This window comes from Lysobacter daejeonensis GH1-9, assembly GCF_000768355.1.
Lineage (GTDB): Bacteria > Pseudomonadota > Gammaproteobacteria > Xanthomonadales > Xanthomonadaceae > Aerolutibacter > Aerolutibacter daejeonensis.
Genome location: NZ_AVPU01000013.1, coordinates 1 through 90,641, shown reverse-complemented (window position 1 = coordinate 90,641; position 90,641 = coordinate 1). Strand labels below are relative to the sequence as shown.

79 protein-coding genes are annotated in these 90,641 nt (G+C 67.8%); 43 read left to right on the top strand and 36 right to left on the bottom strand.

Annotation, left to right across the window (positions count from 1 at the left end):
* Window positions 1-514: 514 nt before the first annotated feature.
* The 5 genes from coxB to N800_RS09015 are packed head-to-tail and all read left to right on the top strand — an operon-like array spanning window position 515 to window position 4,807.
* Window positions 515-1,471 (top strand): cytochrome c oxidase subunit II, encoded by a 957-nt coding sequence (gene coxB, locus N800_RS09030; protein ID WP_036137240.1) that lies wholly within the window; start codon window positions 515-517, stop codon window positions 1,469-1,471.
* A gap of 29 nt (window positions 1,472-1,500) precedes the next feature.
* Window positions 1,501-3,120 carry a cytochrome c oxidase subunit I gene (ctaD, locus tag N800_RS09025; RefSeq protein WP_036137238.1) on the top strand — a complete coding sequence of 540 codons (1,620 nt, stop codon included), beginning with the start codon at window positions 1,501-1,503 and terminating at the stop codon, window positions 3,118-3,120.
* A gap of 25 nt (window positions 3,121-3,145) precedes the next feature.
* Entirely contained in the window at window positions 3,146-3,280 is a 135-nt protein-coding gene (locus N800_RS16445) for a hypothetical protein (protein WP_269635140.1), read from the top strand.
* Complete coding sequence (locus N800_RS09020; protein ID WP_036137235.1) at window positions 3,277-3,891, top strand: cytochrome c oxidase assembly protein; 615 nt, start codon at window positions 3,277-3,279, stop codon at window positions 3,889-3,891. Before N800_RS16445 ends, N800_RS09020 begins: the two co-directional genes overlap by 4 nt.
* 37 nt (window positions 3,892-3,928) lie before the next feature.
* Complete coding sequence (locus N800_RS09015; protein ID WP_036137233.1) at window positions 3,929-4,807, top strand: cytochrome c oxidase subunit 3; 879 nt, start codon at window positions 3,929-3,931, stop codon at window positions 4,805-4,807.
* A gap of 125 nt (window positions 4,808-4,932) precedes the next feature.
* Here the strand turns inward: N800_RS09015 and N800_RS09010 are convergent, their stop codons facing one another.
* Entirely contained in the window at window positions 4,933-5,139 is a 207-nt protein-coding gene (locus N800_RS09010) for a twin transmembrane helix small protein (protein WP_036137224.1), read from the bottom strand.
* 93 nt (window positions 5,140-5,232) lie between these two features.
* Between N800_RS09010 and N800_RS09005 the strand changes: the two genes are divergently transcribed.
* From N800_RS09005 to N800_RS15355, 5 genes are all read left to right on the top strand, one after another.
* Window positions 5,233-5,952 carry an SURF1 family protein gene (locus N800_RS09005; RefSeq protein ID WP_036137223.1) on the top strand — a complete coding sequence of 240 codons (720 nt, stop codon included), beginning with the start codon at window positions 5,233-5,235 and terminating at the stop codon, window positions 5,950-5,952.
* Entirely contained in the window at window positions 5,949-6,512 is a 564-nt protein-coding gene (locus N800_RS09000; protein WP_036137221.1) for a hypothetical protein, read from the top strand. The genes N800_RS09005 and N800_RS09000 overlap by 4 nt, the downstream gene beginning before the upstream one ends.
* A gap of 8 nt (window positions 6,513-6,520) precedes the next feature.
* Window positions 6,521-7,669, top strand: coding sequence for a COX15/CtaA family protein (locus N800_RS08995; RefSeq protein ID WP_036137312.1), 1,149 nt, complete (start codon window positions 6,521-6,523; stop codon window positions 7,667-7,669).
* Window positions 7,669-8,595, top strand: a complete 927-nt coding sequence (cyoE, locus tag N800_RS08990) for a heme o synthase (RefSeq protein ID WP_036137220.1) — start codon at window positions 7,669-7,671, stop codon at window positions 8,593-8,595. Before N800_RS08995 ends, cyoE begins: the two co-directional genes overlap by 1 nt.
* 92 nt (window positions 8,596-8,687) lie before the next feature.
* On the top strand, window positions 8,688-9,584 hold the full coding sequence (locus tag N800_RS15355) for a TraB/GumN family protein (RefSeq protein ID WP_052108111.1): 897 nt from the start codon (window positions 8,688-8,690) through the stop codon (window positions 9,582-9,584).
* Window positions 9,585-9,622: 38 nt separating this feature from the next.
* On the opposite strand, the gene N800_RS08980 is transcribed toward N800_RS15355, so the two are convergent.
* The 4 genes from N800_RS08980 to rpsU all read right to left on the bottom strand — a co-directional run bounded on the left by N800_RS08980 (window position 9,623) and on the right by rpsU (window position 14,445).
* Window positions 9,623-11,611 carry a S9 family peptidase gene (locus N800_RS08980; protein WP_084087401.1) on the bottom strand — a complete coding sequence of 663 codons (1,989 nt, stop codon included), beginning with the start codon at window positions 11,609-11,611 and terminating at the stop codon, window positions 9,623-9,625.
* A gap of 105 nt (window positions 11,612-11,716) precedes the next feature.
* Window positions 11,717-13,444, bottom strand: a complete 1,728-nt coding sequence (gene dnaG, locus N800_RS08975; protein ID WP_036137212.1) for a DNA primase — start codon at window positions 13,442-13,444, stop codon at window positions 11,717-11,719.
* A gap of 144 nt (window positions 13,445-13,588) precedes the next feature.
* The gene (locus N800_RS08970; protein ID WP_036137210.1) at window positions 13,589-14,032 is read right to left on the bottom strand and encodes a GatB/YqeY domain-containing protein; all 444 of its coding nucleotides are present in this window, start codon (window positions 14,030-14,032) and stop codon (window positions 13,589-13,591) included.
* Window positions 14,033-14,229: 197 nt separating this feature from the next.
* A complete protein-coding gene (rpsU, locus tag N800_RS08965) occupies window positions 14,230-14,445 on the bottom strand; it encodes a 30S ribosomal protein S21 (RefSeq protein WP_036137208.1) in 216 nt (71 codons plus the stop codon).
* Window positions 14,446-14,744: 299 nt separating this feature from the next.
* Here rpsU and tsaD point away from each other — a divergent pair, with 299 nt between their 5' ends.
* The 5 genes from tsaD to N800_RS08945 all read left to right on the top strand — a co-directional run bounded on the left by tsaD (window position 14,745) and on the right by N800_RS08945 (window position 17,969).
* Window positions 14,745-15,767, top strand: coding sequence for a tRNA (adenosine(37)-N6)-threonylcarbamoyltransferase complex transferase subunit TsaD (gene tsaD, locus N800_RS08960; protein WP_036137205.1), 1,023 nt, complete (start codon window positions 14,745-14,747; stop codon window positions 15,765-15,767).
* A gap of 89 nt (window positions 15,768-15,856) precedes the next feature.
* On the top strand, window positions 15,857-16,240 hold the full coding sequence (gene folB, locus N800_RS08955) for a dihydroneopterin aldolase (protein ID WP_036137202.1): 384 nt from the start codon (window positions 15,857-15,859) through the stop codon (window positions 16,238-16,240).
* Window positions 16,240-16,722: a 2-amino-4-hydroxy-6-hydroxymethyldihydropteridine diphosphokinase gene (folK, locus tag N800_RS08950; RefSeq protein WP_036137199.1), complete on the top strand. Its 483-nt coding sequence runs from the start codon at window positions 16,240-16,242 to the stop codon at window positions 16,720-16,722. The genes folB and folK overlap by 1 nt, the downstream gene beginning before the upstream one ends.
* A 1-nt stretch (window position 16,723) precedes the next feature.
* On the top strand, window positions 16,724-16,888 hold the full coding sequence (locus N800_RS15895; protein WP_156962930.1) for a hypothetical protein: 165 nt from the start codon (window positions 16,724-16,726) through the stop codon (window positions 16,886-16,888).
* A gap of 238 nt (window positions 16,889-17,126) precedes the next feature.
* The gene (locus N800_RS08945) at window positions 17,127-17,969 is read left to right on the top strand and encodes a DUF6159 family protein (protein ID WP_036137196.1); all 843 of its coding nucleotides are present in this window, start codon (window positions 17,127-17,129) and stop codon (window positions 17,967-17,969) included.
* A 19-nt stretch (window positions 17,970-17,988) separates the two neighbouring features.
* Here N800_RS08945 and N800_RS08940 read toward each other — a convergent pair whose 3' ends face one another.
* A complete protein-coding gene (locus N800_RS08940) occupies window positions 17,989-18,732 on the bottom strand; it encodes a pteridine reductase (RefSeq protein WP_036137194.1) in 744 nt (247 codons plus the stop codon).
* 61 nt (window positions 18,733-18,793) lie between these two features.
* On the opposite strand from N800_RS08940, the gene N800_RS08935 reads away from it, so the two are divergent.
* The 3 genes from N800_RS08935 (at window position 18,794) to N800_RS08925 (ending at window position 23,074) form a co-directional block, all read left to right on the top strand.
* A complete protein-coding gene (locus tag N800_RS08935; protein WP_036137301.1) occupies window positions 18,794-19,978 on the top strand; it encodes a class I SAM-dependent methyltransferase in 1,185 nt (394 codons plus the stop codon).
* On the top strand, window positions 19,975-20,388 hold the full coding sequence (locus N800_RS08930) for a VanZ family protein (RefSeq protein WP_036137192.1): 414 nt from the start codon (window positions 19,975-19,977) through the stop codon (window positions 20,386-20,388). Before N800_RS08935 ends, N800_RS08930 begins: the two co-directional genes overlap by 4 nt.
* 118 nt (window positions 20,389-20,506) lie before the next feature.
* The gene (locus N800_RS08925) at window positions 20,507-23,074 is read left to right on the top strand and encodes a TonB-dependent receptor plug domain-containing protein (RefSeq protein ID WP_036137189.1); all 2,568 of its coding nucleotides are present in this window, start codon (window positions 20,507-20,509) and stop codon (window positions 23,072-23,074) included.
* Between the two features lie 76 nt (window positions 23,075-23,150).
* On the opposite strand, the gene N800_RS08920 is transcribed toward N800_RS08925, so the two are convergent.
* From N800_RS08920 to N800_RS08910, 3 genes are read right to left on the bottom strand one after another with little or no spacing between them, the layout of a single operon-like run.
* Window positions 23,151-24,398, bottom strand: coding sequence for a multifunctional CCA addition/repair protein (locus tag N800_RS08920; RefSeq protein ID WP_036137186.1), 1,248 nt, complete (start codon window positions 24,396-24,398; stop codon window positions 23,151-23,153).
* Window positions 24,395-25,309 (bottom strand): complex I NDUFA9 subunit family protein, encoded by a 915-nt coding sequence (locus tag N800_RS08915; RefSeq protein ID WP_036137182.1) that lies wholly within the window; start codon window positions 25,307-25,309, stop codon window positions 24,395-24,397. Before N800_RS08915 ends, N800_RS08920 begins: the two co-directional genes overlap by 4 nt.
* Window positions 25,306-27,435, bottom strand: a complete 2,130-nt coding sequence (locus N800_RS08910) for a lytic transglycosylase domain-containing protein (RefSeq protein ID WP_084087397.1) — start codon at window positions 27,433-27,435, stop codon at window positions 25,306-25,308. The genes N800_RS08915 and N800_RS08910 overlap by 4 nt, the downstream gene beginning before the upstream one ends.
* 103 nt (window positions 27,436-27,538) lie before the next feature.
* On the opposite strand from N800_RS08910, the gene N800_RS08905 reads away from it, so the two are divergent.
* Entirely contained in the window at window positions 27,539-28,333 is a 795-nt protein-coding gene (locus tag N800_RS08905; protein WP_036137181.1) for a sulfite exporter TauE/SafE family protein, read from the top strand.
* 208 nt (window positions 28,334-28,541) lie between these two features.
* Window positions 28,542-31,505 (top strand): TonB-dependent receptor, encoded by a 2,964-nt coding sequence (locus N800_RS08900; RefSeq protein ID WP_036137179.1) that lies wholly within the window; start codon window positions 28,542-28,544, stop codon window positions 31,503-31,505.
* A gap of 108 nt (window positions 31,506-31,613) precedes the next feature.
* On the opposite strand, the gene N800_RS08895 is transcribed toward N800_RS08900, so the two are convergent.
* The 4 genes from N800_RS08895 to N800_RS08880 all read right to left on the bottom strand — a co-directional run bounded on the left by N800_RS08895 (window position 31,614) and on the right by N800_RS08880 (window position 35,048).
* Window positions 31,614-32,387 carry an endonuclease/exonuclease/phosphatase family protein gene (locus N800_RS08895; RefSeq protein ID WP_036137175.1) on the bottom strand — a complete coding sequence of 258 codons (774 nt, stop codon included), beginning with the start codon at window positions 32,385-32,387 and terminating at the stop codon, window positions 31,614-31,616.
* A 20-nt stretch (window positions 32,388-32,407) separates the two neighbouring features.
* Window positions 32,408-33,220, bottom strand: a complete 813-nt coding sequence (locus N800_RS08890; RefSeq protein ID WP_052108110.1) for a thiol:disulfide interchange protein DsbA/DsbL — start codon at window positions 33,218-33,220, stop codon at window positions 32,408-32,410.
* A gap of 94 nt (window positions 33,221-33,314) precedes the next feature.
* Window positions 33,315-34,019, bottom strand: a complete 705-nt coding sequence (locus tag N800_RS08885; RefSeq protein WP_084087395.1) for a thiol:disulfide interchange protein DsbA/DsbL — start codon at window positions 34,017-34,019, stop codon at window positions 33,315-33,317.
* Window positions 34,020-34,166: 147 nt separating this feature from the next.
* Window positions 34,167-35,048, bottom strand: a complete 882-nt coding sequence (locus N800_RS08880) for a c-type cytochrome (protein WP_036137172.1) — start codon at window positions 35,046-35,048, stop codon at window positions 34,167-34,169.
* A 318-nt stretch (window positions 35,049-35,366) separates the two neighbouring features.
* Here N800_RS08880 and yihA point away from each other — a divergent pair, with 318 nt between their 5' ends.
* From yihA to N800_RS08860, 4 genes are all read left to right on the top strand, one after another.
* A complete protein-coding gene (gene yihA, locus N800_RS08875) occupies window positions 35,367-35,972 on the top strand; it encodes a ribosome biogenesis GTP-binding protein YihA/YsxC (protein ID WP_036137169.1) in 606 nt (201 codons plus the stop codon).
* A 106-nt stretch (window positions 35,973-36,078) separates the two neighbouring features.
* Window positions 36,079-37,023: a lysozyme inhibitor LprI family protein gene (locus tag N800_RS08870; protein ID WP_156962929.1), complete on the top strand. Its 945-nt coding sequence runs from the start codon at window positions 36,079-36,081 to the stop codon at window positions 37,021-37,023.
* Window positions 37,024-37,413: 390 nt separating this feature from the next.
* Entirely contained in the window at window positions 37,414-38,790 is a 1,377-nt protein-coding gene (locus N800_RS08865; protein WP_036137292.1) for a glutamate--cysteine ligase, read from the top strand.
* A 66-nt stretch (window positions 38,791-38,856) separates the two neighbouring features.
* Window positions 38,857-39,285: a hypothetical protein gene (locus N800_RS08860; protein WP_036137162.1), complete on the top strand. Its 429-nt coding sequence runs from the start codon at window positions 38,857-38,859 to the stop codon at window positions 39,283-39,285.
* 13 nt (window positions 39,286-39,298) lie between these two features.
* Here N800_RS08860 and N800_RS08855 read toward each other — a convergent pair whose 3' ends face one another.
* The gene (locus N800_RS08855; protein WP_156962927.1) at window positions 39,299-40,972 is read right to left on the bottom strand and encodes a hypothetical protein; all 1,674 of its coding nucleotides are present in this window, start codon (window positions 40,970-40,972) and stop codon (window positions 39,299-39,301) included.
* Between the two features lie 153 nt (window positions 40,973-41,125).
* Here N800_RS08855 and ppc point away from each other — a divergent pair, with 153 nt between their 5' ends.
* The 6 genes from ppc (at window position 41,126) to N800_RS08825 (ending at window position 50,988) form a co-directional block, all read left to right on the top strand.
* Complete coding sequence (ppc, locus tag N800_RS08850) at window positions 41,126-43,882, top strand: phosphoenolpyruvate carboxylase (protein ID WP_232227575.1); 2,757 nt, start codon at window positions 41,126-41,128, stop codon at window positions 43,880-43,882.
* Window positions 43,883-43,958: 76 nt separating this feature from the next.
* Window positions 43,959-44,234: a formaldehyde-responsive transcriptional repressor FrmR gene (frmR, locus tag N800_RS08845; RefSeq protein ID WP_036137160.1), complete on the top strand. Its 276-nt coding sequence runs from the start codon at window positions 43,959-43,961 to the stop codon at window positions 44,232-44,234.
* Window positions 44,235-44,366: 132 nt separating this feature from the next.
* Window positions 44,367-45,476, top strand: coding sequence for an S-(hydroxymethyl)glutathione dehydrogenase/class III alcohol dehydrogenase (locus N800_RS08840; protein ID WP_036137157.1), 1,110 nt, complete (start codon window positions 44,367-44,369; stop codon window positions 45,474-45,476).
* Between the two features lie 73 nt (window positions 45,477-45,549).
* The gene (locus N800_RS08835; RefSeq protein WP_052108108.1) at window positions 45,550-47,832 is read left to right on the top strand and encodes a CocE/NonD family hydrolase; all 2,283 of its coding nucleotides are present in this window, start codon (window positions 45,550-45,552) and stop codon (window positions 47,830-47,832) included.
* A 2-nt stretch (window positions 47,833-47,834) separates the two neighbouring features.
* Window positions 47,835-48,665 carry an S-formylglutathione hydrolase gene (gene fghA / locus N800_RS08830; RefSeq protein ID WP_036137154.1) on the top strand — a complete coding sequence of 277 codons (831 nt, stop codon included), beginning with the start codon at window positions 47,835-47,837 and terminating at the stop codon, window positions 48,663-48,665.
* A 283-nt stretch (window positions 48,666-48,948) separates the two neighbouring features.
* Window positions 48,949-50,988, top strand: a complete 2,040-nt coding sequence (locus N800_RS08825) for an NEW3 domain-containing protein (protein ID WP_052108107.1) — start codon at window positions 48,949-48,951, stop codon at window positions 50,986-50,988.
* Window positions 50,989-51,202: 214 nt separating this feature from the next.
* Here the strand turns inward: N800_RS08825 and N800_RS16095 are convergent, their stop codons facing one another.
* Window positions 51,203-51,532 carry a hypothetical protein gene (locus tag N800_RS16095; RefSeq protein ID WP_198032503.1) on the bottom strand — a complete coding sequence of 110 codons (330 nt, stop codon included), beginning with the start codon at window positions 51,530-51,532 and terminating at the stop codon, window positions 51,203-51,205.
* 3 nt (window positions 51,533-51,535) lie between these two features.
* Here N800_RS16095 and N800_RS08820 point away from each other — a divergent pair, with 3 nt between their 5' ends.
* The gene (locus N800_RS08820; RefSeq protein ID WP_198032502.1) at window positions 51,536-53,083 is read left to right on the top strand and encodes a metallopeptidase domain-containing protein; all 1,548 of its coding nucleotides are present in this window, start codon (window positions 51,536-51,538) and stop codon (window positions 53,081-53,083) included.
* An 84-nt stretch (window positions 53,084-53,167) separates the two neighbouring features.
* Here N800_RS08820 and N800_RS15350 read toward each other — a convergent pair whose 3' ends face one another.
* The gene (locus tag N800_RS15350) at window positions 53,168-55,033 is read right to left on the bottom strand and encodes a hypothetical protein (protein WP_052108103.1); all 1,866 of its coding nucleotides are present in this window, start codon (window positions 55,031-55,033) and stop codon (window positions 53,168-53,170) included.
* Between the two features lie 256 nt (window positions 55,034-55,289).
* On the opposite strand from N800_RS15350, the gene N800_RS15345 reads away from it, so the two are divergent.
* Window positions 55,290-55,973, top strand: a complete 684-nt coding sequence (locus N800_RS15345; protein WP_084087393.1) for a response regulator transcription factor — start codon at window positions 55,290-55,292, stop codon at window positions 55,971-55,973.
* 89 nt (window positions 55,974-56,062) lie between these two features.
* On the opposite strand, the gene N800_RS08805 is transcribed toward N800_RS15345, so the two are convergent.
* From N800_RS08805 to N800_RS08780, 6 genes are all read right to left on the bottom strand, one after another.
* On the bottom strand, window positions 56,063-56,407 hold the full coding sequence (locus tag N800_RS08805) for a hypothetical protein (RefSeq protein WP_036137151.1): 345 nt from the start codon (window positions 56,405-56,407) through the stop codon (window positions 56,063-56,065).
* A gap of 173 nt (window positions 56,408-56,580) precedes the next feature.
* On the bottom strand, window positions 56,581-60,042 hold the full coding sequence (locus N800_RS08800) for an amidohydrolase family protein (protein ID WP_084087391.1): 3,462 nt from the start codon (window positions 60,040-60,042) through the stop codon (window positions 56,581-56,583).
* 157 nt (window positions 60,043-60,199) lie between these two features.
* Window positions 60,200-61,147, bottom strand: coding sequence for a DegV family protein (locus tag N800_RS08795; protein WP_036137149.1), 948 nt, complete (start codon window positions 61,145-61,147; stop codon window positions 60,200-60,202).
* A gap of 118 nt (window positions 61,148-61,265) precedes the next feature.
* Window positions 61,266-61,670 (bottom strand): DUF1761 domain-containing protein, encoded by a 405-nt coding sequence (locus N800_RS08790; protein WP_036137146.1) that lies wholly within the window; start codon window positions 61,668-61,670, stop codon window positions 61,266-61,268.
* 138 nt (window positions 61,671-61,808) lie between these two features.
* On the bottom strand, window positions 61,809-63,122 hold the full coding sequence (locus N800_RS08785; RefSeq protein ID WP_036137143.1) for an amidohydrolase family protein: 1,314 nt from the start codon (window positions 63,120-63,122) through the stop codon (window positions 61,809-61,811).
* Window positions 63,119-64,555 (bottom strand): amidohydrolase, encoded by a 1,437-nt coding sequence (locus N800_RS08780; RefSeq protein ID WP_036137140.1) that lies wholly within the window; start codon window positions 64,553-64,555, stop codon window positions 63,119-63,121. Before N800_RS08780 ends, N800_RS08785 begins: the two co-directional genes overlap by 4 nt.
* Window positions 64,556-64,710: 155 nt before the next feature.
* Between N800_RS08780 and N800_RS08775 the strand changes: the two genes are divergently transcribed.
* Together N800_RS08775 and N800_RS08770 are read left to right on the top strand one after the other, a co-directional pair.
* Window positions 64,711-65,487, top strand: a complete 777-nt coding sequence (locus tag N800_RS08775; protein WP_036137138.1) for an AMP nucleosidase — start codon at window positions 64,711-64,713, stop codon at window positions 65,485-65,487.
* Window positions 65,488-65,557: 70 nt separating this feature from the next.
* A complete protein-coding gene (locus N800_RS08770; RefSeq protein ID WP_036137136.1) occupies window positions 65,558-66,142 on the top strand; it encodes a lysozyme inhibitor LprI family protein in 585 nt (194 codons plus the stop codon).
* A gap of 16 nt (window positions 66,143-66,158) precedes the next feature.
* Here the strand turns inward: N800_RS08770 and grxD are convergent, their stop codons facing one another.
* The gene (grxD, locus tag N800_RS08765; protein ID WP_036137267.1) at window positions 66,159-67,088 is read right to left on the bottom strand and encodes a Grx4 family monothiol glutaredoxin; all 930 of its coding nucleotides are present in this window, start codon (window positions 67,086-67,088) and stop codon (window positions 66,159-66,161) included.
* Window positions 67,089-67,174: 86 nt separating this feature from the next.
* On the opposite strand from grxD, the gene N800_RS08760 reads away from it, so the two are divergent.
* A complete protein-coding gene (locus N800_RS08760; RefSeq protein WP_036137133.1) occupies window positions 67,175-67,948 on the top strand; it encodes a polysaccharide deacetylase family protein in 774 nt (257 codons plus the stop codon).
* A gap of 43 nt (window positions 67,949-67,991) precedes the next feature.
* On the opposite strand, the gene N800_RS08755 is transcribed toward N800_RS08760, so the two are convergent.
* Together N800_RS08755 and N800_RS08750 are read right to left on the bottom strand one after the other, a co-directional pair.
* A complete protein-coding gene (locus N800_RS08755) occupies window positions 67,992-68,624 on the bottom strand; it encodes an SGNH/GDSL hydrolase family protein (protein WP_036137130.1) in 633 nt (210 codons plus the stop codon).
* A gap of 107 nt (window positions 68,625-68,731) precedes the next feature.
* Entirely contained in the window at window positions 68,732-69,985 is a 1,254-nt protein-coding gene (locus N800_RS08750; protein WP_036137127.1) for a pyridoxal phosphate-dependent aminotransferase, read from the bottom strand.
* 193 nt (window positions 69,986-70,178) lie between these two features.
* Here N800_RS08750 and rsgA point away from each other — a divergent pair, with 193 nt between their 5' ends.
* The 4 genes from rsgA (at window position 70,179) to aceE (ending at window position 77,850) form a co-directional block, all read left to right on the top strand.
* Window positions 70,179-71,294: a ribosome small subunit-dependent GTPase A gene (gene rsgA, locus N800_RS08745; protein ID WP_052108098.1), complete on the top strand. Its 1,116-nt coding sequence runs from the start codon at window positions 70,179-70,181 to the stop codon at window positions 71,292-71,294.
* 39 nt (window positions 71,295-71,333) lie between these two features.
* Window positions 71,334-72,602: a flavohemoglobin expression-modulating QEGLA motif protein gene (locus N800_RS08740; RefSeq protein ID WP_036137262.1), complete on the top strand. Its 1,269-nt coding sequence runs from the start codon at window positions 71,334-71,336 to the stop codon at window positions 72,600-72,602.
* A 79-nt stretch (window positions 72,603-72,681) separates the two neighbouring features.
* Window positions 72,682-74,967, top strand: a complete 2,286-nt coding sequence (locus N800_RS08735; protein ID WP_036137125.1) for an NADP-dependent malic enzyme — start codon at window positions 72,682-72,684, stop codon at window positions 74,965-74,967.
* Window positions 74,968-75,159: 192 nt separating this feature from the next.
* On the top strand, window positions 75,160-77,850 hold the full coding sequence (gene aceE / locus N800_RS08730; RefSeq protein WP_036137123.1) for a pyruvate dehydrogenase (acetyl-transferring), homodimeric type: 2,691 nt from the start codon (window positions 75,160-75,162) through the stop codon (window positions 77,848-77,850).
* A gap of 155 nt (window positions 77,851-78,005) precedes the next feature.
* Here aceE and N800_RS08725 read toward each other — a convergent pair whose 3' ends face one another.
* From N800_RS08725 to N800_RS08700, 5 genes are all read right to left on the bottom strand, one after another.
* Window positions 78,006-78,575, bottom strand: coding sequence for a hypothetical protein (locus N800_RS08725; RefSeq protein WP_036137120.1), 570 nt, complete (start codon window positions 78,573-78,575; stop codon window positions 78,006-78,008).
* A gap of 44 nt (window positions 78,576-78,619) precedes the next feature.
* Window positions 78,620-79,768, bottom strand: coding sequence for a hypothetical protein (locus tag N800_RS15890; RefSeq protein WP_156962926.1), 1,149 nt, complete (start codon window positions 79,766-79,768; stop codon window positions 78,620-78,622).
* Window positions 79,769-79,892: 124 nt separating this feature from the next.
* The gene (locus N800_RS08715; RefSeq protein WP_036137259.1) at window positions 79,893-80,432 is read right to left on the bottom strand and encodes a hypothetical protein; all 540 of its coding nucleotides are present in this window, start codon (window positions 80,430-80,432) and stop codon (window positions 79,893-79,895) included.
* Between the two features lie 485 nt (window positions 80,433-80,917).
* The gene (locus N800_RS08705) at window positions 80,918-81,385 is read right to left on the bottom strand and encodes a hypothetical protein (RefSeq protein WP_036137110.1); all 468 of its coding nucleotides are present in this window, start codon (window positions 81,383-81,385) and stop codon (window positions 80,918-80,920) included.
* A gap of 229 nt (window positions 81,386-81,614) precedes the next feature.
* Window positions 81,615-82,991 (bottom strand): alpha/beta hydrolase family protein, encoded by a 1,377-nt coding sequence (locus N800_RS08700; protein WP_052108096.1) that lies wholly within the window; start codon window positions 82,989-82,991, stop codon window positions 81,615-81,617.
* Window positions 82,992-83,255: 264 nt separating this feature from the next.
* Here N800_RS08700 and N800_RS15340 point away from each other — a divergent pair, with 264 nt between their 5' ends.
* Window positions 83,256-84,092 carry a helix-turn-helix transcriptional regulator gene (locus N800_RS15340; RefSeq protein WP_052108095.1) on the top strand — a complete coding sequence of 279 codons (837 nt, stop codon included), beginning with the start codon at window positions 83,256-83,258 and terminating at the stop codon, window positions 84,090-84,092.
* 36 nt (window positions 84,093-84,128) lie between these two features.
* Complete coding sequence (locus N800_RS08690) at window positions 84,129-85,172, top strand: serine hydrolase domain-containing protein (protein WP_036137107.1); 1,044 nt, start codon at window positions 84,129-84,131, stop codon at window positions 85,170-85,172.
* Window positions 85,173-85,302: 130 nt separating this feature from the next.
* Here the strand turns inward: N800_RS08690 and N800_RS16475 are convergent, their stop codons facing one another.
* Together N800_RS16475 and N800_RS08680 are read right to left on the bottom strand one after the other, a co-directional pair.
* Window positions 85,303-86,835 (bottom strand): serine hydrolase, encoded by a 1,533-nt coding sequence (locus N800_RS16475; RefSeq protein ID WP_052108092.1) that lies wholly within the window; start codon window positions 86,833-86,835, stop codon window positions 85,303-85,305.
* A gap of 91 nt (window positions 86,836-86,926) precedes the next feature.
* Window positions 86,927-87,256 (bottom strand): hypothetical protein, encoded by a 330-nt coding sequence (locus tag N800_RS08680; RefSeq protein WP_036137105.1) that lies wholly within the window; start codon window positions 87,254-87,256, stop codon window positions 86,927-86,929.
* Window positions 87,257-87,403: 147 nt separating this feature from the next.
* Between N800_RS08680 and N800_RS08675 the strand changes: the two genes are divergently transcribed.
* Together N800_RS08675 and N800_RS15885 are read left to right on the top strand one after the other, a co-directional pair.
* Entirely contained in the window at window positions 87,404-87,970 is a 567-nt protein-coding gene (locus N800_RS08675; RefSeq protein WP_036137103.1) for an RNA polymerase sigma factor, read from the top strand.
* Window positions 87,967-88,407, top strand: coding sequence for a hypothetical protein (locus N800_RS15885; protein WP_156962924.1), 441 nt, complete (start codon window positions 87,967-87,969; stop codon window positions 88,405-88,407). The genes N800_RS08675 and N800_RS15885 overlap by 4 nt, the downstream gene beginning before the upstream one ends.
* Window positions 88,408-88,565: 158 nt before the next feature.
* On the opposite strand, the gene N800_RS08670 is transcribed toward N800_RS15885, so the two are convergent.
* From N800_RS08670 to N800_RS16090, 4 genes are all read right to left on the bottom strand, one after another.
* The gene (locus tag N800_RS08670) at window positions 88,566-88,943 is read right to left on the bottom strand and encodes a YfeK family protein (RefSeq protein WP_036137099.1); all 378 of its coding nucleotides are present in this window, start codon (window positions 88,941-88,943) and stop codon (window positions 88,566-88,568) included.
* Window positions 88,944-88,983: 40 nt separating this feature from the next.
* Window positions 88,984-89,436, bottom strand: coding sequence for a nuclear transport factor 2 family protein (locus tag N800_RS15330; RefSeq protein WP_052108091.1), 453 nt, complete (start codon window positions 89,434-89,436; stop codon window positions 88,984-88,986).
* Window positions 89,437-89,519: 83 nt separating this feature from the next.
* Complete coding sequence (locus N800_RS15880; RefSeq protein ID WP_052108089.1) at window positions 89,520-90,179, bottom strand: hypothetical protein; 660 nt, start codon at window positions 90,177-90,179, stop codon at window positions 89,520-89,522.
* Between the two features lie 97 nt (window positions 90,180-90,276).
* A partial coding sequence (locus tag N800_RS16090) for a hypothetical protein (RefSeq protein ID WP_052108087.1) occupies window positions 90,277-90,641 on the bottom strand: 365 nt, incomplete at its 5' end.

Here is a 90,641-nt window from a genome sequence, read left to right as displayed (position 1 = left end):
GCTGCCTCGTCGCGGACCCAGCCGGCGGTCAGGGCCGCGCGTGGGCCGCCGGGAGGCGGCGGAAGTTCGGGGCTGATCAGCCGGGCGGCGCCGGCCTGGGCGGCGGACAGGCCGCCAGCAGAAGCGTGGGTGGTCATCGGGTCCGGGGGACTGCCGTGGGAAGCCCGCTATTCTAAGGCTTCCGCCTGCTTGCACTGGCAATTCCCCGGCGTATGGCTCCAGTCGCGCTGGGTGTGACGCGGATCACATCCAGGGGGCTTTTGCGCGGCACCGGAGGGGGGCTGGAGGCTGCCCGCAACCACAACAAAATTTTCCTCGCTTGCCGCAAGTCAATGCAGGGGGCTACCATTTCGCGGTTATCCGTAGCGCCGGTCCCGGCGTGATGGGCCCCGAGGGGCCTGCCAGCCACCTCCTTCCGGACGGTCCCCTGCTGCCAGACGGCACGGTCGACCGGAACAGGTAGCCCGCGGAGCTGCATCCAACAATACCTTCAGATTTATCGGGGCTCGAACTGATGAAAGCCGGTCGTATCAAGCAGTGGGCAGTCGGCGCAGCCGCCATGGCCCTGCCGGTCCTCGCGAATGCGCAGGCCGCCGATCCCAAGCCGTGGCAGCTGAACATGGGCCGCGGCGTGACCCACCTGTCGCAGAACGCCTACGAGGCGCACATGCTGGCACTGTGGATCTGCGTGGTGATCGGCGTGCTGGTCTTTGGCGCCATGGCCGTGGCCATGTTCAAGTTCCGCAAGTCCAAGGGCGCGGTCGCCGACCAGAGCCTGACCCACAGCACCAAGCTGGAAATCCTGTGGACCGTGGTCCCGGTGGTGCTGCTGCTGGCCATGGTGTTCCCGGCCACCAGCAAGCTGATCCAGATGTACGACACCCGCGAGTCGGCCATGACCGTGAAGGTCACCGGCTTCCAGTGGATGTGGAAGTACGACTACCTGGGCGAGGGCGTGTCCTTCACCAGCCGTCTGGACCGCAAGAGCGACGAACTGCGCCAGAGCGGCAAGGTCATCGCCGAAGGCGACCACGACAACTACCTGCTTGACGTCGACAACGTGCTGGTCCTGCCGACCGACACCAAGATCCGCTTCGTGCTGACCGCCGACGACGTCATCCACGCCTGGTGGGTGCCGGCGCTGGGCTGGAAGCAGGACGCCATCCCGGGCATCGTCAACGAGGCGTGGGCCGAGATCCGTGAGCCTGGCCTGTACCGTGGCCAGTGCGCCGAACTGTGCGGCAAGGACCACGGCTTCATGCCGATCGTGGTCAAGGCCGTGCCGAAGGCCGAGTACCAGCAGTGGCTGGCCGCCGAGAAGGCGAAGAACGCGCCGGCCGCCCCGGTTGCCGCGCCTGCCGCCGCCCCGGCCGAAGCCGCGCCCGCCGAGACCGCTCCGGCGGAAGGCGAGACCCCGAACACCGACGCCACGGCCGCAGCTGCTACCCAGCACGCCGCGGTTGCCGGCTGATCGTCACGCATTACAGATAGAGGTAGGCCATGGCTGCCACGCACCCCGCCGCTGACCACCACCACGATGACCATGCCCACAAGCAGGGCTTCATCGAGCGTTGGTTCTTCTCGACCAACCACAAGGACATCGGCACGCTGTACCTGGTGTTCAGTTTCATCATGTTCATCATCGGCGCCGGCATGTCGGTGGTGATCCGCACCGAACTGGCGCAACCGGGCCTGCAGCATGTCAGCCCCGAGTTCTTCAACCAGATGACCACCATGCACGCGCTGGTGATGATCTTCGGTGGCGTCATGCCGGCCTTCGTCGGCCTGGCCAACTGGATGATCCCGCTGCAGATCGGCGCGCCGGACATGGCGCTGCCGCGCATGAACAACTGGTCCTTCTGGATCCTGCCGTTCGCCTTCTCGATGCTGCTGCTCACCCTGTTCCTGCCGGGCGGCGCCCCGGCCGGTGGCTGGACCCTGTACCCGCCGCTGTCGCTGCAGGGCGGCAGCAACGTGGCGTTCTCGATCTTCGCCATCCACATGATGGGCATCAGCTCGATCATGGGCGCGATCAACGTCATCGCCACCGTGCTGAACATGCGTGCCCCGGGCGTGGACCTGCTGAAGATGCCGATCTTCTGCTGGGCCTGGCTGATCACCGCGTTCCTGCTGATCGCCGTGATGCCGGTGCTCGCCGGCGCCGTGACGATGCTGCTGACCGACAAGTTCTTCGCCACCTCGTTCTTCAACGCGGCCGGCGGCGGCGACCCGGTGATGTACCAGCACATCTTCTGGTTCTTCGGCCACCCCGAGGTCTACATCATGATCCTGCCGGCGTTCGGCGTGGTGTCGGAGATCATCCCGACCTTCAGCCGCAAGCCGCTGTTTGGCTACCAGGCCATGGTGTACGCCACCGCCGCGATCGCGTTCCTGTCGTTCATCGTGTGGGCGCACCACATGTTCACGGTGGGTATGCCGCTGGGCGGCGAGATCTACTTCATGTTCGCCACCATGCTGATCTCGGTGCCGACCGGCGTGAAGGTGTTCAACTGGGTCACCACCATGTGGCGCGGTTCGCTGACCTTCGAGACCCCGATGCTGTGGGCGATCGGCTTCGTCATCCTGTTCACCATCGGCGGCTTCTCCGGCCTGATGCTGGCCATCGTGCCGGCGGACTTCCAGTACCACGACACCTACTTCGTGGTGGCCCACTTCCACTACGTGCTGGTGACCGGCGCGCTGTTCTCGATCATCGCCGCGGTGTACTACTGGTGGCCGAAGTGGACCGGCCGCATGTACAGCGAGACGCTGGGCAAGATCCATTTCTGGTGGACGATCGTGTTCGTCAACCTGCTGTTCTTCCCGCAGCACTTCCTGGGCCTGGCCGGCATGCCGCGCCGCATCCCGGACTACAACGTGGTGTTCGCGGACTGGAACCTGATCAGCTCGATCGGCGCGTTCGGCATGTTCGTCACGCCGTTCTTCATGGCCTACGTGCTGTGGCACTCGAAGAAGCATGGCGCCAAGGCCGAAGCCCGTTCGTGGGAAGGCGCCAAGGGCCTGGAGTGGACCGTGCCGTCGCCGGCGCCGCACCACACCTTCTCGACCCCGCCGGTGATCAAGGACGGCGATCTCGCCCACGGCGACATCAGCCACTGATCCGGACCGCTGAGCAGAGACCGGCATGAGCCCGAACCCCGCCAACCGTGACGATCTGGACGCGCGCCGCAAGCGCGCGCGCCGGACCGCGTGGATCGTCGGCGGGCTGGCGGCGCTGGTCTACGTGGTGTTCCTGCTGATGGGAGTGCTGGGCCGATGAGCGCGCACGACCCGTCGCAGGTGCCGGGCGCCACCCCGAAGGCCGAGGCACGCCGCAGCGCGGGCCTGGGCAAGATGGTGGTGGTCGCCCTGCTGGCGTTTGGCTTCACCTTCAGCCTGGTGCCGTTGTACCGGCTCGCCTGCGAGAAGGTGCTGGGCATCCGTCTGGAGCGCGGCGCGGTCGAGGCCGGCAAGGCTGGCGCGGCCAAGGTCACGCGCACGGTCAAGGTGGAGTTCGACGGCGGCGTGAACTCCAAGCTGCCGTGGGAGTTCCAGCCGCACCAGCTGACGATGGAAGTGGTGCCGGGCGAGCAGTACGAGACCACGTACTACGCGCGCAACACCAGCGACCGCGACATCGTGGGAAGCGCGGTGCCGTCGGTGGCCCCGGCGCGCGCCTCGGGCTACTTCAACAAGACCGAATGCTTCTGCTTCACCGCGCAGACGCTCAAGGCCGGCGAGTCGCGGGACATGCCGGTGCGCTTCATCGTCGACCCGAACCTGCCGGCCGACGTGAAGACGATCACCCTGTCGTACACCTTCTTCAAGAATGATGCGCTCACCACGCAGCTGCCCGGCGCGGGTTCCTCCTCGCCGCACGCCGCGCCGTGATCCTCCTGTAACTGTTACTGAAACGGAACCTGCCGCCATGGCCCAAGCCCATTCGCCAGACGCCAACCACTACTTCGTACCGCACAGCAGCCGCTGGCCGTTCCTCGGTTCCATCGCGCTGTTCGTGACCATGGTTGGCCTGGCCAGCTGGTTCAACGAAGTCAGCTGGGGCAACAAGGTCTTCTTCGTCGGCATCGCACTGCTGTGCGGCGTGCTGTTCGGCTGGTTCGGCGACGTGATCCGCGAGTCGGTCGGCGGCAACTACAACAAGCAGGTGGACGTGTCGTTCCGCATGGGAATGATGTGGTTCATCTTCTCCGAGGTGATGTTCTTCGCCGCGTTCTTCGGCGCGCTGTTCTACGCCCGCCAGTTCGTGATGCCGTGGCTGGGTGGCGAAGGCGACGGCGTGATGACCAACAGCCTGTTGTGGGAAGGCTTCAGCGCCGCCTGGCCGAGCAACGGCCCGGGCAACATCGGTGGCACCTACCAGACCATCCCGGCCTGGGGCCTGCCGCTGCTCAACACCCTGATCCTGCTGACCTCGGGCGTGACCGTCACCATCGCGCACCACGCGCTGAAGGCGGGCCACCGCAAGCAGCTGCTGGTGTTCCTGGGCCTGACCGTACTGCTGGGCGCCACGTTCCTGTTCTTCCAGGCGGAGGAGTACATCCACGCCTACAAGGAGCTGAACCTGACCCTGGGTTCGGGCATCTACGGCTCCACCTTCTTCATGCTGACCGGCTTCCACGGCGCGCACGTGACCCTCGGCACGCTGATGTTGGCGATCATCTGGCTGCGTTGCCTGAAGGGTCACTTCACCAAGGACGACCATTTCGCGTTCGAAGCGGTGGCCTGGTACTGGCACTTCGTCGACGTGGTGTGGCTGGGCCTGTTCCTGTTCGTCTACGTCCTGTAAGCGAGCGGCAGGCTGGAAACACGACGGGCCGGCGATTGCCGGCCCGTTGGTCGTTTGGAATCCGGGTGATGCGCGCCTGATGGCGCGGACGGACACCCGGTGGTGATGCCGGCAGGCGCCGTCGCTCAGCGACCGACGCCGTGGAACTCGATCCAGCCCATCTTGGCGGCAATGACGATGCCGAGGATCAGCGCGACGGACAGCGCGACACGCTTGGTGAGGGCGTTGACCGTACGCTTGCTCTCCCCCTTGTCCACCAGCATGTAATAGAGGCCGGCCCCGAGGTTCCAGAGAATGAGGATCAGGACGCCGACGATGATCAAGGTTTTCATGGCTGTGCTCCGGCGCGCGCGTGCGCGTGGGGTGGTCGTGGGCCGTGCAAGCGCGGCATCGGCTTCATTATCGCAGCAGGCGGGGAGGACGGTATGCACCCTCGGCTGAAACTCACCGTTTGGTGGCTGCTGGCGCTGCTGCTGGCGGCTGGCTTCGCCGGCCTGGGCGCTTGGCAGTCGCGGCGCGCAGTGGAGAAGCAGGCCATGCTGGACGAGGCCGCGCACGTACTGGCCCACCGCATGCCAGGGCCACTGTCAGCCGCCGCCGACCCGGCACGCGCACGTGCCGTGGAATGGGCTGCGGGCGAGGGCCGCTTCGATGCACGCGGCCCGCTGTGGCTGGACAACCAGCAGCGCGATGGGCGCGTGGGCGTGCGCGCGTACCGCATCTTCATTTCCACCGATGGCACGTCGCTGCTGGTGGAACTGGGCTGGCTGCCGTTGCCGGGCGACCGTGCGCTACCCGCCATCGAGCGACCCGATGGCGTGGTCGCGGTGCGTGGCTTGCTGTCGCCGCCGCCCTCGGCCGGCCTGGCCATCGGGCCGGCGCTGGCCGCGCAGGGCGAGGGCTGGCTGATGGCGCGCGTGGACGTGGCCGACGTCGCGCGCCAGACCGGCCTGTCGGTTCCGTTGGCGCCGCGCGTACTGCGCCTCGATCCGGATGTGCCGTTCGGCTACGCACGTGACCTGGTGCTGCTGTCGAACACGCTGCCGCCAGAGAAACACCGTGGTTATGCGGTGCAATGGTTCGCGCTGGCGCTGACCGTGCTCGCCACCGCCTTGATACTGACGTTCCGCAGGAAGACCCGATGAACCTCGATGCCGCTACCGTCCGCCGCAATCGCCTGATGCTGCTGGCGATCTTCGCGATCTTCTTCGGCAGCCTGCTGTTTGCCGGCGTGCTGCGTTTTTCCGGCTGGCGTCCGGCCGGCAGCAAGAACCACGGCGAAATGCTGCAGCCGCCGGGCGACCTGCGCAAGGTCGTGCCGTTGGCCAAGGACGGCAAGCCGTACGTCTGGAACCCGGTGGAACGCACCTGGCGCATCGCGTTGGCGCCGCCGCGGTCGTGCACCAGCGAATGCGTGGAACTCGCGCGCGAGATCGAGCTGGTGTGGCAGTTGTTCGGCAAGGATGCGGACAAGGTGCACGTGCTGTGGATCGGCGACGTGCCCGCCGGTGCGGCGCGCCCCGCCAGCCTGCATGAGCTGCAGCCATCGCCCGCCCTGAGCGAAGGCCTGCCGCGCGTCAACGACCCGCAGGGCGTGCCGGTGTACGTGATCGATCCCAATGGCTTCGTGATTCTGCGCTACGCTCCGGGTTTCGATCCGGGCGGCCTGCGCGCCGACATGGCCAAGCTGCTGAAACTGAAATGAGTCCGCGCATGACCGAGCCCGTGAAGTCCGTCCCGTACAAGCACCTTCACCGCATCGCCTGGCTGGCGGTGGCGTTGGCGATGTGCGTGATCGTGTTCGGCGCATTCGTGCGCCTGTCCAACGCCGGGCTGAGCTGTCCGGACTGGCCGACCTGCTACGGCCGGGCGACATGGCCCGGCGCCACCCACGAGGCGGCCGAACATGCCGCCACGGCGATCCGCCCGTTCGACACCACCAAGGCGTGGCGCGAACAGGTGCACCGCCACATCGCCGCGACCCTGGGGTTGCTGGTGCTGGTGCTGGCATTGCTGGCGGCGCGGCGTCGCCGTCTCGGCATCGCGCAGATCCTGGCGGCCACGGGATTGGTGGCCATCGCCATTCCGCTGTACATGCACGGGCAGCACGTGGCGGCCTCGGTGCTGGCGATCGCGGCAGAGGCGATCCTGTTGTTCGCCGCGTTCCGCTGGAGCAACCTCGACCACGCGCGCGTGGCGGTGCTCACCCTGGCGGTGATCATCTTCCAGGCCCTGCTTGGCATGTGGACGGTGACGTGGCTGCTCAAGCCGATCGTGGTGATGGGCCACCTGCTGGGCGGGCTGTTGACGTTCTCGTTGCTGTTGTGGCTTGCATGGCGCGCCACCGACCTGCCGATCCGTCTGGCGGATGCGTTGGCGTTGCGCAAATGGGTCATCGCAGGGCTGATGGTGCTGGGCGTGCAGATCGCGCTGGGTGGCTGGACCAGCGCCAACTACGCCGCGCTGTCGTGCGGCACCGACTTCCCCAAGTGCGTGGGCCAATGGTGGCCGCCGCATGACTTCGGCGAAGGCTTCGTGCTGTGGCGGGGCATCGGCGTGGATTACGAAGGCGGCGTGCTGGACGGCGCGGCGCGCATCTCGATCCAGTTGGCGCATCGCATGATGGCGGTGGTGGTGTTCGTGTACCTGCTGCTGCTTGCGGTGCGCCTGCTGCGCACGCCGGGCATGCGCGGCTGGGGCACCCTGCTGGGCCTGTTGACCCTGTTGCAGGTCGGCCTGGGCATCGCCAATGTCAAACTGGCGCTTCCGCTGCACGTGGCCGTGGCGCATAACGCCAGCGCGCTGTTGCTGTTGTTCGTGCTGGTTTCGCTGCTCGCGCGCCTGCGCGAACCGGAGCACTGATGGCCACGTCCATGCGCCAGTACTGGGACCTCACCAAGCCGCGGGTGGTGGCATTGATCGTGTTCACCGCGCTGGTCGGGATGCTGCTGGCCATCGAGGGTCTGCCCACCGGCGAGGAAGCAATGCGCGGCGGTCTGGGCTTCCTCGGCATCTGGCTGGCGGCCTCGTCGGCGGCCGCGATCAACCAGATCCTCGACCAACGCATCGACGCGAAGATGGCGCGCACGTCGTGGCGACCACTGGTGGTGGGCGGCGTATCCACAAAGCAGGCCTTGGTGTTCGCACTGGTGCTGGCGGCGCTGTCGATGGTGGTGCTGCTGGTGTTCGTCAACGCGATCACCGCGTTGCTGACGTTCGCGTCGCTGATCGGCTACGCGGTGATCTACACCGTGTACCTCAAGCGGGCGACGCCGCAGAACATCGTGATCGGTGGCCTGGCCGGTGCGGCGCCGCCGCTGCTGGGCTGGTCGACCATGACTGGCATGCGGGGCGAGTGGGACTGGGCGCACGCACTGCTGCTGGTGCTGATCATCTTCGTGTGGACGCCGCCGCATTTCTGGGCGCTGGCGATCTTCCGCCGCGCCGACTACGCGCGCGCGATGGTGCCGATGCTGCCGGTGACCCACGGCGTGGAGTACACCCGCTGGCAGATCCTGTTCTACACCGTGTTGCTGGTGGCAGTGACCATGCTGCCGTGGGCGACCGGGATGAGCGGGCTGTTCTACTTTGGCGGCGCGTTGGTGCTCGGCATCGTGTTCGTCTGGTACGCGTGGAAGCTGATGGACCCGCCGGACGAAATGTTCGCGATGAAGGTGTTCAACTACTCCATCGTGTACCTGATGGTGCTGTTCGCGTTCCTGCTGGTCGACCATTGGCTGATGCCGGTGTTGGCGCCGGCGCCGGTGATGGAGTTGCAGGCGGCTTGAGTGGACGCCACGCGGCGGAGTGACGCTGCGACGGGGTGAGTGGCACTGACAAGGAGTAGTGCATGGCGGTGGGGCGAAGAATCGAGTGGCCGATGCTGGCGTTGATGACTGCCTGGCCCGTGGCAGGTGCTGCGCACACTTCGTCGCCACCGTTGGCCGTGCCGCAGACGCAAGATCTCGATGCTTCGCGTCCGGCCGCTGAAAGTCCGCGCACGATTGCAGAGGAGTTGGTGCTCGACGCGATGGGTGAACATCGCTTGGTACTGCTGGGCGAACTGCACGGCACCCACGAGACGCCCGCGCTGGTTGCCGCACTTCTCTCCAGGCTTGGCGCGCGGGATGAAACGCTCGTTCTGGCGCTTGAGATTGCGCGCCAAGAGCAGTCGGCAGTGGACGATTTCCTGGCATCAAACGGCGACGCAGTGGCCCGCTCCCGGCTGTTGGCAGGGTCGCATTGGCAGGCGATCCATGACGGTCGCGACAGCGCTTCGATGCTGGCGCTGATCGAGCATGTGCGTCGACTTCGGCAAGGGGGGCGGACGGTGCAGGTGGTGCTGTTCGATGACCTCGACGCGTTCTCTGTTCGCGGCCGCCGGGATGCGCTCATGGCCGAACACCTGCGTGCGACTGTGGCTGCCAACCCGCAAGCGCGAGTGCTGGTGCTGACCGGCAACATCCACGCAATGGTGCGGTCGTCGAAGTCGCAGATGGTGAGCGCGGACGACAAGCCCGTCCAGCTCCCGGGGACCGCTGGCGACTACCTGGCCGACCTGAACCCGTGGTCGCTGCGCATCGACGGCGCGGAGGGCAGCATGTGGGTGTGCTTCGGCGCGCGCGATTGCGGCGTGCGGCCCGTGCGGGGGGGAGGCCCGCAACCACGGCCGACGTTAACGCTCCTCGGCAACGACGAGCCTTGGGATGCGCGATTGCTGTTGCCTCAGTTCACCGCGTCCCCGCCCGCAATCACCAGCGCCCCCGCCAGCGATTGAACCGAAGCCCTGCCGAGACGTCGTGGATCAGGCGCGGCTCACTTCTCCGCGTCGTCGCCCAGCAGGTGCTGCTGCCAGAACAGCATGGTGGCCGCACTGTAGTAGTCCACGTTGGTCTTCTTGCGGAAGCCGTGGCCTTCGTCGGCGAACAGCAGGTACCACACCGGCTGGCCGTTGCCGCGGACCGCCTTCACGATCTGCTCGGCTTCCGTGTACGGCACGCGCGGGTCGTTCTTGCCCTGTGCGACGAACAACCGTGAGGTGATGCGATCGGCATGATTGAGCGGCGAAATGCGCTCGAACACTTTGGCCATCTCCGGGTCGCGTTCGTCGCCGTACTCGGCGCGGCGCAGGTCACGGCGGTAGCTCTCGGTGTTCCTGAGGAAGGTGCCGAAGTGCGAGATGCCCACGATATCCACGCCGGCGCGGATGCGGTCGCTGTAGTGCATCAACGACGACAACACCATGTAGCCGCCGTAGCTGCCGCCCTGCACGCCCACGCGTGAGGGATCCAGCTCGGGCTGCTTGGCGATCCAGTCCAGCAGGGCGCCGATGTCCTTGACGGAGTCCTCGCGCTTGGCGCCATTGTCCAGGCCCAGCCACGTCTTGCCGTAGCCCGACGAGCCGCGCACGTTGGGCACCAGCAGGGCCACGCCCAGCTCGTTGGCCAGGAATTGCGCGGTGGGATTGAAGGTGGGCAGCGACTGGCCTTCCGGACCGCCGTGGATGCTGATCACCACCGGCACCTTGGTGCCCTTGGGGATGTTGGCCGGGCGGTAGTAGAACGCGGGGATGGTGCGGCGCCTGCCGTCCACCTTGTCGAAGGTGGGATAACGCACCAGCGCGGGGGTGACGAACTTCGACGCATCCAGTCCACCGACTTCGCTGCGCGTCCAGCGCGTGACCGCGCCGGTGCCGAGGTCGAGTACGTGCACGTCGCTGGGCGAGGTGGCGGTGTTGAGCGTGACCGCCAGGTGCTGGCCATCGGGCGAGAAGTCGAGGCCGCCGATCACGCCAACCGGCAGCGTGGGCGCCGCGACCGGGCGGTGGTCGGGCAACGAGCGCACGTGCAGCTTGCTGATGCCGTCCTCGTTGGTCACGAAGGCGAGGTGGCGACCGTCCTTGGCCAGGGTGAAGTCCTCCACGTCCCACGGGATGCCGGCGGACAGCTCGGTGAGCGTGCCGCGGGCCGGGTCGTGGTGGCGCAGCGTCTTGAACTCGCTGGGCTTGCCATGGACCGGCTCGTCCGAAACGAAGTACACGGATCGGCCATCCGGGGCATAGCGGAATCCGCTGAAGGCCGCCTTGCCGCCGTCCACCGGGAACAGGGTGAGCTTGCCGCTGGCGAGATCCACTTCACCCGGGTACGACTCGGTGGCCGACACGTAACGGGTGACCAGCAGGCGCTTGCCGTCCGGCGAAAAGTCCTCGGCCGACCATTGGCCGCCTTCGCTGACCACCACCCGTGGCTGGCGCGTGGCCATGTCCAGTACCCACACGTCCACGTCCTTGCCGTTGCGCACGGTGCTGCTGTACGCGAGTTGCTTGCCGTCCAGTGAGAACGTGGGCGACTGGTTGCGCGATTTTCCGTCGGTGAGCAGGGTGGCGTTGCGCGTGGCCAGATCGAACCAGTGCAACTGCCAGAACTCGTTGCCGCCCACGTCCTTGCCGAACACGAAGCCATCCAGGCCGGACCCGGTGGGCGCCACGCGGCCGGTGCTGATGGGCTCGGGGTAGAAGGTCAGCTGTTCGCGCATGCCCAGTGGCTGGCACACGCGGTGCACTTGGATGGTCTCGGCGAAGCGCGTGCTGACCAGCATGCAGTCGCCCTCCGTCCAGCCGACGAAACCGGCGCCGCGGGTGTTCTGGTAGCGATTGAGCTGTTCGACCAACGCGGGCGGGATCGCCGGGATGTTCTCGCTGATGCGGGTGCCGACTTCCTCGCGTTGCACCGCGGGCGTGGCGGCCAGCACACTGCTGCAGGCCAGAGCGAGGGCGGCGATCGGGGCGAGGTGGCGCAGGCGCATCGTATGGCTCCGGGCGAAGAGCGGATGAGCCCCGAGCTTAGCGGTTCCGGTGGGCGACGGGGTGCGCCGTGCGTGGCGGGAGTGGCGGGAGTGGCGGGCCCCGCCTCAGGCCAGCCGGGCCTGCAACAGCGCTCGCAGCTCCTGCTTGTCGCCCTCGTCCAACCGCTGCTCGCGCTGCTTGGCCTGGAGTTCGTCCAGCCGCTGCACCAGCGTCTGCCGTTCCAACTGGGCGGTCGCGTCCATGAACTCGCGCAGCCAGCTGGCCTCGTCGCCGGGCAGGGTCTGCGTCGCGAGCTTCTGCAGCGCGCCGTGCTCCTCGCGTCCTTCGAAATGCGCGAGCAGCATGCCGGTGGCGATGTCGGGGCGCTGGTCCACCAGTTGCAGCAGTTCCACGAGCAACGGCACGCCGGGCTGGCGCAGCGAAGCAAACCGGTACGGCGGCTGCAACTCCACGCCGAGGGGCGGATGTTGCAGCAGCAGTGCGATCACGCTGCGCACGATGCTGCGCTTGCCGGTCGATGGGGCGGCGGCGCTGCGGGCGCGCTGTGCCGGCACGTGGGTGTCGGGCGAGCTGGCGCGCGCGCCCACGCCGGTGAGTTCGGTGAGGCGCTGCTTCATCAGGTCGCCGAACGCGCCATCGGGGATCTGTGCAAGGAACGGCTTGGCGCGCTCGGCCAGCCGGCCCTTGCCTTCCAGCGTGGACAGGTTGACGTCGGCGGCGAGCGAGTCGAAGAAGAATTGCGACAGCGGCGTGGCCTGTTGCAGGCGTGCATCAAAGCCGGCTTGGCCTTCCTGGCGGACCAGCGAATCCGGGTCCTCGCCTTCGGGCAGGAACAGAAAGAACGCCTGCCGGCCATCCTTCATGCGCGGCAGCACGGACTCGACCGCTTTCCACGCGGCGCCGCGGCCGGCGCGGTCGCCGTCGAAACAGAAGTACACGTCGGGCGCGTTGCGGAACAGCAGCTCGGCATGGTCCGGCGTGGTCGCGGTGCCGAGCGTGGCCACCGCGGTGTCCACACCGTGCTGGAACAGTGCAACCACATCCATGTAGCCCTCGACCACGATCAGCCGCGGGATCTTGTTGTGCGCTTGCCGCACCTGCCACAGGCCGTACAGTTCGCGACCCTTGTGGAACAGCTCGGTCTCGGGTGAATTGAGGTACTTGGGGCCGTCGTCCTTGTCCAGCACGCGGCCGCCGAAGGCGATGGTGCGCCCGCGCCGGTCGTGGATCGGGAACATCACCCGGTCGCGGAACTTGTCGTAGACGCGACCGGTGTCGTTGCGTGACATCATGCCGGCGCGTTCGAGCAGCTTCAGCCGGCGCTCGTCGCTGCCCAGCGCGTCGCGCAGCGCATTGAAGCCGTCGGGGGCGTAGCCGATGCCGAAACGCTCGCGCGTAACCGCGTCGACGCCCCGGCCGTCGAGGTACGCCTGTGCCTTGGCGCTGGTAGCCAACTGCTTCTGGAAGAACCTGGCCGACGCATCGAGCGCCGCGTACAGGTCCTGCCCGTCGGGGTTGGTGTTGCGCTGTTGCGTGTCGCGCGGCACTTCCATGCCGGCGCGCTTGGCCAGCTCTTCCACCGCGTCGAGGAATTCGAGGCGGTCGTAGTTCATCAGGAAGCTGATCGCGGTGCCGTGCGCGCCGCAGCCGAAGCAGTGGTAGAACTGCTTCGTCGGGGACACGGTGAACGATGGCGAGCGCTCGTCGTGGAACGGGCAGCGTGCGCTGTACTCGCGGCCCTGCTTCTTCAGCGGCACGCGCGCGCCGATGATCTCGACCAGGTCGGATCGGGCGAGCAGGTCGTCGATGAAGGCGTCGGGGATGCGGGCCATCGAGGGCGCGTTCGTTTCCGTGGAGCAATGGGACGATGATGCCATGCGCTCGCTGGCCGGACTGGCCCAGGCGGTGCGCGCGCTGATCTGCAAACGGCGACGCCGCCCGCAGGCGGCGTCGAGCGGTTGGCGCGGCGCGAGGCCTCAGCCCAGCTTCTGCTTCACCAGCTTGGATACCAGACCCATGTCGGCTTGCCCGGCCAGACGCGGCTTGAGTACGCCCATCAGCTTGCCCATGTCGGCCGCACTGCTGGCGCCGGTTTCGGCGATGGCGGCATCGACGGCGGCGGCGATCTCGGCCTCGCCCATCTTGGCCGGCAGGTAGCGGTCGATGATGACCAGTTCGGCGCGCTCGACGGCGGCCAGGTCCTCGCGACCGGCGCCTTCGTACTGGCTGACCGAGTCCTTGCGCTGCTTGACCATCTTCTCCAGCACGGCGATCACGGCGGTGTCGTCGAGCTCGATGCGCTCGTCGACTTCGCGCTGCTTGATGGCGGCGTTGATCAGGCGAATGACGCCCAGCGTTTCCTTGTCACCGCCCTTCATGGCGGCCTTCATGTCATCGGTCAGGCGAAGCTTGAGGCTCATGGGGTCACTCCAATGGGTGAGGGCTGCGCCGGGGCATCCGACGAGCGGGGGTGATCAGGCGCTGGGGCGCTGTGCGCAGGTCAATGCCTGCGGCGCGCCAAAAAACACAAAAAGCCGGCGGCGCATGGGCGCTGCCGGCTTTCGGCTTCCACCGTGACCCGCCCGGAGGCCGGCCACAGGGGAAGAACCCGCTGTACTCAGTACAGGCGCTGACGCTTGGTCACATCGCGCGAGGCGCGACGCGACTGGCGCTTCACCGCAGCGGCGGCCTTGCGCTTGCGCTCCTGGGTCGGCTTCTCGTAGAACTCGCGCTTGCGGGTCTCGGCGAGGACGCCGGCCTTCTCGCAGGTGCGCTTGAAGCGACGCAGGGCAAACTCGAAAGGCTCGTTTTCGCGGACTTTGACGCTGGGCATACGTAATCTCTGTTCAGGGACCGATCCCGGGAGGACCGGGTGAGCCGTGCATTTTAGCGGGGCTCTATTTGGAAGTGCAAGTCGAGTCGTTCACTCCGGTTGAGGGCAACGCTCTCCCCGGGCATTGCTACGCCCCTCCGTCGGGGGCGCCGGCCATCCTTGGCCGGCTCTTCGCAGTACCCGGGCAGATCGCCACCTTCGTTTACTCATTGGCAGATAGCTTGCGGGCTGTTGCCCCTCCCGGCCCAAACCCGCCAAAAGCGCTACGCTTTCCCCAGAAGCGCCCCCATATCCCGAAAATGAAAGTCCTCGGCATCGAAACCAGCTGCGACGAGACCGGCGTGGCCGTGTACGACACGGACACCGGCCTGCGCGCCCACGCCCTGTACAGCCAGATCGCCCTGCACGCCGAATACGGCGGCGTGGTGCCCGAGCTGGCCAGCCGCGACCACGTGCGCAAGCTGCTGCCGCTGATCCGCCAGACCCTGGCCGATGCCGGCCTGGGCATCGACGAACTGGACGGCGTGGCCTACACCGCCGGTCCCGGTCTGGTCGGCGCGCTGCTGGTCGGCGCCGGCGTGGCCCGGGCCGTGGCCTGGGCGTTGGACCTGCCGGCCGTGGCGGTGCATCACATGGAAGGCCACCTGCTGGCCCCGCTGATGGAAGACGACCCGCTGGGGCGGCCCGAGCCGCCGTTCGTTGCGCTGCTGGTCTCCGGCGGCCACACCCAGCTGATCCACGTCGAGGCCATCGGTCGCTACCGCCTGCTCGGCGAGACGCTGGACGACGCAGCGGGCGAGGCCTTCGACAAGACCGCCAAGCTGATGGGCCTGCCGTACCCGGGGGGGCCCCAGTTGGCGGCGCTGGCGGAGCAGGGCCGGCCCGGCGCCTTCAAGTTCGCCCGCCCGATGACCGACCGGCCGGGGCTGGATTTCAGCTTCAGCGGGCTCAAGACCCAGGTGCTGCTGGCGTGGCAGGGCAGCGACCAGTCGGACACCACCCGCGCCGACATCGCCCGTGGCTTTGAGGATGCGGTGGTGGACACGCTGGCGATCAAATGCCAGCGCGCGCTGGACGAGGCCGGCTGCGACACGCTGGTGGTGGCCGGCGGCGTGGGCGCCAACAGGCGACTGCGCGCCAAGCTGCAGGACATGGCGGCGCGGCGCGGCGGGCGCGTGAGCTTCCCGCGGCCGGCGTTCTGCACCGACAACGGCGCGATGATCGCCTACGCCGGCGCGCTGCGACTGCAGGCCGGCCAGCACGTGGACGAGTCGGTGCGCGTCACCCCGCGCTGGGACATGGCGACGCTGGAAGCCGTTTAAGCCGGCCCGGTCCGCGGGCCGAGCCGGCGTCGGGCATGACAAAATGGTGCGAAGGCGCACGCAGGGCGCGTGCAGAGCAGGGATACCACGTGGACAAGGTCTTCATCGAGGCGCTCGAAGTCGATGCGCTGATCGGCATCTACGACTGGGAGCGGCGGATCCGGCAGACGCTGGTGTTCGACATCGAGATGGCCTTCGACAACCGCGTGCCGGCGGCCAGCGACGCCATCGAGGACACGCTGAACTACAAGGATGTGAGCCGGCGCGTGGTGGACTACGTGTCACAGTCGGGCTTCGGCCTGGTGGAAACGCTGGCCGAGCGCGTGGCCGAGATCATCCTTGACGAATTCGGCGTCAGCCAGGTGCGGCTCAAGCTGAGCAAACCGGGCGCGGTGCGCGGCGCGCGCGCGGTGGGCGTCATCATCGAGCGCAGCGCCGGTCGCGCACCCGAAGGCATCAGCGGGCTGCTGTGATGCACAAGGCTTACCTCAGCCTGGGCAGCAACCGCGACGCCGAGGCCAACCTGCGCAGCGGTCTGGCTGCGTTGCAGGCGCGCTTCGGCGCGGTGCTGCATTCGCCGGTGTACCGCACCGCCGCGGTGGGTTTCGCGGGCGACGACTTCCTCAACTCGGCCGCGATGATCGAGACCGACCTGCAGCCGCAGGCGCTCAACGACTGGCTGCACGCGCTGGAGGATGCGCATGGCCGCGACCGCAGCGGGCCGCGTTTCGGCGACCGCACGCTGGATATCGACATCGTGTTGTTCGACGACCGCGTGTGCGAGGGCGACGGCAACCTGCGCATTCCGCGCCCGGAGTTGAAACATGCCTTCGTGCTCAAGCCGCTGGCCGACATCGCGCCCGACGTGCGCGTGCCGGGCGATGGCCGCACGCTGGCCGAGCTGTGGGCCGTGCATCCGGACCGCGAACGCGCCTTCGATACCGTGGTGCTGTGACATGTCGCCGCTGCTCACCCAGCTGTTGACCACGCCGATGGGCTGGCTGGCGATCGTGGTGACCGCGGTCTCGGTCGCGCTGACCGTGGCGATCCACCTGTTCCTGCGGCGCAAGATCCGCGAGAGCGAGGCGGCTGCGCGCGAGGACGAGCCACCCGTTTCCTGAGTTGCAGCAATGGCGCGCTGGGGCAGACGCACCCCGCCGCAGGAGCCATCGCGACGCATCCACCCGTGCAGGCATTCCCGGCGCCGGCGTCGTGCGGCGGTTTGGCCGGCACAACGCCCCGGGTGCGTGAGCTGTGATGGTGGTCGCGGCATGGCGCGCTCCAGTGCGGCAGCCGCGCACATTCCAATAGGCGGCGGCGCGCCGATAATCGCTGGATCATCGGGTCGGGGAGGTCGTCATGAAGGAACGGTTGCTGCGCAGTTGGGAGCTGGTCAAGGCCAGTGCGGCGGTGCTGCGCTCGGACCGCGAGCTGATGCTGTTTCCGCTGGTGTCGATGGCGGCCACGCTGCTGGTGATGCTGACGTTCGCCGTGCCGATGTTCGGCTGGCGCGTGTTCGAGAACGGCTTTGGCGCGGCCGGGCTCGTGTGGATGTTCCTGTTCTACTTCTGCCAGTACGCGGTGATCGTGTTCTGCAATTGCGCACTGGTGGCGGCCGCGATGATCCGATTGGAAGGCGGCGACCCGACCCTGAAGGACGGCTTCCAGGCGGCGCTGCAGCGCATCGGCGCGATCCTCGGCTATGCGGCGATCGCCGCCACCGTGGGCATGTTGCTGCGCGCGATGCGCGACAACGAGCGCAACCCGCTGGTGCAGTTGCTCGGCGGCGGCTTGGGCGTGGCGTGGACGATGGCGACGTTCCTGATGGCGCCGGTGCTGGTGAGCGAGCAGATCGGCCCGTTTGAAGCGCTGCGCAAGAGCGGGCGCCTGCTGCAACGCACGTGGGGCGAGGCCGCGGCCGGTGCGGTGGGCATTGGCCTGGCCTTCGGCGCGCTGATGCTGGGGCTGGGCGTGGCCGGTGTGGCGCTGGTCTGGTTGGCAGCGAAGGTATCGGTGGCGCTGGCGGTGGCAATCGCGGTGCTGGCCGCGTTGGCCCTGGTACTGCTGGGCCTGCTGAAGTCGGCGCTGAATGGCGTGTATGCCGCCGCGCTGTTCCGCTACATCAGCCACGGCGAGACGCCACCCGCGTTCCAGGGCCTGCCGATGGCACAGGCGCCAGGCACGGAGCCCGCCACGACGTAAGCGGCGCGCGACGCCTGCCTCAGCCGGCCAGCATCCGTCCGCCGTCGAGGTGCAGCACCTGCCCGGTGCTGTAGCGCGCGTCCTGCAACAGCCAGCGCACCGCCTCGGCCACTTCCTCCGGCGTGCCGGTGCGCCCGAGCGGGGTGCGCGCCAGCATCGCCTCCTGCGCGGCGGTGTTGCTGCCGTCCTCGGGCCACAGCACGGCACCGGGCGAGACGGCGTTGACCCGGACCTCCGGCCCCAGTTCCACCGCCAGCGATCTCGTCATCATCAGCAGCGCGGCCTTGGCCATGCAGTACACGGTGTGCTGGCGCAGCGGACGCTCGCCGTAGATGTCGGTGAGGTTGACGATGGCGCCGCCACTGGCGCGCAGGTGCGGCGCGGCGGCCTGCGACAGGAAGAACGGCGCACGCGCGTTGCTGGTCATCAGCACATCCCAGTCGTCGGGCGTGGTGAGGCCGATCGGCGTCGGATGGAAAGAGGACGCATTGTTGACCAGCGCATCCAGCCGGCCGAAACGGCCGATGGTGTGTGCCACCAGCTCGGGGATGCGGTCGAAGTCGGCGAGGTCCGCCTGCAGGGTGTGGGCGCTGCCGGGACGTGCATGGTCCAGTTCGGCGGCCAATGCTTCGATCGCCTCGCGCGAGCTGCGGTAATGCAGCGCGACATCAAAGCCGGCGGCGTGCAGGTGGCGGGCGATCGCCGCGCCGATGCGCTTGGCGCAGCCGGTGATCAGGGCGACGGGACGGGCGGCGGCGGTCATCGGTCAGGCTCCGGTTGCACGCTACAGGCTATCCTGCGCGCACGTGAACCCGGAAGCCATCGTGAACACCCAGCTCCCCGAACCCGGCGCCGATGCGCTGGTGCACAGCGCCAAGCTGACCGCCGCCATCCAGGGCGACATCGCCGCCAGCGAGACCGGCACGATCCCGTTCTCGCGCTTCATGGAACTGGCGTTGTACGCGCCGGGATTGGGCTATTACAGCGCTGGCGCGACCAAGTTCGGCGATGCCGGCGATTTTGTCACCGCGCCCGAGCTGGGCCCGGTGTTTGCCGCATGCGTGGCCGATGCGGTGGCACCCGTGCTGCAGCAACTGGGGCCCGAGGCATTGTTCCTGGAGCTGGGCGGCGGTACCGGCGCCTTCGCCGAGGTCGCGCTGAAGCGGCTGATGGAGCTGGACGCGCTGCCCAGCCGCTACCTGATCCTCGAGCCCAGCGCGCAGCTGCGCGTGCGCCAGCGTGAACGTTTGCGCGAACGGCTGGTACCGCCGTTGTTCGAACTGGTGGAGTGGCTGGACGGGCCGGTGCCGGAGGACTGGGTGGGTGTGCTGTTCGCCAATGAGGTGATCGACGCGCTGCCGACGCCGCGCTTCGCCATCGAGGCGGGCGAGGTGTATGAGGAGCACGTCACGCTGGAAGGCGGGCGGCTGGTGCGCGTGCTGCGGCCCGCCGACAGTTTCCTCAGCGGTGCGGTGCGCCATCTGGAACGCCGCCTGGCGACGTCGCTGCCCGAGGGTTATCGCTCCGAGCTGCTGCCGCAGTTGCCGTACTGGATCCAGGCGGTGTCCGGCGGGATGAAGGCCGGCGCGATGCTGTTCGTGGATTACGGTTACGTGCGCAGCGAGTACTACCTGCCCGAACGCAGCGACGGCACCCTGCGCGCGTTCTACCGCCACCGCATGCACGGCGACCCGCTGCTGTGGCCGGGCCTGCAGGACCTGACCGCGTCGGTGGATTTCACCGCACTGGCCGAGGCCGGCGTGGCGGCGGGCTTCGACCTGGCGGGCTACTGCTCGCAGTCCAGTTTCCTGCTGGGCAACGGGCTGGCGGGCGTGCTGGAGCGGATCGAGGCCATCGACGACCCGGTCGAGCGCCTGCGTCGCCACCAGGAGGTCAAACGCCTGACCCTGCCCACCGAGATGGGCGAGCGTTTCCAGGTGATGGGCTTCGAGAAGGGCGTCGAATTCGGCACCGCGTTCATGGCCGGTGACCTGAGCTTCCGGCTGTGAGCAAGGGTTCCGTCCTGCGGCCATGGTCGCGCCCCGGGTGGTTGCTGGCCGGCTGGTTGCTGCTGATCGCGGGCGTGATCGTGGGCTCGCTGCTGCCGTCCTCGGCGCTGCCCGCACCGTCCTTCACCGGCATCGACAAGATCGAGCACCTGGGCGCCTATGCGCTGCTGTCGGCCTATGCGGTGCTGTTGTTCGCGTCGGCGCGCGCCCAGGCCCTCGCCGCGTTGGGCCTGGTGGCCCTGGGCATCTCGTTGGAGGGCGCGCAGGCGGCGTTGACGGTCTCACGGCTGGCCGATCCGGGTGACATGGTGGCCAACCTGGTTGGCGTGCTGCTGGGACTTGGCCTGCGATGGACCCCCGTGACCGACATGCTGCGACGCATCGATACGCGCCTGTCGGAGGATGCGTGACCATCATCACGCCAAAGTCAGCAAAGCGACGCGACATCTTGCGCAAAGGTTAATTAATGGTGAAAGTCAGGGTCACGGCCGCTTCCACGGGCCGCCCACCCGACCCAGGAGCCCAACCATGCTTGCTGCGAACAGGAATGCCCTAGCGTTGGCCATCATTGCCACGCTTTCCGCAAGTCTCGCTTCGAACGCCCGTGCCCAGGACCCCGAAGCGGCGCCTTCCACCCAGGAAGAGGCCGTCACCGTGGAGCGCGTCTCGGTCACCGGTTCCCGCGTGAAGCCCCGCACCGAGGCCAGTTCGGCGGTGCCGATCGACATCCTGGGTGGCGAGGAGTTCCACAACCAGCCGTCCGTCGACGTGATGGACAAGATGCGCACGCTGGTGCCGTCGTTCAACGTCAGCACCATCCCGATCGACGACGCCGCCTCGCTGGTGCGCCCGGCCAACCTGCGCGGGCTGCCGCCGGACAACACGCTGGTCCTGATCAACGGCAAGCGCCGCCACCGCGCGGCGGTCATCACCTTCCTCGGCCACGGCCTGTCGGACGGCGCGCAAGGCCCCGACATCTCCGTGCTGCCGTCGCTGGCACTGGAGCAGGTGGAAGTGCTGCGCGACGGCGCCGCCGCACAGTACGGCTCCGACGCCATCGCTGGCGTCATCAACTTCGGCCTGAAGCGGCTGGACCACGGCGGCACGGTCGAGGCCTTCGGGGGTCAGTACTACGAAGGTGACGGCTTCACCCAGCAGTACGCGGCGCAGGCCGGGTTCCCGCTGACCGCCAACGGCTTTGCCACGCTGACGGCCGAATGGCGCAGCGCCGACCCCACCTCGCGCAGCGTGCAGCGTGACGACGCGGCCGCCGTCGCCGCGGCCGGTTATCCGGGCGTGCGCGACCCGGCCCAGATCTGGGGTTCGCCCGAGGTCCACGAGGACATGAAGTTCGTGGCCAACTTCGGTGTGGATGGCGAGAACGTCAGCTTCTACGGCTTTGGCAATTACGCCAAGCGCGATGTCGAGGGTGGCTTCTATTACCGCAACCCCACCACCCGCAACGGCGTGTTCTCCAACGACGGCGGCAACACCCTGCTGATCGGCGACCTGAACACCGCCAACGCGGTCACCTGCCCGACCATCGCGCTGCGCGATGCCAACGGCAATCTCCTGCCCTATGCGGGCGTCGCCGCGGCGGTGGCGGCGTTGCCGGCCGAATGCTTCACCTTCCTCTCGCAGTTCCCCGGCGGCTTCACCCCGCAGTTCGGCGGCAGGATGGAAGACCAGTCCCTGGTGCTGGGCTTCAAGGGCGTCTGGGGCGAAGGCTGGCACTGGGACGTGAGCGGCAGCCACGGACGCAACGAGATCGCGTTCTACATGCTCAACACGGTCAACGCCTCGATGGGTCCCGACCAACCGGGGAGCAACGAGTTTGCCCCGGGCGGCAACGTGCAGACCGACACTGCGTTCAACTTCGACCTGGCCCACGATTTCGACGTGGGTCTGGCCGGTGGCGCGATGACCCTGGCCACGGGTGCGGAATGGCGCAGGGAGGAGTTTGAGGTCATCGCCGGTGACTTGTCCTCGTATGCGATCGGGCCGCTGGTTTCCCAGGGTTTCTCGCTGGGCTCCAACGGCTTCAACGGCTTCAACCCCCGCACCGCCGGCACGCATGACCGCGACAACTGGGCGGTGTACGCCGACGTGGAGGCGCCGTTCACCGAGCAGTTCCGCATGGCGGCCGCGGTGCGCCACGAGGACTTCAGCGACTTCGGCGGAACGACCAACTGGAAGCTGACCGGCCGTTACGACTTCAGCGACCGCTTCGCGGTGCGCGGCGCGATCAGCACCGGCTTCCGCGCGCCGACCCCGGGGCAGGCCAACGCCGAACAGGTGACCACCTCGTTCATCAATGGCCTGTTGCGCGACACCGCCGTGCTGTCGCCCAACAACCCGATTGCCCAGTTCTACGGCGCCGAACCGCTGACGCCGGAAGAGTCGAAGAACGCCTCGCTCGGCCTGGTCTGGAACAACGGCGGCTGGCTGGTCACCGCCGACTGGTACCGCATCAAGACCGAGGATCGCATCGCGCTCAGCAACTTCTTCACCGTGACCGACGCCGATCGCGCCGCGCTGGTGGCTGGCGGCAACCCGGAAGCGGCATCAATCAGCGAAGTGCAGTTCTTCGTCAACGACTTCGACACCACCACCACCGGCATCGACCTGGTCACCAGCTACGACAGCAACCACTTCGGTGGCAAGACCTCGTACTCGTTGGCGGCCAACTGGAACAAGACCGAGGTCGATGACTTCACGCCGGGCATCATCACGCCGATCCGCATCAAGAAGCTGGAAGAGTCGCTGCCGCGGACCAAGGGTTATTTCGGTGTCAACCACCAGCGCCAGGTCTTCAATGCAAGCGTCCGCGTGAACTACTACGGTTCGTTCTTCGAGGACCATCTGGACGACGGCGGCCTGCCGATCAATGGCGGGAGCGCGGTCACGGTGGATGCAGAGGCCGGCTGGAAGTTCGCCTCGGGGCTGTACTTCAGCATCGGCGCGCAGAACCTGTTCGACAAGGTGCCCGACGAGAATCCGTGGGGCGCGCCGGTGGCGGGTGCGAAGTACCCGGTGCATGCGCCGTATGGCTTCAACGGCGGCTTCTACTACGGTCGAGTGGGTTACAAGTTCTGACCCGGGGATAGCGTCGCTGGATGCACAGGCGCGGAGCGGGGAAACCCGCTCCGCGTCTTCTTTGGCCAACCGCCACTCAGGGGCGTGCGTCGAGCGCCCGGGCAATCGCGGCAACGCGGGCGCGGCGCAACGCCTCGCCCACGGCGGGGCCGCTGAGGCCTTCGGCGACATCGCTGGCGCGCACCGCAAGCGCGACGTCCAGCGCGCGACACAACCTGGCAGCCTGCGGATATTCGCTCTCGGCGGAACCTGCACGCCCGCGCTTGTCGGCCTCGCAGGCGATGGCCAGTTGCCGGATGCGGTCGGGCCTGCGGAAGCCGTCGCAACGTGCGATCAGGTCGTGCACGGTTCCCGCGCGCATTTCGCCAAGGCGGTGCACGTTCAGGTGCTCGCGGCAGGTCGCTTCGGCGAGCAGGCGGTGCTCGGCGGGGACGCGCAGGCGCTCGCACAGCGCGCGCAGCGGCGCCAGGCCCGCGCTCTCGTGGCCCAGGTGGCGCGGTAGCACATGGGCGGGCGTCAGCGCCTTGCCCAGGTCGTGGGTCAGCGCGGCAAAGCCGATCAGGTCGTCGCCCGGCGCGATGCGCGCGGCCATGTCGCACACCAGTTCGGTGTGCACGCCGGTGTCGACTTCGGGATGGAACTCCGCGCGCTGCGGCACGCCGTACAGCGCGTCGACCTCCGGCAGCACCACCGCGAGGGCACCGCTGGCACGCAGGGTGGCCAGGAACGCAGCCGGGCGCGGGCTGGCGAGTCCGCGGCGCAACTCCTGCCATACGCGCTCCGGGACCAGGTGCTCCAGCTCGCCGGCCGCCACCATCCCGCGCATCAGCGCCAACGTCTCCGGCGCCAACTGGAAGCCCAGCGGCGCGAAACGCGCCATGAACCGCGCCGCACGCAGCACGCGCAACGGGTCCTCGGCGAAGGCCGGGCCGACGTGGCGCAGCACGCGTGCCTCGATGTCACGCGTCCCGCCGTACGGATCCACCAGCGCACCGTCGTCCAGCGACTGGGCGATGGCGTTGATGGTGAAGTCGCGGCGGCCGAGGTCCTGCTCCAGCGTCACCGACGGGTCGGCATCGACCACGAAGCCGCGGTAGCCGCGCCCGGATTTGCGCTCGGTGCGTGCCAGTGCGTACTCCTCGCCGGTGTCCGGGTGCAGGAACACCGGGAAATCGCGGCCGACCGCACGGAACCCCGCCGCCTCCATCGCGGCCTGAGTGCTGCCGACCACCACGTGGTCGCGGTCGCCGGCGGGCAGGTCGAGCAGCCGGTCGCGTACCGCGCCGCCCACCAGGTAGACCTTGCCCGGCGCACCGGCACTCATGTCGCAGGAGCGGTGTCCAGCCGCAGGATCTCGCGCAGGCGGTCGGTGACGCGGGTGGGCGTGATACCGAGCTTGGGCAGGCCATTGTCGCGGCTGGTGGAGTCCAGCGCCAGCGAGCGCCAGTTGTCGCGGCTGATTGGCTTGCCCGGCAGCAGCTCGCCGATGTTGGCCTGCCAACGCCCCAGCCGCTCCGACAATGAGAGCACCATCCGCGAGCGGCCGCGGGCCTGCGCCGTCAGGCGCACGATCTGGGCCAGCGACAGTTCGTCGGGGCCGACGAGCTCGTACACCTGTCCGATGCTCTTGGGGTCGTTGATGGCGCGCGCATAGGCTTCGGCCACATCCCCCACCCACACCGGCTGGAACCGCGCGTGGCCGCGCGCAATCGGCAGCACCGGCGCCATGCCCAGCAGCTTGTCGAAGCGGCAGAACAGTCCGTCGCCGGGCCCGGCGATCACCGACGGCCGGAAGATCGTCCACTGCAGTCCGGACCCGCGCACCTTGGCCTCGGCGCGGCCGCGCGATTGCAGGTAATGGCTATCGCCGTGGCCGGCGTTGAGCGCGCTCATGTGCAGCAGGCGTGGCGTGCCGCTGGCCTTCATCGCCGCGATCACCGACTCGGTGATGCCGACGAACACGCGTTCGAAGCCGTCGCCGCGATCGCCTTTCTCGTTGAGGATGCCGGTGAGGTTGACCACCGCATCGGCGTCGCCGAACACGTTGGCGAGGAAGTCGGTGTCATGCACGTCGCCCTCGCGCACGCTGGCCTGGCGCGACAGCGCCGCACGCGTGTCGGTCGTGAGTCCGCGGCTGACCACGGTGACGCGATGGCCATCGCGCAGCACGCGCGGCACCAGGTGGCGCCCTACGAATCCGGTGCCGCCCAGGACCACGACGTGCTGTCTGCTCATCTTCGCGTTCTCGTTCTCTTTCCGGGTGGGGCGGCGGGCGTCGGCGCAGTGACCGGTTCGGGGCAGGCGAAGCGTTTGCGCTTGCCGTCGGTGACGCCGCGCAGGCGGTCGCTGAGGGTGGCCGCATCGCCATTGAGCCGCCAGTCGTAGATTACGCTGAATGCGAGCACGCGGGCCACGTACTCGCGCGTCTCTTTGTAGCTGATCGTCTCAATCCAGAAATCCGGATCCATGCCGGGGCGCTGCTCCTGCCAGCGCGCGAGCGGCGAGGGGCCGGCGTTGTAGCCGGCGATGGTGAAGTAGGGCTGGCCACCGTACTGGTCCATCAGCTGGCGCAGGTACGCGGTGCCGATGGCGATGTTGGTGTCGGGGTCGTAGAGCATCGCCGGTCCGGTCCACGGCAGGCCGATGCGGGTGGCGACGGCCGCGCCGGTGGCCGGGATCACCTGCATCAGGCCCATCGCATTCGCCGACGAGCGCGCGGTCGGGTTGAAGACGCTCTCGGCGCGGATTTCCGCGGCCACCCACGCCGGGTCGATCTTCTGGCGCGTGGCCTCGCGACGGATGGTGGCATCGTGGTGCAGCGGGAAGCGCAGGTGGTACAGGCGCAGTTCGTCGCGCTGCTTGCCGAGGTTGAACACCGCGCGGTCGAACCAGCCGCTGGCCTGCGCCTCGGCCACCGCGATGCGTCGCTCGGTGTCATTGAAACGGGTGAGTGCGTCGTCCCATTCGCGTTGCGCCCAGCCCTGGCGGTCGAGCCGATACAGCGCCAGCGCGCGCGTCAACGCCGGGTCGCGCGCCACCGCGGCGCGTACCGCGGGATCGTCGTCGGGCGCCAACGGACACAGCGCGTACGGCCGTTTGATGCGGTCGGCGGCGAGGAAGCCATGGAACTCAGGCTTTCGCGCCGCTTCGGCGAACAGGTGGCGTGCGGTCTTGCGGTCGCCGGTGAGTTCGCTCAGGCGCGCTTCGAAGTACTGCCAGCGCGAATCGCCGCGTTGCGCCGGTGGCATCAGGCGCAATGCCGCCAGCGCCGCCGCCCAGTCCGAGCGCGCCATCGCTTCGCGCACGCGCCATTCGTGCAGGCGGTCGTCATACGCCTCGACCGGCACCGCGGCGAGTCGGCGTGCCGAGTCCGGTTCGTACGATGCGACCGACCACAGCGCGATCGCGTACAGCACGCGCGTGCGGTCGGCTGCTTCGAACTCCAGCGCGGGCGCATACGCCGCCAGTTGCGTTTCCGCCGCCGTGGGGTTGTCCTTGGCCAACCGCGCCAGGCCGTATGACGCGACCAGGCGACTGCGCGCGTTCTTGGGCCATGTGAGCGCGCGTTCGTGCGGTGCCTCCAGGAACGCGGCGTAGTCCTCGGCCAGTGCCTGCTCGTCCGCAGGCAGGCCGCGCGCGGCGGCGCGCACCACGCCCGGTTCGCCCTCGGCGATGGCGCGTTCGATGCGTTCCCAACGCAGGGCCGGCGTCAGGTTGCCCTGCGCGGCGAGTACCGCCATTGGCGCATCACAGGCAGTGGGCAACGCGTTGCCCGCCTGGCGCCACATCGTTTGGCTTTCCGCCGTCCACGCGGCGTCGGCGCGGCCCAGCGCCTGGCGCGCCTTGAGATCGGCGCAGCGCAGTGCCCCGCCCTTGAGCCCCGGCACCCACGCCGAGGTGAACGCCAGCCAGTCCTCGCGTCGCGCGGTGGCCGCCAACCAGAGCTCGCGGAAGGCCGCGGCCACCGGTTGGCCACGGTGGCGCTCCAGGAAGGCCTGTGCGCGCGACGGGTCGAGGGTGTCGATCTCGCGACGCAGCGCCGCGTACTCGATCCAGCCCCACAGCGGATCGCTGGCCAGGTCGGCGTAGGCGGTGGCGTCGAAGCTGCCGCGCTCGGCAACTTCCAACGCCGCGCGCACCCGGGCCAGCCGCGCCTGAGCCGGGGCGAGCGGGTTGCTTGCCCCGGCCGCGGGAGCGCCAGCCACGTTGACGGGGTTGGTGGTCGCTTGCGTCGCGGTCCCGGGGAGGGTCGTGCGGCTGCCGGTAGGCGCGGAATCAACCGGAACCGGCTGTGCGCAACCGGTGGTGGCGAACGCCGTCAGCAGCGACGCGATTACGATGGGGGTCGTTTTATGTCGCATGACCCGGACTATAGCCGAGTCAAAATGAACATCCTGATGGCAGCGCAACGCAGTTTGATTGCGTGTGCCAAGCAGGACCAGGCAGGAGAAAACCGGCGTGTCGATGGCGTGGTTTGCGTTTCTGGGATTGGGAGCGATTGCGGGCGTACTGGCCGGATTGCTGGGCGTTGGGGGCGGGCTGGTGCTGGTCGCCGCGTTGGCATGGATGCTGCCGCTGCTGGGTGTGCCGCACGAGGCCGCGATGCACGCGGCATTGGCCAGTTCGCTGGCCAGCATCGTCCTCACCGCGGCGGCGTCCGCGCGCGCCCATGCCAAGCGCGGCAGCGTGATGTGGCCCACCGTGCGCTGGATGGTGCCCGGTCTGTTGCTGGGCGGCTGGATCGGCAGTGGTTTCGCCGTGCGGCTGCCTGGGGATTGGCTGCGCTGGCTCGTCGCCGGCTATTGCTTCCTGGCGGCGGCGCAGCTGCTGCTGGGGCGGCGTACGCCCGCGGATGGCCACACCCGTCCAGCGCCGCGTGGGCCGGGGATGAGCGCCGCAGGCCTTGGCATCGGCGCGGTGTCCGCCGTGGTCGGCATCGGCGGCGGCAGCATGACCGTGCCGTTGCTGGTGTGGCGCGGCGTGGCACCGGTGCGCGCCGTGGGCACGTCCTCGGCATGTGGCGTGGCCATCGGGCTGGCCAGTGCCGCTGGCTATGCGCTGCAGGCGCCCGTTGGCGCGCTGCCTGCGCATGCCGTCGGCTATGTGTACCTGCCGGCGGCCGTAGGGGTCGCCATTGCCTCGGTGTTTGCCGCGCCGTATGGCACGCACCTGGCGCATCGGCTGTCGGGGGAGGCGCTCAAGCGCGTGTTCGCAGGGTTCCTGGTGCTGGTGGGGAGCAGCCTGCTGTTGGGCGGCTAGTCGTACGGCTGTCGTGGCGAGGCCCGTTTCCCGCCCGGCCTGCGGGGCTCTCTGCACGCCTGCCGGGGGGTATTCAGGCTCTGTGCGCGTCCGGCGGATGCCCTTTGCCGCTTGTGGCGGGTTCACAAATTGTTTACAACCCGATTACGCCACGGAGCAGGGGCCGGGCGGCTTTGTGCTGTTTCATCACTTTTAGGGAGAGAGGTCGATGCAAGCGTTGCGCCGCAAGACATTGGCGAAAGCCATCCAGTTGTCCATGCTGATTGCCCTGCCTGGCGTCGTCGCCGCGCAGGAAGCCGAGTCGTCGCAGGCGACCACGCTGGATTCGGTCCGCGTGACCGGTACCCGCATCAAGAAGGCCGAGATCGAAAGCCAGGTCCCGGTGCAGACCCTCTCGCGCGAGGACATCGACCGCACCGGCCTGACGTCGCTGGGCGACATCGTGCAGAGCCTGACCGGTGCCGGCTCGGCACTGAACACCAAGTTCAACTCCTCCGGCAACTTCGGCTTCTCGCCCAACGGTGATGGCGTCGGCGCCGGTTCGGCGCAGGTCGACCTGCGTCACCTCGGTCCCAAGCGCGTGCTCGTGCTGGTGGACGGCGTGCGTTGGGTCAACGAGTCCTCCGCCTCCGGCGTGGGCGCGGCAACCGACCTCAACACCATCCCGCTGGCACTGGTCGAGCGCATCGAGGTGCTGGAAGACGGCGCGTCCTCGCTGTACGGCTCCGACGCGATCGCCGGCGTGGTCAACATCATCACCCGCCGCAACTTCGAAGGCGGCCAGGTCACCGTCAACGCCGGCCAGTACGGCGAGGGCGATGGCGACCTGGGCAGCGTCGACGTGGCGTGGGGCACCAGCACCGAGCGCGCCAACTTCTTCGTCGGCGCCAGCTACGTCAATCAGGATCCGATCTTTTCCAAGACCCGCGAGCAGTCGCGCTACCCGACGCCGGGCACCGGCCTGACCTTCGGCAGCTCGGCCACGCCGAACGGCCGTTTCGTGTTCCTGCCAGGTACGCCGAGCAGCGCCTGCCCGGCGGTCGACCTCGATGATGATCCGTCCACCCCGGACGTGCCGTTCTGCAACATCACCACGCCCAACGGCAGCAGCTTCAACCCGACGCCGTCGTACCCGAACGACTTCATCGGCTTCCGCACGGCCAACCGCTTCAACTTCGCCGAATACAACATGCTGTTGACGCCGTCCGAGCGCACCGGCGTGTTCGGCCAGTTCCGCTACTACTTCAACGACAACGTGCACGCCTATGCCAAGGCGCTGTTCAACCGTCGCGAGTCGACCAACCAGGCAGCGCCGGAACCGATCTTCCTCGGCGGCGACGCCGGTACCGGCAATCCGTATGCGGACGGCATCTTCATTCCCGCCACGCAGATGTACAACCCGTTTGGCATCGACCTGGACTCCAGCTCCAACCTGATCCTGATCGGCCGTCGCCCGGTCGAGGGCGGTCCGCGCCGCTTCGAGCAGCAGGTGGACACCCAGTACTTCGCCGCGGGCATGGAAGGCAGCTTCGACGCCGGCGAGAAGACCTGGTTCTGGGACGTCAACGTCGCCGCCAGCAAGAACGAAGCCGAACAGACCAACTACGGCTCGTACAACATCCGCAACATCGCGCTGGCACTGGGCGACACCGACACCTCCGGTGCGACCTGCGCGACGACGCCGGGCTGCGTGCCGCTGAACATCTTCGGCGGCCCGGGCACGATCACCCCGGAAATGCTGGCGTGGATCCAGCCGGTTGTGCGCGACCGCAGCGAGCAGACCCTGCAGCTGGCCACGGCCAACATCTCCGGTGACCTGTTCGAGATGTGGGCCGGCCCGCTGTCGTTCGCCGCGGGCCTGGAGCATCGCCGCTACGAGGGCGAGTACACCCCCGACCCGATCAACTACGTCACCATGACCCGTCCGGACGGCAGCACCGTGGTGGAGAGCCACTACAACGGCGTACCGTCGTTGCCGACCTCGGGCGATTACGACGTCAACGAAGCCTATGTCGAGTTCAACGTGCCGCTGATGCGCGACGGCGTGTTCGGCAAGAGCCTGGACCTGAGCCTGGCCGGCCGCTACTCGGACTACTCGACCTTCGGCGGCCAGTTCACGCCGAAGTTCGGCCTGCGCTGGCAGGTGGCCGATGAGCTGCTGCTGCGTGCGACCTACGCCGAGGGATTCCGCGCGCCGTCGATCGGCGAGCTGTACGGCTCGGCCAGCCGCGCCGACCTGCAGTTGGACGACCCGTGCCTGATCGGCCTGGACGGCTCGGCCCCGACCGGCAACACCGCCAACTGCCGCGCGCTGGGAGTGCCGGCCGGTGCCAGCCAGTCCAACAGCCAGATCTCGGTCACCACCGGCGGCAACCCGGACCTGCAGCCGGAAACGGCGCGCAGCTTCACCGCCGGCATGGTGTTCAGCCCGGCCTTCGCCAGCGACGCGTCGTGGTCGGAGCGCCTGGACATCGAGTTGACCTTCTACCGCCACGCGCTGGACGGCGCGGTGCAGGCCATCGATGCGCAGACCCAGCTCAATCTGTGCGTGGAGACGTTGGATCCGCTGTACTGCGACGGCATTACCCGCGCACCCAACGTGGGCAGCATCAACAGCTTCAACAACCGCCTGACCAACCTCGGCTCGATCAAGACCGACGGTTGGGACTTCGACGTGTTCTGGACCCTGCCGGAATCGGCGCTGGGCAACTTCAAGCTGGCCTGGCAGAACACCTTCGTCGGTCGCTATGAAGCCGTCGGTGCCGCGGGCCAGGTGCAGCCGCGCGGGGTGGGCGTGGAAGTCACTGACAGCGCGATCCCCGAATGGACTTCCAACACCTCGCTTGAGTGGAGCAAGAACGCCTGGACCGCCTCGTGGACCATGCGCCACATCGACGAGCTGGAAGAGGAGTGCGGTGACGCGGTGTCGTTCCCGGTGTGCAGCAACCCGGCCGAGGGCACCAACACGCTGGAGGCGATCACCTACCACGACGTGCAGGTGGGTTACCGCTTCGACTGGATGAAGGGCCTGCAGCTGGCCGTGGGCGCCAAGAACGTGTTCGACAAGGATCCGCCGATCTGCCTGTCGTGCTCGCTCAACGGCTACGACGCGTCCACCTACGACATCCCGGGTGGCCGTTACTTCTACCTGCGTGCCGACCTGCGCTTCTGATCGTCGCAGCGAGTGAATGCGGAGCGGCCGGGGGAAACCCCGGCCGTTCTGCTTTATGGGCGCCTCGATGGCGTGCCTCGACCGCTGGCCGCGGCGGCGCCGCGCTGGTCAGGCCAGTGCCTGTTCGGGAACGTCGAGGTTGACGGACAGCGCCAAGTGGTCGGAAAACGCCGCCGCCAAGGCTTGCGGTTCGCTGCAGCGCAGGCCATCGCCGACCAGGATGTGGTCGATGGCGCGCTGCGGGCTCCAGCTGGGGAAAGTCGGCGTGTCGTGGTCGGGCGGTTGCAGGCGCGTGCGCTTGAACAACTGCAGCATTTCCGGCCGATCGATGGGGCAGTTGAAGTCGCCCATCAGCACTGCGTTGGAGTGCCCGTGCAACAGTTCGGCGATGAAGGACAGCTGCGACGCGCGCGAGCTGGCCCCCAGTGACAGGTGTGCGACGGCCACCAGCAGCGCGTCCGGTTCATTGCCGAAGCGCGCCACCAGCACGCCACGCCCGCCCAGGCGTCCCGGCAGGCTGTGATCCAGTACTTCGCGCGGTTCCAGCTTGGCCAGCAGGCCGTTGGCGCTGGAGGCCACGCCGCCCACGCGGCGGTTGGGCTGGTGGCTCCAGTAATCGAAGCCACCGCGTTCGGCCAGGTAATGCGTCTGGTTGGTGAATCCCGAGCGCAGGCTGCCCGGGTCACTCTCGTTCAACCCGACGATGTCGTACTGGCCCGCGAGCTGCGCAATGGCGTCCAGGCTGCCACGCTTGTTGCCTGCGGGCAGCACGTGCGACCAGCTGCGGGCGACATAGTCGTGGTAGCCGCGCGTGCTGGAGCCCGCCTGGATGTTGGCGCTGAGCAGTCGCAACCGCCGCGTCTTCTTGCCAGGCGTGCCCATGTCGTTGCGGCCCGTGCCGATCAGCCGCCCGGGGTGGTGGCCGGTGCCGTCGCCGGGGTGGCCATAGCGGCGCGCTCCTTGGCGATCAGGTGGTCGGCGATGCGCAACTGGTCCTCAAAGCCCGCGCCGCCAGTGATGCGGTACTTGCCGTTGACCACGATGCTCGGCGTGCCTTCCACGCCGCTGCGCACCAGGAACTGTTCGGCGCGCTTGAGCTTGCCGGCGACGGCGAAGCTGGACATGGTGCTGGCGAAGGCCTTCGCGTCGGCGCCGTACTTGGCGTAGAACGCGCCGATCTGCTCGTCGGTCACGCCCTGGACCGGCAGCGTGCGCTCCAGGTGGAGGGCGCGGAACATCGCCTCATGGGTCTTGTCGACCAACCCCATGCCTTCGGCGGTGTAATAGGCCTTGGCGTACGGGATCCAGTAGCCGCCAAAGGGGGCGGCCACGGGGACGAAGTTCACGTCGGCGGGCAACTTGGCCTTCCATGCCGAGACCACGGGCTCGAAGGCCGCGCAGTGCGGGCAGGTGTAGCCAAAGGCTTCGGCCACCTCGATCTTGCCGGTGCCCGGCTGGTACGGCTGGCCACCGGCGATTTCCACGTAATCGGTGCCCAGTACCGGCGCCGGGCCTTGCGGCGGCACGATCGGATTGTTGTTGGGAGCCGCCTCGGCCGTAGGGGCGGCTGCGGTCGTCTCAGCCGCTGCGGGAGCGGTGGCCGTTGCAGCCGGGGCCGTTTCCGCCACCGGGGCGGCCGGTGCAGGTGCTTCCTGCTTGCCGCAAGCGGCCAGGGTCAGGGCGGTGAACAGGAGCAGGGTCAGGCGTGAAGTCATTGCATCGATTCCACTGGAGAAAAAGGGAGCGGAGCGTCGTCCGCATTATGCGGGCAGCCCGCGCAGGTGAGGGCGTGCGCGGTCATTGATCGGGTCAGCGCTTGGTCTGGGTGGCCGGTCGTCGCGCCGCGCGCTCCTGCGCGACCAGCCGGTCGACGATGCGCAAGCGGTCGGCGTTGGACTCACCGCCAATCACGCGGTACTTGCCGTTGACTACCAGTTGGGGCGTGCCATCCACCCCGCTGCGCGCGATGAATTCATGGGCGCGCTGCAGGTCGGCCGCGACGTCGGCGCCGTTGAAGGTGGCCAGGAAGCGCGCGGTGTCCACGCCCCGGGCGGCATAGAACGTGGCGATTTCCTCCGCGGTGGCATTGCCGAGCGGCAGGCTGCCGTCCTCGTGCAGCGCGCGGAACATCGCGGCGTGGGTCTGCGTGGCCACGCCGAGGCGCTGGGCGGTGTAGAAGGCGCGGGCATAGGGCATCCAGCGGCCACCAAACGGCGCGGCGACCATCACCACGCTCACGTCCTTGGCCTGTCGGGCCTTCCACGCCGAGAACGCCGGTTCGAAATGCGCGCAGTGCGGGCAGGTGTAGCCGAACACCTCGACCACCTCGACCTTGCCCGGCACCGGCTGGTAGGCGGCGCCGCCTTCGATCAACTCGTAGTCCACGCCGGCCACGGGGGCGCTGCTCGCCTTGGCGGCGGGAGTGGCGGCCAAGGCAGCGGACGGCGAAAGCACCGCCAGCGCGGCGGACAGGGCGAGGAAGGGAAGGAGCGGCAGGCGGCGTGCGGTCGTCATCGGTCAGTATGAATGGCTGGGCCCGCACAGCGGTCGCGGGCAGGGGATGAAGTGCGTCGGCCAGAAACAGAAACGCCGACCGCTAGGATAGCGGTCGGCGTCCTGAATGCAGCGTTGGCGGATGTGACCGCGGTCGCTGTGCGAAGTTCAGCCGCCGAGCGGGCGCGAGCTGCTGTCGGTCTGCTCGGTGGCGTCCTTGGTCGCTTCGGCGGCCGGGGCCTTCGTCGCGGCTGGAGCGGCGGGGAGCGCGACCGGGGCCGGCGCGGCGCTGGCCACGTCGTCACGGCGCGGGTGCAGGCCCTGCAGGTAGCTGGACAGCGAGGTGATTTCCTCGTCGGTCAGTTGCTTGGCCACGGTGGCCATCACGTTGAACAGGTGCGGGTCGCGCTGGGTGGTGGTACCGGCGCGGTACTCCTCCAGGCGGCGCTTGCTGTAGTCGGCCTGCTGGCCGGCGATGCGCGGGTAGGCCGGGCCCGGGTTGCCGGAGCCGGTCGGACCGTGGCACGCCATGCATGCCGGGATGCCGCGGGTGTTGTCGCCCGACAGGAACAACTGCTGCCCCACCTCGAAGAACTTCTTGCCGGCATTCGGGCCGGTGGCGATGACGGTGTCGTCGGCAATGCCGGCGCCGGACTTCTGCGCGGCGAAGTGCGCGCCGACGTCACGGGCGTCCTGCGCGGTCAGCATGTCGGCGAACGGCTTCATCACCGCGGCCATGCCGCCGGTGCGCTCGCCGCTCTTGAACAGGGCCAGCTGCTGGGCGATGTAGCGCTCGCTCTGGCCGGCCAGGCGCGGGTACTGCGGGTCGGTCGGGTTGCCGTCCAGGCCATGGCAGGCGGCGCAGGTGCCAGCCTTGGCGGCACCGGCCTTGGCATCGCCCCACACCGTCTTCTCCGGCTTGGCGTCCAGCGGGGCGGTCTGCACCTGCGCGGTCGGTGCGACCGGGGTGACCGTGGTCTGGGCATAGGCGACGGCGGCAACCGCGAGGGCGGCGAGGCCGACAATGCCGAGGACGCGGGCTTGGCTCATTGGCTGGGCTCCGGAAAATCTGATGTGTAGGCAGGCAAACGGGCAGCACCGCAAGCGGCGCCGGAACCGCGGAATTATCGTCGGCGGGTGCGATGGGGTCAACGCGCCGTCCGCCGAAGCCGGGAACCGCGGCTCGTTTCGGTTGCGTTTGCACCCAAGGTGTCGCCCCGCGGTCCGGCAGCCGCCGAGGTGCGACGGCCGGCGGTCACCACCATGCGAGGGGTGTCCCCGGGGCTGCGGGAAGAGGGGAGTGGGGCCAAACCATACGCAAGCGCGGGGTTTCGACCGGAACCCCGCGGGCCGTGCGATCCTACGCGGATGTCGAATCCCCTTGCCCGCGCCAAATACTTGTTGGCCGCCCATAACCCGCGCCAGTTGCCGCCCGATGGCGGCTTCGAGGTGGCCTTTGCGGGCCGCTCCAACGCGGGCAAATCCACTGCGCTCAACGCGATCTGCAACCAGAACGCGCTGGCCCGCGTGTCCAAGACACCGGGACGCACCCAGCAACTGGTGTTCTTCGACATCCCGCCGACCACCGACCGCTACCTCGTCGACCTGCCCGGTTATGGCTACGCCAAGGTGCCCAAGGACTTGCAGGCCCACTGGCAGGCGTTCATCCAGCAGTACTTCGAGACGCGCCAGGCGCTTCGCGGCCTGGTGGTGGTGATGGACATCCGCCACCCGCTCAAGGACTACGACCTGCAGATGCTGGGCTATGCGGTGCGTCGCGGCCTGCCGGCGCACGCGCTGCTGACCAAGGCGGACAAGCTCAGCCGCAACCAGCAGATGCAATCGCTGGCCGCCGTGCGCAAGGAGTTGTCGTCGCAGTTCGCCGACAGCGTCAGCCTGCAGGTGTTTTCCGGTGAGTCCAAGCTGGGCGTGGACGATGCGCGCGCGGTGATCGGCGGTTGGCTGGAGATGTGATCCTGCAACAGGATGCCGTGTAGGATCGACGACCGGCGGCACGGGCTGCCGCACCGCCATTGGCCCACGCCAGTGGACGGATTCCCAATGCGATCAAGGAGGATGCATGCCGCGAATGTTCTGGCTGTCGCTTGCCCTGTTGTTGTGCGTGGGGTGCAAGCAGTCGGGTCCGATCGGGACGGATGCCGCAGCCCCCGTTGCAGGCACGGCCACGCCAGACGAGGCATTGCTGGACGACGTCAGCGGGGTCTGGCGCAGCGAGCGCCTGGGTGCGCTGCTTTACCTGCTGCGTGATGGCGACAGGTTCGACATGTTTGTCGGTGACGAGGGAGTACCCGTCCGCGTCGGTTCCGTCGATCTCCAGCAGCAGACCGTGAACCTGCGGATGCCGGTTGACGGGCGCGACGTGGTGTGGACCCTGCGCAAGCGCGCCGACCATGCTCGGGGCGACTTCCACCTGGTGCTTACGGACCACGGCGGGAGCGAGGACACGCTGCGGTTCATCCGCGAGGTCTCCGACGACGACCGGCGCCATCTTGCGCAGCTGGCGTCTGCACCCCTTAACGCCGGCGTGCCGGGATCGCTACCCGCCATCGACAAGGGGGATGGCGGCGCGGACGCGGATTCGGAATTGGGCGAGGCGCCGGACGGCGAGGTTGACGCGACCGAAGCCACGGAGGATGAGATCGCAGCCGCAGCCGCGGCTGACCGCGCCATGACCGGCAACAATGCTCCGGCCTATGACTGGCCGGTGAAAACGCGCGAAGGCCTGATGCTGGTGCCCCGCTTCGACTGCGACCATCCGCAGAACACCGCGGAGCAACTGGTCTGTTCCACGCCGGAGCTGACTGAGATGGACCGCCGCATGGCCGGCACGCTCCACAACCTGCTGGCGTTTTCCAAGCAGCCGGCGGCGGAACGCGCCATCCACCAGCGCTGGTTGACGGAGATGAGCCGCCGTTGCGCCAAGGTGAGTTGTCTGCGCAAGGCGTACGACGACCGGTTCAAGATATTCGAGGGCGCGCACGCCTACTCGGAGTACGCCGAGTAATGCGCCTGGTCGTGCGCTGACCGGCGAAGTCGTTTGCCCGTAATCGTCGCCGTCACGCCATTGGTTGTAGCCAAGCCTGCCGCGGGCCATCGCGCGGCCAACCCGTTGCGCAATGCCTGCGAGGACGATGTCGCGTGCCTGCGCCGGGTGTATCTCAACCGCACGAAACACTTCGCAGGTCCGACGTACCACGCATACTCCGGACGCGCGGAGTAACGCCAACGACGCAGGTCGGTCGCGGGGCACGCCAGGCGACCAATCCACGCGGCGGCGCACCAGAGCGTTTCACGGCTGCGGTTGTCCGGGCCGCGCGCGCCGCTAAACTGCTGGGGTCTTGCGATCGCCGGCGATGGCCGCATATCGCCTGACCCGTCCCCCAGTGAGGTGCCCGTGTCCGGTCCGAGTCAGGTCAAGGATGTCCCCATCGGCACCGGCGCTGAAGGCCGGGCCCAGCTCATCGACTTCCTCGCCAGCGGCGTGCGGCCGCGCGAGGACTGGAAGATCGGCACCGAACACGAGAAGTTCGGGTTCCGCACCGACGACCTGCGTCCACCCGCCTTCGACGGCGAACGTGGCATCGAGGCGCTGCTCAAGGGGTTGACCCGGTTTGGCTGGGCGCCGGTGGAAGAGCACGGCCGCGTCATTGCCCTGACCCGAGACGCCGCATCGGTGTCGCTGGAGCCAGCCGGACAACTGGAGCTGTCCGGCGCGCCGTTGGCCAACCTGCACGAGACCTGCTGCGAGACCAGTCGCCACCTGCAGGAAGTGCGCGCGGTGGCCGAGCCGATGGGGCTTGGGTTCCTCGGCATGGGCTTCCAGCCCAAGTGGCGCCGCGACGAGATGCCGTGGATGCCCAAGGGCCGCTACAAGATCATGCGTGAGTACATGCCCAAGGTCGGCTCGCTGGGCCTGGACATGATGACCCGCACCAGCACCGTGCAGGTCAACCTCGATGTCGGCAGCGAAGCCGACATGGTGAAGAAGTTCCGCGTGTCGCTGGCGTTGCAGTCCATCGCTACCGCGCTGTTCGCCGACTCGCCGTTCACCGAGGGCCGGCCCAACGGCTACCTCAGCTACCGCTCCCACATCTGGACCGACACCGATGCCGACCGTACCGGCCTGCTCGACTTCGTGTTCGAGGACGGCTTTGGCTACGAACGTTACGTCGACTACCTGCTCGACGTGCCGATGTACTTCGTCTACCGCGACGGCACCTACATCGACGCCAGCGGCCAGTCGTTCCGCGACTACATGGACGGCAAGCTCCCGGCCTATCCGGGCCAGCTGCCGACGCTGAAGGACTGGGCCGACCACAGCACCACCGCCTTCCCCGAGGTGCGGCTGAAGAAGTACCTTGAAATGCGCGGTGCCGATTCCGGACCATGGAACCGCATCTGCGCCCTGCCGGCGTTCTGGGTGGGGCTGCTGTACGACGACACCGCGCTGGACGCAGCCTGGGACCTGATCAAGGATTTCAGCCTGGCCGAACTGCATGCGTTGCGCGACGGCGTGCCCAAACATGCGCTGAAGCTGCCGTTCCGTGGCGGCACGGTGCTGGACCTGGCGCGCCGCGCGCTGGAGATTTCCGCGCACGGCCTGGCCCGACGCGCTCGCCTGAACGGCAATGGCGCCGACGAGTCGATCTACCTCGAGCCGCTGATGGAGTTCGTCGACGCCGGCATCACCCCGGCCGAGCGCAAGCTCGCGCTGTTCCATGGCGAGTGGCAGGGCGACATCGACCGCGTCTTCCGCGCGTTCGCCTACTGAGTCCGCGCGCAACGATTCCCGTTATCCTGCATCCACGGCCGCACCGCGGCCATGGGGAGCAGGCAGATGGTCAAGCGTCTTGGGGTGCTGTTGTTGCTGGTGCTGTCCGCGTCGTCGGTTGCACAGACCGTGGCGCCCGTCCGACCGATGGTGGCGGCGCCAAAGATCGACACCATCGTGATCGACTACCGCCAGCAGTGGGAGAAGGAACGGGCGAAGAACCAGGCGCTGCGTGACGAAAACGCGCGCCTTGGACAGCAACTGGCGGAATGGACCCGCCGTGGCGGCAGTCAGGTCCACGCCTATTGCGAGACGCCGACGCTGAGCCGCAGCAGTGCCGGCGCCAGCAACGACTGCGCGGTGGCGGGCTTCGGCTGCGAGCCGGTCAGTGGCCTGTGCCGCACGGTGGCCAACAGCTCGGCCGATTGCGCGGCCGGCTACATCTACTGCGCCACCAACCGGCAATGCGTGCGCGACGCGAACGCGTGCCGCTGAGCCACATCGCGGACTAGAAGCGCGACGCGGGCAGAGGGGTATCCGCCCACTGCCACGCTTGGGCCAGCCGCCGCTCGCTGTTGGTGGCGGCGGCCACGTCGCCCATGCGGCGCTGCGCCTGCGCCAAGCCGCGCAGTGACCAGCCGTTCTCGGGATATTTCGTGAGGTCGGCGCGGTACACCGCGCTGGCTTCGTCGGCACGGCCCGCGGCGAGCAGTGCCGCGCCCAGGTAGGGGCGAACCGGCAGCGGCCAGTCCGCCGGCTCGTTGTAGGCCAGGCGGTCCTCGGCGGCGACGGCGTCGCGCAGCGCGGCCAAACCGGCGGCCTGGTCGTGGCGCGCGAGCGCCAGTTCGCCCCGCAGCAGCGGCACCGCCACCGCCAGCACGCGGTCGCCGGGATTGATGCCCCACAGCGGGGTGCTGGCCAGGGTCGGCTCGCGGGTCACGGCTTCCAGTGCCGCCAGTTCCCGCTCGGCTTCGGCCAGGCGCTGCGTGCGCACGTAGGCCATCCCACGTGCGAAGTGCCACACGCCCCGTGGATACGGCAGGTTGGCCGGCGCATGCGCGGTGGCCAACACGTCGTCCCAGCGGCCGAACCGCACCTGCGTGTACAGCGGCGTGGCGATGAACTGCTGCATGAAGCTCAGTTGCTCCAGTTGCTTGGGATCGGCACGCCGGGCCGTCTGGTCGGCCGCCTCCAGGGCCAGGGTGCTGGAGCCGTGCAGGCCCGCGGTCATCGCTGCGAAATGCCAGTTATGCGGCACGTAACCCAACGGGTAGACGCCATTGCTGCCACGGCAGAAGGCCAGGAACGCCTGGTCGGCCTTGCTGGCGCGCAGGTTGGTGAGCGTGGCGTCGTGGTAACGCCCCACGCGGATGTAGGTATGTGCGGGCATGTGCACCAGATGACCCGAACCCGGAGCCAGATCCGCGAGCCGGTTGGCATGGCGCTCGGCGCGCCCGGGGTTGGGCGAAGCTTCCACCGCATGGATGTAGTAGTGGATTGCGCCGATGTGGTCTGGGCTGCGCGCCAGCACGCGTTCCAACGCCGCCAACAGTGTCGGGGTGTGCGCGGCGGGGCTGCCGTCGGGGTTCCAGTACGCCCACGGCGACAGGTCCATCAGCGCTTCGGCGTAGAGCGTGGCGGCATCGTCGTCGTCGGGAAAGCGCTGCACCACGTCGGCCATGGCCTTGGCGTACGCCGCGTCGAGCGGCTTGCGGTCGGCTGGGGCGGGGTGGACATAGCGCTGCGCCAGCGCCTTGATCAGGGCGCGATCGACGGGTTTCGCCCCGGCGGCCAGCGCCTGCGCACGGCCGGCGAGCCGTGTGGCCTCGGCGGCATGCGCGGGGTCCATCGGCAGGTTGATGTTGGGTCCCAACACCAGCGCCTGCCCCCACACGCAGATGGCACAGGTCGGGTCGAGCCGTGCGGCTTCGGCGAACGCGCGCCCCGCCGCTTCGTGGTTGAAGCCGTAGGTCAGGCTTAGACCTTGGTCGAAGTAGCGCTGCGCAGCGGCCACCCGGCTGCCGGTGTCGCGGTGGGCGGCGCCCATGTTGTCCAGCAGGACGGGCGCGCTGTCCGCCGATCCCATCGACGGCGGCGGCGCCGAGCTGCAGCCGCCGGCCAGCGTCAGGAACAGCCCGGCGGTGACGAGCGGGCCCGCAGCCCGAAGCAATGCATCCGACATGACGGCAGCCTCAATCGTTCACATTTGAAGCCAACGCGGCCGGCCGGCATCGGCGGACAGCTCGGCGAGGCCGGAAGTTGCGCGCGTTACCGTTGCGCCACGGCCACGCGGCTGGGCCCACAATGCGGTCACCCCCCCAGCGCCCACCCGCCCGTGTCCCAATCCCCCGCTGCCTTCCTTGCCGAAGAACCGTTGCGCACCGTGGCGTTTGCCGCCACCGATGCCTTGCTGCGCGAGGACGTGAAATCGCTCGGCGGCCTGGTCGGCGAGATCCTGGCCGAGCAGTGCGGGCAGCGCTTCCTTGACGACGTGGAAGCGTTGCGCCGCAGCGCCATCCACCGCCGCGAGCAGCAGGCGCCCGTGGCGGAGTTGGCCGATGCCTTGGCCGGCATCGAAACGCTCCGCGCCGCCGACCTCGTCCGTGCCTTTGCGACGTATTTCCAGGCCGTGAACCTGGCCGAGCGCGTGCACCGCATCCGCCGCCGCCGCGACCACGAGCGCAGTGGTGATGGCGCGCAACCCGGTGGCCTGCGCGCGGTACTGGGCGATCTGGCGCGCGAGGGGGTCAGCGTGGAGGAAGTGGCGGCGCTGCTGCCGCGCCTGCGGATCGAGCCGGTGTTCACCGCGCATCCGACCGAGGCCGTGCGTCGCGCACTGCTGGAAAAGGAGCGCCTGATCGTGCGTTGCCTGATGGACGACATCGACCGCGGCCGCACGCCGGTGGAGCGTCGCGTGGATCGCGAGCGCATCCGCATGGCATTGACCGCGAGCTGGCAGACCGCCGAGGCGCCGCCGGTGAAGCCCAGCGTGACCGATGAGTTCGAGCATGTCAGTTACTACCTGGCCGAAGTGCTGTACCGCGTGGTGCCCGTGTACTGCGAGGTGTTCGAGGAGGCGTTGCGCGAGCACTTTCCCGGCGCCGCATCGCTGCCTCCTGTGCTCGGCTTCGGTACCTGGGTGGGCGGCGACATGGACGGCAACCCGAATGTGGGCGCGGGCACGATTGCCGCGACACTCGCCGGCCAGCGCGCGCTGGTGCTGGCCGCGTACCGCCGTGACCTGACGGCGCTGGCTGAAACACTTAGCCAGTCGTTGTCGCGCGTGGCGGCGTCCGATGCGGTCCTCGCTCAGGTGGCCGCGTACCGCGCGCTGATGCCCACGGCAGCGGCCAAGCTGCACCCGCGCCATGCGGACATGCCGTACCGCAACCTGCTCACCCTGATGATCGAACGGCTGTGGGCCAACACGCACGAGGATCGCGAAGGCTATCCGGATGCCGCGGCGTTTCTCGCCGACCTGGACCTGATTGCCGACAGCCTGGCCGCGCATGGCGGCGCCCATGCCGGCGCGCATGCGGTGCAGCGCGTGCGCAGGCGCGTGCAGTGCTTCGGCTTCCACCTGGCCACGCTGGACCTGCGCCAGGACTCTGGCACCCACGATGCCGCGTTGGCGGCGTTGTTCGACGATGCTGGCTGGGACGCGCGCACGCCGGATGAGCGTGCCCAGCGCCTGCATGCGCTGCTGGAATCGCCGCGGCCGTCCGTCCCCCACCTTGATGCCGCGCCGGCAGCCAAGACGCTGGCGGTGTTCCGCACCGTGGCCGCGCTGCGCCCGCGGTACGGCGCGCGCGCCTTCGGCCCGTACATCATCAGCATGAGCCGCACCGCCGCCGACGCGTTGGCGGTGCTGGCGCTGGCCCGTGTGGCCGGCTGCGTGGATGCGGACGGCCAGGTGCCGCTGGACGTGGCGCCGCTGTTCGAGACCGTGGACGACCTCAATGCGTCGTCCGCGACGTTGCGTGCGTTGTTTGCCGATCCGGTGTACCGGTCGCACATGGCCGCGCGTGGTAACCGCCAGCTGGTAATGCTGGGGTATTCCGACAGCGCCAAGGACGGCGGGGCTGTGGCCTCGCGCTGGGCGCTGCAGCAGACGCAGATCGCCCTCACCCAGTTGGCCCGCGACAGCGGCGTCCAGATTGCCTTCTTCCACGGGCGTGGCGGTTCGGTCAGTCGCGGCGGCGGCAAGACCGAGCGCGCGGTGATCGCCGCGCCGCGCGGTTCGGTGGATGGCTACCTGCGCCTGACCGAGCAGGGCGAGGTGATCCATCGCAAGTACGGCATTCGGGCGCTGGCACTGCGCAATCTTGAGCAGGCCACCGGTGGCGTGTTGCGCGCGACGTTGCGGCCGCGACCGCCGGAGCCGCGCGAAAGTGCCTGGCGTGCGATCGCGGCCGAGTTGGCCGGCGACTCGCGCGCGCACTATCGCGCGCTGGTGCACGAGGACGCGCTGTTCCCGGCTTACTTCCGTGCCGCGACGCCCATCGACGTGATCGAGCGGCTGCGCATCGGCTCGCGCCCCAGCAAGCGCGCGGGCACGGGCGACATCGGTTCGTTGCGGGCAATCCCGTGGGTGTTCGCCTGGTCGCAGAACCGCGCGGGGTTGACCGCGTGGTACGGCGTCGGCACCGCGCTGGAACGGGCGCTGGCCCGCCACGGGCGGGAGGCGCTGGCGGAGATGGCGCGCGACTGGCCGTTCTTCGGCACGCTGGTGGACGACATGGAGATGGTGCTGGCCAAGTCCGACCCCGGCATTTTCGAGCGCTATTCGCTGCTGGCGCAGGGGCTGCCCGAGGGCGACCTGCACGCGCGTTTCCACCCCGGTATCGCGGCGGAATTCGAGCGCGCGCGCGCGGCGGTCCTGGCCATCAAGGACGAAACCGAGTTGCTCAATGGCGACCAGCGACTGCAGCAGTCGATCCGGTTGCGCAATCCCTACGTGGACCCGATCAGCCTGCTGCAGGTGGAGCTGTTGGCGCGCTGGCGCGCGGCGGGGCGGTCGGATGACGACCTGCTCAACGCACTGGTGGCCACCGTCAACGGCATTGCGGCGGGCGTGCAGAACACGGGTTGAGTCCGCTGGCGGCGATGGCGTCGTTGCGTCGTTTTGATACTATACCCCAGTATTGAATACGTAAGCGGGAGTTGCCATGCCCCATTCCCCCCAAGAGAAAAAACGGGTGTTGACCCGTGTGCGCCGCATCAAAGGCCAACTGGAGGCGCTGGAGCGTGCGCTGGAGGCGGGGGCCGACTGCGCGCCCGTGCTGCAGCAGATCGCCGCGGTGCGCGGTGCGGTCAACGGCCTGATGTCGGAGGTGATGGAAGCGCATATCCGCGAAGGCTTCAGCGAGCCTGCCGGTTCCGACCGCGAGCGCGCCGAGCGCGTTACCGAGCTCGCCGGCCTGGTGCGCTCCTACCTCAAGTAGGTGCGCGTCGCGCCGGTTCGTCCCGGTGCAGCACGCGCACCGACCATCCGCACCGACCAGCCCGTGCCGATCCAAGCCTGACATTCCACCGATCCAGTGCGCCCCGTGGGCGCCCCCACCGGAGACATCCCCATGAAAAGCCGTGCCGCCGTCGCCTTCGCCGCAGGCCAGCCCTTGCAGATCGTCGAGATCGACGTCGAGCCGCCGCGCAAGGGCGAGGTGCTGGTGAAGATCACCCACACCGGCGTGTGCCACACCGACGCGTTCACCCTCAGCGGCGATGACCCGGAGGGCCTGTTCCCCTGCGTGCTGGGCCACGAGGGTGCGGGCGTGGTGGTGGAGGTGGGCGAGGGCGTCACCAGCGTCAAGCCGGGCGACCACGTGATCCCGCTGTATACCGCCGAGTGCGGCGAGTGCCTGTTCTGCAAGAGCGGCAAGACCAACCTGTGCGTGGCCGTGCGTGCCACGCAGGGCAAGGGCGTGATGCCCGATGGCACCACGCGGTTCTCGTACAACGGCCAGCCGGTGTACCACTACATGGGCTGCTCCACCTTCAGCGAGTACACCGTGGTCGCCGAGGTGTCGCTGGCGAAGATCAACCCGGAGGCCAACCACGAGCAGGTTTGCCTGTTGGGCTGTGGCGTGACCACCGGCATCGGCGCGGTGCACAACACGGCGAAGGTGCAGCCGGGTGATTCGGTGGCGGTGTTCGGCCTGGGCGGTATCGGCCTGGCGGTCCTCCAGGGCGCGCGGCAGGCGAAGGCCGGCCGCATCATCGCCGTCGACACCAATCCGGCCAAGTTCGAGTTGGCGCGACAGATGGGCGCTACCGACTGCGTCAATCCCAAGGACCACGACAAGCCGATCCAGCAGGTGATCGTGGAGATGACCGGCTGGGGCGTGGACCACAGCTTCGAGTGCATCGGCAACGTGCAGGTGATGCGCGCGGCGCTGGAATGCGCGCACCGCGGCTGGGGCCAGAGCGTGATCATCGGCGTGGCCGGCGCGGGGCAGGAGATCAGCACTCGCCCGTTCCAGCTGGTTACAGGCCGCAAGTGGATGGGCACCGCCTTCGGCGGGGTCAAGGGCCGCAGCCAGCTGCCCGGCATGGTGGAGGATGCGATGCACGGCGAGATCGAACTCGCGCCCTTCGTCACCCACACGATGGGCCTGGAGGACATCAACCACGCCTTCGAGCTGATGCATGAAGGCAAGTCGATCCGGAGCGTGATCCACTACTGAGCGGTGACCGGGTGCTAGCCTCAGGGCGCATCGACACCAAATTCGAACGCAGGACGCAACCGGATCGGACGCAATGCTGAGACTGCTCACGGGTTTTCTACTGGCGCTGTCCTTTTCGACGGCGCTCGCGCAGGTGACGGAACTGGTTCCGGCGGCCAGTCGGGATGCGGACGCGATCCTCGACAGCCTGCCGGACTTGGCCCGGCAGGCGATCCCGGCCTACCGGGAGGAGGACCGCGCCCGTTACCTCAACACGCTGTTCCGACTGCAGGGCGTTGCCGGGGATCATCGCGGCGCCGCAGAGACACTGGACGCCCTGGTGCGACTGCGCATGGCGTCCGATCCCGGCAGCGTCGCGCCGCTGCGGGTGTTCCAGGTCGCGGAGCGTGCGCGGATCGCGGACTCCGGCGAAGGGCGCGCGCAGGCGGTCCGCGTGCGTGACGCCTTCCAGGAAGTTTTCCGGCCTCTGTCGGACCTTGATGCCAGTCGGTCATTGCCATGGCTCAAGGGCGACGCGCGCCGCCTGCGCAGCGATTTGCACGCGGCGGCGGACAAGGCGGTTGGACGTGCGCGCATCCCGCTTGCGGACGCGATTGGTCTGATCCGCTTGCGCCATCTGCTTTCCACGTTCGAGACCACCGATCCGTTCGTCGACGCGCTCGTCGACGAGGATGACGAGCGCCGCTACGCGATGGATCTGCGCGCCCGCGTGCGGACGCCGGACGGTGCGGAGATCTCCGCGATTGCCATCAGGCCGCGCGGCGCGCGTGCCGGACTGCCGACCCTGTTGCGCTTCACGATCTATGCCGACGATGCCCAGGCGATCGTGGATGCCAGGAGCGCGGCGGCGCGTGGCTATGTTGGCGTGGTTGCCTATACCCGGGGCAAGGGCCGAAGCCCGCAGGCCCCGGTGCCATACGAACGCGATGGCGATGATGCGCGGGCCGTCATCGCGTGGGTTACGCGCCAGCCGTGGAGCGACGGCCGCGTTGGCATGTACGGCGGCAGCTACGACGGGTTCACGCAGTGGGCGGTGGCCAAGCGGCCTCCCGCCGCCCTCAAGACCATCGTGCCTTACGTCGCCAACAACCCCGGCAATGGCCTGCCGATGGAGAACAATGTCTTTCTGTTCGTCAACTACGCATGGCCGTTCTACGTCACGAACAACAAGGCGCTGGACAACGACACCTACTTCGATGGCGAACGCTGGGATGCGCTGAACGAACGCTGGTACCGCAGCGGCGCGTCCTACCGCGCCATCGACCGCGTCGACGGCACGCCGAATCCATGGCTCCAGCGCTGGCTCCAACACCCGGGCTATGACCGCTATTGGCAGCGGATGACCCCCTTCGGTCGGGAATTCGCGAAGATCGACATCCCGGTGCTGACCATCACCGGGTACTTCGACGACGGCCAGCAATCGGCGCTGCACTACCTGCGGCAGCACTACGCGCACCGGCCCGACGCCGAGCATTACCTGCTGATCGGTCCCTACGACCACGGCGGTGCACAGGCCGCGCGCAAGCCGGCGACCGTCGGCGGTTACGCAATCGACCCGGCGGCGACGATGGACACGCAGCAGGTCACGTTTGAATGGATGGACCACGTGTTCCATGGCGCGCCCAGGCCCGCGTTGCTGCGGGACCGGATCAATTACCAGGTGATGGGCGCGAACGTCTGGAGGCATGCGCCCTCCGTGGCCGCGATGAGCCAGGAGCGGCGCACGCTGTACCTGAGCGCCGCGAAGGCGGGCGGTACCTATACGTTGTCCGAGCGCCCCGATGTGCCGACCACGTCACTGGGCCAGGTGGTGGATTTCGCGGACCGGGAAACAAGCCTGGGCGATCACTATCCCGACCCGGTGGTCGGCAAGACGCTGGATGCCTCCAGTGGCCTGCTGTTCGAAAGTGCCCCGTTCGACACAGCGGTGGAGGTTTCGGGCATCTTCTCCGGTGAACTGCACTTCACCGCCGACCGTCGCGACCTCGACTTCAGTGTCACGCTGTACGAGCGCATGCCTACCGGCGAGTTGTTCCACCTGTCGTACTTCCTTGGCCGAGCCAGCCATGCCGATGACATGCGGGTTCGCCAGCTGCTGACGCCGGGTAGAAAAACGGCGGTCCGGTTCGATCGGGCGCGGATGACCAGCCGCCGACTCCAGCCGGGTAGCCGCCTGGTTGTAGCCGTGAGCGTCAACAAGAATCGGTTTGCCCAGGTGAACCATGGCAGTGGCAAAGATGTAAGCGATGAGGACGTTCGCGACGCGGGCCCGCCGATGCAGGTGCAATGGCACACCGATAGTCGCATCCACATTCCGCTGTCGTTCCCGGACGCAGCCAACACCGAGGCGCAGTAGACATGCAACGAATCGAGCGACACGCCTGCTTTGGCGGCTGGCAGGAAGTATGGCGACACGAGTCCGCCACGCTGGGTTGCGCCATGAACGTGGGCGTGTACCTGCCGCCGCAGGCAGCCGACGGGCCGTGCCCGGTGCTGTACTGGCTCTCCGGACTGACCTGCACCGAGCAGAACTTCATCACCAAGGCCGGCGCGCAGCGCTATGCCGCCGAGCATGGGCTGATCCTGGTCGCCCCCGACACCAGCCCGCGCGGCGATGGCGTGCCCGATGGCGAGGGCTATGACCTGGGGCTCGGCGCCGGCTTCTACGTCAACGCCACGCGGGCGCCTTGGGCGACGCACTATCGCATGCATGACTATGTGGTGGATGAGTTGCCGACGCTGGTGGAGGCGCACTTCCCCGCGAATGCCGCGCGCGCCATCAGTGGCCACTCGATGGGCGGGCACGGGGCGCTGGTGTTGGCACTGCGCAATCCCGGGCGCTATCGCAGCGTGTCTGCGTTCGCGCCGATCGTCGCCCCGTCACAGGTACCGTGGGGGCGCAAGGCGTTCACGGCTTACCTGGGGCCTGACGAGTCCGCATGGCGGGAATGGGACGCCTGCGCACTGGTGGCCAACGCCACCGAACGCCTGCCGCTGCGCGTGGACCAGGGCGAGGCGGACGACTTCCTGCGGGAACAGCTGCAACCGTGGCGATTGCAGGAGGCCTGCAGCGCAGCGGACCATCCGCTGCAACTGGCGCTGCACGCGGGCAGTGACCACAGCTATTACTTCATCGCCAGCCTCATCGGCACGCACATCGCGTGGCACGCGCACGCCCTGCGCGATTGATGCATACCGCGCTGCGAGCCCTCGCAGCGCCTGCACGGCCGTCTTTTAGCCAAGTGCGTCACGATTCCGAAACCGCGACCGCGCGCTCGCGCAAAGCGTGCGGTTAATCGCGGTTTAACAAGGGGTGCGTGGGGAGAATCCAAACCGTCCCACCCGGGTTGACCGGGCGGGGCTCCCTGCATAGACGCGGGTGACGGGCTGTCCGGCCCGGCGGGTCCTCCCGGGGAGGGAGTGGCTTCAAACGACCGGATGGTCGACCTCCTACCACCTATCGAGTCTTGCCATGTTCGCTGCCCGCATTTCCAAGCGCGCAGGTCGGGTTGTTGCGCCCGTCCTCCTGCTGACCGCCTTGGTCGCCACCTCGGCTCTCGCCCAGCCGCGTTCCCTGCAAGCCAATCCTGTGCGTGGCATGGCGGAAGGCGCGTCCGTCTCCCTCGACGGCCGTCTGCAGGTGTTGATTGAGGACTACCCGGGTGGGCGCGTCCAGACGCGCCACTATCTGCAGACCGCGCGGGGTCGTGTGGAGCTGTTGACTGAAGGGCGCGCGATGAAGGCAGAGGCCGGCAGTCGCGTGCGGTTGCGTGGCCGCGTGACAGGCGAAGCGCTGACGCTCGATGGCACCACCAGCAGCGTCCAGGTCACCTCGGCGGCCGCGCTGCCGGCTGCCCTGGGCGAGCAGCGGGTCGCAGTCATCCTGGTCAACTTCCAGGACGACACCTCGCAGCCGATGACCCGCGAGGCGGCGAACACGCTGGTGTTCGAGACCACCAACATTTTTTATCGCCAGAGCTCGTTCGGCCAGACCTGGTTGAACGGCCGTACGTTTGACTGGGTCACCGTGCCCTACAACAAGAGCACCTGCGTGGATGGCATGTTGATTGCCGCCGAGGCAGACAAGGCCGTGGCTGCAGCGGGCGGCGATCTGTCCGGCTATAACCGCAAGGTCTACATGTTCCCACGCAATGCCTGCTCGTGGTCGGGGCTCGCGCTGGTGAACGAAAACCCCTCGATGGCCTGGATCAACGGCTCGTTCAACCTGAAGGCCGTTGGCCACGAACTGGGCCACAACCTGGGCCTGCGCCATGCGCATGCGTTGGATTGCGACATCTCGCCGACCGGTGACACCTGCACCCGCCTGCCGTACGGAGACGCCGCGGACCTGATGGGCAACGTCCGTACCGGTGACTTCAGCCCCTACGCCAAGGAGCGCATGGGCTGGTTGAATGACGGCGTTTCTCCGCCGATCCTCGTGGCCGACCGCAGCGGGCGCTACACCATCGAGCCGTATGCGTCTGGCAGCGTGGGTGCGAAGGCCATCAAGGTGCCACGCGGCACCGATGCGAACGGTACGCCGCTGTGGTTCTATCTCGATTACCGCCTGCCGTTGGGCGTGGACGCCGTGCTGGATGGCGTCGGCAACCTGGCGCAGGGCGTGATGGTGCGCACCGTCACCCAGGGCGACGGCGACTCGATCCACCAGATCGACATGACACCCAACAGCGCCATTGGCGGCACGGCCGACCTGGCCGACGGTGCGCTGACAGTGGGCCGCAGTTATGTCGATCCGCTGACGGGGTCGACGATCTCGGTGGCGTCGGTGTCGGCCACGGGCGCCGTGGTGGACGTCAGCCTGTCAGGCTCGGCGGTAGTGACGCCGCCTGCGCCGGAGCCGGCGCCGGTCTGCACCCGCGCCGCTCCTGCAATGAGCCTGACCGCGACCACGACGTCCGCTGCCGCGGGGAGCGCCTTGCGCTACGCGATTACGCTTTCCAACGCTGACAGCAGCACGTGTGCGCCGACCACATTCAACCTGGCGGCGAGCGTGCCGGCAGGGTGGGCGGGCGTGCTGGGCAGCGCCAGCGTGACGTTGAGCCCGGGCACCAGCGCCAACACCACGCTGGATGTCACCTCGACCACGAGTGCCACCGCCGGGACCTACGGCGTGGGAGCTGGCGCCGGCAGTGCGGCTGGCAGCGTGCATACCGTCAATGCGGGTAACACGTACACCGTGCTGGCACCGACGTTGAATAGCAGCATCGGCACCGACAAGTCGTTGTACCTGCGTGGCCAGACGGTCTACATGAGCTCGCGGGTGATGATTGGCACGACCCCCGTGTCGGGTGCCGCAGTGACCTTCGTGATCACTCTGCCCAACGGCCGTACGACCTCCATCAAGGCCAAGAGCGGCCGCGACGGCTACGCGCGTGCCTCGTACCGAACCGGCAAGACCAGTGCCTACGTTGGCCAGTACGCACTGCGGGCCACGGTTGTTTCGAGCGGAAAGAGTGCGAGCAGCGCGACCACTGGGTTCGCGGTGAAGTGATCGCCTGAGCTTCGTAGCAGCGAACTGCAAAAGGCAGGAAGTGGCGAACCCATTTCCTGCCTTTTTCTTGCCGCGCGCTCCGGCGTTCCGTTCCACGTAACGAGTGCGGAAATGCTGAATCATTACCCCGTTTCAGGTTCATGAACGGGTTGCAAGTGGTGGCGCGGTTCTTTTCTGTGACGTGTCTCCCAGAGCTGGTCGACGCCAATGCGGATCATGGAACGATGTCAGGGCCGCAGTGCCCGACACAGTACAAGGACGTGCCCGACGGAGCGTTTTTGCCCCGTTCGCGCGCCGGATGCGCGCTGTCCGGCTGGATGCCTTCCGATCCATCTAAATCAGGGCATCTGACTTCATGCTCAACACCTCGGCTCGCCGCAGTCTGCGGCGCATGGGCGCGCTTGCGCTCCTTTTTCTCGCAGGCTTGCTGCCGCTCACTTGGGCCACGACCAACGCCGCCACGATCGGCGAACAACGCACGGCGGTCATTCTCGTCAATTTTCAGGACGATGTTTCGCAGCCGTTGAGTGTTGCCGATGCACATGCCATGGTGTTCGGCACGGTCAGCGACCTGATGTGGGAGGCCTCGTACCAGAAGACCTTCTTGTCCGGCGACGTGTTCGGCTGGTTCACCATCCCGGTCAGTCGCGCCGTCTGTGACGTCAACCTGTTCGCCGTTGAGGCCGACAAGCTGGCCATCGCGGCGGGGGTCCGGTTGGCGGACTACCAGCGTCTGGTTTACCTGTTGCCGCAAAACGCCTGTTCCGGTGCCGGCTCGAACTCGGGGCCGAGCACGCCGTCGCGCCTGTGGGTGACGTCCAACAACCACACGCCGCAGATGATCGCCCACGAGTTGGGGCACAACTTCGGGCTGCTCCATGCGCAGGCCCTGGAGTGCGGCAGCGCGTCCTATGGCAGCGACTGCGCGGTGCAGAATTACGGTGACCCGGCTGACACCATGGGCAGCGGTTATGTCACGCATTTCAACGCCGCGTTCAAGGAGAAGATCGGCTGGCTCAACGCGAATGGCGCGCCGGCCATCACCACCGTCACCGCCAGCGGCAGCTATGCCATCGCGCCGATGAGCGCCGCGACCGGCGGTGTACGGGCGCTGCGCATTCCGCGCGGCACCGATCCGGCATCGGGTGAAATGTCGTACTACTACCTGGAATATCGCCAGCCCACCGGGTTCGACGCGACCCTGGCCACGACCGGCAACCTGACCAAGGGCGTGCTGGTCCACGTCGGTGGCGTCAACCAGACCAACGTGCTGCTGGACATGACGCCGGGCAGTCTCGCGAGTTCGACCTTCGCCGACATGAGTGACGCGGCGTTGGCGCCGGGACGCAGCTACAGCGACGCCGCCGCCGGCATCAGCTTCACCGTGAAGTCGGCCGACGCCGGCGGTGCGCTGGTGGACGTGACCGTGGCCGGCCAAGCGGCGACCTGCACCCGTGCCGCGCCTGCCGTTACCCTGGGCGCAGGCGCGAGCGCCACCGCGGGGAGCCGCATCGACTACGCGGGCACCCTGCGCAACCTGGACAGCGCGGGGTGCGGGGCAACGACCTTCATGCTGGCGGCCAACGTGCCCGCCGGCTGGAACGGCTCGGTGCCGGCCGCCAGCGTCACCCTCAGCCCGGGGGCCAGCGCCGGCGTCGGCTTGGGCGTGACTTCCGCGGCCGGGGCTGCGGCAGGGACCTATGGGGTGGGGCTGGGGGTCGCCAGCAGCGCTGGCGGTGTGCATACCGCCGGTGCAGGCAGCACGTACACCGTGACCCCGTCCAGCTCGGTGTTGCCGCTGACCAGTGCTGTGGGCACCGACAAGTCGACCTACGCCAAGGGCGAAGTCGCGTACATCAGCGTTCGCGTGTTGCGCGACGGAACGCCGGTGGCCGGTGCCACCGTCCGCACCACGGTAACCCTGCCCAACGGCAGCCGCACCGGCCTGAGCGCGACGTCGGGCAGCGACGGCTACGCCCGCCATAGCCTCAAGCTTGGCAAGGGCAAGAGCGCGGTGGGCGGCTATGCGCTGCAAAGCGAGGCGACCCTGTCCGGTGCCACCGCCGCGGCGACGGGTGGCTTCGTGGTGCGCTGATCGCAGCGCGCGACGGCGTGCGAAAAGAGGGCGGTGGATCACTCCACCGCCCTCGACGCATCGCCCTATCGTTGGCGAATCAGGTCAATCCGACGGGCAGTCCGGACAGGTCGGACACAGCTTGCAGGTTGCCGTCTTCGGGGTCGCGACGGCCGTTGCATTGTTGATCTTGCCCCGGCCGGTGGCGTTGACCGTATCGCTGTAGGTCGCCAGACCCGGGTCGGTCTGGTTGCCATCGGGCGCGGTGGGCGTGTAGCAGCGCGACACGGTGTAGGTGTCGCCCGTGCTGCCCATCGGCTCCAGGGTAATCACTATCGGCTGGCCGCTGGCGTCCTGCAGCAGGTTGCCCAGGTCGGAGTCGGTGAAGACGCCACCGTTGTTCGGATCCAGGACCATGCGCTGGTTCGAGGTGGTGCTGGATAGCACGATGTCCACGCACACCTCCGGCTTGTAGCCGGTGGCCGGGTTCAGGAACACCGACAGGTCGCCCGCCTGGTACAGCGGGTTGACGTCGGGGGATTCGCCCGGATCGCCCTGGCAGAACTTCAGCAGTTTCAGGCCCGTGTCCAAGGTCTTGGTGCACTGGGCCAACCCATCACCCGGGACCTGGTCGCTTTCGGTGTCGGAATCGGTCACCGTCTGCGCACCGCCGGTGGTTGCAGCCGCCCGCACGGAAACGCCGTTGGTGAACGGGTTCTCACCGGTGATGCACATCATCGTGACGGTCACGGAGCCACCGGCCGGCAACGCATCCGCGATCGGCAGGAAAGTGGTGTTGTTCGGGAACACCGTCCCGCCCGTGGGCACGGTCTCCATCCCGACGCCGTCGCCGGTGATGCTGGCAATCGCACAGACCTTGGCCTTGGTGTTGCCGCTGGCTGCCGCCACGGCATTGTCACGCAGTTCGATGTCGTAGATGGCGCCGAACCCGTCATTGTTGATCGTCACCTGGTGCTTGGTCTGGAACGTCTCGTTGACCGGGTCGACGACCGGGCTTTGCGCATCCGCCAGGCATGTCTTTTCCACGTCGACCGAACACAGGTCGAAGTCGCCCAGGGCGAAGTCCTTCAGTTCCGCGGTTTCCGAGTGCGAACTGCGGGTCTCGGCCATGAAGCTGGAGAAGCACACTTCACCCACCAGTGCGGTGATGTCGATGCCCGCTTCGAAGAAGCTCTCGTTGGGGAAGATGTTGTCCACCCCGAACTTGGGCGTGAACGCCCACGGCGAGGCGGTCGGACTCTCGTTGGTGATCGCGCAGGCGGTGTCGTCGGTGGTGCAGACTTCCGCACCGTTGGACGCCCCGAACTTGATCTCCTGCAAGGCGCCGAAGTTGCCGCCGCTGCCCACCCACTTGAAGATCTGGACCTCGCTGCTTGAGCCGCCTTGGACGAAATCGACCTGGACGAGGACGTCACCGATCTCGTGTTCGCCGATGAAGCTGCCGTTGGGCCCAAGGCCGACGTCGTCCTGGAAGAACCAGAAGCCCAGGGCGGCATCGCCGTTGTTCGCGAACCGGTCGGCGCCGAAATAGATGATCAGGTGCTCATGGACACCCGCTGGGTGCCCCGGGAAGTCGCCTCCCGCAAACCCGCCCACCTTGTAGGCCTTGGCATAGGCGTTGGTGATGTTGTCCTTGTCGGGCACCACCTTGGCCGCCTTGTATTCCCAAGTGCCGATCAGGTCGATGTCCTTGTTGCTTCCGGACCAGGCCGAGAGTTCCTTGCCACCGGGCAACGTGGCGTTGTCGACCACGAACGATTCGCCGTCGCCGGCGGTGGGCACGCCGCGGGGGGTCGGGTAGGGAAGCGGCAGGTTGAACACGTTGTTCCAGTCATCCATGGCCCCATCGCGGGTCGGGTTGCCATCCAGCTCGAAGGGGGCCGATGCCTGGTGCACGGCCAGGGCATTCGACAGTACGGCCACGCCACCGATGACGGCGCCCAGCGCCACGCCAAGGGCTGCAATGGGCCACCGTTTCCTCGTGGATTTCTCCTTTCTGGTAACCATGATTGTGCTCCGGAATTCTGTGGGGATGTGTAGCCAAGGAGCCCCTGACTGACTGCACAGGGTTAGCGTCCGCTTCTCCCCGGGGCATCGGAATCGCTCACGCGGGTTACCCCAAATTGGCCGGCCCCCCTGGGCTCCTGCGTTACCTGCAATGCCGGCGTTGCAGGGGCGCCCGTGCCTAACCTGATGGGTGGAGCACATGACAAGCTTGCCGGTGATGGCTATTGGCAGTGACCGCCTCTGGTGCGCGCGGCTGGAGCGGATCCTCGCAACCCGGGGGGATCTGTCGTGGATGGGTACCCGAAGCCCGGGCGAGCGGGCTGTGCGCGGGGAGCAGCCGTCCCTGCTGCTGGTGGACGGCGATGATCCCCGAGTCGAGCACGAGATCCGCTCATGGCGGGTGGCGCTGCCACACCGGCTGTACTTCTACCGCTCGCCGACGGTCACGGCACTGCAGGACTGCGTGCGCAGTGGCGCCAGTGGCTGCCTGGAAAAGGATGCGTCACCGGAAACCGTGCTGCGGGCCTTGCGCGCGGTCGGTGCGGGCCTGTTCGCGGTGGAGCCGGCATTGATGCTGCGGGCGGTGCTGTCGTCCTGGAACGAGCTGCCGCCGGTGGATGCCGCGGCCTTCGCCCACGAACCGCCGCACCCCAGCCTGGCGCAGCTGACCCAGCGCCAGCGCGAAATCGTGCAATGGGCCGCCCAGGGGCTGAGCAACAAGCAGATCGCGCGCAACCTGGGCATCAGTCCGGAGACGGTGAAGACCCACCTGCACCACGCCTTCGAGCGGGCCGGGGTTAGTGGGCGGGTGGCGCTATCGGCGGCGCAATGGGCCAACCATGGGGGTGAGGCGGCGGCGCCGCAGGATCTGGGCGCGCGCTGACCTGGCACGGCACCAAGGCGCGGGCGGAGCGCTCCAACGGCCGCATGCCACGACGCTGCGGCCGAAATCCCGCGGCCCCCGACGGCGGCTCAAGCCGCGGTGACGTCCCGCAGTTCCCAGTGGCTGCCTGCCAGCAGGCGCAGGCGGTGCTTGAGCACCGTGCCGGGGATGACCGAGGTCACCACCAGGTTGATGTGAAGGTCCTGCTGCTGGCCGTGCACCTGCGCGGTGGGGTCCGTGGCGCCCAAGGCCGGGTCGACCTCGTCGGGTTCCGGCTGCATCAGCCGCCAGCGGTCGAACAGCGTGCGTTCGCGGAGCGCGTCCTGTAGTTGCTCCGCAAACCCCTCGGCACTGTGGGCGGTGAACGCCAGCGCCGGGTCACCGCCGCGCGCGCGGGACGAGTCGGGCAGGGTGAGGTAGTAGCGGGTGGTCATGGCAGCAGTCCCTGGCGTCGATGGGGGCAGCGTAAGACGGCAATGATGGCGACAATGTGAATGCGGGCCCGATGCAGGCAGGTGCCTGATGGGATCGTCGGATACTCCCGCGCGGTTTCCCCCGGGCCGGCAGGCCCGGGGATTGCTTGTGGCGTCAGTAACGTCGCCGATGATCAGTCCAGGTGCACGTGCGCGCCATGACCCTTCGGGCAATGGCACACCGCCGTTGGCCCGTACTCCAGCCCGAAGGTCTGCCCGTCGCGGTGGCGCTGCCAGTAGAAGTTCGGCGCCTTCTCGCCACGGTTGCCGACTTCGGCCATGTCCGCGTCCACGTCGAACAGGCGGCCATCGACCATCACGTAGCGGGTGTCGATGGTGGCGCGGATGTTCTCCAGCGGGTTGCTGTTGAGCACCACCAGGTCGGCCTGCTTGCCCACTTCCAGCGAACCGATCTGCTTGCCCAGCCCGAGGTAGTCGGCACCGTCGAAGGTCGCCGCGCGCAGCGCCTCGAAGTTGCTGAAGCCGCCCTGGGTCAGCATCCACGTCTCCCAGTTGGGCGACAGACCCTGCAGCTGGCCGTGGCCACCGACCTGGATCTTGACGCCTGCGTCGCGCAGTTTCTTCGCCGACTTGGCCACCTCGATGTGCCAGTAATCCCAGTCCGGCGCGGTCTCACGGCGAATGCTGCGCGCGTCCAGCGTCTCGCGCGGGAAAAAGCGGTTGAGCTTCTTGTCCTCCCACACGTTGTCGCGCGCATACCACCAGTACTCGCCCGACAGGCCACCGTAGCTCACCACCAGCGTCGGCGTGTTGCGCACGTCGGTCTGCGACCACAGGCCCACCACGTCCTTGTACAGCGGCGCCACCGGGATGTTGTGCTCGATGCCGGTCACGCCATCCAGCACCATGGTCATGTTGTGGTGGAAGGTGCTGCCGCCTTCCTCCACCACCAGCATGCCCAGCTCGCGCGCGGCGGTGTTGATCTGCTGGCGCTGGTCACGGCGCGGTTGGTTGTAGCTCTTCACGCTGAACGCGCCGTGCGCCTTCATCCGGCGCAGGTGGCTGCGCGCGTCGTCCAGCGAATTGACCACCGCCTTGAAGTCGCCATCGGCGCCATACAGGATCGTGCCGGTGGAGAACACGCGCGGGCCGACCATCTTGCCGGCCTTCTGCAGCTCGCTCTCGGAGAACACGAACTCGGTGGTGGCCGACGGGTCGTGCATGGTGGTCACGCCAAACGCGAGGTTGGTGTAGTACGCCCAGTTCTGCTGCGGCACCACGCCCTGGCCGAAATGCGCCGCGTGCGCGTGCGCGTCCACGTAGCCCGGCACGATGGTCTTGCCGCGCGCGTCGATCACGCGTGCGCCGGCCGGCACGGCCACGCCTGCGCCAACCGCTTCGATCACGTCGCCGCGCACCACCAGCGTGCCGTTCTCGATCACTTCCTGGCTGCGCTCGGCATCGCGCATGGTGACGATGCGTGCGTTGGTGAACGCGACCACATCGCGCGGCTTATCCACCGCAACGCTCAGGCCCACCGCAATGCCGCCGTCGGTGGTCGGCTTGGGCAGCTCCTTCGGCGCGCCCGGCAGGAACGCGAACGCCTGGTTGAGCGGTCGCGAGTAGTAGCGGTCGCCCACCATCCAGTGCAGCGACTTCGAGTCGGCTGACCAGTGCAGGTAGCTGCCGACGTCCGCGCTGACCGCGGTCACCGGCACCGCCTTGCTGTCCTTGCCGAGCTCCACCGCCTTGCCGGTGGTCACCAGCGGCGCCACGTAGGCGTTGAACAGCTCGGTGAAAGCGACCCACTTGCCGTCCGGGCTGATGCTGACGCCATCGACGTACTTGAGGTCGTATACCTCGCGCGGCTCCTCGCCGTTGAGGCCGACCGACATCAGCTTCTTCTTCAGCCCGCCGCCGGTGAGGAAATACACGCGCTTGCCGTCTGCGCTGAACTGCGGCGACTCACCGCTGTCGGCCAGGCGCACCGCCTTGCCGCCGCCGGCCGGCATCACGTAGATGCCCTTGTCGCCCGACCACATCGAGCCGGTCAGGCCGCCGCCGCCGGTCTTGCTGTACACGATGCGCGAGCCGTCCGGCGAGAAGCGCGGGCCGTAGTAGAAGCCCTTCTCCTGCGTCAGGCGCTTGCCCAGCCCGCTGCCGCCGGCATCGCGCACGTAGATCGCGCCCATGCCCGCGTCCGACCACGTGGTGTACAGCAGTTTGCGTCCGTCGGCGCTGAAGCTGGGCTGGTACTCGTACACGCCGTCGTTGGCGGTCAGGCGCTCTGGCTTGCCGTCGGGCAGGCGCTTGCGCCACAGCTGGCCGACCGCGTGGAAGACCAGCGTCTTGCCGTCGGCGCTGGTCGCCACGTCGCGGATCATCTTCGGCGCGAACATGCCTTCGTCGATCTTCTGCTCGAAGCGCAGCGGCGCGGTGACGGTCTGCTCCACCTGCGCGGTGAACGGGATGTTGGAGGGCTTTCCGCTGGCCATGTCCACGCGCCATAGCTTGCCTTGCGCCCATACCACCACGGCCTTGGAGTCCGGCGTCCAGTCGAAATTGCTGTACGGGCCGAAGATCGCCCACGCTTCCTGCTGGTCGTGCGAGAGGCCGTCCCACACCGGGCGCGCCTCACCGCTGGACAGGTCGAGCACGTGCAGCACCGACTTGTCGCGGATGCGCTTCACGAACGCCAGCGACTTGCCATCCGGCGACGGTTGCGGGCGCACCGCGCCGCCCGGGGTGGCGACCAGCGTGTCGATCTTGCCGCTCTCGCGGTCCAGGCGCTTGAGTGCGTAGATCACCGCATGCGGGTTCTTGTTGTACTGGAAGGTCGGGCCGGGGCTGACGTCCTCGGAGAAATACACGTAGCGCCCATCCGGCGACACCGCCGGTTCGCCCAGGTCCTGCTGGTCGTTCTTCTGCTTGGTCAGCTGCACGCCGCCGCCGCCACTGACGTGGTACAGCCACAGCTCGCCCGCGCCCAGCGAACGCTCGCCGGTGAAGTGCTTGCGGCCGATCAGGAACTGCCCGTCCGGCGTCCACGCCGGGTTGTTGAGCAGGCGGAAATCTTCCTTGGTCACCTGCGTGGCGTTGCTGCCGTCGGCGGCCATCCCCGATGCCGGCACGCGCCACAGGTTGTTGCCGCCGCCGCGGTCGGAGGTGAACGCCAGCTCCTTGCCGTCGGGCGAGAAGCGCGGCTGCACGTCCCAGGCCGGGCCGCTGGTCACGCGCGTGGCGGCGCCGCCGGTGATCGGCATGCGATACAGATCGCCGAGCAGCGAGAACGCGATCTGGCGGCCGTCGGGCGACACGTCCACGTCCATCCACGTGCCTTCGTCGGTCTCGAAACGCACCGGCTTGGTCTGGCCGTGCGCGGCGGTGACATCCCACTTCTTCTTGTCAGCGTCCTCGCCGGGCTTGGCGCGGCCCTTGGCGCTCTGCGCAGGGGCCTTGGCCGGGTCGTTGCCTGCTGGGTCGAGCGCGTCCTGCTCAAGCTGGACCTTGTCCTTATCCTTGTCGGCCTGCTCCTTGGCCTCGGGTTGCGGCTGCTGCGCGCGGGCGGGCGCGGCCACGTGGAGGGAGATCGCGCTGGCGAGCGCGACGGCGAGCAGGCAACGGTTGGAGGTCATCGAAGAACCACGCAGGCGGGCAAAGCCCCCAGCCTACCCGGCGTGGCGGCGCGTGGCTGTAGGTAGAAAGTCCCGGTCACGGGAGCGCGGGCATGCCAACCCACGAGTCCTATGTGATGCGATGGCCCGCGCGCAGTGCCGGGCCATCACCGGAGGGTCAGCCGCTGAACTTCTGCCCTTCGGCGGCGAAACCGACCACCACCGCGCCCTTGCCCACGTTGACCATGCCGGTCAGGCTCATGACGCTCTCGAAGAACTCGACGTTGTTCGCCCGGCACGCCGCGCGCAGGTTTTCGTAGCCCGGCAGGCGGTGCAGCTCTTCCAGTTCGCCGCCGTAACTCATGCACACCGTCGGCGTCAGCAGGTCACCGGCTTCCACCCGCCGTGCCACATGCTCCAGCGTCTTCTGCACCGCCGGCTCGAAGCCCTTGATCTTCGCGGCCGGCCCGGTTTCGCCACGGTTGCAGTGCAGCACCGGCTTGATGTCCAGCGCCGTGCCCAGCGCGGCGCTGAGCAGGCCCACGCTGCGGTCGCCCTTGGTGCGCGCGCGATTACGCAGGTAGTACAGGTCCGGCGGGATCAGGTAGCCCTGTGTGTGCAGTGCCAGGTGTTCCAGCCGTGCGCGGATCTTCGGCGCACCTTCGCCAGCGGCGACCAGTCGCGCGGCCTCCACTGCCAGCACGCCCTGTGCGGCGAACAGGTTCTGCGTGTCGATCACGCGCAGCGCGAACGGCGTGTCATGCCCGGCCGCCGCGCGGATCGGGCGGTAGTCGTTGAGGATCGAGAAACTCGCCTGGCTGGCGTTGTCGAAGATCGGGCTGCGCGTCTTCGTGATCGTCATGCAGAACACGTAGTCGTAATCGATCACCAACCGGCCCAGGAACAGATCGTGGATCTGTTGCACCGTGAATGGCATCGTCTCGGCTTCGTGGCCGCGCGTGGCCACGTGCGAGTGCAGGAACTCCAGCGTCGCCTGCTCATCGCGGTGATCGGCCAGCACCGCCTCGCCGATGCGGACGGTGATTGGCAGGATGGTGAAGTTGTGTTGATCCAGGAACGCCTTCGGCAGATCGCAGGCCGAATCGACCACAAGTCCAATACGCATCACACCCTCCCCACTTGCTGGATAACCGCTCTTTGGCGGATTTTGCGCCAAGCATAGCCGGAAAAACGGGGGCGCAGGGCGCGTCCGGACGCAACAATCCGGGGGGCGGGCCGCGGGCTCAGCCCCAGGCGCCGAGGATCACCCCGAACAGGACGAACTGCACGATGTGGTAGCCGCCGTCGATCATCCACAGCTTCAGGCTGCGCTGGGCGAAGGCGTAATTGATGCCGAAGCTCATCGCCACGAAGAACAGGCCGACCACGAAGCCCACGCCGAAGCCATCCACCGCCGTCGCCGTAGTCGGCAACAGGGTGGAGAACACCGTGGCCGAGAGCAGGGCACAGACGATGGCGGTGGCAAAGACCCGGCCTTGGTGTTGCGGCGCAGCATCCGGATCGATGCCGGCCTCGCGGCACCAGGCCTTCTTGAACAGCGGTCCGTACCACAGCCCGCCCAGCACGAAGCTGGAGGCGGTGGCGGCCAGGATCGCCAGCCAATTGAGGTCGGTGGGCATCGGGGGCATGGTGGGCTCCGGTGAAAAGGCAGGCCACGCTAGCAGGTCTGACGTCGGCCGCAACGGGCCGCAGTCGGCCAACGACGATCCGTTCGCCCACCCGCCGTCCCGTCCCGCCTGCAAGGGGCGGGACGGGCACGCCGATCGTCAGCGGATGCCGGCGGCCGACGGGTAGGCGCGCGGCAGACCGCCCTGTTCGGCGGACGGCACCGCACGCAGGTAGCGGTCACGCAGTTCGGTCTGGCGGCTGCGCATCGGGATGGACTGGCCGTCCATCCACACCTGCAGCGCGACGCTGTTGACCTCCAGCGGGTCGCCGCTCCACAGCACCAGATCGGCGCGCTGGCCCGGGGCGATGCGGCCCAGCTCATCGGCCACGCCAAAGGCCTCGGCCGGGATCCGGGTCAGTCCCGCCAGTCCATCCTCCCAGGGCAGGCCCGCAGCCACCGCGTTGCCGGCCAGCTGGCGCATCTTGCGCGCGTGGTGCGAGGCGTCGCCAGCCTGGGTGAAGCCGACGGCTACGCCCGCCGCACGCAGCCGGGCGGCGTTCTCCAGGCTGGCGCCGATGCTGTCGAAGTCCGACGGCAGGTTGGCCAGCGGGTCCACGAACACCGGCACCTTGGCGGCCGCCAGTTGCGGCGCCAGCTTCCATGCTTCCGCGCCGCCTGCGACCGCGACGCGCACCTTGTGCCGGCCCGCCCAACGCAGCAACTGGCGGATGTCGGCGGCACGGTGCACCTGCACCACCACGCGGCCGCCACCATCGAGGTAGCGCGCCAGCGCCGCACGGCCGGCCGGGGTCAGCAACGCCGCGTGCGAGCCCGGGGCGATACGGCCGCGCACCTCGTCGATCAGCTGGTCGAGGATCATCCACTGGCCCGCGCGCGAATTGCCGGTCAGCCCGGACGCCTCGCTGCCCAGTTTCACGAACAACACCTTCGGCCCCACCGGGTCGGGGCCGCCGTCGAGTCGCACCACCGCACCCTGGCCACCGATCAGCGAGCCGCCCTGCGTGGCGTTGGCACCCAGCAGGGTCCAGCCGATGCCCTCGACGCGGCTCACCGGAATCACCACCGACTCGGGGTTGAAGGCCAGCGTCACGTCGAACTCGGGACGTACCGACATCTCGCCGCCCTTGCCCAGCGCCAGCGCCTGGTCGACGGTGGCGCGTTCGCCGGAAACCTCCTCCAGGCCGATCTCGGTGATCCCGCCGAACAGCGTCGGGGTCAGCGGGCGGCCCTGTGCGTCGATCACTTCGGCGCCCGCCGGCGCGGTGAGCCCGGTGCCCACGGCCCGCACCTTGCCGCCACCGACCAGCACGTCGGCGTGATGCAGCGTGCCCTGCGCACCGGCCGTGTGGACCGTGGCATTGCGGATCAGCACGTCGCGTGCGGACGCGCCGAACGTTGCCACGAACAGGCCCACTGCAAGCAACGAGCGGTTCAAGACGCGGCGGTTCATCGGGCACCTCCATCGGTTGCACCCTGGCCCAGCATGAAATCGGAGTGCGGCTGTCGCGCCGGGTCATTGCGGTCATACATGCGCGCGCCGTCGATGTAGACCTGCTCGGCCTTGGCATACACGCTGAAGGGATTGCCGTTCCACAGCACCACGTCGGCCATCTTGCCCGGCTCCAGCGTGCCGGTCTGGTCGAGGATGCCCAGCGACTTGGCCGCGTTCTGCGTCAGCCAGCGGATCGCGCGCTCGGGCGCGATGTCCATGCCGGCCAGGCGCGCGTGCGCCATCACCTTGGCCGCCTCCTGGTTGAGGCGCTGGATGCCTTCGCTGGAGTCGGAATGGACGATGGCGCAGCTGTCCGCCGGCCGATCGACCAGCGCGATGTTCTCCTGGATGCCGTCGAAGGCCTCCATCTTGAAGCCCCACCAGTCAGCCCAGAGCGCACCGCAGGTGCCTTCCTGTGCCAGGCGGTCAGCGATCTTGTACGCCTCCACGCCGTGGTGGAACGCGGCCACCTTGAAGCCGAATTCCTTGGCCAGGTCGAGCATGGTGGTCATCTCGTCGGCGCGGTAGCAGTGGATGTGCACCATGATGTCGCCGTTGATGGCGCCGGCCAGCGTGTCCAGCTTGAGGTCGCGCTTGCCGCCGGTGTCCTTGTCGCTGTCGGCCTTGTCGCCGTTGGACGACTCCCACCAGTGCTTCTTCTTCGGTGGCTTGGGGGCGTTCTTGCGCAGGTACTCGCTGGCATCGATGAATGCCGCGCGGTAGCCGGCCACGTTGCCCATGCGCGTGGCGGGGCCGGCCTTGCCCCCGTACACGCGCTTGGGGTTCTCGCCGCAGGCCATCTTCAGGCCCCACGGCGCGCCGGGGAACTTCATCCCCTGGTAGCTGGTGGCGGGTACGTTCTTCAAGGTGACGCCGCGGCCGCCGATCAGGTTGGCCGAGCCCGGCAGCACCTGCAGGCTGGTCACGCCGCCGGCCAGCGCGGTGGCGAAGCCCGGGTCCTGCGGCCACACCGAATGCTCGGCCCACACCGCGGCGGTGACCGGCGCGGTCATCTCGTTGCCGTCGCTGTGCGCGGCCACGCCCGGACTGGGGTACACGCCCAGGTGCGAGTGCACGTCGATGATGCCCGGGGTGACCCACTTGCCGCTGCCGTCCACGCGCACCGCGTTGGCGGGCGCCTGCAGGCCAGTGCCCACCGCGACGATCCGGCCGTCCTGCAGCAGCACGTCGGTGCCGTCCAGGCGCGTGCCGGTGCCGGTGAGCACGGTGGCGTTGCTGATCAGCACTGGCGGCGCGGCGACCACCTGGTAGGTGCTGGGGTAGGGGTCGGCGACGAAGCGCGACTTGGGCGCGGAGGCGGCCAGTGCGTTGCCGCAGGCCAAGGTGGCGGCAAGCGCCGCGGCAAGCACGGCGGTGCTGGGTGTGGACATGGTGCGGAATCCCCCTGGATCAGACGCGGGCCCACGCGAACCGCGGACCCGTTCCGCACCCTAGCGGGCGGGTGGCGCCCTGCCAACCATGACGATCGTCATGGCCGGTGACAGAATGCGCAAAGCACGACGAGACGAGACGAGACGAGGAAAGAATGAAGAGCAAGAACGAGATCGTCGACAACTGGCTGCCGCGCTACACCGGCGTGCCCCTCGACGGCTTTGGCGAGCACGTCCTGCTCACCAATTTCGGCGGCTATCTGCACCACTTCGCCCGGCTCACCGGTGCCGAGGTGGTGGGCCTGGACCGCCCGATGCCCAGCGCCACCGCCGACGGCATCACCATGATCAACTTCGGCATGGGCAGCCCCAACGCGGCCACGATGATGGACTTGCTGTCGGCGATCAGCCCCAAGGCGGTGCTGTTCCTGGGCAAGTGCGGCGGGCTCAAGCGCAAGAACCAGCTGGGCGACCTGGTGCTGCCGATCGCGGCGATCCGCGGCGAGGGCACCAGCGACGACTACCTGCCCGCGCAGGTGCCCGCGCTGCCCGCGTTCGCGCTGCAGCGCGCCGTGTCCACCATGATCCGCGACCTGGGTCACGACTACTGGACCGGCACGGTGTACACCACCAACCGCCGCGTGTGGGAGCACGACGAGGCGTTCAAGGAGCGGCTGCGGGCGATGCGCTGCATGGCCATCGACATGGAGACCGCCACCGTGTTCGCCGCCGGCTTCGCCAACCGGATCCCCTGCGGCGCGCTGCTGCTGGTGTCCGACCAGCCGATGATCCCGGAAGGGGTGAAGACCGAGGCCAGCGATGCCAAGGTCAGCGCGGAGTACGTGGAGAACCACATCCAGGTGGGGATCGAGGCGCTGAAGCTGATCCGCCGCAACGGCAAGTCGGTGCGGCACCTGCGCTTCGACGAGTAGCGGCCGCCATCGCAGTGCCTGCGACGCTCTCGCGGCACACTGGGTGCCGTTGATTGGGGAGGAGAAGACCATGGACAAGGCCATCTACCTGCTGCTGGGCGCGGCGCTGACCTGGGTGTTCTATTTCGTGCAGCGGCGCGTGGAACGGCGCGGCGCCGCCGAGGCCATCGATCGCCACCAGAAGCTGCTGTCGCTCAAGCTGGGGCTGGAGAACGCCAACCTCGACCTGGAGGCCCTGCGCCGCTTCGAGCAGCACCTGTTGGGCCAGGCCGAGACGGCCGCGCGCATCGCCGACCGTTATTTCACCCAGGCCGAGGTGGTGGCCCGCCATGGCGAGGAAGTGGCGGCGATCAACCGCCAGGCGGAATCGGGCGTGGCTGCAGCCGAATCACGATTGGCGGTGGCAATTGCACAGTTGCGCCCGCAGTTGGGCGGCGGCGACCTGGCCGCCTTCGACGAGGCGCACCGCGCGTGGCTCGCCTTCCGCGAGCGGCACGCGCGCTTCATCGCACAGTCCTACGGCGGTGGGGCGATCCGCCCGCTGATCCACGCGGTCACGCTGGAGAGCCTGACCCTGCAGTGGGCTGCCGAACTGGAAACCCAGCTCGGCGAGGCCGAGCCGGAGGAGCTGGAAGCGGAAGCGGGCACGGCCTAGCCGGCCCGCGCAGCCATCAGTAACGGCCGATGCTCGGGTCGACCTCGGTCGCCCAGGCGTCGATGCCGCCGGTGACGTTGAACAGGCGGGTGAAGCCCAGGCCACGGAAGTGCTCCGCCGCCTGCTGGCTGCGACCGCCGTGGTGGCACAGGAACGCCAACGGCGTGTCCTTCGGCAGCGCTTCCAGCGCGGCCATGCCGCCATCGTCGAACGATGAGAACGGCTCGCGCACCGAAGCCATCATCCGCTCGTCGAACGGACGCACGTCCACCAGGGTCAGCGTGCCGTCGGCGACCTGCGCCGCTGTCTCGGCGGGCGACAGCTCGCGCACCTTGGCCGGCGCGTTGGGGTTCTCGATCACCAGGCCGCGGCCACGCGCGTCATCCACCCAGTCGATGGTCAGGCCTTCGGCGCGGCGCGCGCTGGCCAGGTCGAACTGGGCGCGGACGCCGTCCTGCTCCACCGCGATGGCGTTGGTGTCCTTCGGGGCCAGCTGCAGGCGGGCGTTGAAGCGCGGGTCAACCTCCACCTGCAGGGCATAGCCTTCGCCGGCGTTGGCCACCGCCTCGCGCAGCATCTGCGCAGCGGCCGGGGTGATGGTGATGCTGGGCGGGGTGCGGTCGGGCTGGGACAGGCCCAGCACGGTGTACAGCTCGCCGGAGTTGACCATCTGCTCGATGATGTCGCTGCCGCCCACCAGCTCGCCGCCGATGTACAGCTGCGGGATCGTCGGCCACTCACCAAAGACCTTGATGCCCTCGCGGATCTCCGCGTCGGCCAGCACGTTGACGTGCGCGTAGTCCACGCCGACGGCCGAGAGCGCGCCCACCGCCTTGGCGGAGAACCCACACTGCGGAGCGCTGGGCTCGCCCTTCATGAACAGGACGATGTTGTTGGCGGCCAGCAGCGATTCGATGCGGGCGCGCAGGGCGGGGTCGAGCGACATGGCGGGATCCATCAGGCGGGGGAATGCTTCATTTTACGCCCCACGTCGCTACAGGGACGCTGAACCCGCATGCGATCATTTGACCCATGTCAGCCGCCTCCGTCCGCCGTCCGCCCGTATTCCCGCACCTGTGGCTGTTGTGGTTCGGGGGCTCGCAGGTGTTGCTGTTGGCGGTGTGGTGGTCCGCCGGCTGGCTGGCGATGCTGCCGGTGTGGCTGCTCAGCCACGGCCTGCTGCTGTGGGGCACCTTCCGGCCCGGCTCGCGCGTGCTGGGCCCGGTGCTGACGCGCCTGCCCACGCGCGAGCGCGAGGTCTGGCTGACCATCGACGACGGCCCTTCGGCCGACACCCCGGCGATGCTGGACCTGTTGGATGCCCACGGGGCCAAGGCCACGTTCTTCCTGGTCGGCGCGCGCGCGGTGAAGCAGCCGGCGCTGGTGCGCGAGATCGTCCGCCGCGGCCACGGCATCGGCAACCACAGCATGGGCCACCCGGCCGCGTGGTTCTGGGCGTTGGGCCCGGTGCGAATGCGCCACGAGGTGGATCGCTGCCAACGTGCCCTCACCGACCTCACCGGACGGCCGCCGCGCTGGTTCCGCGCGGTGGTGGGCATGGCCAACCCGTTCGTCTCCGCGGCGTTGAAGCCGCACGGGCTGACCCGCGTGGCATGGAGCGCGCGTGGCTACGACGGCGTGGCCGCCGACCCCGAACGGGTGGTGGCGCGGATCGAGCGCGACCTCGCCCCCGGTGCGATCGTGTTGATGCACGAGGGTGCGCCGCACGGCCACAACGTCGCCATGCTGGCGCTGTTGTTGCAGCGGCTGGACGCCCAGGGCTATCGCACGGTGTTGCCCGCGTAACTCACGCGGATTGCGGGATGCCGCGAAACGGGGCGCGCCCCGCTCAGCGCTTGGCCAGCAGGCTCCTGGCAGCCGGTAGCGCCAGCGCCGCCCATTCGGCGTACATCGCCGCCGACGGATGCAGGCCATCGTCGGCCAGCATGCCCGCTTCGGCGCCGCGCTGGCGGTTGATGTCGGTGATGTCGACGAAGGCCACGCCCCGCGCTTCGCAGGCCGCGCGCGCGGCGGCGTTGTAGTCGTCCAGTTCGCAGGCGACACGGGCGCAGTCGCGGCCCTGGTCGGCGGCGAACGGGGTCACGCCCCAGTCCGGGATCGACAGCACCAGCACGCGATCGGCGCGGCCGCGCGCATGCCGCACCGCGCGCTCCAGCACCTCGGCGAATTCGCCGGCGTAGTCGGCGCAACTGCGGTCGCGGTACTGGTTGTTGACGCCGATCAGCAGGCTGACGAAGTCGTATTCGCCCAGCGGCGGTTGCGCCAGGTCCATCGCGGTCATCAGCTCGTCGGTGGTCCAGCCGGTGGCGGCGATGGTGCGCGGGAACTCCAGCGGCACGCCTTCCTCACGCAGGGCCAGGGTCAGGCGCACCGGCCAACGGTCGCCGGGGGCCACGCCCTCGCCGATGGTGTAGCTGTCGCCCAGGGCGAGGTAGGTCAGGGCATTCGGGTCGGTGGCCATGCGGGGCTCGGGCGAGGGCGATGGGGTGATGGTAGCCGCCCGCGGCGTGGGTGTGCCGCGCGGGAACGAGGCGACGCGCACCCGCACGGCTCAGCCGCCGGTGCGCCTCACGCGATCGCGCGCAACTCCCCGGTCTGGGCCCGCTCGGCGTGGCGGTCAAGCACGCGCTCGATGCGGGTGAACACCTCGCGCACGTCGGCCGGTTCCGGCAGCAGGGTCACGCGGAAATGGTTGCGGTAGGGCACGTTGAAGCTGGAGCCCGGCACCACCAGCACGTCCTCGGTTTCCAGCAGTTCCAGCGCGAACTGGTGGTCGTCAAAGCCCTGTGCCGCCGGGCCGACCACGCCCGGGAACGCGTACAGCGCGCCCGCCGGTTCGACCAGGGTGAGGTGCTTGCTGGCGGCCACCGCCTCGACCACCGCGCGGCGCGCCTCGTACAGGCGGCCACCCGGCTCGCACAGCGGGGTTATGGTGTCCTCGCCGTGCAGCGCCGCCTCGATGGCGAACTGGCCGGGCACGTTGGCGCACAGGCGCAGCGCGCCCAGCAGGTCCATGGCGTGGTGGTAGTCGCCGCTGGCCAGCGGGTCGCCGGACAGCACCGCCCAACCCACGCGCCAGCCGCAGGCGCGGTGCACCTTCGACAGGCCGCCGAACGACAGGCACGGAATCTCGCCCGCGAGTGGCGCGATCGGCTCGAACTTCGCCCCGTCGTAGGTGATGGAGTCGTAGATCTCGTCGGCCATGATCAGCAGGCCGTGCCGGGCCGCGACGGCGACGATCTTCTGCAGCAGCTCGCGCGGGTACACCGCGCCGGTGGGGTTGTTGGGGTTGATCAGCACGATCGCGCGGGTGCGCGAGGACACCAGCGACTCGATCTCCTCCGGGTCGGGCAGGAAGCCGTTCTCCGGCAGGCAGCTGTAGTACACCGGGCGGCCGTCGTTGAGGATGGTCGCGGCGCTCCACAGCGGGTAGTCGGGCGAAGGCAGCAGCACCTCGTCGCCGGGGTTGAGCAGCGCGCGCAGCGACAGGTCGATCAGCTCGCTGACGCCGTTGCCGACGAACACGCGCTCCGGCGAGGCATTGGGCGTGCCGCGCTCCTTGTAGAAGCGGGCCACGGCCTCGCGCGCGGCCGGCAGGCCCTGCTGGTGCGTGTACGGGTCGGTGCGGGCGATCTGGTCGGCGATGGCGCGCTGCAGGTGTTCCGGCGCGCGGAACCCGAATGCACCCGGGTTGCCGATGTTGAGCTTGATCTGCTTGCGTCCCTGGCCCTCCAGCTCCCGGGCTCGCCGGGCCAGCTCTCCGCGGATTTCGTAACGGACTTCGGAGAGGCGGTCGCGGGTCTTCAGGCTGGGCGGGGACATTGCAGGGTGGGCGCGTGAGGTGGGAGGTGCAGATTAGCCGAAAATTTTTCGAATTTGCGGACCTTTACGGCAGAATTTGCCGTGAAGGGCGCATTGTTCGTGATGGTTCAGGGGGAGGCAGGGCGCCCTCGGCCACGGCGGCGACCCCGCCGCTGGTCTAGAATCGCGCCATGACCACCCACGCCCGCACCGCTTGAGCCCTGAGACCACCGCCCTGCAGGCAATCGGCTGGCCCCTGGCCGCCGACGGCCAGCCGGAACCCGTGGCCTGGCGCGAGGCGATGGCGCAGCATTCCCAGGCCCGCCCGGCCCGGGTGGTGGAGCAACACCGCAGCGGTTACGTGGTCGCCGACGGCCCCGAGTGCACCTTCGGCGTGGAATCCCTGCCCGAATGGCAGCGCCCGCGCTTTCCGCCCGAGCAGCGGGCCGGCGTCGGCGACTGGGTGCTGATCCAGGACCTGGCCAACCACAAGCCGCAGATCGTGGCGCTGCTGCCGCGCCGCACCAGCATCAAGCGCGGCGCCGCCGGCGAGCACTACCGCCAACAGCTGATCGCGGCCAACGTCGACACCGTGTTCGTGGTCTGCGGCCTGGACCTGGACTTCAACCCGCGACGCATCGAGCGCTACCTGCTGCTGGTGCGCGGCGGCGCCGAGCCGGTGGTGGTGCTGACCAAGGCCGACCTGGCCGCGGCCGACCCGTCCACCGCGCCGGAAGCCGATGCGACCCGCGCCATGCTGGCCGAGCAGGGCGTGGCCGTGTGCACGGTCAACGCCAAGGATCCTGCCAGCGTGGCCCAGCTGGCCCCGTGGTTGCAGCCGGGGCGCACGGCGGTGCTGGTCGGCTCGTCCGGCGCCGGCAAGTCCACCCTCACCAACACCCTGCTGGGCGAGGAACGGATGAAGACCAGTGCGGTGCGCGCGCACGATTCGCGTGGCCGCCACACCACCACCTACCGCGCGCTGCTGCCGCTGCCGTCGGGCGCCTGCATGATCGACACGCCGGGCATGCGCGAGCTCAAGCCCACCGGCGAAGAGGACGTGGCGGAGAACTTCGCCGACGTCGAGGCGTTGGCCGAGCAGTGCAAGTTCCGCGACTGCCGCCACGGCAAGGAGCCGGGCTGCGCGGTGCAGGCCGCGATTGCCGCCGGCACGCTGGATGCCCAGCGCTTCGCCAACTACCTCAAGCTCAGCGGCGAAGTGGCCGGCGCCGCCAACCGCCTGGCCAACCGCCGCGCGCAGAAGGCCGAGGAAAAGGTGCTGGGCAAAGCGCTCAACAAGCGTCTGGACGACAAATACGGGCGTCACTGAGTGCTTGACGCTGGCGCGGTAAAGGTCGAAAACCACACCGTGGACACCACGCACTTTCCGCCCGAGGTGCACCACCACGCCGCCCTCGACGCGCGGCTGGTCAAGGCCGCCAAGGGCATCCGCATCCTCGCCATGGCCAGTTGGCCGGCCGGCGAGGAAATGCGTTTCCTCGATGCGCATGCGCGCGGCCAGCACTACCTGCCGCAGATCGACTACCCGCGCCGCGACTTCACCGAAACCCGGCACGAACTCGACCTGATCGCCGAGGAGGCCGACGAGACCCACCCGCTGGGCCAGTACGTCGCCGAGTCGGCGCGCAGTTGGTGCACCGCCGCGGCGATGATGGAGGCGCTGGGCACTGACGAAGTCACCGGCCACTCGCTGGAGCTGTACGGCGGCCCGGCCGAGGCCTTGCCCGGCAATGGCCCCACCACCCGCGAGGCGGCGCACCACTTCATCGAGATCGCCAACGAGCTCGACCGTGAGTTGATGGCGCCGAGCGAACACGTCGAAATCTCCGCCACCGCGCTGCAGCTGCAACTGCAACGCGATCTGGACGAGTTCTTCGATGGCCGCATGATTGAGGTGGTGCTCGACCCCGACCTGATCGCCAAGGCTGCCGCCGGCGCCACCCGCATCCGCCTGCGCCATGGCGCCGCCTTCCGCGACTACGACCGCCAGCAGTTGCTGCAGCACGAGGCCTTCGTGCATTCGCTCACCGCGCTCAACGGCCGCCACCAGACCGTGCTGCCCAGCCTGTCGCTGTCGTCGCCGCGCATCACCGCCACGCAGGAAGGGCTGGCGACGTTTGCCGAGCAGATCACCGGCAACATCGACATCGGCCGCATGAAACGCATCAGCCTGCGTATCGAAGCGGTGGCGATGGCATTGGACGGCGCCGACTTCGTGCAGGTGTTCCACTACTTCCTCGCGGCCGGGCAGACGCCGGAGGACAGCTTCGCCTCGGCACAGCGCGTGTTCCGCGGCGTGCCCACCCACGGTGGCCATGCCTTCACCAAGGACACCGTGTACCTGCGCGGGCTGGTGGACGTGCACACTTTCTTCCGCTGGGCGCTGCGCCAACAGAAACTGCACCTGGGGCGCTGGCTGTTCGCCGGCAAGATGACGCTGGTGGACGTGCAGCGTTTCGCGCCGCTGTTCGAGGCCGGCGTGCTGCTGCCGGCGCGCTGGCTGCCTCGCTGGGTGGAACGCGCCAACGGCCTGGCGGGGATGCTGGCGTTCTCGCTGTTCGCCAACCGCATCCGCCTGGAAAGCGTGCCCGAGGAGGCGGCTTTCCACGATCCATGACCGTATTGTGGATTCCTTGCGGGTAGTGGTCGCCCGGTGGGGCTAGAATCGACCGTCCACCCGTCCCCCTCATGGAACCATGTCCAACCACGACGATCTGAAACAGGCGGCACTCGAATACCACCGCCTGTCTCCCCCCGGCAAGATCAAGGTCACCGCCACCAAGCCGATGGTGACCCAGCGCGACCTTGCGCTCGCCTACTCGCCCGGGGTCGCCTACGCCTGCGAGGAGATCGCCGCCGACCCCACCACCGCCAGCGACTACACCGCGCGCGGCAACCTGGTGGCGGTGATCAGCAACGGCACCGCCGTGCTGGGCCTGGGCGATATCGGCCCGCTGGCCGGCAAGCCGGTCATGGAAGGCAAGGGCGTGCTGTTCCAGAAGTTCGCCGGCATCGACGTGTTCGACATCGAAGTCGATGAAAAGGACCCCGACAAGCTGGTCGACATCATCGCCAGCCTCGAGCCCACCTTCGGCGGCATCAACCTCGAGGACATCAAGGCGCCGGAGTGCTTCATCGTGGAGCGCAAGCTGCGCGAGCGGATGAACATCCCCGTCTTCCACGACGACCAGCACGGCACCGCGATCATCGTCGGCAGCGCCGTGCTCAACGCGCTGGAAGTGGTGGGCAAGGACATCGGCAGCGTCAAGGTCGCCACCACCGGCGCCGGCGCGGCCGGCATCGCCTGCCTGGACATGCTGGTCGCGCTGGGCGTGAAGAAGGAGAACATCACTGCCTTCGACCGCGACGGCGTCATCTACGCCGGCCGTCCCAACCTGGACCCGGACAAGGCGCGCTACGCCCGCGACACCGCCGCGCGCACGCTGGCCGAAATCGTCGAAGGCGCCGATGTGTTCCTCGGCCTGTCGGCCGGCGGCATCCTCAAGCCGGAGATGGTCGCTGCGATGGCCGACAAGCCGGTCATCCTGGCGCTGGCCAACCCGCACCCGGAGATCCTGCCGGAAGACGCCAAGCGCGTGCGCCCGGACTGCATCATCGCCACCGGCCGTTCGGACTACCCGAACCAGGTCAACAACGCGCTGTGCTTCCCCTACATCTTCCGCGGCGCGCTGGACGTGGGCGCCACCGGCATCAACGAGGCGATGAAGCTGGCCTGCGTGCGCGCCATCGCGCAGCTGGCACGGATGGAGGCCTCCGACCTGGGCGCCGCCTACGGCGAGGAAGTGCCGAAGTTCGGCGCCGACTACCTGATTCCGCGCCCGTTCGACCCGCGCCTGCTGGTGGTGCTGGCGCCGGCCGTGGCCAAGGCGGCGATGGAGTCCGGCGTGGCCACGCGACCGATCACCGACATGGCGGCGTACGAGGAGAAGCTGGGCACGTTCATCCACCGCACCGGCCTGATCATGAAGCCGGTGTACGACCGCGCTCGCGCCGACAAGCAGCGCGTGGTCTACGCCGAGGGCGAGGAAGAGACCGTGCTGCGCGCGGTGCAGACGGTGATCGACGAAGGCCTGGCGCACCCGATCCTGATCGGCCGCCCGGAGGTGATCGAAAGCCGCATCGAGCGCCTGGCCCTGCGCATGCGCCCGGGCGTGGATTTCGAGCTGACCAACATCAACGACGACCCGCGCTTCAACGACTACTGGCAGTCGTACCACGCGCTGACCGAGCGCCGCGGCGTGACCCCGGCGGCGGCGAAGAACCTGCTGCGCTCGCGGCCCACGCTGATTGCCGCGCTGATGGTCGAACGTGGCGAAGCCGACGCGATGATCTGCGGCCTGGTCGGGCGTTTCCACAAGAAGCTGGGCTACCTGCGCAGCGTGTTCGACTTCGACCGCGGCGTGCAGGGCACGGCGGCGATGACCGGCGTGATCAACGACAAGGGCGTGTGGTTCTTCCTCGACACCCACGTGCAGGTCGACCCCAGCGCCGAGCAGATCGCCGAAGCCACGCTGCAGGCCAGCTACCGCCTCAAGCTGTTCGGCATCGAGCCCAAGGTGGCGCTGCTGTCGCACAGCAACTTCGGCAGCCACGACAACGCCTCGGCGGCCAAGATGCGCAAGGCCTACCAGCTGATCAAGGCGCGCGTGCCCAAGCTGGAGATCGACGGCGAGATGATGGCCGACACCGCGTGGGACGAGGAGCTGCGCCACCGCGTGTTCCCCAACACCACGCTCAAGGGCCGGCCCAACCTGTTCGTGATGCCCAACCTGGACGCAGCCAACATCACCTACAACATGACCCGGGTGATGACCGACGGCGTGGCCATCGGCCCGATCCTGATGGGCCTGGACAAGCCGGCGCACATCCTGACCCCGGCCTCCACGGCGCGCCGCGTGGTCAACATGACCGCCATCGCCGCGGTGGACGCGCAGATCCGCAACCACGCCCGCGGCGGCTGATCCGCCCCGCCCGAGCGTCCGCGACACGCCGCCTCCGGGCGGCGTGTCCGTTTGTGCTGCATACGTATTCGTACGGCCAGAGCGCCGCTTGCGACTGATGTCGGTCAAGCCACCGCCCCGGTGCTGGGCTAGAATCCGGACTCTAATTACCTGAATAAGCGGGCCGGCAGGGGCCGCCCGTACGGAGCGGACATGAGCCAGACCCCCCCCACCGACCTCGCCCGCGACCTGGACCCCATCGAAACCCACGAATGGGTCGAGTCGGTCCAGGCCGTCATTGCCCGTGACGGCGCCGAGCGCGCCCACCAGCTGCTGGAAAGCGTGGTCGAAGTCACCCGCCGTGCCGGCGCCCACCTGCCGTTCGCGCCCACCACCGAGTACATCAACACCATCCCGCCGCACCTGGAGGCCAAGAGCCCCGGCGACCACGCGATGGAGCAGCGCATCCGCTCGATCATCCGCTGGAACGCGATGGCCATGGTGGTGCGCGCCAACCGCAAGCCCGGCGACCTGGGCGGCCACATCGCCAGCTTCGCCTCGGCGGCCACCCTGTACGACGTGGGCTTCAACCACTTCTGGCGCGGCCCCGAGGGCGAGCACCCGGGCGACCTGATCTGCGTGCAGGGCCACAGCTCGCCGGGCGTGTACGCCCGCGCCTTCCTGGAAGGCCGCATCAACGAGTCGCAGCTGGACCACTTCCGCATGGAAGTCGACGGCCGCGGCGTGTCGTCGTACCCGCACCCGTGGCTGATGCCGGACTTCTGGCAGGTGCCCACCGTGTCGATGGGCCTGGGCCCGATCGCCGCCATCTACCAGGCGCGCAACTGGAAGTACCTGGAAGGCCGCGGCCTGCTGCCCAAGACCGACCGCAAGGTGTGGTGCTTCATGGGCGATGGCGAGTGCGACGAGCCCGAGAGCCTGGGCGCCATCAGCGTGGCCGGCCGCGAAGGCCTGGACAACCTGGTGTTTGTCATCAACTGCAACCTGCAGCGCCTGGACGGCCCGGTGCGCGGCAACGGCAAGATCATCCAGGAGCTGGAAGGCCAGTTCCGCGGCGCCGGTTGGAATGTCATCAAGACCATCTGGGGCAGCTACTGGGATCCGCTGCTGGCCCGCGACACCAGCGGCAAGCTGCGCCAGCTGATGATGGAAACCGTCGACGGCGAGTACCAGAACTGCAAGGCGTTTGGCGGCAAGTACACCCGCGACAACTTCTTCGGCAAGTACCCGGAGACCGCCGCGCTGGTGGCCAACCTGTCCGACGACGACATCTGGCGCCTGAACCGCGGTGGCCACGACCCGCACAAGGTGTACGCGGCCTACCACCAGGCCACCACCACCAAGGGCATGCCGACCGTGATCCTGGCCAAGACGGTCAAGGGCTACGGCATGGGCAAGGCCGGCGAGGCGCTGAACCCCACCCACGGCACCAAGAAGATGGGCGACGACGACGTCCGCTACTTCCGTGACCGTTTCAGCATCCCGGTGACCGACGCGCAGCTGGCCGACGGCGCCATCCCGTTCTTCCACCCGGGCGAGAAGTCGCCGGAAGTGGAGTACATGCGCGAGCGCCGCAACGCGCTGGGCGGCTTCCTGCCGCAGCGCCGCCGCAAGGCCAGCACCTCGCTGGAAGTGCCCAAGCTGGAAACCTACGACCGCCTGCTCAAGAGCACCGGCGACCGTGAGATCAGCACCACCATGGCGTTCGTGCAGTTCCTCAACATGACCCTGCGCGACAAGCAGGTGGGCCCGCGCTGCGTGCCCATCGTGGCCGACGAAGCGCGCACCTTCGGCATGGAAGGCCTGTTCCGCCAGATCGGCATCTACGCGCCGCACGGGCAGAAGTACAAGCCGGTGGACCGCGACCAGCTGATGTACTACCGCGAGGACTCCGCGGGGCAGGTGCTGGAAGAAGGCATCACCGAGGCCGGTGCGTTCGCCAGCTGGATGGCCGCGGCCACCAGCTACAGCACCAACGACCTGCAGATGCTGCCGTTCTACATCTACTACTCGATGTTCGGCTTCCAGCGCATTGGCGACAGCGCGTGGCAGGCGGCGGACATGCGCGCGCGCGGCTTCCTGCTGGGCGCCACCGCCGGCCGTACCACGCTCAACGGCGAAGGCCTGCAGCACGAGGACGGCCACGGCATGGTGCAGGCCGGGCTGATCCCCAACTGCCGCAGCTACGACCCCACCTTCAGCTTTGAAGTGGTCACGATCATGCAGCACGGCATGCAGCGCATGCTGGCCGAGCAGCAGGACGAGTACTACTACGTCACCCTGATGAACGAGAACTACACCCACCCGGACATGCCCGAGGGCAGCGCCGAGGGGATCATCAAGGGCATGTACCTGCTGCAGGGCAACGGCAAGCCGAAGAAGGGCGAGCTGCGCGTGCAGCTGCTGGGCAGCGGCACCATCCTGCGCGAAGTGATGGCCGCGGCCGAGCTGCTGGACAAGGACTTTGGCGTGACCGCCGACATCTGGTCGTGCCCCAGCTTCAACGAGCTGGCGCGCGACGGCGTGGACGCCATCCGCTGGAACCGCCTGCACCCCGAGGCAACGCAGCGCAAGCCGTACATCACCACGCTGCTGGAAGGCCAGCAGGGCCCGGCGATTGCCGCCACCGACTACATCCGCAACTACGCCGACCAGGTGCGCGAGTTCGTGCCGATGCGCTACAGCGTGCTGGGCACGGATGGCTTTGGCCGCAGCGACACGCGTGCCAACCTGCGCCGCCACTTCGAGGTGGATCGCTTCCACATCGCGCACGCGGCGATTGCCGCGCTGGCGGCGGAGGGGAAGATGACCGGGAAGGATGTGGCGCGGGCGATCAAGCAGTACAAGATTGATGTGGAGAAGATCAATCCGTTGGGGGCGTGAGGCTTCCGCGTTGACCGAACGGATGAAGGGCGGCCATTGGCCGCCCTTCTTTCATTGGTGATGGCTGCTCTCGACCAGGAGCGGACACCCCATTTCGCGCAGATCAGGCATTTCTCGGTCAGGGTAGGCAACATGTAGTGACGGCCACCAAGCCTTTAAACAACATGCCGCCGCTCACCTTTGGCCAGTCTGCCGCAGGCGCCTCTCCCCACCCGTAGCATCGCAACCGCAATTTTCTCCAGCTTGCCGTAATCAAGCTCCCGGTAAGCGGGGTCCTCAAATGGATACCGCCAGTCCACGAATGGCACGTCGCCAAGCTCCGCGAGCACGAGCGGAATGTCCGGGAGCAGCGAGCCCGCCTGCGTGAGCATCGAATATTCCGCTAGGACGGCTCCCCGAAATTTTGGATGCAGCCTGTCCCACAGCTCGGAGTACTTATGCCCGTGAGGATGCAATCCTCGAGCCTTAAGTTCGGCGTACGTCAGGTCTGGATTGGTGGCAACTATAAAGAACTTCAGCAGCAGTTCGACAGCGAACGCCGTGTTGACCACGGCGGGGACAAAGAAATCTGCGTTCTGGCTTTTCTGAATCGATTGCACAGAACCAGCCCCGACCTCCCGAAAGGCGGCGGCGAGATCGTAGATCGTCTGATACAGCGGCCGAGGGTTATCCGCTGCGTACTGCGCGAGTTGCTCTTCCCGCTTGCGTCGGTCGTCGCCATTCATAAGGAGCCCTCTTGAACCGCCACAACGCTCGCGGCCAAATGCAGTTATTCCCGACCCAATTCGCCTCGTTTTCCAGTCAGTTCAATGGGCTCTGACCTGACGGGGATTATCGAGTGGAATCCATCGTGAAGGTTTTTCGCTACTCGGCCCAACAAGTCCAAGAGGCGATGGGCGCTAGCCGGCGTCTCACGGATAACCTGTTTTAGTCTTACTGACGTATCGCCACTTTCACGAACGTACACTTCATCTGCTTCGCCGCCATTGTGCTCAAAGACATGGCGTCTATGGAACTCAAGCGCAATGAACTTGAGATCCTCTGACTTTACGTCTCGACCAATATCGATGTCGAAGAATGCCTTGAACGTCTCCTTTGCCTCGTCAAAGTCATGAAACCTCTTTCGCAATCTATCGAGCCTCCGCCTCGTCATGGGGATGAGCGTCCCGAGTTGCTTGGCATACTGGCCCGCAAGCGAGTCAAAGGCTGACACCGCACTTCGCACGGCATCTTCGGCGCGATTGCTGGCATTGAGAGTCTCGCGGATTGCGGGTATGGATTCATCTCTAAAGATCGCGAGGTCATTACGTGTGCCGCAGGTAGAGCAATATGCGTAGCGTCCAAGAACGTCATTGAACGCCCCACATGCAGTGCAATTAAATTTGTGCTGCTGACTTTGCTCAGATACGTAAAATGCTGGTTTTGGAGTGCCCGCTCCTACCGCGTCCGCCACTGCATCCATATCTATCTCAATGACGCCGTCCTCATCGGAATCGAGAGCTGCGCACATGCGGGCGCAGTACTGTCGGATGAATGCATTTTGCGCGTCCGACAGGAATTTGATTGGTGGGGCCTCAAATCGGCAATAGGGACAAATTGCCGGCCACGGCCCGCTGCGCCAATATCCTTCGCAGCGAGGGCAAAGATGCCCGAATTGACCTGTGCTATCCGAGGTAATCATCACCAGCCAAGCCCCGGGTACTGACGGAGGAGGGATTGCACCTCCTATTCCGACGGCATTGACCGGCTCAAGAGCCATACCCTGAGGCAGGGCATACAGTTCAATCAACGTCGAAGGAGTCGGTCGACAATGGGTGTAACGAAGCTGGTAAGACTTTCTTCCAGACGCGAGGTCCGTCATAACCCGAATTTCAATCTTTCCCCCAGAGTGTCCGATCTCTTGAAACTCAGCGGTCACGTGCACCTCAAGTTGGCCAGAATGTTTCGAACCGTCTATCAATTATCGCCTCGCCGTGTCAGTCGCTGCCACGAAGGCGGACTGTCCGCTTTTGGTCGAATGCCCGCATTTGCCTCGTCCGCGATCAGTCCTTCTTCAGGAACGCTTGATCGAGCTTGCGGTACATGTTTAGCGCTTTCTCCGACTCGCCTTTGATGTTGTCGTACAAAGCCTCAGCTATGACCCGAATCGCGTGCCTCTCTTGGTCGCTCAAGTCCGGGTACTTGTACTTCTTCGTGTGCGCGGTGATGCGCTCCCGCCTTTTGGCTGCAAGATGGGGCTGCTCGCTGCAGATGTGCTCTAGATGTTCTTGCCAAGAGACATAGCGCCGTTGGTCATTGCGATGCCGCTTGTTGCAACCCGTGCATACCGGCACGAGATTGCCGGGGTGGTGCAGGCCATACTCCGTCCGGTTGAACATCAGCAGATGTTCGATCTGCAGCTTCCCATCTGATTCGCAATAGGCACAGCGATTACCGAAGTCAGCGCAAATCTGCGTCCAGACGGCTTTGCCCGGACCATTGCCAGTATTGAAAGAACGCCCCAGGTAGAACTCGCCCACCGACGTGAGGAACGAGCGAACGGCGGTGTTCGCGGCATCGGACGGGGTGTTGTAGATCGCCATGCAGCCTGCGCTCGCTCTAAGCCGGGCCCAGGATATCTGCGCCTGCCGGGTCCTGAACGCATAGAGGACGGTGGTGCGCAAAATTCTCACCTCGGATCGCGGGTTACTGCGTGCGAGGAAAGACGCCTGGGCCTATGGGCGTGTGCCCTTGGCTTGAGCGAAAAGATGTCAGCGCCGAGTGAAACTGCCCAGCGGGGAAGGCAGAAGTACTCACCCGTGACCCGAAATGGCTCTCCCATGAGCCAAAACCGCTTACTCGCCACCCAAGCCGCCTCGCGCATGAGGCAAGTCACCTCATCGCCAGACCAAAAGTACTCACGCATGAGCCAAATCGCCTCGCTCGTGACCCAAAAACACTCATCACTGAGCCAAAAAGCCTCACCGTCAAGCAAAAAAGCCTGACGGACAAGCCTCCCCGGCTCATCCATCAGGCTCCGTCACTCAATGCGGCAATAATCTCGCCGCATCAGTCACTTATGAACGCCTCACGCGGCCGGCGACAGTGCCGCTGTACGCCCACCCTTGCTCCAGCGGGCCGACAGCGCCTTGCGGGCCCCCTTTAGCGCCTCGCTCTTGCCCGACACCTTCAGTAGGCCGTAGCCCTCCAGGGCCACGCTCAGGATGTCGCTGCCCAGGGCGGTCTCGGTGTCCTCGGCCGTCTCCAGCAACTGCTGCAACTGCAGCAGGCGGGGGCGAAGGGCGTCCAACGCGGCCAGGTCGGCCTGCGCCTCGGCCAGGCCCAGGTTGGGCGGCACGATCTGCGGGTTGGCCGCCAGCACCGCCAGCGTCTGGCGGCAGAAGGGCTCGGATTTGTCGCCCATCTTGAACAGCTCGCGCCGCTCCTCGGTGGTCAGCTTCACCATGCGGTCAAACAGCCCGCGCAGGGTCGCCAAGGCGCTGTCCATCTGCGCCAGTTCTTCGGAGGTGTATGCAATCGATACGACGTTCTGCATTGCTATTCCTTACGTCCATTAGCAAGTCCGGGATTGGCCGGACGGTCCATGCTCCGCCGCGTTCCGTGCGGTCGGTGGGTGTCGCCGTGCCGACAGGGTCGGCGAGGGAGCGGCGGGAGTTTGGCAGAGGTGCGGGGCGGATGGCCAGCAGGTGCGGGCGATCATGCAGTACACAACTTATCTGGAGAGAATCACTCCGCTGGGAGCATGTGGATCGCGGCACCCAAACCTACCGCGCGCTGCCAGATAGACCCTGATTCGCCCGCGCCAGCACCGCCGCATCACCGTACGCCGAATCCCCCAGGTGCCCGTCACGGATCCAATCGACCAGCATCCGGAAATAGCCGTCCGCCACTCGCGTTCCTTCGCGCTCCCCATCGGGGGTGACGACGAATTGGATGATGCCGTGATCGGTCCCCGGAAACTCCACCACGGTGGCGTTGGGCTTCCCCTTGGCCACGGCGAGCAACCGCCGCCGCGTCTCCTCCGGCGGCGCCTCGCGGTCCGCGCCGGCGATGATCCACAGCAACGGCTGCTTCACCGACTGCAGCACGGGCATCGGCTCGTACTCCCATGACGTGCCCTCGTCGGGCCCGAACATGCGCAGGGCGATCGGCGGGTAGCGCAGGACGAGGCCGGTGTATTCGCCCTTCATGTCCTTCCACCAGGGCTCGCTGGCGTACTTGGCCTTGACCGCGTCGAGACGGTCGTAGCCACCCTTGAAGCGCGCGACCATCACCGCCCCCGTCGCGTCGGTGACTTCACGCGCCTTCGCCAGCACGTCGGGGCCGTGGCCGGCGGCGATCAGGTCAAGCCGCACCTGGTCGCGGTCTTCGGCCAGGGGGGTGTCGGCCAGGCCGTAGGCGACGGCGACGAAGTCGGCGTCACTCTTCGTCGCGGCCAGGGGTTCAATCCAGCCGGCCTGGCTGCCGCCGCTGAAGCCCACGCGGCTGGCGCGCGCACCGGCCAGCCGCCGCGCCTCCTTCAATGCGGCGACGGCGTCGTCGGCGAGCAGGTGGAAGTCCTGGCTGTACTTGCCGGTGCTGTCACCGGTGCCGCGCTTGTCGTAGACGAACACGCCGATGCCGTTGGCCGGGAACAGGCGCTGGAAGTAGTTGTAGGTGCGCGCGGAGGTCGCTTCGGAGCCGTGCACCATCACCGCGATCGGCACGGGGCCGTCGCCCGGCGGCATCACCAGTCTGCCGGCGAGGGTTTCGCCATGGCCCTGGAAGCGTGTTTCGGTGGTCGCAAACGACAGGCGCTGGCCGCGGTGGCCTTCAAACGTCATGACCGGTTGGCTGCACGTGCCCAGTTGCACATCGGTGGGGTCGGGGCGGTCGCTCCAGCCAATGGAGCCGCTCCACCTGCCCGTTTCTCCCTGCTGCAGCTTGCCGGTACGGCCGTCCACGCCGCGCCAGCGCAGGCCGTTGCCGGTGATCGGGGCGATGTCGATCAGGCGGCCGTCGTCGAGCCGGTAGACGGCGACATGGCACGCCATGCGCGGATCGACGGGGTCTTCTTTGTCGGCGCGCAGCCACCAGGCGGTGAATGCAGCAACGCCCACGACGGCGATCAGGGAAGCTACCAGTACCTTTCGGGGCCGCATGTGTCTGTCCATGAAATTGCGTTCGCCGACGGTAGCGCACGTAGCCAGGCGGACAAGTGCCGATGGTCAGTAGTACGCGAAGTCTCCTTCGGTCGCCATTTCCGCGGTTTCGTCGGCGGTTCCAGCCGCTTCGTCACCAGCCCGATGCGGCACAAAAGACGCGACGCTAAGCTCCGTGGCACTTGATCAATCGCAGGAAGGAACCGTGCCCAACCGCCCTGACCGCGCCCACCGATCACCATGACGGCGCCCGCAAATTCGCCCTTGACCGAGATCGGGGTGATGGGATTCACGCTGCACCAGCAGGCAACCCGCGACCTGGCCATCGCCTATCTGCGGCCGACGGTTCCGGAGCACGACATTCATCGGCACCAACATGCCGACATGCACCTGGTGCTGCTGCTGGCAGGCCATTACGTCAGCGACGCCGCCGGCATGCCCGCCGTTTGCGCCGAGCCCGCCGTCATCCTCAACCCGCCGGGCACCGAGCACCGGGACCGGTTCCGTTCGCGCGATGGCCTGTTCCTGACCCTGACGATGCCCTCGACGGCGCTCGCGCGTTTGTGCGATGGCCACCCGATCGGCGAGCAGCCTCGCCGGCTCCCGCGACCATCGCTGGCGCGGGCCATGCGTTTGCTGTCCGAAGTCCGGCATTGGGAGCACACCTCCCCGCTCGCGATCGAATCAATCTTCACGGAACTGGTGGCGGATGCGTTACCTCAGCCGGTGCCCGCGGCTGGCGACCAGCTCCAGCGCGTGCTGGATCGCCTCGAAGCCGATCACGCGCCGGCGCCGTCGCTCGAGGAACTCGCGTCGATTGCCGGCCTGCACCCGGTCTATCTGGCGCGGGCGTTCCGGAAGCGCCATGGCATCGCACCCAGCGAGTACCTGCGCAAGCAGCGCCTGCACAAAGCGGTCTCGCTGATCGCCAGGCGACGCGCACTGGCGTGCGCCGCATCAGAGCTGGGCTTCGTCGATGAAAGCCACCTGCACCGCGCCTTTGTCGCGGAGTTCGGCATGACGCCCGGCGCGTTCCGGCGACTGGCACTGAGCCGCGCCGAGGTTTCCCGGATACAAGATGCCCGCTTGCGCGGCCGCTAATGTCATCGGATACAAGATCACCCACAAGGAATTGCCATGCGCCGCGCATTACTCTGCTTCACGCTCGCCACCGCGTCGTTCGTCGCGACGGCGCAGACCGACCGGTTCGCACCGGCCCAGAAAGCCGTCGAACAAGGGGACTACAAGGCCATCACCAGCATCCTGGTCGCCCAGGACGGCAAGGTGGTGTACGAGCACTACTTCGATGCCGGCGGCCCGGAGGCGCGCCGCAACACCCGCTCGGCAACGAAGACGGTGGCCGGCATGCTGGCGGGACTGGCCGTGGCCGACGGCCACATGTCGCGCGACTCCCGGATCTTCGACCTGCTGCCGCCGCAACGCCGTGCGCGCATGCTCAATCCGGATCCGCGCAAGGAGGCGATCAGCGTCGAGGACTTGCTGACGATGTCGTCGCAGGTCGAATGCAACGACGACAACGAGTTCTCGCGCGGCAACGAGGAGCGCATGTACCTCATCGAGGACTGGGTGCAGTTCTACGCGGACCTGCCCGTGCAGGGCTTCCCCGCGTGGATGCCCAAGCCCGCCGACTCGCCGCACGGGCGGAGCTTTCGCTACTGCACCGCAGGTGTGACCGCGCTGGGCGAGGTCATCCAGAGCGCTGTGCACGAACCCCTGCAGGCTTATGCGCAACGCCGGTTGTTCGCTCCGCTGGGTATCCAGGCGCCTGAGTGGCAGTTTTCCCCGCTGGGGCTCGCCCAGGCCGGAGGCGGTCTGGGCCTGCGCACCCGCGACCTGTGGAAGCTCGGCCAGTTGTACCTGGACGGTGGCCGTTACGGTGGCAAGCAGCTCATTCCAGCCGAGTGGGCCCGCCGTTCGATCACTGCACAGGCGATGGCGCGCGAGGACGCCGACTACGGGTACCTGTGGTGGCTGATGAAGATTCCGTCCGGCGACGCGACCATCACCAGCCCCGTGATGGCCGGCACGGGAGGCAATGCGGTATTCCTGCTGCCAGAAAAACGCGCGGTGGTCGTGATCACAACCACCAACTACAACGAACGGCAGCCACATATGCTGACGTTCCGGTTGCTCACCCGGGATCTTATGCCGGCGCTGTAGCGCCTTGAATGGGCATGGAGGGAACTACAGCGGACATCCGATGGATGTCCGCTTCGGGTCGCCAGCCATCAGACACCAAGTCCGGTTCCAGCCAGCGGTGGATACTCGCAGCACGTGAAACCTGCTGCGCCTACTTCGCGATCTCACGCAGAAAGGCCACGAGCTTTTCGTCGCGCCCAATCACGTCGAGGATCGGGAGTACAACCTGCGGGCCGTTGGCGCTGTTGGTGAAGATCACCGTGCCGCTCCCGGATTCGGGATCGAAGTAGCCCAGGGTGAACACGCCGTTGTCCATGCCGGTGTGCATCAGGTAAGTGGCGTCGTCGAAACGGAACACCTCCCAGCCAAGACCGAATCCAGCGGCCTCCGGACACACGGCTTTTCGTGCCGGCGGGCATAGCTCGGCAGTGCGATCGGTGTGGATTCTCTTGCGCTCATTGGCAATGGCCTCGTCGACGCCTTCATGCCTGATCAGGCTGACGATGAACTTGGCGTAATCCGCCGGTGTCGTGTACAGATCGTCCGAAGCGATGGGTTTGTCCGCTATCTGCGGCTCTAGCTCGGCGCCATCCTTGCCGGTCGGCAATGCGATTCGCCCGTCGAACCAGCGGCGACGCGTATAGGCGGCATCGTGCATTGCAGTCGGGTCGAACACCAAGCTCTGCGCAAGCGCCTCGAATGACTCGCCGGTCTTCTTCTCGATGAATCGCGCCAGGTACTCAAATCCTTCGCCAGAGTAGCCAAAACCGGTGCCGGGGCGGCGCAGGAAGCGCAGCTTGCCGTCAGTCTCGTAACGCCAGTTCGGGAAGCCGCTTCTGTGGCTGAGTGCAAGGCGCGGCGTAAGCAGCGTGCGGCGTCCATCGTTTGCAATGTCCGGATCGGTCCAGGTCGAAGCCATGGGTTCGTCCAGCGACAGGCGATGGGCAGCCGCCAGCCGCAATGCAACCTCAGCCGAAACGGGCTTTGCCATGGAAGCGATGTTGTACAGCGTGGCCGGGGTCGCCGGGACGTCGGTGGCTTGGTTGCCGTAGGCCGCGGTAAGGAGCACTTGGCCCGCCTCGATGCGCGCGATCGAGACGCTGGCCACCTGCTTCTCCTTGAGCATCAGCGGCACGGACGCATCGAGCTCGGACCTGAGTGCCGCCGCCCGTGATTGCTGGGGGCGCGCTACCGCGCCCGACGCCGCCGGGTTCTCCCGGTGGCCGTAGCTCAACACACGAGTGGCTTCCCAGCGCTTGTCGCGCTGGCGCCAGACAATGATGAAGTCGGCGATGCCTTCGCACTTGCCGCTGTCGAACTGGCAGAACGTGTGCGCGCCCTGCTCGATAGCGCCGAAGTCCTTGACCGGATACACGCGCAGGCTGCCCGGTACCAACTCGCGCCGGAAATGCCCGCACACGTACTTCCGCGTGTTCGCGATCATGTCTTCGCGCGTCCAGGTCACGCCACCCTGGTCGTGGTAGAACTCGAGATCGTCGGCAAAATAGCTGGCGTAGCGCTCCAGCTCGCCGGGCCGGTCGCAGTGGTTGAAGGCATCGAAACTCGCGGTGTCCAGCGCGGCGATCGTGGTGGTCAGTGGGTCGTCGGCCAGGCCGCCTTCGGCCGCGTGTGCGGGTGCGGCAAGGGCGAGCGCAAGCCCGAGCAATGAGGCATAAAGGTTCACGGAAGCTCCAATAGGGGCGGGTTGGCCCGAGCGTGTATGCCGCCCGCGCGCAGTTCGATCCGGCGGGGCAGGGGTGCTCTACCAGGTGGAATCAGGGGTTGCGGTGGGTCAGCGCGTAAAAGACAAGGTGGGCAATGCCGGTGCAGGCCAGCAGGATGGCCAATCCACCGGTGCTGAGCTCGACCCAGCCGATGGCCTTGATGACGGCGAACCCTGCCGAAAGCGCCAGCATCAGGATCCCCCACCGCAGGGACGACAGCCGACGCTGCTGCTGCTCTTCCTTGAAGATCGCATGCAGCAGATCCTGGGTTCCCGGTTCGCGTAGCATGCGATGCCGCATCACGGCGTCGAGGACCGCCTTGAACAGATACGCGATCAATGCGAACAGCGCGATGGGGACCAGAATGTGTTGCAGATCCATGGAAGTGCTCCGCCGGGGGCCAGGATGGTGGCTCGTTCATAACCCAAGAGACGCGAGGGCAACCGGCGGTTGCAACGTCCGGAGCCGGGTCGCCTGCAACCGCTCGGCCCCGTCCGGTCTCCCATATGTCATGGAAGCACCGCCCACATGAACTCGGACCGCAGTTTGGTGGAGGCCGTCATGGCAGCAACGCCGGGCGCCTTCGAGCGGCTGATGGCCGAGTACCAGGGGTTGTGCTGGCACATCATCCACCGCATGGTCCGCCACCCTGAGGATGCCCGCGACCTGTGCCAGGAGACGTTCATGCGCGTGTACGTAAACCTGCACCAGTACCGTCATGAAAGCCCGCTCAAACACTGGATCGGGCGCATCGCCTATTCGATCGCCCTGCGCCACCTGCAGCGGCAGAAGACGCCCATCGGCGAAGCGCTGGCCCACGGCGAGGCCACGCCACTGCCTGACGACGTGGCGGATGACTTTGACTTTTCCGCTGCCTGCGACGACCTGGCGATCGCAGCCCGTTTGCGAACCGCGATCGAGGATTTGCCCCCGTTACCGAGAATGCTGCTGACGCTCTACCATCTGGATGACATTCCCATTCCGGAGATTGCCCAGATCACCGGCTTGCCGGTCGGCACGATCAAGAGCCACCTGTACCGGGCGAGGCTGCGGCTGCGCGAACTGCTGGAACCGATTTCGGGAGAACTGCAATGACCCATGTCGACGAGCTGGAGTGGCAGCGGCAAGAACGGGCGAGGCTGGAAGAGCGCGCGGACGGCGCTGCAGCGGATAGCAATTCCAGCGTCCTGCGTTATCGCGTTGTCGCTCGCGAGCTGGCCCGGGATCCCGATGCTCCGCTGCCCAGTAACTTCGCCTACGCCATTTCGGCTCGCATTGAAGCGGACGCAAGGCAACAGCGGCTCGAACGGAAACGATTCGAGCGCGCCGCGTTTGCATGGTTGATCGCCGTATGCGGCACCGGCGGATGCATCGCTTTGGCAATCTACGGTGGGGAATGGTGGTCAGCGGTATCTGGTGCGGAATGGCTGAACTCACGAAACGCCCCTTGGCTCATCGCCGTGGCGGGTTGCGCGCTGCTGTCGCGACTGCTGGATGGCAGGGTGCGTTCGGCGGGCAGGGTCAAGCACTGATCAACGATTTCCGATCGCACGGTCCGGCGCGGCCATTGCATAGGGAGCCCGTCGCGATCAAGCGGGGCTGGTCACGCGCGGCTTCTCGCGGCCAGAACTTGCGGCGAGGGCTCGGTGGAGCGGGGCGGATGGCCAGCGCAGCCCGCTGGGTACCGGCGTCAGTGGGCTAGCGCGCCAGCGCGTGCGCGAATCTCCACCAACCTCCGCCCAAACCACGTGCTGCTCTCCACCGGTGCGGCGTCGCCGCAGCGCACGTGGTAGGGCTGGCCGGACAGGCTGCTCCTGGAGGCGGCCAGCTGGATGAAGCGCTCGCTGGACGTCACCAGCCCCTTCTTCAGCAGGTAGTCGTACTTGCGCCGCAGGTGGGCACTGGCCTCGGCTGCGGTGTGCCAGCTGCCGTTGCGCTGGAAGTCGCAGCCGGACTGCTCCAGCGCGGTGAACAGCTGCGCGACTTCGCGTGCCACGACGGGCGGCGGCGCCGGGCCGGCCAAGGCCGAGGCGGCGAACCACAGCACAACCAGGGCCAGGCGTTTCATGGGGTCGCGACGGGGGTCAGGGACGTGGCGGGTCGCGCGCTCAGGGCGCGGCCGCCACCCGCGATGAGTGCGACGCCACCATCCGCCACTGGCCGCCGTGCATCACCCACACGCGGGTAAAACGGAAGCGCCCATTCCATGGTTGGCCGTTGGTGATGCCGGATTGCACGCTCACACCGGTGACCACCGCGGTGTCGCCATAGGTGCGCAGCGCGACGTCCTCGTTGGTGATGGCCTGGTTGGTGCGCGTGCGCGTGCCCAACTCGGTGAGGTACTCGGCCTTGGTCTGGGTGCGGCCGTCGGAGTGGGTGAGCAGCCAGTCGTCGCTGAGCAGGGCTTCGAGCGCGACGGCGTCACCCTTCAGCCGCAGTGCGTTCCAGTTGGCGTCGACGGCCAGCAGCGGCGACGGTTCGCCGGCGTGGGCGCTGGCGAGCAGTCCGGTCGCAATGACCATGGCAACGAAGGCGGGCAGGGTGGAACGCGATCGGCTCATGCGGTTCGTGTCGTGTCGTGGCGTATCGGGGGGCAAGGTGCCGGTTCGAGCACGAGTGTGCCAGTTCCGGTTCCATGCCACCATCAACGGCACTTCGGATGCGTCTTGATGTCGCGGGCGTCCAAGACCTTGCCGTCGGCCATGGTCAACTGGGCGCATACGTGCGTGGCGCGGTTGTAGAAGATCCCGTACTGGGTGTTGCCGGAATCGAACGAATCCACGTTGGCAAAGCCGCGGCTCGTCATGGTGTCGATGGCCTTGATGGAGTTCATGCCACCAATGCCGGCCAATCCGCCACCGGCAACGGACGGGTGGGCGCTGGCCGCCATCTTGCCGGTCACCGCGATGTTCATCTTGAAGCTGCCCGTCTCGCCGCGCCGCGCACTGGCCCGCATCTGGTACACGCGAATCTTGTACGGACCGGACTGCGACAACGTCCCGGCAAATGAATTGCCCTCGACGGAGCCGGTGAAGATGGCCTCGTCATTACTGCCGGGCGGCAGGACGTTGAAGAATAGGATCGACGAGCCCGACATCGTCACCTTCATGGTTTGACCGGCGCTGGCGCGCACCACGTAGTCGCGGATCTGGTCGCCCTTCAGGGTTGCCGACACCACGGTGGAAGTCGCGCCGCGCGGGAAGGCGACGTTGGTGCTGGTGACCTGGGCCACGGCAAGGCCGCCTGCCGACAGGGTCAAGGCAGCAGCGAGCAGGGCAGTAAGGGGTTTGATGCGGATGTGCATGGTCGGTTCCCTGGGGTAGTTGGTAACGTGTGATCAGCAGGTACCCATTACGGAAATTGCAGGCCCCAGCGGTCGGAACACGCTGGGGCGAGGGGCACTACAGCGCCCCTTCGTCACCCGTGAAGGACACCTCGCCGATGGTGCCGTTGCGGTTGGCCACGCAGCGCCATGGCGCGTTGCCGCCTTCGACGTTCACGTAAATCACGATCGCCGCTTCCGACTCTTCGATGCGGTTGGTGCCGATCACGCGCGTGCCCTGCGCGCCCACCTGGGCCAGGCACTTCTCCTCCAGCCCGCCCTTGCCGCGGATCATGTCCCTGGACGGCGCAGGGGACGAGGCGTTGCCTGCAACAGGTGATTCGCTGCGCGCGCCAGCCTGCGCTCTGGGCACGGACACCAGGGTGACGCCCTCGACGTTGCCGACGACGGTGCCGCCCAATGCCTTGGCGTCGGCCTCGTTCA

What these genes read in the sequence shown, in the direction of transcription:
- N800_RS08940 (WP_036137194.1), bottom strand. Translation starts at nt 18,732, where the DNA reads ATGACCGCCGCCGCCCGTCCCGTCGCCCTGATCACCGGCTGCGCCAAG.
- frmR (WP_036137160.1), top strand. Translation starts at nt 43,959, where the DNA reads ATGCCCCATTCCCCCCAAGAGAAAAAACGGGTGTTGACCCGTGTGCGC.
- N800_RS08805 (WP_036137151.1), bottom strand. Translation starts at nt 56,407, where the DNA reads ATGACCACCCGCTACTACCTCACCCTGCCCGACTCGTCCCGCGCGCGC.
- N800_RS08920 (WP_036137186.1), bottom strand. Translation starts at nt 24,398, where the DNA reads ATGAGTGCCGGTGCGCCGGGCAAGGTCTACCTGGTGGGCGGCGCGGTA.
- N800_RS08995 (WP_036137312.1), top strand. Translation starts at nt 6,521, where the DNA reads ATGACCGAGCCCGTGAAGTCCGTCCCGTACAAGCACCTTCACCGCATC.
- N800_RS08890 (WP_052108110.1), bottom strand. Translation starts at nt 33,220, where the DNA reads ATGACTTCACGCCTGACCCTGCTCCTGTTCACCGCCCTGACCCTGGCC.
- N800_RS08715 (WP_036137259.1), bottom strand. Translation starts at nt 80,432, where the DNA reads ATGGCGATCTACAACACCCCGTCCGATGCCGCGAACACCGCCGTTCGC.
- grxD (WP_036137267.1), bottom strand. Translation starts at nt 67,088, where the DNA reads ATGTCGCTCGACCCCGCCCTGCGCGCCCGCATCGAATCGCTGCTGGCC.
- N800_RS08840 (WP_036137157.1), top strand. Translation starts at nt 44,367, where the DNA reads ATGAAAAGCCGTGCCGCCGTCGCCTTCGCCGCAGGCCAGCCCTTGCAG.
- N800_RS15880 (WP_052108089.1), bottom strand. Translation starts at nt 90,179, where the DNA reads ATGCACATCCGCATCAAACCCCTTACTGCCCTGCTCGCTGCTGCCTTG.
- N800_RS08690 (WP_036137107.1), top strand. Translation starts at nt 84,129, where the DNA reads ATGCGCCGCGCATTACTCTGCTTCACGCTCGCCACCGCGTCGTTCGTC.
- N800_RS08735 (WP_036137125.1), top strand. Translation starts at nt 72,682, where the DNA reads ATGTCCAACCACGACGATCTGAAACAGGCGGCACTCGAATACCACCGC.
- N800_RS08880 (WP_036137172.1), bottom strand. Translation starts at nt 35,048, where the DNA reads ATGAGCCAAGCCCGCGTCCTCGGCATTGTCGGCCTCGCCGCCCTCGCG.
- N800_RS08945 (WP_036137196.1), top strand. Translation starts at nt 17,127, where the DNA reads ATGAAGGAACGGTTGCTGCGCAGTTGGGAGCTGGTCAAGGCCAGTGCG.
- N800_RS08800 (WP_084087391.1), bottom strand. Translation starts at nt 60,042, where the DNA reads ATGACCTCCAACCGTTGCCTGCTCGCCGTCGCGCTCGCCAGCGCGATC.
- N800_RS08755 (WP_036137130.1), bottom strand. Translation starts at nt 68,624, where the DNA reads ATGGCCACCGACCCGAATGCCCTGACCTACCTCGCCCTGGGCGACAGC.
- N800_RS08905 (WP_036137181.1), top strand. Translation starts at nt 27,539, where the DNA reads ATGGCGTGGTTTGCGTTTCTGGGATTGGGAGCGATTGCGGGCGTACTG.
- coxB (WP_036137240.1), top strand. Translation starts at nt 515, where the DNA reads ATGAAAGCCGGTCGTATCAAGCAGTGGGCAGTCGGCGCAGCCGCCATG.
- N800_RS08900 (WP_036137179.1), top strand. Translation starts at nt 28,542, where the DNA reads ATGCAAGCGTTGCGCCGCAAGACATTGGCGAAAGCCATCCAGTTGTCC.
- aceE (WP_036137123.1), top strand. Translation starts at nt 75,160, where the DNA reads ATGAGCCAGACCCCCCCCACCGACCTCGCCCGCGACCTGGACCCCATC.
- N800_RS15345 (WP_084087393.1), top strand. Translation starts at nt 55,290, where the DNA reads ATGACAAGCTTGCCGGTGATGGCTATTGGCAGTGACCGCCTCTGGTGC.
- rpsU (WP_036137208.1), bottom strand. Translation starts at nt 14,445, where the DNA reads ATGCCCAGCGTCAAAGTCCGCGAAAACGAGCCTTTCGAGTTTGCCCTG.
- N800_RS08705 (WP_036137110.1), bottom strand. Translation starts at nt 81,385, where the DNA reads ATGCAGAACGTCGTATCGATTGCATACACCTCCGAAGAACTGGCGCAG.
- N800_RS16445 (WP_269635140.1), top strand. Translation starts at nt 3,146, where the DNA reads ATGAGCCCGAACCCCGCCAACCGTGACGATCTGGACGCGCGCCGCAAG.
- N800_RS16095 (WP_198032503.1), bottom strand. Translation starts at nt 51,532, where the DNA reads ATGTGCATCGGCAACACTCAACGGCTGCGAAACATCGTCCTGAAAATT.
- N800_RS08725 (WP_036137120.1), bottom strand. Translation starts at nt 78,575, where the DNA reads ATGAATGGCGACGACCGACGCAAGCGGGAAGAGCAACTCGCGCAGTAC.
- dnaG (WP_036137212.1), bottom strand. Translation starts at nt 13,444, where the DNA reads ATGGCCCGCATCCCCGACGCCTTCATCGACGACCTGCTCGCCCGATCC.
- N800_RS08925 (WP_036137189.1), top strand. Translation starts at nt 20,507, where the DNA reads ATGCTTGCTGCGAACAGGAATGCCCTAGCGTTGGCCATCATTGCCACG.
- N800_RS15885 (WP_156962924.1), top strand. Translation starts at nt 87,967, where the DNA reads ATGACCCATGTCGACGAGCTGGAGTGGCAGCGGCAAGAACGGGCGAGG.
- yihA (WP_036137169.1), top strand. Translation starts at nt 35,367, where the DNA reads ATGTCGAATCCCCTTGCCCGCGCCAAATACTTGTTGGCCGCCCATAAC.
- N800_RS08795 (WP_036137149.1), bottom strand. Translation starts at nt 61,147, where the DNA reads ATGCGTATTGGACTTGTGGTCGATTCGGCCTGCGATCTGCCGAAGGCG.
- N800_RS08860 (WP_036137162.1), top strand. Translation starts at nt 38,857, where the DNA reads ATGGTCAAGCGTCTTGGGGTGCTGTTGTTGCTGGTGCTGTCCGCGTCG.
- N800_RS08760 (WP_036137133.1), top strand. Translation starts at nt 67,175, where the DNA reads ATGTCAGCCGCCTCCGTCCGCCGTCCGCCCGTATTCCCGCACCTGTGG.
- N800_RS09015 (WP_036137233.1), top strand. Translation starts at nt 3,929, where the DNA reads ATGGCCCAAGCCCATTCGCCAGACGCCAACCACTACTTCGTACCGCAC.
- N800_RS08750 (WP_036137127.1), bottom strand. Translation starts at nt 69,985, where the DNA reads ATGTCCCCGCCCAGCCTGAAGACCCGCGACCGCCTCTCCGAAGTCCGT.
- N800_RS08780 (WP_036137140.1), bottom strand. Translation starts at nt 64,555, where the DNA reads ATGTCCACACCCAGCACCGCCGTGCTTGCCGCGGCGCTTGCCGCCACC.
- N800_RS08980 (WP_084087401.1), bottom strand. Translation starts at nt 11,611, where the DNA reads ATGCGCCTGCGCCACCTCGCCCCGATCGCCGCCCTCGCTCTGGCCTGC.
- N800_RS08775 (WP_036137138.1), top strand. Translation starts at nt 64,711, where the DNA reads ATGAAGAGCAAGAACGAGATCGTCGACAACTGGCTGCCGCGCTACACC.
- N800_RS08785 (WP_036137143.1), bottom strand. Translation starts at nt 63,122, where the DNA reads ATGAACCGCCGCGTCTTGAACCGCTCGTTGCTTGCAGTGGGCCTGTTC.
- N800_RS08790 (WP_036137146.1), bottom strand. Translation starts at nt 61,670, where the DNA reads ATGCCCCCGATGCCCACCGACCTCAATTGGCTGGCGATCCTGGCCGCC.
- N800_RS08835 (WP_052108108.1), top strand. Translation starts at nt 45,550, where the DNA reads ATGCTGAGACTGCTCACGGGTTTTCTACTGGCGCTGTCCTTTTCGACG.
- N800_RS08670 (WP_036137099.1), bottom strand. Translation starts at nt 88,943, where the DNA reads ATGAAACGCCTGGCCCTGGTTGTGCTGTGGTTCGCCGCCTCGGCCTTG.
- N800_RS08770 (WP_036137136.1), top strand. Translation starts at nt 65,558, where the DNA reads ATGGACAAGGCCATCTACCTGCTGCTGGGCGCGGCGCTGACCTGGGTG.
- N800_RS08915 (WP_036137182.1), bottom strand. Translation starts at nt 25,309, where the DNA reads ATGAGCAGACAGCACGTCGTGGTCCTGGGCGGCACCGGATTCGTAGGG.
- N800_RS08910 (WP_084087397.1), bottom strand. Translation starts at nt 27,435, where the DNA reads ATGCGACATAAAACGACCCCCATCGTAATCGCGTCGCTGCTGACGGCG.
- N800_RS08675 (WP_036137103.1), top strand. Translation starts at nt 87,404, where the DNA reads ATGAACTCGGACCGCAGTTTGGTGGAGGCCGTCATGGCAGCAACGCCG.
- N800_RS08825 (WP_052108107.1), top strand. Translation starts at nt 48,949, where the DNA reads ATGTTCGCTGCCCGCATTTCCAAGCGCGCAGGTCGGGTTGTTGCGCCC.
- N800_RS08855 (WP_156962927.1), bottom strand. Translation starts at nt 40,972, where the DNA reads ATGTCGGATGCATTGCTTCGGGCTGCGGGCCCGCTCGTCACCGCCGGG.
- N800_RS09020 (WP_036137235.1), top strand. Translation starts at nt 3,277, where the DNA reads ATGAGCGCGCACGACCCGTCGCAGGTGCCGGGCGCCACCCCGAAGGCC.
- N800_RS09005 (WP_036137223.1), top strand. Translation starts at nt 5,233, where the DNA reads ATGCACCCTCGGCTGAAACTCACCGTTTGGTGGCTGCTGGCGCTGCTG.
- N800_RS08680 (WP_036137105.1), bottom strand. Translation starts at nt 87,256, where the DNA reads ATGGATCTGCAACACATTCTGGTCCCCATCGCGCTGTTCGCATTGATC.
- N800_RS08895 (WP_036137175.1), bottom strand. Translation starts at nt 32,387, where the DNA reads ATGGGCACGCCTGGCAAGAAGACGCGGCGGTTGCGACTGCTCAGCGCC.
- N800_RS09000 (WP_036137221.1), top strand. Translation starts at nt 5,949, where the DNA reads ATGAACCTCGATGCCGCTACCGTCCGCCGCAATCGCCTGATGCTGCTG.
- N800_RS08885 (WP_084087395.1), bottom strand. Translation starts at nt 34,019, where the DNA reads ATGACGACCGCACGCCGCCTGCCGCTCCTTCCCTTCCTCGCCCTGTCC.
- folK (WP_036137199.1), top strand. Translation starts at nt 16,240, where the DNA reads ATGCACAAGGCTTACCTCAGCCTGGGCAGCAACCGCGACGCCGAGGCC.
- N800_RS15330 (WP_052108091.1), bottom strand. Translation starts at nt 89,436, where the DNA reads ATGAGCCGATCGCGTTCCACCCTGCCCGCCTTCGTTGCCATGGTCATT.
- N800_RS15895 (WP_156962930.1), top strand. Translation starts at nt 16,724, where the DNA reads ATGTCGCCGCTGCTCACCCAGCTGTTGACCACGCCGATGGGCTGGCTG.
- N800_RS08820 (WP_198032502.1), top strand. Translation starts at nt 51,536, where the DNA reads ATGGTGTTCGGCACGGTCAGCGACCTGATGTGGGAGGCCTCGTACCAG.
- fghA (WP_036137154.1), top strand. Translation starts at nt 47,835, where the DNA reads ATGCAACGAATCGAGCGACACGCCTGCTTTGGCGGCTGGCAGGAAGTA.
- N800_RS15355 (WP_052108111.1), top strand. Translation starts at nt 8,688, where the DNA reads ATGCTGGCGTTGATGACTGCCTGGCCCGTGGCAGGTGCTGCGCACACT.
- ctaD (WP_036137238.1), top strand. Translation starts at nt 1,501, where the DNA reads ATGGCTGCCACGCACCCCGCCGCTGACCACCACCACGATGACCATGCC.
- tsaD (WP_036137205.1), top strand. Translation starts at nt 14,745, where the DNA reads ATGAAAGTCCTCGGCATCGAAACCAGCTGCGACGAGACCGGCGTGGCC.
- N800_RS08870 (WP_156962929.1), top strand. Translation starts at nt 36,079, where the DNA reads ATGCCGCGAATGTTCTGGCTGTCGCTTGCCCTGTTGTTGTGCGTGGGG.
- N800_RS08970 (WP_036137210.1), bottom strand. Translation starts at nt 14,032, where the DNA reads ATGAGCCTCAAGCTTCGCCTGACCGATGACATGAAGGCCGCCATGAAG.
- cyoE (WP_036137220.1), top strand. Translation starts at nt 7,669, where the DNA reads ATGGCCACGTCCATGCGCCAGTACTGGGACCTCACCAAGCCGCGGGTG.
- N800_RS08700 (WP_052108096.1), bottom strand. Translation starts at nt 82,991, where the DNA reads ATGCGGCCCCGAAAGGTACTGGTAGCTTCCCTGATCGCCGTCGTGGGC.
- N800_RS09010 (WP_036137224.1), bottom strand. Translation starts at nt 5,139, where the DNA reads ATGAAAACCTTGATCATCGTCGGCGTCCTGATCCTCATTCTCTGGAAC.